Source organism: Vibrio sp. Vb2960 (assembly GCF_033337665.1).
GTDB classification, from domain to species: Bacteria; Pseudomonadota; Gammaproteobacteria; order Enterobacterales; family Vibrionaceae; genus Vibrio; species Vibrio alginolyticus.
The window spans coordinates 56,825-145,646 of record NZ_JAWORD010000015.1; the positions used below are offsets into that span (position 1 = coordinate 56,825).

General features: G+C 44.9%; 80 protein-coding genes and 1 pseudogene (1 of these 81 only partly in view). 39 read left to right on the forward strand and 42 right to left on the reverse strand.

What is annotated here, in order from left to right:
* Positions 1-135, forward strand: partial view of a GGDEF domain-containing protein gene (locus tag R7O03_RS14340; protein WP_025768745.1) — the final stretch only. The gene continues 1,014 nt to the left of window position 1, outside the view; the window shows 135 of its 1,149 coding nt (coding positions 1,015-1,149); its start codon lies beyond the left edge, outside the window; the stop codon is at positions 133-135.
* Between the two features lie 3 nt (positions 136-138).
* On the opposite strand, the gene R7O03_RS14345 is transcribed toward R7O03_RS14340, so the two are convergent.
* Both R7O03_RS14345 and R7O03_RS14350 read right to left on the reverse strand, forming a co-directional pair.
* Positions 139-420, reverse strand: coding sequence for a hypothetical protein (locus tag R7O03_RS14345; protein ID WP_005374405.1), 282 nt, complete (start codon positions 418-420; stop codon positions 139-141).
* A gap of 132 nt (positions 421-552) precedes the next feature.
* Positions 553-837 (reverse strand): pyrimidine/purine nucleoside phosphorylase, encoded by a 285-nt coding sequence (locus tag R7O03_RS14350; protein ID WP_132936197.1) that lies wholly within the window; start codon positions 835-837, stop codon positions 553-555.
* Between the two features lie 328 nt (positions 838-1,165).
* Between R7O03_RS14350 and R7O03_RS14355 the strand changes: the two genes are divergently transcribed.
* Complete coding sequence (locus R7O03_RS14355; RefSeq protein ID WP_213901564.1) at positions 1,166-1,669, forward strand: DUF2850 domain-containing protein; 504 nt, start codon at positions 1,166-1,168, stop codon at positions 1,667-1,669.
* Positions 1,670-2,038: 369 nt separating this feature from the next.
* On the forward strand, positions 2,039-4,585 hold the full coding sequence (locus R7O03_RS14360) for a glycosyl hydrolase family 18 protein (protein ID WP_213901563.1): 2,547 nt from the start codon (positions 2,039-2,041) through the stop codon (positions 4,583-4,585).
* 168 nt (positions 4,586-4,753) lie between these two features.
* Here the strand turns inward: R7O03_RS14360 and R7O03_RS14365 are convergent, their stop codons facing one another.
* Positions 4,754-5,611, reverse strand: coding sequence for an alpha/beta hydrolase (locus R7O03_RS14365; RefSeq protein ID WP_047102493.1), 858 nt, complete (start codon positions 5,609-5,611; stop codon positions 4,754-4,756).
* Between the two features lie 128 nt (positions 5,612-5,739).
* The gene (locus R7O03_RS14370; RefSeq protein WP_005374416.1) at positions 5,740-6,330 is read right to left on the reverse strand and encodes a TetR/AcrR family transcriptional regulator; all 591 of its coding nucleotides are present in this window, start codon (positions 6,328-6,330) and stop codon (positions 5,740-5,742) included.
* Between the two features lie 298 nt (positions 6,331-6,628).
* Here R7O03_RS14370 and R7O03_RS14375 point away from each other — a divergent pair, with 298 nt between their 5' ends.
* Together R7O03_RS14375 and nhaD are read left to right on the forward strand one after the other, a co-directional pair.
* A complete protein-coding gene (locus tag R7O03_RS14375; RefSeq protein ID WP_213905602.1) occupies positions 6,629-7,654 on the forward strand; it encodes an acyltransferase in 1,026 nt (341 codons plus the stop codon).
* A gap of 420 nt (positions 7,655-8,074) precedes the next feature.
* Positions 8,075-9,505, forward strand: a complete 1,431-nt coding sequence (gene nhaD, locus R7O03_RS14380; protein WP_262645757.1) for a sodium:proton antiporter NhaD — start codon at positions 8,075-8,077, stop codon at positions 9,503-9,505.
* A gap of 37 nt (positions 9,506-9,542) precedes the next feature.
* On the opposite strand, the gene R7O03_RS14385 is transcribed toward nhaD, so the two are convergent.
* Positions 9,543-9,938: a GFA family protein gene (locus tag R7O03_RS14385; RefSeq protein WP_053308033.1), complete on the reverse strand. Its 396-nt coding sequence runs from the start codon at positions 9,936-9,938 to the stop codon at positions 9,543-9,545.
* A gap of 201 nt (positions 9,939-10,139) precedes the next feature.
* Here R7O03_RS14385 and R7O03_RS14390 point away from each other — a divergent pair, with 201 nt between their 5' ends.
* Entirely contained in the window at positions 10,140-10,748 is a 609-nt protein-coding gene (locus tag R7O03_RS14390; RefSeq protein WP_225473566.1) for a YitT family protein, read from the forward strand.
* A gap of 71 nt (positions 10,749-10,819) precedes the next feature.
* Here R7O03_RS14390 and R7O03_RS14395 read toward each other — a convergent pair whose 3' ends face one another.
* The 3 genes from R7O03_RS14395 to R7O03_RS14405 all read right to left on the reverse strand — a co-directional run bounded on the left by R7O03_RS14395 (position 10,820) and on the right by R7O03_RS14405 (position 13,585).
* The gene (locus R7O03_RS14395; protein ID WP_225473568.1) at positions 10,820-11,638 is read right to left on the reverse strand and encodes a hypothetical protein; all 819 of its coding nucleotides are present in this window, start codon (positions 11,636-11,638) and stop codon (positions 10,820-10,822) included.
* A 100-nt stretch (positions 11,639-11,738) separates the two neighbouring features.
* Positions 11,739-12,221: a methylated-DNA--[protein]-cysteine S-methyltransferase gene (locus R7O03_RS14400; protein WP_005374431.1), complete on the reverse strand. Its 483-nt coding sequence runs from the start codon at positions 12,219-12,221 to the stop codon at positions 11,739-11,741.
* Positions 12,218-13,585 carry an AlkA N-terminal domain-containing protein gene (locus R7O03_RS14405; RefSeq protein WP_031780807.1) on the reverse strand — a complete coding sequence of 456 codons (1,368 nt, stop codon included), beginning with the start codon at positions 13,583-13,585 and terminating at the stop codon, positions 12,218-12,220. The genes R7O03_RS14400 and R7O03_RS14405 overlap by 4 nt, the downstream gene beginning before the upstream one ends.
* Before the next feature lie 194 nt (positions 13,586-13,779).
* On the opposite strand from R7O03_RS14405, the gene R7O03_RS14410 reads away from it, so the two are divergent.
* The 3 genes from R7O03_RS14410 to R7O03_RS14420 all read left to right on the forward strand — a co-directional run bounded on the left by R7O03_RS14410 (position 13,780) and on the right by R7O03_RS14420 (position 15,458).
* On the forward strand, positions 13,780-13,983 hold the full coding sequence (locus tag R7O03_RS14410; protein ID WP_017633816.1) for a hypothetical protein: 204 nt from the start codon (positions 13,780-13,782) through the stop codon (positions 13,981-13,983).
* 326 nt (positions 13,984-14,309) lie between these two features.
* Positions 14,310-14,753, forward strand: a complete 444-nt coding sequence (locus tag R7O03_RS14415; protein ID WP_005374434.1) for a DoxX family protein — start codon at positions 14,310-14,312, stop codon at positions 14,751-14,753.
* A gap of 9 nt (positions 14,754-14,762) precedes the next feature.
* The gene (locus R7O03_RS14420; protein ID WP_318131795.1) at positions 14,763-15,458 is read left to right on the forward strand and encodes a pirin family protein; all 696 of its coding nucleotides are present in this window, start codon (positions 14,763-14,765) and stop codon (positions 15,456-15,458) included.
* Between the two features lie 81 nt (positions 15,459-15,539).
* Here R7O03_RS14420 and R7O03_RS14425 read toward each other — a convergent pair whose 3' ends face one another.
* Positions 15,540-16,433 (reverse strand): LysR family transcriptional regulator, encoded by an 894-nt coding sequence (locus R7O03_RS14425; RefSeq protein ID WP_005374436.1) that lies wholly within the window; start codon positions 16,431-16,433, stop codon positions 15,540-15,542.
* A gap of 149 nt (positions 16,434-16,582) precedes the next feature.
* Here R7O03_RS14425 and R7O03_RS14430 point away from each other — a divergent pair, with 149 nt between their 5' ends.
* Complete coding sequence (locus R7O03_RS14430; protein WP_005374439.1) at positions 16,583-16,936, forward strand: DUF413 domain-containing protein; 354 nt, start codon at positions 16,583-16,585, stop codon at positions 16,934-16,936.
* 147 nt (positions 16,937-17,083) lie between these two features.
* On the opposite strand, the gene R7O03_RS14435 is transcribed toward R7O03_RS14430, so the two are convergent.
* Positions 17,084-17,335, reverse strand: a complete 252-nt coding sequence (locus R7O03_RS14435; RefSeq protein ID WP_005374440.1) for a DUF3081 domain-containing protein — start codon at positions 17,333-17,335, stop codon at positions 17,084-17,086.
* A 374-nt stretch (positions 17,336-17,709) separates the two neighbouring features.
* Here R7O03_RS14435 and nagB point away from each other — a divergent pair, with 374 nt between their 5' ends.
* Positions 17,710-18,510, forward strand: a complete 801-nt coding sequence (gene nagB / locus R7O03_RS14440; RefSeq protein WP_005374441.1) for a glucosamine-6-phosphate deaminase — start codon at positions 17,710-17,712, stop codon at positions 18,508-18,510.
* A 90-nt stretch (positions 18,511-18,600) separates the two neighbouring features.
* Here nagB and R7O03_RS14445 read toward each other — a convergent pair whose 3' ends face one another.
* A complete protein-coding gene (locus tag R7O03_RS14445) occupies positions 18,601-19,467 on the reverse strand; it encodes a glycerol kinase (protein ID WP_213912022.1) in 867 nt (288 codons plus the stop codon).
* 154 nt (positions 19,468-19,621) lie between these two features.
* On the reverse strand, positions 19,622-20,848 hold the full coding sequence (gene gltS, locus R7O03_RS14450; RefSeq protein ID WP_017821044.1) for a sodium/glutamate symporter: 1,227 nt from the start codon (positions 20,846-20,848) through the stop codon (positions 19,622-19,624).
* A gap of 413 nt (positions 20,849-21,261) precedes the next feature.
* Between gltS (R7O03_RS14450) and R7O03_RS14455 the strand changes: the two genes are divergently transcribed.
* The 3 genes from R7O03_RS14455 to R7O03_RS14465 are packed head-to-tail and all read left to right on the forward strand — an operon-like array spanning position 21,262 to position 23,317.
* Positions 21,262-21,633 (forward strand): GntR family transcriptional regulator, encoded by a 372-nt coding sequence (locus tag R7O03_RS14455; protein WP_005374444.1) that lies wholly within the window; start codon positions 21,262-21,264, stop codon positions 21,631-21,633.
* Positions 21,630-22,487 (forward strand): ABC transporter ATP-binding protein, encoded by an 858-nt coding sequence (locus R7O03_RS14460; RefSeq protein WP_005383221.1) that lies wholly within the window; start codon positions 21,630-21,632, stop codon positions 22,485-22,487. The genes R7O03_RS14455 and R7O03_RS14460 overlap by 4 nt, the downstream gene beginning before the upstream one ends.
* Positions 22,487-23,317 (forward strand): hypothetical protein, encoded by an 831-nt coding sequence (locus R7O03_RS14465; RefSeq protein WP_318131796.1) that lies wholly within the window; start codon positions 22,487-22,489, stop codon positions 23,315-23,317. Before R7O03_RS14460 ends, R7O03_RS14465 begins: the two co-directional genes overlap by 1 nt.
* Positions 23,318-23,417: 100 nt before the next feature.
* Here R7O03_RS14465 and gltS (R7O03_RS14470) read toward each other — a convergent pair whose 3' ends face one another.
* Positions 23,418-24,653 carry a sodium/glutamate symporter gene (gene gltS / locus R7O03_RS14470; RefSeq protein WP_005392050.1) on the reverse strand — a complete coding sequence of 412 codons (1,236 nt, stop codon included), beginning with the start codon at positions 24,651-24,653 and terminating at the stop codon, positions 23,418-23,420.
* Positions 24,654-25,515: 862 nt separating this feature from the next.
* Here gltS (R7O03_RS14470) and R7O03_RS14475 point away from each other — a divergent pair.
* The 4 genes from R7O03_RS14475 (at position 25,516) to R7O03_RS14490 (ending at position 29,174) form a co-directional block, all read left to right on the forward strand.
* Positions 25,516-26,310 (forward strand): DUF4344 domain-containing metallopeptidase, encoded by a 795-nt coding sequence (locus R7O03_RS14475; protein WP_065275575.1) that lies wholly within the window; start codon positions 25,516-25,518, stop codon positions 26,308-26,310.
* A 24-nt stretch (positions 26,311-26,334) separates the two neighbouring features.
* The gene (locus R7O03_RS14480) at positions 26,335-26,721 is read left to right on the forward strand and encodes a DUF393 domain-containing protein (protein WP_318131797.1); all 387 of its coding nucleotides are present in this window, start codon (positions 26,335-26,337) and stop codon (positions 26,719-26,721) included.
* A gap of 175 nt (positions 26,722-26,896) precedes the next feature.
* Positions 26,897-28,558, forward strand: a complete 1,662-nt coding sequence (locus tag R7O03_RS14485; RefSeq protein WP_021707578.1) for a methyl-accepting chemotaxis protein — start codon at positions 26,897-26,899, stop codon at positions 28,556-28,558.
* 121 nt (positions 28,559-28,679) lie between these two features.
* Complete coding sequence (locus tag R7O03_RS14490; protein WP_005374458.1) at positions 28,680-29,174, forward strand: peptidylprolyl isomerase; 495 nt, start codon at positions 28,680-28,682, stop codon at positions 29,172-29,174.
* Positions 29,175-29,308: 134 nt separating this feature from the next.
* Here the strand turns inward: R7O03_RS14490 and R7O03_RS14495 are convergent, their stop codons facing one another.
* The 7 genes from R7O03_RS14495 to R7O03_RS14525 are packed head-to-tail and all read right to left on the reverse strand — an operon-like array spanning position 29,309 to position 35,941.
* Positions 29,309-30,100, reverse strand: a complete 792-nt coding sequence (locus tag R7O03_RS14495; protein WP_213966443.1) for a LytR/AlgR family response regulator transcription factor — start codon at positions 30,098-30,100, stop codon at positions 29,309-29,311.
* A gap of 15 nt (positions 30,101-30,115) precedes the next feature.
* Positions 30,116-31,138, reverse strand: coding sequence for a sensor histidine kinase (locus R7O03_RS14500; RefSeq protein ID WP_318131798.1), 1,023 nt, complete (start codon positions 31,136-31,138; stop codon positions 30,116-30,118).
* Positions 31,139-32,485 carry a hypothetical protein gene (locus R7O03_RS14505; protein WP_213966441.1) on the reverse strand — a complete coding sequence of 449 codons (1,347 nt, stop codon included), beginning with the start codon at positions 32,483-32,485 and terminating at the stop codon, positions 31,139-31,141.
* 45 nt (positions 32,486-32,530) lie between these two features.
* A complete protein-coding gene (locus R7O03_RS14510; RefSeq protein WP_318131799.1) occupies positions 32,531-33,316 on the reverse strand; it encodes an outer membrane lipoprotein-sorting protein in 786 nt (261 codons plus the stop codon).
* Positions 33,309-34,577 (reverse strand): ABC transporter permease, encoded by a 1,269-nt coding sequence (locus R7O03_RS14515; protein ID WP_050932314.1) that lies wholly within the window; start codon positions 34,575-34,577, stop codon positions 33,309-33,311. Before R7O03_RS14515 ends, R7O03_RS14510 begins: the two co-directional genes overlap by 8 nt.
* Positions 34,565-35,263 (reverse strand): ABC transporter ATP-binding protein, encoded by a 699-nt coding sequence (locus R7O03_RS14520; RefSeq protein ID WP_213966439.1) that lies wholly within the window; start codon positions 35,261-35,263, stop codon positions 34,565-34,567. The genes R7O03_RS14515 and R7O03_RS14520 overlap by 13 nt, the downstream gene beginning before the upstream one ends.
* Positions 35,264-35,272: 9 nt before the next feature.
* Complete coding sequence (locus tag R7O03_RS14525) at positions 35,273-35,941, reverse strand: hypothetical protein (protein ID WP_038898418.1); 669 nt, start codon at positions 35,939-35,941, stop codon at positions 35,273-35,275.
* Between the two features lie 392 nt (positions 35,942-36,333).
* Here R7O03_RS14525 and rodA point away from each other — a divergent pair, with 392 nt between their 5' ends.
* A complete protein-coding gene (gene rodA / locus R7O03_RS14530; RefSeq protein ID WP_054576515.1) occupies positions 36,334-37,416 on the forward strand; it encodes a rod shape-determining protein RodA in 1,083 nt (360 codons plus the stop codon).
* Between the two features lie 73 nt (positions 37,417-37,489).
* Here rodA and R7O03_RS14535 read toward each other — a convergent pair whose 3' ends face one another.
* The 3 genes from R7O03_RS14535 to R7O03_RS14545 form a co-directional block, all read right to left on the reverse strand.
* Positions 37,490-38,206, reverse strand: a complete 717-nt coding sequence (locus R7O03_RS14535; RefSeq protein ID WP_005374482.1) for a YebC/PmpR family DNA-binding transcriptional regulator — start codon at positions 38,204-38,206, stop codon at positions 37,490-37,492.
* 135 nt (positions 38,207-38,341) lie between these two features.
* Complete coding sequence (locus R7O03_RS14540) at positions 38,342-38,551, reverse strand: DUF3283 family protein (RefSeq protein WP_005374484.1); 210 nt, start codon at positions 38,549-38,551, stop codon at positions 38,342-38,344.
* A gap of 100 nt (positions 38,552-38,651) precedes the next feature.
* Entirely contained in the window at positions 38,652-40,550 is a 1,899-nt protein-coding gene (locus tag R7O03_RS14545) for an ATP-binding protein (RefSeq protein ID WP_042522309.1), read from the reverse strand.
* Positions 40,551-40,618: 68 nt separating this feature from the next.
* Here R7O03_RS14545 and R7O03_RS14550 point away from each other — a divergent pair, with 68 nt between their 5' ends.
* A complete protein-coding gene (locus tag R7O03_RS14550; RefSeq protein ID WP_005383196.1) occupies positions 40,619-41,374 on the forward strand; it encodes a substrate-binding periplasmic protein in 756 nt (251 codons plus the stop codon).
* Between the two features lie 68 nt (positions 41,375-41,442).
* On the opposite strand, the gene ribA is transcribed toward R7O03_RS14550, so the two are convergent.
* Both ribA and R7O03_RS14560 read right to left on the reverse strand, forming a co-directional pair.
* Complete coding sequence (gene ribA, locus R7O03_RS14555) at positions 41,443-42,504, reverse strand: GTP cyclohydrolase II (RefSeq protein WP_017635221.1); 1,062 nt, start codon at positions 42,502-42,504, stop codon at positions 41,443-41,445.
* A gap of 238 nt (positions 42,505-42,742) precedes the next feature.
* Positions 42,743-42,940: a PA3496 family putative envelope integrity protein gene (locus R7O03_RS14560; RefSeq protein WP_005374493.1), complete on the reverse strand. Its 198-nt coding sequence runs from the start codon at positions 42,938-42,940 to the stop codon at positions 42,743-42,745.
* A gap of 361 nt (positions 42,941-43,301) precedes the next feature.
* Between R7O03_RS14560 and R7O03_RS14565 the strand changes: the two genes are divergently transcribed.
* The 3 genes from R7O03_RS14565 to R7O03_RS14575 are packed head-to-tail and all read left to right on the forward strand — an operon-like array spanning position 43,302 to position 45,552.
* Entirely contained in the window at positions 43,302-44,150 is an 849-nt protein-coding gene (locus R7O03_RS14565) for an ABC transporter ATP-binding protein (protein ID WP_005374497.1), read from the forward strand.
* A 2-nt stretch (positions 44,151-44,152) separates the two neighbouring features.
* On the forward strand, positions 44,153-45,085 hold the full coding sequence (locus R7O03_RS14570; RefSeq protein ID WP_213966438.1) for an ATP-binding cassette domain-containing protein: 933 nt from the start codon (positions 44,153-44,155) through the stop codon (positions 45,083-45,085).
* Complete coding sequence (locus R7O03_RS14575; protein WP_005374501.1) at positions 45,085-45,552, forward strand: hypothetical protein; 468 nt, start codon at positions 45,085-45,087, stop codon at positions 45,550-45,552. Before R7O03_RS14570 ends, R7O03_RS14575 begins: the two co-directional genes overlap by 1 nt.
* A gap of 289 nt (positions 45,553-45,841) precedes the next feature.
* On the opposite strand, the gene R7O03_RS14580 is transcribed toward R7O03_RS14575, so the two are convergent.
* Complete coding sequence (locus R7O03_RS14580) at positions 45,842-47,812, reverse strand: replication initiator protein RctB domain-containing protein (protein WP_017635223.1); 1,971 nt, start codon at positions 47,810-47,812, stop codon at positions 45,842-45,844.
* Between the two features lie 1,238 nt (positions 47,813-49,050).
* Between R7O03_RS14580 and R7O03_RS14585 the strand changes: the two genes are divergently transcribed.
* The 4 genes from R7O03_RS14585 (at position 49,051) to R7O03_RS14600 (ending at position 55,314) form a co-directional block, all read left to right on the forward strand.
* On the forward strand, positions 49,051-50,268 hold the full coding sequence (locus R7O03_RS14585) for an AAA family ATPase (RefSeq protein WP_005374503.1): 1,218 nt from the start codon (positions 49,051-49,053) through the stop codon (positions 50,266-50,268).
* Positions 50,269-50,275: 7 nt separating this feature from the next.
* Positions 50,276-51,250, forward strand: a complete 975-nt coding sequence (locus R7O03_RS14590) for a ParB/RepB/Spo0J family partition protein (protein ID WP_318131800.1) — start codon at positions 50,276-50,278, stop codon at positions 51,248-51,250.
* 105 nt (positions 51,251-51,355) lie between these two features.
* Entirely contained in the window at positions 51,356-53,383 is a 2,028-nt protein-coding gene (locus tag R7O03_RS14595) for a tRNA(Met) cytidine acetyltransferase TmcA (RefSeq protein ID WP_213885267.1), read from the forward strand.
* 251 nt (positions 53,384-53,634) lie between these two features.
* The gene (locus tag R7O03_RS14600) at positions 53,635-55,314 is read left to right on the forward strand and encodes a DUF342 domain-containing protein (protein ID WP_167415796.1); all 1,680 of its coding nucleotides are present in this window, start codon (positions 53,635-53,637) and stop codon (positions 55,312-55,314) included.
* 54 nt (positions 55,315-55,368) lie between these two features.
* Here the strand turns inward: R7O03_RS14600 and catC are convergent, their stop codons facing one another.
* Complete coding sequence (catC, locus tag R7O03_RS14605) at positions 55,369-56,028, reverse strand: type C chloramphenicol O-acetyltransferase (protein WP_318131801.1); 660 nt, start codon at positions 56,026-56,028, stop codon at positions 55,369-55,371.
* 88 nt (positions 56,029-56,116) lie between these two features.
* Between catC and R7O03_RS14610 the strand changes: the two genes are divergently transcribed.
* Positions 56,117-57,028: a LysR family transcriptional regulator gene (locus R7O03_RS14610; protein ID WP_017635661.1), complete on the forward strand. Its 912-nt coding sequence runs from the start codon at positions 56,117-56,119 to the stop codon at positions 57,026-57,028.
* A 37-nt stretch (positions 57,029-57,065) separates the two neighbouring features.
* Complete coding sequence (locus R7O03_RS14615; protein ID WP_054575283.1) at positions 57,066-57,731, forward strand: peptidase E; 666 nt, start codon at positions 57,066-57,068, stop codon at positions 57,729-57,731.
* Between the two features lie 89 nt (positions 57,732-57,820).
* Here R7O03_RS14615 and R7O03_RS14620 read toward each other — a convergent pair whose 3' ends face one another.
* From R7O03_RS14620 to murQ, 3 genes are all read right to left on the reverse strand, one after another.
* Positions 57,821-58,876, reverse strand: coding sequence for a porin (locus R7O03_RS14620; protein ID WP_318131802.1), 1,056 nt, complete (start codon positions 58,874-58,876; stop codon positions 57,821-57,823).
* Between the two features lie 148 nt (positions 58,877-59,024).
* Complete coding sequence (murP, locus tag R7O03_RS14625; RefSeq protein WP_318131803.1) at positions 59,025-60,479, reverse strand: PTS N-acetylmuramic acid transporter subunit IIBC; 1,455 nt, start codon at positions 60,477-60,479, stop codon at positions 59,025-59,027.
* A gap of 28 nt (positions 60,480-60,507) precedes the next feature.
* On the reverse strand, positions 60,508-61,410 hold the full coding sequence (gene murQ / locus R7O03_RS14630; RefSeq protein WP_318131804.1) for an N-acetylmuramic acid 6-phosphate etherase: 903 nt from the start codon (positions 61,408-61,410) through the stop codon (positions 60,508-60,510).
* Positions 61,411-61,652: 242 nt separating this feature from the next.
* Here murQ and R7O03_RS14635 point away from each other — a divergent pair, with 242 nt between their 5' ends.
* Entirely contained in the window at positions 61,653-62,504 is an 852-nt protein-coding gene (locus R7O03_RS14635; protein ID WP_005383578.1) for an SIS domain-containing protein, read from the forward strand.
* A 19-nt stretch (positions 62,505-62,523) separates the two neighbouring features.
* Here the strand turns inward: R7O03_RS14635 and mpaA are convergent, their stop codons facing one another.
* A complete protein-coding gene (gene mpaA, locus R7O03_RS14640) occupies positions 62,524-63,234 on the reverse strand; it encodes a murein tripeptide amidase MpaA (RefSeq protein ID WP_005383577.1) in 711 nt (236 codons plus the stop codon).
* A gap of 141 nt (positions 63,235-63,375) precedes the next feature.
* Between mpaA and R7O03_RS14645 the strand changes: the two genes are divergently transcribed.
* A complete protein-coding gene (locus tag R7O03_RS14645) occupies positions 63,376-65,001 on the forward strand; it encodes an ABC transporter substrate-binding protein (RefSeq protein WP_005383575.1) in 1,626 nt (541 codons plus the stop codon).
* A 63-nt stretch (positions 65,002-65,064) separates the two neighbouring features.
* On the opposite strand, the gene R7O03_RS14650 is transcribed toward R7O03_RS14645, so the two are convergent.
* Complete coding sequence (locus R7O03_RS14650; protein ID WP_054575572.1) at positions 65,065-65,649, reverse strand: flavodoxin family protein; 585 nt, start codon at positions 65,647-65,649, stop codon at positions 65,065-65,067.
* Between the two features lie 231 nt (positions 65,650-65,880).
* Here R7O03_RS14650 and R7O03_RS14655 point away from each other — a divergent pair, with 231 nt between their 5' ends.
* Positions 65,881-66,219: a hypothetical protein gene (locus tag R7O03_RS14655; protein ID WP_033907254.1), complete on the forward strand. Its 339-nt coding sequence runs from the start codon at positions 65,881-65,883 to the stop codon at positions 66,217-66,219.
* Positions 66,220-66,520: 301 nt separating this feature from the next.
* On the opposite strand, the pseudogene R7O03_RS14660 reads toward R7O03_RS14655, so the two are convergent.
* Positions 66,521-66,634, reverse strand: a pseudogene (locus R7O03_RS14660) (mechanosensitive ion channel family protein); the annotation flags it as partial.
* 58 nt (positions 66,635-66,692) lie between these two features.
* Here R7O03_RS14660 and R7O03_RS14665 point away from each other — a divergent pair.
* Entirely contained in the window at positions 66,693-67,121 is a 429-nt protein-coding gene (locus R7O03_RS14665; protein WP_025521462.1) for a hypothetical protein, read from the forward strand.
* Between the two features lie 777 nt (positions 67,122-67,898).
* On the opposite strand, the gene R7O03_RS14670 is transcribed toward R7O03_RS14665, so the two are convergent.
* The 7 genes from R7O03_RS14670 to R7O03_RS14700 form a co-directional block, all read right to left on the reverse strand.
* Positions 67,899-68,492 carry a mechanosensitive ion channel family protein gene (locus tag R7O03_RS14670; RefSeq protein WP_017820061.1) on the reverse strand — a complete coding sequence of 198 codons (594 nt, stop codon included), beginning with the start codon at positions 68,490-68,492 and terminating at the stop codon, positions 67,899-67,901.
* 493 nt (positions 68,493-68,985) lie between these two features.
* Positions 68,986-71,100, reverse strand: coding sequence for a type I secretion system permease/ATPase (locus R7O03_RS14675; RefSeq protein ID WP_005374556.1), 2,115 nt, complete (start codon positions 71,098-71,100; stop codon positions 68,986-68,988).
* A 15-nt stretch (positions 71,101-71,115) separates the two neighbouring features.
* A complete protein-coding gene (locus R7O03_RS14680) occupies positions 71,116-73,029 on the reverse strand; it encodes an EAL domain-containing protein (RefSeq protein WP_005383568.1) in 1,914 nt (637 codons plus the stop codon).
* A gap of 5 nt (positions 73,030-73,034) precedes the next feature.
* Positions 73,035-73,718 (reverse strand): transglutaminase-like cysteine peptidase, encoded by a 684-nt coding sequence (locus R7O03_RS14685; RefSeq protein WP_005374561.1) that lies wholly within the window; start codon positions 73,716-73,718, stop codon positions 73,035-73,037.
* A gap of 114 nt (positions 73,719-73,832) precedes the next feature.
* Positions 73,833-75,224 carry an HlyD family type I secretion periplasmic adaptor subunit gene (locus R7O03_RS14690; RefSeq protein ID WP_005374562.1) on the reverse strand — a complete coding sequence of 464 codons (1,392 nt, stop codon included), beginning with the start codon at positions 75,222-75,224 and terminating at the stop codon, positions 73,833-73,835.
* A 173-nt stretch (positions 75,225-75,397) separates the two neighbouring features.
* Positions 75,398-76,621 (reverse strand): sigma-54-dependent transcriptional regulator, encoded by a 1,224-nt coding sequence (locus tag R7O03_RS14695; RefSeq protein ID WP_318131805.1) that lies wholly within the window; start codon positions 76,619-76,621, stop codon positions 75,398-75,400.
* Positions 76,614-78,488 (reverse strand): sensor histidine kinase, encoded by a 1,875-nt coding sequence (locus R7O03_RS14700; protein WP_054578584.1) that lies wholly within the window; start codon positions 78,486-78,488, stop codon positions 76,614-76,616. The genes R7O03_RS14695 and R7O03_RS14700 overlap by 8 nt, the downstream gene beginning before the upstream one ends.
* Positions 78,489-78,603: 115 nt before the next feature.
* Between R7O03_RS14700 and pdxH the strand changes: the two genes are divergently transcribed.
* Positions 78,604-79,239, forward strand: coding sequence for a pyridoxamine 5'-phosphate oxidase (gene pdxH, locus R7O03_RS14705; RefSeq protein ID WP_005374570.1), 636 nt, complete (start codon positions 78,604-78,606; stop codon positions 79,237-79,239).
* Positions 79,240-79,312: 73 nt separating this feature from the next.
* Here pdxH and R7O03_RS14710 read toward each other — a convergent pair whose 3' ends face one another.
* Positions 79,313-80,032 carry a helix-turn-helix transcriptional regulator gene (locus R7O03_RS14710; protein ID WP_318131806.1) on the reverse strand — a complete coding sequence of 240 codons (720 nt, stop codon included), beginning with the start codon at positions 80,030-80,032 and terminating at the stop codon, positions 79,313-79,315.
* Positions 80,033-81,003: 971 nt separating this feature from the next.
* Here R7O03_RS14710 and R7O03_RS14715 point away from each other — a divergent pair.
* The 4 genes from R7O03_RS14715 to putP all read left to right on the forward strand — a co-directional run bounded on the left by R7O03_RS14715 (position 81,004) and on the right by putP (position 87,701).
* On the forward strand, positions 81,004-81,816 hold the full coding sequence (locus tag R7O03_RS14715; RefSeq protein ID WP_213906627.1) for an AraC family transcriptional regulator: 813 nt from the start codon (positions 81,004-81,006) through the stop codon (positions 81,814-81,816).
* Between the two features lie 404 nt (positions 81,817-82,220).
* Entirely contained in the window at positions 82,221-85,352 is a 3,132-nt protein-coding gene (gene putA, locus R7O03_RS14720; RefSeq protein WP_318131807.1) for a bifunctional proline dehydrogenase/L-glutamate gamma-semialdehyde dehydrogenase PutA, read from the forward strand.
* A gap of 11 nt (positions 85,353-85,363) precedes the next feature.
* On the forward strand, positions 85,364-86,071 hold the full coding sequence (locus R7O03_RS14725; protein WP_005383557.1) for a 1-pyrroline-5-carboxylate dehydrogenase: 708 nt from the start codon (positions 85,364-85,366) through the stop codon (positions 86,069-86,071).
* Positions 86,072-86,207: 136 nt separating this feature from the next.
* Entirely contained in the window at positions 86,208-87,701 is a 1,494-nt protein-coding gene (putP, locus tag R7O03_RS14730; RefSeq protein WP_005374582.1) for a sodium/proline symporter PutP, read from the forward strand.
* Positions 87,702-87,825: 124 nt separating this feature from the next.
* Here the strand turns inward: putP and R7O03_RS14735 are convergent, their stop codons facing one another.
* Entirely contained in the window at positions 87,826-88,359 is a 534-nt protein-coding gene (locus R7O03_RS14735; RefSeq protein WP_053350135.1) for a GNAT family N-acetyltransferase, read from the reverse strand.
* A 148-nt stretch (positions 88,360-88,507) separates the two neighbouring features.
* On the opposite strand from R7O03_RS14735, the gene R7O03_RS14740 reads away from it, so the two are divergent.
* Positions 88,508-88,759, forward strand: coding sequence for an RNA-binding protein (locus R7O03_RS14740; RefSeq protein WP_318131808.1), 252 nt, complete (start codon positions 88,508-88,510; stop codon positions 88,757-88,759).
* Positions 88,760-88,822 lie beyond the last annotated feature (63 nt).

The following is an 88,822-nucleotide window of genomic DNA, read 5'->3' on the forward strand; positions in this document are numbered from 1 at the left end:
GAATTGACTCGATGTGCAGATAAAGCAATGTACGCAGCTAAACATACTGGTAAAAACCAGTACGCCTTTTATGAGCACTGCAATACTGAAGAACAGTCAACATCTGATGCACCAGCGGTACCAGAAGCTTGCTAATGACTAAGCGAACACATGCATCACCCAAAGCCCCACAACGAGGAATACGATTAACCACACTACTTGCAACGTTCTGTTCGGCTTGTCTTGCTGACGAGTGGGGTGATCTTTAAACGCACGGCCCTTCATTTTGCCCATTAAGCTCTTCCCTAGAGCACGTCGATAAAATTCACGTCTCTTATGAGCGGCGTTGGCAACTTCGGTAAAGCGCTGTCTTTGCTCATTGGTGAGATCTTTATCCTCGTAACGAGGAGGGAGATCAGAATGCTTGCGTTGTACTGCCATCACTTCCTCCCTGGTCGATGGGTACATTTTTATTAAGTATATACCCAAATAACCAAAAAGATGCGTTATAAGTGAAGCACATAGACGAAAAAACCACCCGAAGGTGGTTTTATGACGAGCAACAAATGAACGCTAGAAGTACTCACATAAATACGCAGTCGCTTCTTTCACTTGAAGCTCAAATGAAGAACTACCTTCCACTTCAAAAAACTCACCACTTTGATAAGTCGTCCAATCGCTCTCGCCAACACGCTTGACCACAAGCGCACCTTTTACAACCGTCATACGCTCTGGTGCTTGAGTACCAAAAGTGTACTCACCAGGAAGCATCACACCAACGCTAACATCCTGATCTTTCTGGTTAAAGCCTAGTGATTTTACACTACCAGCAAAATAGCTATTTTCCTTAATATTCATTATTGGTTTCCTTATCAAAAGTCCGCTCTTTTTTACCTTGTTTCTTTCCGTTACTCAAGCTTTGAAAGCCATTAAACTCAACGTAATAACGCACATCCTTTGCTACTGAGCGAGAACCTCTTTTCGCGAGGATTAATCAGGCGACCTAAACCGAGCAAGAAAACCTGCGAAGTAATGAATGTGAGCAAACAACAAAATCATCAATAAGATGTGTATCTGAATGTAAAAGTGGACATTAGATCATAGTTTCGTCGTCTCAATGGCGGGATTGTTTGTTTTTAAAAAGGAAGGTTTCCACCATGTTAAAAAAGTGGAGAAAATTAGATCTATGACGGACTCGACTCGCCGAAGGCGAAAAGCACGACAAGAACCAAAACTTTCATTTTTGGCTCGCCACCAATCCAAAATCCTCAAGAGTACATTTGTCTGCTTCGGGATGGGTCTGTTGACGTTTTTTGGCTATCAAATCCACCTCTCCTATCAAGACCACATTGATCCGGAAAAGGTGTACGGCGAATGGATTGAGATTGGCGCGCCACCCTACCAAACAGAACGTCTCGTTTTCACTGAAGATGGGGTATACCGAAACCATCGACTTATTACGACGGAATTTGAATTCGATGGCAACGTCATCACGTTGAATACCGGATTAGGAAAGACCGCGTATCAGATCTCGGGCTCTCATCTTTCACCTCAAATACGCCGTATTGAGCCTCTTATTCCAGATCAGCGATTCATTCGTAAAGGATTTGAGCATACCGTTCAGGGCTCAGAAACCGGCGCAGCCTCTAAACGTCGCGCGGCGTTGAGTGAACACTTCAGCCGTGACTAATACGTCTTCACGGCTATTTTTCCTTTCAATTCTCTTTCTATATCAATGAAACAAAACCTTAATAAACAACAAAATAAGGCCTTCATCGCATTTAACCAACTCGTTACTGAGTAAACAATAATTTTAGTTTCTGCTGAGATTTTATAAATTATTGACTCAGTCTGACACTTTCTGTGTAACAGAGTGCGAGTTTTAGTTAAGTTCTCTCAAGTGCCTCGAAAACCGTCTTAATTTTTTTTGACGAAAAAAAACTCTCTGAAATGCTGAGTGTGATGCTTTTGCACGTGGAGTAAATCCAATCATCTTATCTGGTGCAAGAGCAGCCTATGTTCTAGGTAGAACATGAATCCAAGGATTGAGAGAGAAGTTATGATTCGATTTAACCTATGTGCAGCTGGAGTTGCTTTAGCGCTATCAGGTGCTGCAGTTGCGGCTCCAACCGCACCAAGTATCGATATGTACGGTTCCAACAACCTTCAGTTTTCTAAAATTGAGCTCGCGATGGAAACCACGTCAGGCTACTACGACATGGTGAAATACCATGAGCAAGCGAAGATCACTGTTAAATTTAACCAGTGGAGTGGCACACCTGGTGACACTTACAACGTCTATTTTGATGGTGTAAAAGTAGCAAGCGGCCCTATCACTGGTAGCCAAACGACAGCTTCGTTTGAATACGGCCAAGGTGGCTTATACCAAATGGAAATCGAAGCATGTGATGCGACAGGTTGTGCGAAAAGCGCACCAGCTGAAATCACGATTGCAGATACCGATGGTTCTCACCTGAAGCCACTAACGATGAATGTTGATCCAAACAACAAAACCTACAATACCGATCCAAGCGTCGTGATGGGTACGTATTTTGTTGAATGGGGCATCTATGGCCGTGACTACACCGTCGATAATATGCCGGTCGACAACTTGACTCACATCCTTTACGGTTTTATCCCAATTTGTGGCCCAAATGAGTCTGTGAAGTCTGTTGGCGGCAACAGTTTCAACGCGCTACAAACTGCTTGTACAGGTGTGCCTGATTATGAAGTCGTTATCCATGACCCTTGGGCTGCTTATCAGAAGAGCTTCCCACAAGCTGGTCATGAATACAGCACGCCTATCAAGGGTAACTACGCAATGCTAATGGCATTGAAACAACGTAACCCTGATCTAAAAATCATCCCATCGATCGGTGGTTGGACACTGTCTGACCCATTCTTCGATTTCGTGGACAAGAAAAACCGAGACACATTCGTCGCATCAGTTAAGAAGTTCCTGAAAACTTGGAAATTCTACGACGGTGTTGATATCGACTGGGAATTCCCTGGCGGCGGCGGTGCAGCAGCCGATAAGGGCGACCCTGTAAACGATGGCCCAGCATACATCGCACTGATGCGTGAACTGCGCGTAATGCTTGATGAATTAGAAGCTGAGACAGGCCGTACTTACGAGCTAACGTCCGCTATCGGTGTCGGTTACGACAAGATTGAAGACGTAGACTACGCAGATGCGGTGCAGTACATGGATTACATCTTCGCAATGACTTACGACTTCTACGGCGGTTGGAACAACGTTCCTGGTCACCAGACTGCGCTTTACTGTGGTTCATTCATGCGTCCTGGTCAGTGTGACGGTAGTGGCGTTGATGAGAACGGCGAACCGTACAAAGGTCCTGCTTACACAGCAGATAACGGCATCCAACTTCTTCTTGCTCAAGGCGTTCCTGCAAACAAGCTAGTACTTGGTACAGCAATGTACGGTCGTGGCTGGGAAGGCGTAACTCCAGATACACTCACAGATCCAAACGACCCAATGACAGGTACTGCTACAGGTAAACTGAAGGGCAGCACAGCGCAAGGTGTTTGGGAAGATGGCGTAATTGACTACAAAGGCATTAAGTCATTCATGTTAGGTGCAAACAACACTGGCATTAACGGCTTCGAGTACGGCTACGATGCACAAGCAGAAGCACCATGGGTATGGAACCGTACAACGGGTGAGTTGATCACATTTGATGACCACCGTTCAGTGCTAGCAAAAGGTAGCTACGCGAAGTCTCTTGGTCTTGCTGGTCTATTCTCTTGGGAAATTGACGCGGATAACGGTGACATTCTCAACGCGATGCACGAAGGTATGGCTGGTGGTGTGGTTCCTCAACCAAACCGTAAGCCAACCGCAGCCGCTGGCGCAGATCAATCGGTAACAGGTCCTGCAAATGTGGTTCTAGATGGCAGCCTGTCAAAAGACTCTGACGGCACCATCGTAAGCTACGCTTGGGAACAAGTATCTGGCACAGCAGTGGCACTAACAGGTGCAAACTCAGCGAAAGCAAGCTTTGATGCAGCAGAAGTTACTGTTGAAGAGCAATTAACTTTCAAGCTGACGGTGTCTGATAACGAAGGTGCAACGGCATCTGACCTCGTTGTAATAACAGTGAAACCAGCAGGTGTTGTTGATCCAGTGAACAGCGCACCAGTAGCGCAAGTTGTTGCTCCAGCAACAGCAAACGCTGGTGACGTTGTGGTTGTAGATGCATCTGCGTCTAGCGATGCAGACAACGATACCCTGACATTCAACTGGACTCTACCTCAAGGTCTGAATGCAACGGTTGAAGGCTCTAAAGTCACGTTCACTGCTGCGGAATACCCGCAAGACACAAGCTTAAGCTTCACTGTAAGTGTGAGCGACGGTAAAGCGTCTTCATCGGCAAGCGCGACAGTGGTTGTTGCACAGCACACAACCGATCCGAACCCTGGTACTTGTGACAACGCATGGGATGCGAGCGCAGTGTACACAGGTGGTAACCAGGTGACTCACGCAGGTAAAACGTGGGAAGCGAAATGGTGGACTCAGGGTGACGATCCTAGCCAATCTGGCGAATGGGGCGTTTGGAAAGAAGTTGGCGTAGCTAACTGTAACTAATTTCAGCCTTGCAGACGTTCTGCTAAATAAACAAAGGACAGCTTCGGCTGTCCTTTTTGGATTTAACCTCTTAACGAGAAGAGCAACACCAGAGACGAAAAAATCTGAGGTGTTACTTTCAAATCGAATTAGCGCAAAACGAAGCGAGTCAATCAGTAAAAGTAAGGGTTACCAAGCACTATCGAGCAAACGGTCAAAACTACTGAAGACTTGCTCACACTTCATCACTCGACCATGCCCCTGACCTTGTGTTGTCACTAACTCAACGTTTTTAATCTCTTCAGCCGCTTTTGCCGAGACACTGTATTTGGTGAACTTGTCTTGCTCATCATGAATAATAATGGTGTGAGACGGACGCTCAGACAAACGCTTCATCGGATCAATGGACTGTAACGGATAACCAAATTGGTCTTCAACTTCTGAAACCACAGCATTAAAAAGCTTCATCGAGTAACCGGAACGTGCAATGCTACCGAATAAGTTCTCTACGTAATTTAATACCGGAGCAATAAGCAGCAAAGGCTTGTTTTCTAATTTGCTGTGCCTACACTCAAGAGCAGAAGCGGTGCCCATGCTGTGCCCAACTAGGCCAACAATATCCTCGACCGTATCCAACACATCTTCTAATCCTCTGACAAACCCCGGAATGTGCCCATACTTCCCCTCACTCTCACCATGTGCCGGATGATCGTACGCCAAAGCAGTAAACCCTTTCGACGCAATATGTTCCATCAGTGGATAAAACTGACTTGCCGTGCCAGACCAACCATGAGTTAGCACCCAAATAGGTCCAGAGCCCAAAGTATAGGTTTTGATGATGCCTGCATGCCCTTTAATTTCACCTTTGATAAGCCCTTGAGGTTCAATATTTTTAGGTTGCGTACGAGCAGGTGTCAGAAGAAGCTTGCGCGCGGTCTTCTTTGCATGTGACGGGGCCAGTGTATGGTGTAACCGAGTACTCATGTTCACCAAACTGCGCTTAATACTGAAACGTTGCGATGTATTAAAGTAAATTTTTTCACTCATAATCATGTCCTTAACTATCAGCTTTGCACAAAATAGAACGGTCGTGCTTTTTACGCTGATAAGAAAGAGCGAACTCAGCCGCTCTTTGTGATTTTATGTCTACGAATCTGGGAAGCGAATAACCGATATTAGCCTTTCCAGCGAGAAAATAAGTTGTCGATCCCTTGCCAAAACAGACGCAAGCTTTCTTGCTCACCTTTAATTGAGTAAAAAACATGCGCACTCAAATAGAGACCGTACAAATCAAACGTTGCTTGGCGTGTATCTAAGTCTGCTGCAAATTCTTGCTTCTCTTTGCCTTTCGCTATTTGGATCTCCAAATAACTCAGCCAAGTGTCTATGGATTTACGCAGTCCGGCCTGAAGCGGGCAATCTTTATCTGCCGTATCATTCCAAGCGTCAAGAAACATACAACTTCCTTGGAATGCGTGATTCCAAGTCATCCAAGAGTCGAGCAACCCTCGAATTTTACGCTCGATATTGCCATCCCCGAGTTCTCGAGCAGGCTCAATAACCCGATCAGCGAACACTTTATTGGCGTGATCAAGCACCGATAGCTGTAAATTCAACTTCGAATTAAAGTGGGCAAACAGACCACTTTTCGACATACCGCATTGCTTGGCTAACTCTCCAATCGTAAGACTTTCTAATCCGTCTTCGCTGGCGATCTCAAAAGCCCGCTGCAGAATAAACTCTTTTGTCACTTTTCCTTTTTGCATAGTCTTATTTTTAGCACGATCGTTCTTTTTTGCAATCTCGAGTTAACTGGTCTAACCATTATTCAGTGCTATTTTCGACTCACGAATCAGGTATTGATTGGGTTAATAGGTTAATAGGTTAATAGGTTAATAGGTTAATAGGTTAATAGGTTAATAGGTTAATAATTAAGAAGTTTGAAGTAAGTCTTAATTTTCAAAACAGCTTCAATGTAAGCGCAAGTCTGTTGACTTTTTCACGTATTACTTCAGTAACAACCTGCTATTTTCACCTAAGTTTTTTATTTAGGTAAACAATGTAATGGCAAAGAAACAAAAAATAGCCAGCTTAGAGTTTGCACGTATCATTGCGATGCTTGCGATTGTGGGTTTGCATTGCCAGATGGCACTGACGTACTGGCAGTGGAATGGGATACCATGGGTTGGCTATATGCTCAACCAACTGGCTCGTTTTGCTGTTCCGCTGTTCTTTCTCATCTCGGGTTATCTAATCCAGCCGAAGTTGAGTCATTCACCTATCGATACTCTTAAGAACTACGCCAAACCGTTAATGAAGGTTTGGCTCATTTGGAGCATGATCAGTTTACTGATGCCATTCCAATGGCAGACGGTCGCTGAGGCTGGGTATCTCGCCGAAAGGCAAGGTTATTGGGGGTACTTAATGTCAACCCCGATCAATTCACTCATCGAAGGCGGACTCGTTCATCTGTGGTTTATTCCGGCTCTGGTCATTGCCGTAGCGTTAATTGCCTTTCTCGTGCATATCAATATGGCGCAACTGATACTGCCAACCGCAGTATTGCTATACATATACGGGGCCTTTGCTGGCAGTTACGCGACCATTACCGACCTGCCAGCGCCTTTCTTTACTCGTAACGGGCCTTTTTTCAGCACGTTGCTAGTTGCTCTAGGTTATTTCGCACGAGAAGCGCAGTGGCGGTGGTCGAGAAACAATACGATTCGATGCATTATTCTTGGCATGGCACTGCATTTTGGTGAAGCTTACTGGCTGATGCAACATGACATCGCTTTCAACTCGCACGACTTCCTATTCGGTACCGTTATCTGGGCTGTAGGTGTCTTTATGTGGCTTTTGGCTCACCCTCATTTTGGCGACATGCCTTGGGTCTTCAAACTATCTCCTAGCGTGTTAGGAATATATGTTAGCCATCTGCTTATCATAATTGTCATGATGAATGTCGCTGGATTTATCGGGCTGCAACACCTCGCGAAAGATGTGTTTATTTATCCTGCAACGATTGTTGCAACCATACTGCTTGTGAAAGCAATTGACACTTCACCGTTGAAAAAATGGCTCCTACGCTAAATGCATTCAGCTCTAGATATAGCTAGCTTTAACTCAAAAGGGTTAGAGCTAGCCAGTTAAAAATGAGATTTCTCTCTCACTGACCAATTTTTGACTTTCTAATCCTTCAGAATTTGCTTTCACTCACAAAAAACATTGTTCATTTCCTTTAAATTGGCTCGACTATTACAACATTGCTCATTAAACGGAGGCTGTATGTGGGCAGGTCAAGGACTCGTTCCTTTTTTAGAGATTAGTCACTGGTTAACTTACGGTTTATATGCCGCTGCGGTTTTATTCGGCGCAGCAAGCATTGCGTCACTCAGAAAATAGTGGCGCACACTATCATTTCCTAACTCCTACTGTTAATTCGAGCTCTCTCACAACTAACTCATTCATTTGTGGCTAATATTTCTCCAACCAGACAAAGGAGAAATGTCTATGCCAATCTATCCAATTGTGGCTTTCTGCTGTTTGTTGTTCTCTAGCGCCACCTTTGCTGCATCAACCAATGAACTGAACCTCATTAATTCTGGTGTCGGTTACGCGGCTCTGATTATCTTTTCGATCGCTTACATACTGGTTATGTTGGAAGAGTATCTGAAAATGAGAAAATCCAAGCCAGTGCTGCTCGCTGCTGGGTTAATTTGGATTCTGATTGGCTACACCTTTGCTCAGCACAACCAGCCTGAAATCGCCAAATCCGCACTAGAACACAACTTGTTGGAATATGCCGAGTTGCTGCTGTTTTTGCTCGTGGCGATGACTTACATCAACGCAATGGAAGAACGCAAACTCTTCGATGCCTTACAGGCGTGGATGGTTGGTAAAGGTTTTGGATTCAAAAAGTTGTTCTGGCTGACGGGGTTTCTCGCTTTTGTCATTTCACCGATTGCCGATAACTTAACTACGGCCCTTTTGATGTGCGCTGTAGTGATGAAAGTCTCTGGTGATAATCCTAAGTTCGTCAATCTTGCTTGTATCAACATTGTTATCGCAGCCAACGCTGGCGGTGCATTCAGCCCATTTGGGGATATTACAACCCTGATGGTGTGGCAAGCTGGTCATGTCAGCTTTGCTGAGTTCATTCCGTTGTTTGTACCGTCATTGGTGAACTACTTGGTTCCCGCGTTTTTGATGTCACTGTTTGTTCCAAACACAAAACCGAATACGATTCACCAACACGTTGAGCTAAAACGCGGGGCAAGGCGTATTGTCGCATTATTCATTCTGACTATTGCCACTGCGGTCTCTTTCCACGCCTTGCTGCACTTCCCACCCGTTATGGGCATGATGATGGGCTTGGCGTACTTACAGTTTTTCGGATATTTTTTGCGTCAAACTCTTAAACACTCACTCGCAAAAAAAGCAGCTATGGCAATTGCCAATGGCGATGATCAGGCATTGAAGCGCTTAGGCTCAGTGGTTCCGTTTGATGTGTTTCATCGTGTGTCTCGAGCCGAATGGGACACCTTGTTGTTCTTCTACGGTGTTGTGATGTGTGTTGGCGGTTTAAGTTTACTTGGCTACCTCGAACTGGTTTCAAACGTCATGTACACGCAATGGAACCCAGTCTGGGCAAACGTGATGGTTGGTGTCCTATCTGCAATCGTTGATAACATTCCGGTTATGTTTGCTGTACTGACCATGGAACCAAGCATGTCGATGGGCAACTGGCTACTGGTCACATTAACCGCAGGTGTCGGGGGCAGTTTGCTTTCCATTGGCTCCGCGGCAGGCGTCGCTTTAATGGGAGCTGCGCGTGGACAATACACCTTCTTTGGCCACCTAAAGTGGGCTCCCGTCATCGCCTTGGGTTATGCCGCCAGTATTGCGGTACACTTGTGGATGAATAGCGGCTTATTTACTTAAAAGCACCGATAATCAGGCACTTAAATCGCAATATAACCTAGCGGTCAGATGGATGGTTAACGCCATCCATCACTTCAATCGCTCCCAACTCATATGGGTTGACGCCCTCTAAGCAGCCGACATTATAGCCATACTCACTCGGGTCAGAACGACGCTGATGGTGCGTATAAATACCGCACTCGCCACAGAAAAAGTGCTTCGCAGTGTGTGTATTAAATTGATACTGCTTCAAGACGTCTTCGCCTTGCATAATACGAATACCGTTCAAAGGTACAGATGCGACAATCGCGCCACGACGTCGACACATAGAACAGTCACACCGTCTCGGTTTCTCAATACCATTGGGTAACGCCAGTTCCAACTCAACTTTTCCACAGTGGCAACTCAGTCGATGTAATGTGTTGATTTGGGTGTTGCCAACTTTCTTAATCATAACTTTTCCTTGTTGTTTTTCTATCTGTGTACATTATGTTAAACAGGTTAATATCATCATAATCTCGTCCAAAAACTCGACATCCATCACTTTTCGCGACATTTTATTGGCCGATTTGTTAGTTGCTATTTTGGCGACTGTCTATCGCGTCCGTGAGACGTATTATCTCCGGCGCGGTTTTTAAACCAAGGAAATTAATTTATGGACAAAGATCATAGCCTAAGAGAGAACCTCTTGGCTCTGACGCTCGGCAGTGCGTTGGTGTCACTTGGGGTGATATTTTTTAGCAAAGTAGGATTGCTCACTGGCGGTACGGCTGGTTTGGCGATCTTCCTAACCAAAGTGAGTGACTTCAGTTTTGGTCAGATATTTTTCGCTCTTAACCTCCCTTTTTATATTTTATCTGTGATGCGCATGGGTTGGCGCTTCACTATCAATACCTTTATTGCGGTTTCGATTGTCTCTTTTGCGGTCGATCATCTGCATCATGTGATTGAGATTTCACGAATCGAACCTCTCTATGCGGCACTTTTGGGTGGTGGGCTGATTGGAATCGGTATGTTGGTAATTTTCCGTCACAAAATGAGTTTGGGTGGCTTTAACATTCTAGCGTTGTACCTTCAGGAACGTTTTGGAGTTCGAGCGGGTAAAGTTCAAATGGGGTTAGATTGTGCCATCGTGGTGATGTCACTGTTCATTGTAGATGTGCACCTTATCGCTCTATCTGTTCTAGGTGCCATCGCTACGAACTTGATTTTGGCGATGAACCATAAACCAGGACGATACCAAGCAAAAGCGCAAGCAGCATAATCATCGCTGCATAGTCAACAACCCTAAAGCCCCCAGCCAGTCGCTCGGGGCTTTTTCATTCAACGCTAAGATCACGTCAAAGAGCTCGTTTTGCAGTGCTGCTGCATCTCTTCATCCAATTTAGCTTTATATTTCTGGCTAAGATGGAAGTGTACTTGCATCAACAAGTCATGTGCGTGGAACAGCTCAAACGCGTCGCTACCATTTTGCTGACAAATAGCCTCACAGCGCTCAGCATGCACTTTGGCTTCTTGCGGTTTATCCGCTTTAAGCAAGCTCATCGCTAAGCGATACTCTGCGCGCTCTTCTTGCATCCAACCCCCTGCTACTTTCCAATAGTCTAGCGCGAGTGTCGCTGCTTCTAACATCTTCGATTTTTCCATGCACGTGCGCTCAGCCAGCGCTTCGTACTGACATGCTAAGTTGTTTGCAGTGATCGCGATAGCGCGCGCTAATGGCCCTTCTGCATCGTTCGGCGTCATTCCTAACGCTGCCTTCACCAACCATTGACTCGCCAGTTCAAGCTGAACAAGTGCAGAAAGTTCATTCGAAATCAAAGCGTAAACTCGGCGTTGTTCTTGCTCTTCCAATAATTCCATATTGTCAGTGCCATCTACGAAATAGCGCACAACGGCAATACTGCGTTGAAATGCCAAACTCTCGGCAACCTTGCGTTCATCAAAGTGCTCTAAACAAGTAAGAAACTGTTCTGGGCACTGGAGATGCCCAATAGCGGTATGCAGCATCAATGCGAATATTCGCTCGATTTGGGTAACGTCTTCCACCTCGCTCAGAGCCGTTTCTAGCTTAGCATAAACTTGTTCGGGATTTTCCTCGTGATGCTGCCAACACTCACTTATGAAGGCATCAAAATCCGTTTTGAAAGGCATGTCCTTATTGTCCTTCTTCTATTCGTATAACGATTATGAAACTCTACACTATCGTTACCCCTGTGTAGCACGCTTAATCCCAATATGAGAATCGCTTCACTTAAAGCGGTGTACCTTGCTCCAGCGCGAGCAAACGTTGCTTGCGCTCCACTCCACCTGCATATCCAGTCAGTTTTCCGCTTTTGCCAATAACGCGATGACAAGGTACCACGATAGAAATCGGATTCTTCCCATTTGCTAACCCAACAGCACGCACAGCTTTAGGGTTACCTATCGCATTCGCAAGATCTTGATAGCTCCACGTTTCCCCATATGGAATGGTCGTTAGTGCCTGCCAAACTTGATTTTGAAAATCAGTGCCTGTCGCTGCAAGGGGCAAGTCGAATTCGTTGCGCAGACCAGCAAAGTATTCATCCAGTTGGGTGACAGCTTGGCGCAAAACCGGATGCTGCTCGTCTCGCACTCCCAGCTCACTAGGCTTAGTGGTGCATGTTTCAAACCAAATGCCAAGCAAGCCCTCAGCGTTCGATTGGATAGTCACCGTTCCTAGTGGACTCGGCATTTCGGTATAAAATGTTTTCATGATTGATTCCATAAGTGAAACGTCGCGTAGCTTCCCCAAGGGGCCGCAGTGTGCGTATTCAGTGATGGGTAACGCTGCATCGCCTTTTTCACCACTAAGTCTTTATCTAGAAAGCAATCGGGTTGAGATTGCCCTCGCAGTTGAGCATAACTGACGGTCCAAGGTCCAATGCCTTTCAAAGCTAGCCACTGCTGGGGGTCAGCTTCTGAGTTGTCCTGCATAAACTGAGCGAAGCGCACTAGCGTCTCTTTACGACTTTGCGGCATGCGCAAAAAGCTCACGTCGGCGTTTGCAATATCACTGGGAGTCGGGAAAAAACGTTTTTCTGACTCACCACTAAGTGTGGCCACCAATAAGTTAAGTTGACCAATCGCAGCTTTAACCGACACTTGCTGGCCTAAAATCGCTCTAGCCCCTGCTTCCCATGCATTCCATACACCAGGAATACGAATACCTTTACTCGACACGAGCCCAGGCGCGACATACTCCAAATGCTGCTCAACAGTACAAATATCAGCGTCAAGATCGAACATACGACGAATGTCAGACACCAAGTTTTGCAGCTTCGTTACGTCTTCAATTTCAAACGCCAGTTCTAAGTATCCTTCACCTTTTGTCGCTTTAAACCAGGCTTTGCTGTCATCCAAAAAAACGTTGCGCTGATAACTCTCATCACTCACCAGCTCAACCCCCTCAACCGCTCGCAAACGATAGAAGTCCAACATGTGCGACCAATTCAACTCACCTCGATAAGGTAAGGCAATTCGATTGCAACCCGCACCATCAAACTCTTTACGGCGTACTTGAGAAGGCGTTAGTTTGAGAAACTTTTGAAAAGCATCGTTAAAGCGGCGCGTACTGTTAAAACCTGACGCAAACCCCACGTCGGTGACCGACATAGAGCTGGAGTGAAGCAACTGTTTGGCGAACATTAGTTGCTGATATTGCGCATACTGCTTGGGTGACATACCTAGATACTGCTCAAACAACATACGTAAGTAACGGTCAGAAATCCCAACACGCTCAGCCAACTCAGACACCGAATGGTGATGCAACTCCCCTCTATCAATTAACGAAATCGCTCGTTGAAAGGTCGTCTCGACACCTTTCCATGCCCAAGATCCAGGCGCGCTATCAGGTCGACAGCGTAAACACGGACGGTACCCTGCTTGAAGGGCTTGCGTCTTATCAGCGAAATACTCAACATTTTCTTCTTTAGGCAAATTTGCCGGGCAAATCGGACGACAAAAGATTCCCGTTGTTTTTACCGCCACATAAAATCGCCCATCAAAACGACTGTCTCGCGCGACTCGCGCCTTGTGACACTGCTCGAAGGTCAGTGAGGTATGGGGGTGAATAAACATAGTGCTTTCCTTGCTCATGCCTTTTGTCATTTATTGTTCATAGGCATCGTTCAATATAGTGTTATTGTAGCTTGCTTAAGCGCCCACAATTAGCCATTTTCGGAACTCAATATTGAGATTTATTGGCATTAGCGCTTTTGTACACTAAAGTTAGATCCAGAACATCACAACAACGTCGGCTAAAGGGAATTGGCATGGACTTACATACTTGCGTAATTGTATTAAGAAACCAAAAGGTTATTACCAGTAAATCCGTAGATCATTCTATTGGAATTATCGAACGAGACTCAGATAACGAGATCTCAGAAATTCAGATTAATGCGACGGATGGACGTAATATTCGAACTTATCACTACAACAATGTAGAGGAGTCATTAGAGAGCTTAATGAACCTCTGACGGTTTTCTTTAACACACCTTTCTCCCTTGTTAAAAGCGAAAGCAATAGAGCACAGTACATGTGCTCTTTTTTTTGTTTAACAGCAAAAATGTTTATCGAAAATAATGACAGACCTTGATTTAAAACAGAAAATAATCGGCAAATAAACACCCGAATATAAAAATCAAGACATTGATTTAAATAAATAAAAACCAATCATTCAATTTTTTAGAACGAGTTTATCAAAATCCTCCCGTTATTTTTATGTTCGCCTCTACCTAAACTGTTCTCAACAGCACGGGAGCACACGCTTCCCACTCATTGAAAAGAGTCAGAGGACAGAATCATGAAAGCACTATTACAGAAAATTACCACATCAAACGCAGGTTACAGCGCACTATCACTTCGCGTTCCAATCGGCATTATCTTTATGGCGCACGGCGCACAAAAACTATTTGGCTGGTTTGGTGGCTACGGCCTAGAAGGCACAGGTCAGTGGATGGCATCTATCGGTTTAGGTCCTGGCGTACTCATGGCGTTACTTGCGGGCAGCGCAGAGTTCTTTGGCGGCTTGTTCATTTTACTTGGTCTGCTAACTCGACCAGCAGCGGTTGCTTTGGCGTTCACGATGGTGGTAGCGATATTCTCTGTCCACTTTGAGAATGGCCTGTTCATGGCAAACAACGGTTACGAGTTTGGCTTAGCATTACTGGCAGCAAGCGTTTCTCTGGCGTTCTCTGGCGCAGGTAAAGCAGCGTTAGATAACTTTTTAAACAAAAAGCTCTCTTAAGGAGGCCTTATGATTACGGTAAGACATGCAGCAGACCGAGGTCGAGCAAACTCTGGCTGGCTTGATAGCAAACATACGTTTTCTTTTGGTAGCTACTACGATCCTCAACATATGGGCTTTTCTGAGCTGAGAGTCATTAATGACGATGTAGTCAAGCCTGGCGCGGGTTTTGATACACATGGCCACCGTGATATGGAGATCATCAGCTATGTGTTGGAAGGTGTTATCGCACACAAAGACAGTGAAGGCAACGTCAAAACACTACCTGCAGGTGAATTCCAACTCATGTCGGCAGGGAAAGGGATTTACCACAGTGAGTACAATGCATCGAACCAAGATACGCTGCGGTTTCTACAGATTTGGATTCAACCGAACACATTTGGAACCAAGCCAGGTTATCAGCAAAAAGATTTTGGTCGCAATCCTGGGTTAACGACTATCGCAACTCCAACTGGAGAAAACGTCACGCTACTTATTAAGCAAGATGCGACTTTGCATCAGTTAATTCTTGAGCCAAGTAGCGAACTAAACTTTGAGATTGAGTCGGGCCGAAATCTATTCATCCATCAAGTGACTGGGAGCCTTAGTGTCGACAATACCACTTTGACGGCTGGCGACGGCGCGAAGGTTGAACACCAGAGTAAGGTTGTTTTGCGCAATACATCAAACGAAAGCACAACAGCCCTGTTGTTTGACTTACCATAACTATCGATTCATCGAGATAAAAACAAAGCCGCCTTGATTTCTCAAGGCGGCTTTTTCGTTTTTCTGACTTTTCATTCAACGCTATTCGTCGGAAGTGCCAGAACCAATTTGCTGAAAACTGTAAGCGGTCAGTGGATCGATCTCTTTGACAATTTCTTCCACTTGCTTAATCGCGTCTACAGACGAGCTAGCTTTACGATAGCTCAAATAGATAGGGCGACACCAATCTTCTACTCCAGACACCTTGTGAAGCTGCCCATTAGCGATAAATGGCTCCACGAGAGAGATTGGTAAGTACGCGGCTCCACCCTTCTCTAAAATAAAGTCCAATGCGATACGCGCTGTTGAAGTGCGTAAATATGGAGCCGGAATCTTAGGGTGACGTTCAGAATGCTCTGAGGAGAAACGCGTCCCCCAGTCAACGTACACATATTTGTTTTCGAAAACGGTGTCTAAAGAATCTTTCTCAGTTGATACCAGAACGAGAACAACATCTGCCACTTTTTTACAGTTAAGCTCATCAGCTTTGATCTGATCGAACGCAAATGCCATATCTAACGTGCGCTCTAGCAAGCTACGACTGAGCATCTCACGTCCCATCACTTCTGCCATGAAGCCATAACCACCAAACGAATCTGTGACGACACTTAAACAATTCTGTAAATAAGCGTCCCAAATGTTTGGCGTGCCACCTAACGTTAGTTGCAGCGCTTTGCCATCTTCAAGCGATAATTCTAGCTTCGCTTGTTGCAATGTAGTGACCATTACCTCGGCATAGCTGATTAAGCGCTCACCTGCAGAGGTCAACTTTATGTTATTTCGATCACGAATAAACAATTGCGTATCGAAGTAACTTTCCAATTGTTTGATACGTGCGCTCACAGCGGCTTGGGTAATATAAAGGTTCTCAGCAGCACGTCCGAAGTGACGAACTCTTGCCAGCTCTAAAAATGTTCGAAAGACTTTTACATCCATAAACCATCTCCTGGTTAATATAAAACCAGATTAACAACTAATTAAAATCATGACGACAAAAAAGTTTTGTTTTTCTTTTGTTAGATTTAAGCCTAATTTTCGCCGTAAGTTCACTACATTCATCAATAACGGTTACAGAGGCTGTTGACATGTCTGACACTGAATTCCGTCATGGCAAAAAACGTTTTTACGATAACGTAAAATTCCCACGCGGCTTTGCAAAGTCTGGCGATTTTACTCTTTCAGAAGAGGAAATCCTAACAATTTATGGGGATACAATGCTTGGCTTAGAGTCAGGCGAATTAACACCTGAAAACAGCGAAGAGAAACACTTCATCAAGGTGTTAGAAAACCCGGGCAAAGCAAAAACAAAACTTGAGCGTACGTGGCTAAAGTACACCCAACTTGCTCGTGGTCGCAAGCGCTTCCATACGCTAAATGGTCGTAACAAGCCTGACGCCACAGAAGAATACATTGAAGAGAGTTTGGTTGAAGACGATTAATAACCAATAACCTAGTTCTCGCCTTTTTCTAGCAGTAGGCGAAAGCTCGTTTGACTTTACTGAGCGAGCAAGACAAGCTCATTTCTTCTCCTAAAGCCCAAGGGGGCATTCTCCCAAGGGCTTTTTTAATATTTGGGTGATGACCGTTTACTTGGCGAGCGTCGCAATCTTTTTCAGAAAGCTCTCTTTCAAATGCTCTTGGTCATATTCCAAGTGATAGGTGTTGTGGAAGCCAATTTTTAGCTCAACACCATTCCCTCTCAAGAAAACGTTGTACCCATCGTAGTCAGAAAACGCTTCTACACCTTCATACATTTTACCAAATTCGGTTGGCGTACCGTTGTTCATCACACATTCGTAAGCCTGTAGTACTTTGCTCGGATCTAACTCATTTTTCATACCGAATTCCTCACTGGTTTACACATTTCAATTATGGTTAAAGAATGAGCGCCATGCCATATCTAACCCATAATATTTGAAGTTCGTGTGCGATTTCGCACTCTGTAGGTTGTTAAAAAACAAGGTTAAGTGCGAAGGCAGAACTTAATTTAGATCATAAATTTTATCTATTGATTCGTCAGTTTCATAATGCAATTTCTTTGTAAAAAATCGTCTTATAAAAGCATTTAGATATAAAAATCGTCGACAAAACCAACATTGGTTAAAGAAAAAGCAAAATTTTGACCTAAAACAATAGCAGTTCGCTATTACTTATTTTATAATGCGAATTAATGTTTCAGTACATCGTTAATTCCAATAACTAGGGGCACAAAATGAGACTTATCCCGTTAACTCGAGCAGCACAAGTAGGTAAGTGGGCAGCTGCGCATATCGCTAAGCGTATCAACGACTTTAAACCTACTGCTGAGCGTCCATTCGTTCTGGGTCTACCAACTGGTGGCACTCCTCTAGCAACCTACAAAGCCCTAATCGAGCTTTACCAAGCCGGCGAAGTCAGCTTCAAAAACGTCGTGACTTTTAACATGGATGAGTACATTGGCATCCCTGCGGATCACCCAGAATCTTACCGCTCGTTCATGTACAACAACTTCTTTAATCACATTGATATTCAAGAAGAAAATATCAACCTACTGAACGGTAACACAGACGATCACGACGCAGAATGTAAGCGTTACGAAGACAAAATTAAGTCTTACGGCAAGATCAACCTGTTCATGGGCGGCGTGGGTAACGACGGTCACATCGCGTTCAACGAGCCAGCGTCATCTCTTTCTTCTCGTACTCGCATCAAGACCCTCACTGAAGACACTCGCATTGCGAACTCTCGCTTCTTTGACGGCGATATCAACCAAGTGCCTAAATACGCGCTGACTATCGGTGTTGGTACGCTTCTAGACTCAGAAGAAGTGATGATCTTGGTCACTGGTCATAACAAAGCTCAGGCACTTGAAGCAGCCGTGGAAGGTTGTGTAAACCACCTATGGACAGTTTCTGCTCTTCAACTTCACCCTAAAGCGGTGATCGTATGCGACGAACCAGCTCAACAAGAACTGAAAGTGAAGACAGTGAAGTACTTCTCTGAGCTAGAAGCAGAAAACATCAAAGGCTTTTAACCCATAGGATGGCAGCCTAGAAACACACTAAAAATACAAAACCCGTGTTGAACACGGGTTTTTTCTTATCTGAACAGCGGGCTTAAGTCGTCAATAAGCTTTAATACCAAACTGACGAAGACGCTTAGGAAGCACTTCATCCAACTTGTCTAGTTCACTCGGTTCGACTTCGATAAGATTGAAATGATGCTGCTCATAAACAGTACGAATGGTCTCACGGTCGGCCTGAGCCATCTCCCCATCGTCACTTCCCCAAAATTGCAAATAGACTTTGCCACCTGGCAAGTAAAAATCGCTAGTGACATCTTGGTCAATCGGCAACTGACGCTCATAAGCGTGCACAACACCAGCCAAGTACAGCCAGTTGTCGATGAGCAACTCCCCCTTAGAGCGCACGTAATGCCCATCTAATGTTCGGTGCTTGGCTTCAAATTTTTGGCGAAAGCTTGAGTACGATTTATCCGTAGAATGTGACTCCGCGTCTTGCCCTAAAAACTCAATGACAGACTGCTTAAGACGCTTGTTACGCATCACCACATCGTGCCATACGACAAAGGTATTTTGTGTTTCTTTATCGGTTCTTTGCTGCCCACCAGCGCGCACACCAGCTTCTGTGACACTCCATCCCTCTTCGGATTTGGTCAACCAACCCAGTTCACTCAAAAGCTGGTTCATGCGCTTCGCATTCAATTTCAGCTTTTCACCCAGTTGTGTCGCGCTCAATGTTTTCCCTGAGCTGGGAGTCAGCTCAATATGTAAGTTGGTCGGCCAAACGATGAACTGGCCAAATTTAGGGTGATCCACATACTCACCGCCAAACTTTGCCCCTTCTTCGGTCAAAATCCACTTTTCATCTTGGCGAACGATGTAGCCTGCACGTTTGAGATCGGCAAACAGCAGCTTAGCTTCTACCTTGCGCATTTTCGCTAATGCCGACGTCGATATTTTTTCAGACATGTGGGTACCTCATGCTGCTGCAAAATTGAACACTATGTCGTCATAGTAACGCATTGATTTCACGGCTTGAAGTCAGGCAAACAAGATTTCGTGTTACAAATAGCAAAGCCAGCGTATAGGTGCTGGCTTTGTTATTTCGGTAAAAAAGCGAATGTTATTTAATAAAAGCGATGCATCCTTGCAAAATCACTAAATTCACAATGTCGATGAAGAATGCACCGACAATTGGAACCACCATAAATGCTTGTGGTGATGGACCATATCGACTCACGATGGAGCCCATATTCATGACCGCAGTCGGTGTAGCACCTAACCCAAAACCGCAGTGTCCGCTAGCGATCACCGCCGCATCGTAGTTGCCTCCCATCATGCGGAATGTTACGTAGTAAGTGAACATCGCCAACACTGCCGACTGAATAGCAAGAATAATAAGGAATGGGATCGCAAGATCGAAAATATTCCACAATTTCAAACTCATCAAGGCCATGGCAAGAAATAGAGATAGTGCAACCGTGCCAAGAATATCAACGGTTTCTAAATCAGCCTTGCGCGCCTTCGTCACTTCCATGATGTTAGTGATAACAACACCAATAAACAGCGCATAAACAAAATCGGGAATCATTAACCACTTGATGTCAAAACTGCTTACCCAACTCTCGAGATACTTCGCGCCTGTCACGCAAAGTAGAATGATGGACAAGCTTTCAACGACTCTTTTCGCTGTGACACGATCTTCCTCATGTTCGTTGTACGTCACCAGTTCAGGGAAACTCTGATGACTTTGATTGGTGCGTCCGTATTCCGATTCCAAGTTGTGTTTGTTTAGTAGCTTTTGTGCAACAGGGCTGCCAATAATCCCGCCCATCACCAAGCCAAATGTAGCAGAAGCCATTGCCACCTCTAGAACATTATGCAAACCATACATTTCTTGAAAAGTTTGCGACCACGCAGCTCCAGTTCCATGTCCGCCAGAAAGCGTAATGGATCCGGCGATCAACCCCATGAGTGGATCTAACCCCAACGCTGTTGCTAAGGACACGCCGACCGCATTTTGGATAAGAATGTAGACCGATGCCACAACTAGGAAGATGAAAACCTTCGCACCGCCTTTAATCAGTTGGGTGTAATTTGCCGCTAAGCCAACGGTTGCAAAAAACATCAGCATAAAGACGTTTTGCAGTGGTAAATCAAAGGAGACATCCACACCATTTAAGTGCATCGTCGTGATGACGCAAGCGACCACTAGACCACCAACAATTGGCTCTGGAATATTAAATTTTTTTAAGGTTGGTAACTTGGTATTGATGAACTGCCCTAAAAACAACACGCAAATTGCGACGAGGAACGACTCCTGTGGGCCGATAGATATTACCTGATTCATGAGACCTCTTTACTCTACTCTTTCTCATTCATTGAGCACGCGCTCAACGTGAGATAGGTGCCTAAGCCAGTCAGATTGCCTCTCGAAACTTTTGTTTTCTAGGCCTCTTTGACCATCAATTCTCATCAAGTAAGAAATAGGCAGACCTAAAATTATGCTAATTATCATTCAGTGAGAATATTCATTTAGAACAGGTGATAAGTGTATTGATGGGAAGAGAAAAACAACACTTCTCAACTTATGAGAAGCAATTAATTTCCATATAAAACAAAACCTCAAAACAACGACCACATAGGTGGATATTTAGAGCGAATGAGACAGGCGGATACACTAGGTTTTAAATTATTACTTTCTCTCTAATACACTAGGTGTTATACATATATATAACACCATCTCAACCAAGAGATTCACTCATGACTAATTGGCATGATCGCCAACCGATATTTCGACAGTTGGCAGACCAGATCACGCAGCAAATACTGCAAGGTGTCTGGCAAGAAGGCGATGCTCTGCCCTCCGTCCGTAGCATCTCTGCAGATATGAAAATTAACCACCTCACCGTTATGAAAGGCTATCAATTGCTTGTTGATGACGGGCTAGTGGAGAAAAAACGCGGTCAAGGTATGTTTGTCGCTTCAGGAGCAAAGCTCAAATTACTCGCAGACGAGAAGGCACGTTTTCTTCAGCAACAAATTCCGCAGATAGCCGACACAATACAGCGTCTGGATATGTCACTCGACGAATTCATTCAACAACTAAAACCACACTTGAAAGGTGACCAATGAGCGCATTAGTCAGTGTAAACAACGTCTCCAAGCAATATCAGCAACAAGGAGAAGCACTGCATGAAGTGAGTTTCGACCTACATGCAGGACAAGTACTTGGCTTACTCGGCCATAATGGCGCAGGTAAATCAACGCTTATTAATGCCCTACTCGGTGCACATGAATATCAGGGCACTATTCGTATCAACGGATTTGAACCCATTATGCAACGCGACAAGATAATGCAGAGCTTATCCTACATCTCGGATGTCAACGTTCTGCCAGATTGGATGACCGTTGCTCAACTGCTTAACTATACCGAGGGCGTGCACCCAGGGTTCAATCGCGCCCAAGCAGATACGCTACTTCGTCAAACGGACATCAAACCTCGTGCGCGTATCAAATCTTTATCCAAAGGGATGAAGGTGCAATTACACCTCGCGATTGTGATCGCGACCAACACCCAAATCCTCATATTGGATGAACCGACACTCGGGTTAGATCTCGTGTATCGCGAGACGTTTTATCGTCACTTATTGGAATGGTTTCACGACGGCGAGCGCGTGTTGATCATCGCCAGTCATGAAGTATCAGAGATTGAGCACTTGCTGACAGATGTTCTGATTCTTAAGCATGGTCGCCCCGTTCTGCAAACCTCGATGGACAGTATCAGTGAAGACTATTTCATTCTTGAAGCCAACGACGAGCACCGCACACAAATTGAAGCGATGAACCCACTCTCGTCACAAAAAGGCCTCGGTTCAACGAAATGGTTACTCAAAGCCCAGTATGCCCAACAAGCAGAAACAATGGGCTCCATCCATGGGGTGAAGTTAGCGGATTTATTTTTAGCATTGCAGAAGGAGGCAGCGTAATGCGTTCAGTTGTCGCGATGTTGCAAAAAGAGTGGTTAGAAAACCCTCTTGTTTTACGTATTCCACTGTTTGTGTTGGCGTGTGGAGTTATTCTCTTTGTGAGTTTAATGAGTAACGACACTCTACAACACAATATGTTTTTCCAAATGAGCTTTGGTGGCGATGTCAGTGACATTCACAAAGAGCTTGGTGATGATGTCAATACGTTGATTACCGGAGGAGCAGGGCTGCTGTCTATCTTGTTAGCCGTTCAGTACTTCCCAAGAACGCTACGCAAAGAACGGGCGGAAGGCAGCATTATGTTTTGGCGCAGTATGCCTGTCAGTGACATAAAAACCCATTTAGTGAAGCTAGGATTTGGCTTATTGGTGATTCCGCTCGTCTGCTCGGTGCTCGTACTCGCTGCAAATTTAATGTTGTGGTTGCTGAACATCTCTACTGATCACCAACTGGCTTTATTGTACCGCCAAGCCTCGTTAGGTTACGTGCTGCTGCATTGGGGAGAGTTTTTAATCAGAATGTTTTTCGCCGGTATTCTGCTGTTACCGCTGGCATTAACTGCGATGGCTATTTCACAAAAAGTGAACTCACCACTGGTCATTTTGCTTATCGCCATTTATGCGCTGCGTTGGATGCCTATCGCACTTTTTGGTTTCTACGGGCTAGATCAGTTTTTCTCCGAAGTGCTTTACCTTCCGCTGCACGCCATTATTACACCAAACCCATTCAATGCCATTCCTCAAGCGGGTTGGTTAAACGTTGGCATTTACGCCTTCATTGGTATTCTTGGTTGGACAGCTAGCCTCAAGTTCAGCCGAACTATCCAATAATGCTTCGTTCAATAAACGACCAAACCAAGTCATAAAAAAACGGTCACAACCAGTGTTGTGACCGTTTTTACTTCGCCTCTAGGAGCTCATCCACTTAACTTTAACCAAGGAATGAAATGTAGCCTTGCAAGATAATTAAGTTGACGATGTCGATAAAGAAAGCGCCCACAATTGGCACCACCATAAATGCTTGTGGCGACGGGCCAAATCGGTTAACGATCGAACCCATGTTCATTACCGCTGTTGGGGTTGCACCCAAGCCAAAACCGCAGTGCCCCCCTGCAATAACCGCAGCGTCATAGTTGCTTCCCATCACTTTGAACGTAACGTAGTAAGTGAAGATAGCTAAGACCACAGACTGCACAGCTAAAATGACCAAGAATGGAATCGCTAAGTCAAAGATATTCCATAACTTCAAGCTCATTAATGCCATCGCCAAGAACAATGACAAAGAAACGGTACCGAGCATATCGACGGTTTCTGCATCTAACTTACGAAGCTTGGTCACCTCCAAGAAGTTCGTGATGATCACACCAATGAACAGCGCATATACAAAGTCTGGAATCATCAACCATGAGATTTCATACGTGCTAACCCATTGCTCAACATACTTCGCCCCAGTAACACAGATCAGTAGGAAGAAGAGTTTCTCCACCACTTTTTTCGCCGTTACTTTATCTTCTTCATATTCGTTGTAGGTCACCAACTCAGGGAATTTTTCGTGAGTTTTGGCATCTCGACCACCACGACCATACTCCGATTCAATGCTGTTTTTTTCTACGAGGCGCTGCGCTACAGGGCTACCAATGATACCGCCGATGATCAAACCAAAAGTCGCTGATGCCATTGCAATTTCTAAGACGTTATCCAATCCATACACGTCTTGAAAGGTTTGTGACCACGCAGCACCTGTACCATGACCACCTGACAGAGTAATCGAGCCAGCAATTAACCCCATCAAAGGATCTAAACCGAGCGCCGCCGCGAGTGAAACGCCAACGCCGTTTTGTATGATGATGTAAAACGATGCGACAGCTAAGAAGATAAAAACCTTCGCACCTCCTTTCATCAACTGAGTGTAATTTGCGGCCAAACCAACCGTCGCAAAAAACATTAACATAAACGTATTTTGTAATGGCAAGTCGAACTCTAAGTCGATGCCGTTGAAATGAAGAGCAGTAATCATGCAGGCCACAATAAGACCACCTACAATCGGCTCAGGTATGTTGAATTTCTTTAAAATCGGTAGCTTAGCATTAATAAAATGCCCCAGGAAAAGCACACTGATTGCGACCAAGAAGGACTCCAGTGCACCTACAGATATTAAATGATTCATATCGCCTCTTATTATTGTTCTCTTCATTCTCCGTAATGAATGAGTGTTAGTTTAACCTTCGTTCAATAGCAAATTTTCTCGCTTTATTGTTTCGAAAATACTCAAAAAGTTGGTGTAGATGCGCCTTAGGCTAGTTTAAGGGGCGCTCCTTAAGCGATGTGTCAGTTTTTACGCTGTTAGCAAGCCCTTAAATGTGAAAGGAGCTGATACAGCTCCTTCAAATGGCCCCTCGCAATACCTGTGCGTTATCGCTTGGGGTGTCGTGTTGTGAGTAAATTCTGGGTGACACTTTCTGAACCACTTCGGGCTCCCTTACTTAAACAGAATGTGTCAATTACTATCAAACAAAGTTCCTTCCCGTTGTAACCGCTAAACGCCGAGAGCGCGTTCAAAACAATTGGGTTTGCCTGTTCCTGTCGTAGCTTTTCAACTCTGGCTCATGGTGTATAAACGAGCCGAATCCAAGGAAACTCTCAGGCTGCAACAAACGTTTTCGTCACAACGGAGCAGGATTATAACATATCGCTGATAATTTTCTTCAATTCAGTGACATTCACCAACCCCATGGTTAAACCTTGCAATGATTAACTGCCTATTATCATTTTCACAGATAAAGATCGAAGCACAGTTACTCAGTAAGCTTCTTAGAATACGATGCATAGCTAATAACTTCACCGCCGTTCTTATCCAAGAGGTCTTGATAAACGCCCTAGAGAACCAAGCAGCCGAAATATGCGATGTTATCATGATTGCTTTTCGAGACCGACGTCCCGACTTTGGCTAATGAGTACAACCCCAACTATGCATCAGACAAAAACATGTATAATTTTTTATACAAGTTATTCAATAACAAGAGTCCCACATGAACATTCATTCGCTTTGCCCTGCGCTATTACTCAGCATAGCCTCATCAGCTACAGCAGCTGAAAACATTCGTATTCAATATTCTCCCGTAGAGACAACTCATGAAAAAATAGCCCAACAATCTATTCAAAGCAGCGATGTAAACACCATCTTTGCTGAGCTATCTCAGGCCTACTTTCCATTTGATAAAGCTCTCACGCTGGTTTACGGCGGAGAAGATGGTCCAATGTATGATCCTGATACACACACAATATACGTTCCTTACACTTTTTATTTGGAGTCGCTCAATTACTTCTCCAATAATCAGTATGAAGAACGCTTCGGAAAATCCCCAAAAACAGGGGCGCTAGATACGTTATTGCACACTTTACTTCATGAAGCTGGACATGCTTACATCGAAGATCAAAGCATCCCTGTTCTCGGAAAAGAAGAAGATGCGGTCGATAATTTTGCCACTATTTTAATGATTGACTTCCTAGAAGATGGCGCAGATATGGCCATTAGCGCCGCCGACATGTTCGCATTCGAATCCGACGACAGACCGGACTACTACGATTTTGGCGAGTACATTGACGAACACAGCTTTGATTTGCAGCGTTACTTTTCAACGTTATGTTTGGTGTACGGTAGTGATCCTGAGCAATACAAAGCCTTACTCGATGAAGTAGAAAAAGACTACCTGCGTGATCGCAAAGAGTTCTGCCAATTCAATTACGGCAACATTCGCGACAATTGGCTGCATTACTTGCAAAACAATGAACCAAAAGAAAATTCGCCACGTAAAAGCGATTAGAAAATCTCAAATAAGAAGACCGCAATGACAAAACTCACCATATTTTATGACGGAACCTGCCCGCTTTGTGCCAAAGAGATGAAGGCGCTAAAACAACGCAATTCCAAGCAGCACATCAAAACCGTCGATATCTATAGTGGTACATTCGCAGATTATCCGCAGATCGATCCTGAACAAGCCAACACCATTTTGCACGCCCTCAACGAAAAGGGGGAGCTTCTGCTTGGGTTGGACGTGACTCATCGTGCGTGGCAATTAGTTGGTCGCGGTTGGCTCTACGCTCCACTGCGTTGGCGCCTCGTTAAACCTGTTGCTGACTGGCTTTACCTCAAATTCGCAAAGAATAGGTATCGCGTCTCATATTGGTTAACAGGGACTTCTCGTTGCAATAGTGGGTCGTGTTCACGTTAATTGTGATCCCGCTTAAAAATGCTACGACCTTCGTCTAGATTTACAAATTTCCAGTACTTCTGATTGATTAACTCGGTTAATCTCTAAGCATTACAACAATAAGTATTAACACTTTTATCAGGCAAGCTTATTCAGCTTGTCACTTGTAACGCTGCGCCGAGAGAAGGACGTCTCTATGAATCTGACGATCAGAAAACGACTATATATCCTTTCAATAATTCCAATTCTAACTATGGCAATAGGCATGATGTGGTTCACCTACGTACAAACCACGGCCTACAACGAGCACGAGATTGAGCAAACTCGAAGTCGAATGATGGAGATGAAAAAAGCCGAACTCAAAAGTTACGTACAAATGGCGCGTTCCGCTGTCGAACCGCTACTCGCACAAAATGCCCCACTGGAAGAGGCTCTGCCTATCTTGAAACAACTAGAGTTTGGTCAATCCGGCTACATCTTTGGTTATGATTCAAAAGGCGTTCGCGTCGTGGTGGGTAAAAACACCAAAGGCATCGGGGAAAACTTCTATAACTTGCAGGACAAGAAAGGCAATTACCTGATTCAGGATTTGCTAAAAAATGCCAAAACTGGTGAGTTCACGACTTATTACTTCCCGAAACTCGGTCAGAGTGAAGCACTACCGAAACTCAGCTACTCAGTCTTTATTCCTGAATGGGACTTGATGTTAGGAACGGGTTTCTACACGGACGATATCGACGCCATTGTGGCAGACATGGAAAAAGCCGCACACGAAGATCTCAACACCACACTAACTGCGATAGCCCTGTTTTGTGCCTCGATTACAGCGATAGTTGCAGTCTTTGCCGTGTTTGTTAACCGCAGCATCATGAAGCCTATTGAGCAGTTTGATGCTTCAATTCACTCTTTCGCACAAGGCGATGCAGATTTAACCGCGCGCATGGAAGAATCGAGCGTGCCGGAGTTCACCCAACTTAGCCGTAACTTCAATATCTTCGTTGAAAGCCTACAAGGCATAATCAAGAGCGTTAGCCACGTAGGACAAGAAGTGGTTTCAGAGACCAACGAGATGTCACAGCGTGCATCGCAAGTGGATGAATTAGCTTCTGGTCAACGTGAAGAGACCGAACAAGTCGCAGCGGCAATGACCGAGATGACAGCAACGGCGCACGAGATTTCAAACAACGCTAACCAAGCAGCGCAATCAGCCAGAGACGCCGACGAAAATTCACAGCAAGCGAAACACATTGTTGATTCCGCAGCAAACTCTGTTGAAGCGCTCGCGCTAGAGGTGTCGGAAGCCAGCACGGTGATTTCTCGTTTAGAAAGCGATGTACAGAACATTTCTTCTTCGCTAGAAGTGATTCAAGACATCGCCGAACAAACCAACCTATTGGCACTGAACGCAGCCATTGAAGCAGCGCGTGCAGGCGAACAAGGTCGCGGCTTCGCAGTCGTTGCCGATGAGGTCCGTAAACTGGCGAGTCGCACTCAAGACAGCACAGGCGAAATTCACCAAATGATTGAGCAGTTGAAGTCTGGCTCGGATGCAGCAGTGAAAGCCATGGGTTCAAGCCAAGCGCGTGGTGAAGCAACGGTTGAAGAAGCACGAGCAGCCTCTGCCGCACTGCAAGAAATCCAAGCCGCAATTGCTAACATCATGGACATGAACACGCTGATCGCAACGGCAACCGAAGAGCAAAGCCAAGTTGGGCAAGAGATTTCACAACGTATTGAAGTGATCTCTCAACAAAGCAGCCAATCGGCACACCTTGCCAACCAAAACCGTGCAGGCAGTGGCAACCTTAACCACAAAGCTAACGAGCTGTACGACTTGGTCGGTCGCTTTACGGTTTAACGCTTTCCTCACCCATTCACTATGCAAACAGCGACGCCAAACGTCGCTGTTTTTATTTCTGCTATCCTCATACGACTTAGCTATAATGCCGCCAACTTAGCACCCACAAGGGCAAAACCAGATGATTATTATGACCACCAATTTCGGTGACATCGAGATTGAACTGAACCTAGAACGAGCGCCAGTTAGTTCAAAGAACTTCAAAAAATACTGTGAAGATGGCTTCTACGACGGCACCATTTTCCACCGCGTTATCGATGGTTTTATGATCCAAGGTGGCGGTCACACCGAAGACATGGCAGAAAAGCCAACGCGTGCACCGATTGCGAACGAAGCAAACCGTGGTCTAAAGAACCTTGTTGGCACTATCGCAATGGCGCGTACCGATGCACCGCACTCTGCAACGGCACAGTTCTTCATTAACTTGGAAGACAATGATTTCCTAGACCACACTGCAACCACCAACTTGGGCTGGGGCTACGCGGTGTTTGGTAAAGTGACCGCAGGTATGGATGTTGTAAATCGCATCGCCAAAGTAAAAACGACCTCTAAGCTTGGTCATGATGATGTGCCATGCGATCCAATCATTATTGAGAAAGTGACAATCAGCGAATAAGCACACTCACCTCTTCGGAGAGGTCATCACTATAAAACGAAAAAAGCGCCTAATGTCTTATGATCTAGGCGCTTTTTGTTGCTGAAACAAATGAGCAGCGAGTTTACAGTGTAAAGAGTGAGCAGTTCTAGCGATTACATCCCTTTGAACAAACTTTGAGATGCACGGCTCACAGCGAGTTTAGTTTCTCCAACGTGAACAAACATTCTGCCAGCAAAGTCTTTGTTTACTTTGCTAATTTTGCACACTTGCACCACGCTTGAACGGTGCACTTGCCAGAACTGTTCTGGGTTAAGCTGCCCTATCAACTCTTTCAACGATGTACGAATCAAATACTCCTGCACTTTGCCTTGTCCTTGTTGGGCATATACAGAAACGTATTTTTCTTCCGCTTTGAAATACAACACATCAGACGTAGCAATCAGATGAATATCTTCCCCTTGCGTCGCTTTGATCCACTGAAGATATTGCGGCGTTTGTGGCGCGGATAATTGCTGCAACTGTTCTAACAGACTGCTCATCTGCACATTACTGCTTTCTTGTTCTCGCTTAGCAAGGCGTGCTTTCACTCTTTCACACGTCGTCAGGAGGCGCTCATCCGAGATAGGCTTGAGCAAATAATCGGCGGCATTTTGTTCAAAGGCTTTGATGGCGTAATCATCGTACGCAGTGACAAACACAATCAAAGGTGGATTGGCGAGTTGATTGAGTTTTTGCGCTAGTGTCATGCCATCCAGAACTGGCATACGAATATCAAGAAACGCAATGTCAGGCTGGTTTTGCTCAATGACTTGCAACGCTTGTTCACCATCGGCAACTTTGGCTATTACCTCTAGCTCTGGCCACACTTCAGCTAGGCTTTTATCAAGATGACGCCTCAATAGCGGTTCATCATCAGCAATAATGGCAGTAAACCCTGTATTCATTCCTTTCTTCCTTGATTACGATTCCATTGGCCAGCTCAGGCGAACACATACGCCACCCTGAGCAGACTCACTGATAGAAACCTCTCCTTGCCCTGCGAACAAAGCTTCAACTCGCTGCTTGAGATTACTTAAACCGACGCCAGAGCCCATGTGCCCACTAACGTGATTCAAGCCAACACCCGTGTCTCTGATTTCAATCTTCAAGTTCTGTTGTTCGCGCTTGATCTGCAAACTCACTTCGCCACCTTCACGCTTTGGCTCAATACCATGGATGATGGCGTTTTCGATTAAAGGTTGGAGCATCATCGGCGGTAATTCGGTTCTGCCCAAACCCTCTTCCACCTCAATCTTGTAGCTGAGTCGGTCACCTAAACGGGTTTGTTGGATGCTTAAGTAAGCCTCAAGTAACGCCGTTTCATTGTCTATGGTGGTGTGTTCTTCGCGTGAGCTTTTTAGCGTTGCTCGCAGCAGCGCGGTCAACTGTTCTAGCATCAGCTTGGCTTTATCGACATCTTGCGACATGAGCGCGCTGATATTCGCCAAGGTATTGAATAGAAAATGCGGTTCAATCTGGCTTTGCATCTGCTTAAGCTGACTCAGCAAGAGCGCACGATCTTGCTCTGCTTTCTCGCGCTTGATGGCTTCCAACTCTCGTTGAGCAACCGCCTCTTTCTCACGCGAGTAAAAATAGAAATAACACATACCGCTAAACAGTAATCCCATTAAGCCAACAGGGATCATATCGGAGATACCAAAATACTCTCCGAGCCAAAATTGCGCATTAATCACCCCAAACAATAAACAGGCAACAAGCGAACACACCACTTCTATCATACGTGGGATGATTGGAAACAAACGGTCAATCAACCATGAGAAGAAGATAGCCGAATAGCCAAATCCAAAGCTAACCGCCACATGAATGTAAAATGGACCGCCCCAAACCGAGAGCGTCATTGCTGCGATAAAGAGACAAAATGCCGTGGTCACTAATAAGCTACGCGGCCATCCACTTTTCACCACTGATTTTGCTGAACACATTTAGAATTTCCCTTTGATGTTAAATACAATCATATGCTTATCATTGATTTGTGCGTAAGCAGATTGGTCGTCTCCGGTTAAAAAGCGTGCGGCAACTTCCACTTCTACACTTTGATCGCCGGTATCAATCCATTGGTAGTTAAGCCACTGCGTGACAATCACACCGCCATCTTGTGGCGACAACATCACATCCAACGTGGGGGTTACATCAATTAGCCAGCCCATATCTGCTTTGCCGTTCCATGCAGCCCACGCTTCCACATCCCAACTCCAGTGCAGCATTACGTTATGCTGAACGATATTGGCATGCTGAAACCCTTGGGCGTAGCTTGTCGCAAGTAGAGCGCTGCTAGCCAATAGAGAGTTGTTAGGATCAGGGATCTGAGAGAGTAATTCGCCGCGCTCTATTGCTTGTTGCCATTCGCTTTTCGACCATGCACGGCTGTCGTACCAATATTCGGCAATCACGTTGTGTCCAGCTTGGTTTGCCCAGTTCAATCCAATTAAGGCTTGGAATGCGCTGCCCTGCTCCTCAACCGAAACGGGTTGGTAAAGATCACCCTGCTGAAACTGATAGCCAACACTTTGCTTTTGCCACAGCATGGAACCGTGCATGGCGATGGATTCATCCCACACCGCAATGGCACTGGCGCCAAGTAAACCTCGGCGCACATCATCGTAATAACCAATAAGTTGATACTCGGTATCACCCACCAGCGCATAACGACGAATACCAACACCTTGCTGCTCTGCGGCTTGATCAAGTGCACTCTGGTCTTGTTGCCCCCAGCTTGAATCCGTTGCAATCACTGTCCACTCGCCTGCCATATTGTAGCGTGAGAGTGAAAACACACCCGCACCCTCTTCTGCGACTATGCCAACAGGATTTTGTCGATAAGGCTTAAACAGATCCAAAGGTCGGTAGCCATAACCTACGCCCCAATCCACGCGCAACTTACCCAAACTCACATCAAGAGTGGTATCACCGACTTGCCACTCCCCTAGCCAAGCCAGCTCTCGAATCAGCAATTGGTTATCAGCTTCACTCCACCAATCACTCTTTCCTTGTTGATTGAGGTACAAACCTTGGCTATACAGAGCAAACAAGCCATTGAAGTTGTGATAATTCACCTGTACATCCAAGAGTGCATTAAGTGAATCACGAGAACTGCCCTGCGCTTGCATAAATGCCCTATCACGCTGCTTGGCAGTTTCGTAGCTGACAGCCCAATCCCACTCAAAACTCAGCTCATCATTGGCAAAAGCAGGGGCTGACGCGCCCACACACAATGAGGCAGCAAGCAACAAACTGGTGCTTTTGTTAAGGTTAGGCTGGTGCGATTTCATGTAACTTCCTTGCTCGTTTTCATGGTTCTATTTACGGAGTTCAGGCTAAAGCTGAGTCGTATTGGCTTTAGGCAGATAGCTTGGGTTGTAGAACTTATTGTCCAGTTGCCAAGGCACGATTTCTTGATACTCGATAACGGTCTTTTTGCTCGGCTGAATGCTATCAAGCAAGGTCATCTCACTGACATAGTCTTCGCCATTGTCGGTTGCGCGTCCGTATTGCGCTTGCTTGGCGAGTTTGCCAGAGCGCAAGTAGAGATCGGCTTTAATTGGAAACGCATCTTGCTCAGACAACCACAAGTCGATCTTCTGATAGCTCGCCCCTTTGGTTTTCGCGGTTAAGGCAAGGTGATAAGCCGCGACACTCTCTCCGTTCACCGAAACAGTTTCTGTCGCTTTCCATTCACCTTGATAATCTTGGCTCCACGTCAGGGTTGAGATGTCGCCGATAGACGCTTCACCAAGCAGCTTCTGCATTGGCGTAATGCGAATCGGGCGGCGGCTCTTTGGCATTTGCAGCCAGTAGTTATCGCCCATCATCAGCATCTTTTGCCCAGCTTCGACTGCCGATTTGAACACCACCAACGATTCACGATTTGGACGCGTGTACACATGGTAAAGGCGGGTTTTATCTAACTCTTGGTCTTGATATAAGCGCACCAGTGACACCACTTTGGAGGAATCATCTTGCAAGCGGTAGCTGTCGGCTTTTTCAATCAATTGCGCGACTTGCAGTGCATCTAGCGCAGTTTCATTCGCACTGGCATTCATGCTTGCAACGCCAGTTACCGTCAGCAATGAAATTGGTAATAGTGATTTGAAATTAAACATAAATCAGTGCCTCCGTAATTGGCTTGTTCACCCCTTTGCGTGCCGAGAAAAACGCCGCAACCAAACAAATCATCAATACTGCAAATCCTGCTATAGCTACCAGCTCCCAAGAGAAGTAAATCGTTAATGGGTAACCTTCTGTGCGTCCTGGCGGTGGCGGCATTTGCACATCCACGACCATCAGTAAGACGGTGACTAGCGCCGTAAACAAAGCGCCGATTAAGCTACCAATCACCGCAAGTAACCCTGCTTCGCGCAAGAACCCAGCAATAATTTCGCGAGGGTAGCTACCAAGAGCCGATAAGGTGCCGATTTCACGGGTGCGCTCAGTCACCGACATAGTCATGGTGTTGAACAGCGCAACAAAGACCACCAGCGCCATTACTGCACCCATGATGCCGAAGATACGATCGTACAAATCTTTCACTTTGAGATAGAAGAACGCGCGCTCTTGCCAAGGCGTAATCTCAATATCTTGATCACCAAAGTTCTGTTTTTGCTTACTCAGAACCGAAGCCACTTGTTGCTCGACTTGGTTAGTTAAACTGGTGTCGAACAGGAAGACAGATAACGCACTGACTTTGTCTGAACCGAGCAGCGATTGCGCGCTGTTGATGTGCACGTACAACTGGCGTTTATCAAGCTCAGGCACGCCAGTTGAATAGATACCACGCACTTTGAAGTCATACGCGTTCAATGCGCCGTCGGTAGTGGTCGCCAGCAAGGTAATCCAATCGCCAACGTGCACACTTAGGTTGTTCGCCAAATCAACGCCAAGCATCACTTCTGGCTCTGCAGGGTCATAACGCGATGCATGAATGTTGGACAGCGTCTGCCCTTCACGCACGTCTAAAAACGGCCCTTTCATATCGAATTCGCGCTCGTTAACACCAATGCCGATAAAGATCGATGACTTGTTGCCGTTGGAAATTAAACCGCTGAATTCAACTCGCGGCTGCACGCCTCGCACTTCATTCAATCCAATCAATTGCTTGGTGATGTCGTCCGCATGAGTTAAACCGTTACTCAGCGGCATCTCTTCTTCTTTGGCAAAGTAACCCGGTGTGGTTAACGTCAGGTGCCCCGTGTCGCGCGCTGTCGACTCTTTCAAACTGTCATAGGTGTACAGACCAAAACCGCCCGCACTGGTTAACGCAAACACGGCAATGGCAATGATCAGCATCGACAATAAACTGCGACGGCGATTGCGTTGCAGATTCAACCAAGCAAGGCGAACCGAAACAGGAATTAGCTTGCCCATGAAACCTCCTCCACACTTGCGTACGTTTGGGTAATTTTGCCATCCACCAATTCAATGGTTCGATCGCAGCGGGATGCCATGCGAGGGTCGTGAGTGGCGACGATAAAAGTGGTGCCTAGCTCGTGTCCAAGCCCTTTCATAATGTCGATGACCTTGTTGGCAGTTTGGCTATCAAGACTTGCTGTTGGCTCATCAGCAATCACCAACGCTGGTTTGTGCACTAACGCACGAGCAATTGCCACGCGTTGCTGCTGACCGCCAGATAGGCTATCGGGCATGTGATGAATAAACTCACCCAAGCCAACGTGTTCTAGCATTTGTGTAGCGAGCTCGGTTTGTTCTGCTTTTGAAAAACCGTTGAGGTGTAACGGATACGCCACGTTCTCCAACGCCGTCATCACGGGGACAAGATTGAATTTTTGAAATACAAAACCAAGCTTTTCACGACGCATTTTCGCCGCCTGCATTTGTCCGGTTGGGTATGGGCTGCCTGCAAATGTAACCTGACCTTGGTATTGAGTATCCAGCATGCCAAGCACGTTAAGTAAGGTGCTTTTGCCTGAGCCAGACGGTCCGCACAATGCCACCATTTCGCCGGAAAACACTTCACCAGAAACGTCTCGTAATGCACGCACCGTTTGGCTGCCAAGGGCGTAATCGCGGCTAAGTTGATTAAAAACAATCATGACGCCTCCCTAATATTTCGCTAGCAGCGCTTTCGCGGTTTGCGTTTCTAGATTGCTGTCGCCCAATTGCTCCATTTGCGCTAACCATATTTTGGCTTGTTGAACATCTTCAGCGCGCAGTGCCGCTTCAATGGCATAACGGTAAATCCACGAAGTAGCCGCGAAAGGTTGTTGGCTAAAACTCGGTTCATCGAGCAGAGAAAGGTACAGCTCGTAGCCACGCTCAAAGTGATTGAACATGTCTGGCAGAGAGGTAAACGTAGTAGCTGCCATGGCGGTAGCTAGCTGGTATTCCGGCAAGCCTTGTAAGCGTTGTTGCTCTTGCAGTGGTAATGGCTGATTCGCCATTAAGTCCAAACCTTTTTGGATTGTGGCAAGACCGCGCTCGGTGAACTTCATCTTGTTCCAAGGCATAAACGCCTCACGACCTTGCAACGTCTCCGCACTGCCCAAGTAAACCAAGGTCACCGGCGTTGCGCCCTGCTCTTCAAGTTGTTTGGATAATTCGCCGTAAACGGTATCAACTAAACCAGAGTCACCCTGCGCCGCTTGGTTGAATTGACTGAGTGTGCGCTCGCTTGGATTAGCCAGAGCCAGATTGCTGCTAAGTGCAAATGCGGCGATAAACGTACTTGCCAGTTTAAGAGCTTTGATTGAGCGAGATTGAGAAACCATCATGTACTGTCCTTAGTTGAACGTGATTTGATGGTTTCAGATTAAGGGAGAAGGTCGCACGCTGCTTGTGCATGCGACCAATGGCAATTATGCGGAGTGAATGGTATTGAGAGAGGATGAATGACATTCACTTAAACAGAAAATACAATTCCGTTCATTCGTAACGCTACATTTTTACGGCAGTCACAATAAAAACACTGGCTTAAAATCTGAGGCTAGTGTATTTATCCATCCCACAACTACCCATAACAGACAGTGCGCACTCTCCTTTCTTACACACCTTTGCATGGTGTCTGTTGTTTCGAAATCGAGATTCTTAGCATCGGAATAGTTTGAACTCTTCGAGTTTTAGTTGTTTTCGCACTCAAAATAGGTGCGTTATTAGGTCGTTGAAAATGAATAAGCGTTATTTCCCAAGAGTTGATTTGCCACTACTCATGGCGATCATTCCGATCATGCTGTTAAGTTCGCTCACTCTCTGGAGTGCCAGTAGCTTTAATGAGGCGATGCTCTTCAAACATTTGGCGCGCTGCGGACTGACATTAGTTTGTATCTTGGTCATGTCCTCGATTCCAGCGTCCAGCTATCAGCGCTCAGCTCCATATCTCTACATTATTGCGGTTGCTCTGCTACTTGCTGTCGCTTTATTTGGTGATAGCACCAATGGCTCTCAACGTTGGCTCGATATCGGCTTCTTCCGCTTTCAACCGTCTGAGCTAATCAAACTTTCCATTCCAATCATGATCGCCTGGATGCTGCATATTGAAGGAGGTCGACCAGACAGTCGGAAAATTGCGTTTTGCTTACTTATTGCAATGATTCCTGCCGGGTTAATCGCGCTACAACCGGATTTAGACGGTGCAGTTTTTACCATCATTTATGCATTGTTCGTTTTGTTTTTGGCTGGCATGAGCTGGAAAATAATCTGCGGGTTTATTGCGAGCATTTTAACGTTAGCACCTATTTTATGGTTCTTCGTTATGGAAACCTATCAAAAGATCCGTGTAACACAGTTCTTGCACCCTGAGTCCGATCCACTGGGTTCGGGCTACCAAATCATCCAATCTTTGATTGCGATTGGCTCAGGCGGTATGAAAGGCAAAGGTTGGATGAATGCTACGCAAGGAACACTTGGCTTTATTCCAGAAAGTCATACGGACTTTATTTTTTCGACCTATGCGGAAGAATGGGGCTTTGTTGGCAGTTTAGTCTTACTCGCATTGTACTTGTTTATTACTGCACGCGTTATGTTGCTTGCATGTCAGTCTGACCACTTTTTTAGTCGGCTGGTAAGTGGCGCATTAGCGATGAGCTTTTTTCTGTATGCTTTTATCAATACGGGCATGGTGAGTGGCTTGTTGCCAGTAATGGGTAGCCCACTTCCCTTCTTTAGCTATGGCGGCACGGCGATGCTAACTCAAGGTATCTGTTTTGGTGTAATCATGTCGCTGTGTTATTCCAAATATCGTAACGCATAGCTCTGCTTGAGAAAAAGCGATCAAAAAAAGGCTTCCCTGAGGAAGCCTTTTTACAACGATATGAGCGAATTAATTACAGCTCTGCGTTATGGTAAACCTGCTGAACATCATCACAGTCATCTAGAAGATCTAGGAATTTCTGGAACTTCTCTGCATCTTCACCCGATACAGGCGTATGAGTTTGCGGAACGAATGTGATTTCTTCAACATCGATCGTTAGATCTGGGAATGCACCGTTAAGCGCAGTTTTTGTTTTGAAGAATTCTGTGTGAGGTGCGAATACAGTGATAACACCGTCTTCTAGCTCAACGTCAGTAACGTCTACGTCTTCCATCATTAGCGTTTCTAGAATAATTTCATCATCGTCGCCTTTGAACTGGAATACCGCTTGGTGATCGAACATGTGAGAAACCGAGCCCTCAACACCAATTTTCGCACCGACTTTCACAAAGCATTGGCGTACATCTTGGAAAGTACGGTTGCCGTTGTCTGTTAGACAGTCAACGATAACGCTAGTACCGCCAGGGCCGAAGCCTTCGTAACGTGCAGGAGTGTAGTCTTCACCACCGCCACCGTTCGCTTTGTCGATCGCTTTATCGATAACGTGCGCAGGAACTTGGTCTTTTTTCGCTTTTGCGATCAGGTGTTTCAAAGACAAGTTCATGTCTGGATCACCACCACCGTTTTTCGCGCACATGTAAATTTCTTTACCGTATTTGGAATAAACTTTAATTTTCGCGCCTGCAGTTTTCGCCATAGAGGCTTTGCGCACTTCAAAACTTCTTCCCATCGGGATGTCTCTCTAAATTCAAATTTAATGCGAAGGATTTTAGCAAAAAGCGAAACCTTTTCAATTTCGCTTAGCAAAGGAATAGGGAGGTTACCTCATTCGTCACATTGGATTGAACCATTGCCACGGTTCGCGTTAAGCGACACCCATTACTCGTTTGTACTTTTCGACCGATTGCTGGAAAAACGCCTTTTCATCAGCATCGTTAATCTTGGACAACTGTTCTTCTATTGCTTCAGGACCAGATTTGGCCTCTCTGAGCTTCCAAACCAAAAACGACGCCTGCTTATCCAGTTCGATTTTGTTTTTTTCGTCAGGCGGCAATAGGGATAGATTAAACGACATTCACAGCCTCAAGGTACTTTAAATACTAGCCGGGCACTATATCACACAGAGTTACAATTACAGAATAGAAACGCACTTAACTTGATCGATTTCAAGTTAACTATTTAGGCACAGCGCTGATTTTCAGTGCTTTTGGTAAATGCTGTTCGAATATTTGTTGTAATCGAGTCTTGGTAACGGGTTTAGCCACGAACTCGTTCATCCCAACATCGAAGCAATGTTGCTGATCCTCTTTAATGACATTGGCACTTAGCGCAATAATTGGAACGTGTTTCCCCCACTCTCCCATTTTTCGAATTCGCTCCGTAGCAATAAACCCATCCATCACAGGCATTTGGCAGTCCATAAAAATCAAATCGAAAGGCTGCTGATCACACAGCTGCAAAGCTTCTTCGCCATGGTTGGCGACACTCACTCGCACACCCAGTTTTTCTAACATGATGCGAACTACCTTCTGATTGACGATGGTATCTTCAACAACCAATACCCAAGGTTTATCATTATCTTGAGGGCTGATTTCGTTGTCTTCCGCTTTCCGGAAATCTAATACATTAAGTTGGTCGGTATAGGTCGATTGCGCATTTATTACAGCAACAGGAATCGAAAATTCAAAACAGCTTCCCAGCCCAAGCTCACTTGTTAGTTGTATTTCCCCTCCCATCAAGTTAACCAACTGTGCAGCTATCGCCAAACCAAGCCCTGTCCCACCATACTTTCTGGTGGTACTACCATCAGCTTGTTGGAAGCGTTCGAAGATTGCTTGTTGGTGCTCTTTCGCAATACCAATACCAGAATCCACAACTCGAAACCGGATATGAGCGGTCTCTCCATCAAGTCGAGATAACGCTACAAGAAGCTTCACATGGCCGCGCTCGGTAAATTTAATCGCGTTGCTCAACAAATTGTTCAGAACTTGTTTCAATCGTGTGGCATCACCTTGCACTTCCGTTGGCAAGTGAGGATCAATATCGCTGAGCAGCTGTAAGTTTTTCTGCTTGGCTTTGACACTATGTAAACTGATGACATCGTCAAGTAGCTCGCGAAGATCATAGCTCGTGTATTCTAGCTCTACTTTGCCAGCTTCAACTTTAGAGAAGTCCAAAATGTCGTCGATGATCGTCATTAGTGAGTGAGAAGAACTGTCAATGATCTCTACAAACTCTTTTTGCTGGGGATCGAGGTCGGTGTCATTGAGCAACGACGACACACCAATAATGCCATTCATCGGTGTGCGGATCTCATGACTCATAGTGGCAAGAAACTCACTTTTCTTACGATTAGCGACTTCTGCCCTATCGCGTTCAGCCTCTAACTCAGTCTGGTGCTCTTTCACTTTCTCAACACTTCGGTTGTATTTCTCTGCCAAAACACTCACTTCATCAAAGCACCATCGTTTAGGGAGAGTCACTTTACTCGGCACTGTACCGCCACGAAAATCGCTCACCGCACCAGACAGCAATTGTAACGGATTGACCAACAAGCGAAACGCCACCCAAAGAACACCAATGATGAGGACAAGAATTTTGATCGCTTCTGTCGTAAGTAGAAAAAAGAACTGCTGCCAAAGATCTTCATATATCGCGCTAAGATCCGATTGAACCGTTAATATCGCGAGATCATACGTTTTATCGCCGACCCGATACTGCATCGGCCAGCTTCTCTCGACAACATCCTCAGAAAGCGCCGAACCTAATTCAATGATAACTTCGTCTTCACTAGCAATACGTAAGTAGTCCACCGAGGGCATACGCATTGCACCTTGAGCTTGTGTCAGCAACAGCTCCCTATCCTCTACCCACAAACTCGCAGAAAAGCTCGATAAATAGCTAGACTCAACCTGCTTTAATTCAACATCTAAATGGGCTAAATCTTCGTGAAAAACTCGATATAAGCTCACTGTAGAAATGATGACCGTAAAGATTAAACTCAACGTTAATACCGCCAACATAAGTTGGTTGCCGATACTAAAACGACGTTGAGATCGCTCTTTTTCATCCATATGAAACCGCTCCGATAAACTTGCGCTACTCTAAATATAGCTACGCACAAATAATAATCGAGGATACGATGAAAAGACTTCTACTTAGATTGGCTTTTAGCTTAATTGTTGTAAGTTCTCATGTGACCGCAAATCAAGTGAACTATTACGTCATTGCTGAACAAGCTCGACCATTTCAAATTGAACAACAGGGACAAATGCACTCCGGAATTGTGACCGATATCGTCAGCGCTATCTTCGCGGAGTCGGATTACCAAGTGAATTATCATACTTATCCATTTAAACGTATGATTTCCATATTGGAAGAAGGCGCTGAGCCAAACTGGTTAACTTATGGCAGCCCGAACTGGGGCAAGGTGCAATCGGAAAATTTATCTGAGGAGCCCATTTACACTGTAAAACATGTACTGGTGTCGAGTAGCGAGAAGCCTTTAGAATTCAAAAATATGGATACGATGCATGGTCGTTCTATTGTATTACTGCTGGGGTTTGATTATCCAAATTTAACACCGTTCTTTGAAAATGGCAGTGTCAATGAAATGCGTGTGAAAGACTACAACGCCGCATACCGAGTGATAAGCCGAACCCCTGGAGATACAGCTTTTGTCGAGATGGAATCCCGAGTCCTTTACAACTTAAAGCGACTCAATTTGCCGTTAGAGAATTTTCAGATACAGCCTTTCAGCTCGGTTATTCCTGACTACTCAATCTACCTGGCTTTTTCACCTCAAATGCAACCAGAAACTCAAAATTACATCAATACACGACTCGTTGAATTAAAAACCTCAGGGGAAATTGATGAAATCATTCAAAAGTATCAATGAATCAACTCATTAACAAAAACGCCAACGATGATACGTTGGCGTTTTTGTTTCTGGGAAATCTGTAGCACTTACTTAGTGTGGTTAACAAACTTAGGATCAAACATGTGCCCCAATTTACTCGCCTTGGTTTGCAGGTAATGTTGATTACTTGGGTTATTCCCTTCTTGTAATGGCACTCGTTCAATGACGTTAATATCAACCGCTTTTAAGGCGGCGAGCTTGCGTGGGTTATTCGTCATTAGACGCACAGCGTCAATCCCCAAATGCTCTAGCATTCCTTTACAGAATGCGTAATCACGCATATCAGCGGCAAAACCTAAACGCTCATTTGCTTCCACGGTATCTGCGCCATCATCTTGTAAGTGATAGGCACGAATTTTATTAATCAAGCCGATTCCACGCCCTTCTTGACGTAAATAAAGCAGCACGCCACATCCCTCTTTGACGATGTTTTGTAGCGCTCTATTAAGCTGAAAACCACAGTCACAACGCGTGCTAAATAGAGCATCTCCGGTAAGACACTCCGAATGCAACCGAATAAGTGGAGCTGCACTTTTTGTTGGCTCACCATAGACCAGAGCAAGATGCTCTTTATTTGTCGCGGCTTCAATAAAGCCGTACATCATAAATGTGCCCCACTGGGTGGGCAATTTGGCTTTATCGATAAACTTCACGAGATTGTAAGGCTCAACATGTCTCAGCTCTGCCCGCACATTCATCAGAATCTCTCCTAGATGATTTTCTCCTTTACCATCTCCCCCGTCTCCCCAAAAGGCATCTTTATGAGAATGCTCTGTTAGGCAAGCGTTACCCGTTCTCATTAATTGCTGCGCTAATGGTGGATTTTGTAGAAACTTTTCCCTAACGATGAAAGCCATAACAGCCAACTTTATATCGTCCCAATCGCTTCTGACAAAGTGTTCGTATTTGCGGCTTAAAGCAAACGCTTCGTCAGGGGTGCTTGCGTGCTGAATTTTACTTTGCAACTGAGCATCGAGAAACTTTTGGGCTTGGTAATAATGTTCGCTGGTGGGCCAAGTTTGGGAGGAGATATTGACTGGGGCATGGCAAAAATTTGAGAGAAAACCGTGGGGCTCATCGGGCTCATAAAAAAGGATTTGATCAACCATACTTGCGCTCCTTGCTTTGTGGTTGCGATAATCAACAAAAAGCATATCGCTACTGATATATCTAGTAACACAAGGTCAGATTGTCAAACTTCTTCGGGACGTGAAGTGAGTGTGAAACTCGTGCTTTTGAGGCGCAAGACAGATAAATGGAGGTTTTGAATAAGAGAGTAATAGAGTGAAAAAATAAAAAGGGCAGTCCGTCGACTACCCTATGGGTTGCTAAACCAACCTGAGGCGATCAGTGTATCAAGCCAAGCTCCCTTGCTTCTTCAATGGTCAACCCACTTTCACGGATCTCACGTAACGCTTCAATGCGTCTTCTGGCTTCTGCTGATTTCACTGTTTTCTCTGGCTTCACAACGGTTTCCTCATCAGGTAATTCCCATTTGTGAGCGATGTTGGTCATCTCGTCATGGTCGATAGAATTAATGGACATATTTCCTCCGAACACACCATGTTTTCGATGCGTAATCTATAGCAAAACCGGAACAAGGTGGTAAGAAAAACTGTAGGGAAATGTGACCCCTCCCGCCCTTTCGTTAACTCCTTAATAGATTCATCATTTAAGTTTTGCCAAGGGACAAATTTACGATTAAATTTGAGTAATTCCCCCTACGAAAAGTGTGCTGATCTAGCTCTCAATTCTGCTCTTCTTTAGTTTTATCAACGACGCATTACACCACTTCCTGTTTCACCTAACTTTCGAGTCACTTCACTGATTCATAGTTTGATACTTTCTAAAAACCGCCACACCTGATAATGATAATAATTATCTTTTAGATTGGTAAGGTGTTTATATGGATGGTATTAACTTAAGTCATGCATACCACAATGACCCGGTCATCCAGATCCGAGATTTGTGCGTCGATTACATCACTGATAATGGTGATTTTAATGCGGTAAAGTCCGTCAGCTTTGATATCGGAAAAGGCGAAGTATTTGGTCTCGCCGGTGAATCTGGATGTGGTAAAAGCACAATCGCATTCTCAATAAATCGTCTTCATAAGCCGCCAGCGTTCATTTCTGGCGGTAAAATATGGTTTGATGGCAAAGATATCCTTAGTATCTCAGACTCTGAACTGACCGCTCTAAGGTGGAGTGAAATCGCCATGGTGTTCCAGAGCGCGATGAACTCACTCAACCCTGTCTTAACGATACAAGAGCAATTTGCAGATGTGTTACGACACCATCAAGGCCTCACTAACGCTCAAGCAAAAGATAGAGCAGAAAAGTTGTTGGACTTGGTCAATATTCCTCGAGAACGCTTAGCAGAATATCCTCATCAATTTTCAGGAGGAATGCGTCAGCGGTTGGTGATAGCCATTGCTTTGTCTCTAAATCCAAAACTGATCATTATGGATGAACCCACAACAGCATTAGATGTAGTGGTACAGAGAGAAATTTTACAGCAAATTTATCAGCTTAGAGATGAGTTCGGTTTTTCAGTCCTCTTTATCACTCATGACCTGGCACTCATGAGCCAGCTATGTGATCGAATTGCAATCATGCGTCACGGAGAAATCGTCGAAGTCAATCGAGCATACGATATACGCAATCATCCTCAACACCCCTACACGCAAAAGCTATGGGCTTCTTTCCCAAACATCCATGACGTCCACAAACAACCAGAGTTACAAGGAGCGTAACCATGAGCCAGCCTATCATCCAAATGAAAAATGTGATTAAAGAATTCAAAGTGGGCGGTGGTTTAGCGAAAGAGGAAACCTTTCGTGCGCTTCAAGGAGTGACTTTTGATCTGTACGCAGGAAAAACCTTGGCTTTGGTTGGAGAGTCAGGCTGCGGTAAGAGTACTTGCGCTCGCTTAATAACCAAAGTCTATCCTGCAACGGAAGGCGAGATCCTTTTCAATGGCACTGACATAAATGAGATCACGTCACGATCGGCTCTACAAGAATATCGCAGTAAAGTACAAATGGTGTTTCAAGATCCGTTTGGCTCTCTCAATCCAACTCATACCATTCGCCATCACCTAACACGTCCTTTAAAAATTCATAAACAAGTCAAAAACGAGCGCGACATCCCAGCCCGCTTGGAAGAGCTCCTAAAGCTGGTGGAACTACCTGAAGAGACATTGAATAAGTTCCCTCACGAACTCAGTGGTGGGCAACGTCAGCGAGTAAACTTAGCAAGGGCTTTAGCGGTAGGTTCGCAAATCATTCTTGCGGATGAGCCTACGTCTATGCTGGATGTTTCTATTCGCTTGGGAGTGTTGAATTTAATGCAACGAATGAAGGAAGAACTGGGAATTGGTTTTTTATACATCACTCATGATCTGGCGACTGCGCACTACATCGCGGAAGAAACCGCAGTAATGTACAAAGGGCAAATCGTTGAATGGGGCGACACTCATTCAATACTTAAGAATCCGCAGCATCCTTATACTAAGCTGTTGATTTCTGCCGTTCCTGATCCTGACTTACCTTTTGGTAACTTAGTGAAAAATGAGCCAAACTATTCGATAGATGCCGATGAAATTCGTCAACGTAGCAGCATAATTGTCGACGAATTTGATCAAATAGGGCCAAATCACTATGTAAAACAATGGACTGAGGCAGCGTAATGGATTTGAGTACTTGGCAAGATCAAATCGCCATGTGGTACGAACAGCGGAAACATGATCAAGTAGAAAAATTGGAAACGATCTTATATCAGGTGCCTGATGACGTGTTTGGACCCGAATTGAGTGATCTTCAAAGTAAAGCGATTGCTTGCTGGTTGGATGGATGTTTACGCGTGTTTCAACATGCAAGGTACCAAGACCCTCAGAAAGCATATCAAACCTTGCTTTATACGAGTGCAAAGCTTGAACAAGCAGCATGCCAAGTCTCGACTGATATTCTGATCAAAGATTGGTGTTTGAGACGACTTCAGCATCTCACCGTTGTGGCGTTAGAGTTTTGTAATCAGCAGTGTGATCAAAACAAGTGGCAGGAACAAGCCCATAGCTTAATCGAATCACATGTTGCGTTGATGCGTTCATTACATTGGAATGAACCCAAGAAGCATGATCAAGGTTTACCTCATTAGTCCGGAAAAATGATCAAGGCTTAATTAGCGGAATTTTAGGCAAAAAAAAGCGAGTTTCCTGAGGAGAAACTCGCGAAGTCTATTCAGAATGAATGTAACAATATGAGCCAATCTATTAATCATCAGAAAGGACAAAAGGTTGTCTATTCGGGATAAATAGTAGTATTAGGCTTGGCTTCTAATGTCAGTGGTTTGTAAGAGTTAAGTCTGTTTTTTATCATCGAAAGACATTGTTACATTTCAAACCGATACATCACACCTATAGCTTGATACACATCAAGCAACACTTTTAAATCGCCATTTCATCCAAGGCACGAAATACCATTTCATCCATGTGACCATCGAAGATTTGACGACAAACTTTCCGACGCACCGCTAACCCCGCAATCAAGCGCTCGATGGTAAGATGCTTAACATCGTTCTGGGTGTTAAACAGCTCGACGGTTTTACTTAATGTCTCATAAGGAATCGGCTCATCCCCTACCCTTAGCCAATCGAGCTTCTCTATGTAATCTGAGCACTCTTCTTTGATTGAGGCATACGAGTGCCCTGTCATCGCAGACAAAGCCGTTATACTGCGTTCTAGAGCCTCTGGTGAGGTATATTTAGATAGAGTAATGGTGATCTCATCAGCATTGATCTCTACCAAATGCTTTCTTTGCTTCACGCGTCGCCCTAAATTTCCTCTTGGAGACGGTGCTTTGCGTTGAATAGGCTCAAATTCGCCGTCTATGATGCCTGAGAGCTCCTCAAGCTGTTGTCGGGTTACCATCTCATTACGAAGTGGATTTGGCAGCGTAGGCGCCATGTTACGCTTTCCTGCGTTGGTCGTTCGCGCTCGCGAGTAACGTAAGACCTCTTCGACATCACATTTGATGTCGATCTGGTAGTCCATCACTTTGTCATTTTCGATCATGGTTTCGATCGTCAGGTGATAACCCCACAAATTAACGACGAATAGATCATCATTCCCTTTTCCATCAGACAAACGCTTTAGTTCTCGGATCAGATCCATGGAGAAACGTCGCCATTCAATGTTACGTGCAAGCTTCTGATTTAACTCACTCAGTAGCATGCAATCCGTGTGACGACGAACCATGCGACTACGGAAGAAAGAGTACAGTTGAAACACCAACGTATGTTGTTTCAAGATCTCTGGCGGAAACAAGAAGAAATAATCGCGTGTTAACAGCTCTTCATAAAACGAAGGTTCCCAAACTAAAATATATAAGTTTGGCTTGATACGAATTTCACCATCGCTTCCCTCCACAGGTGCCTCTTCAGAGGCTGTGATGGTTCGTGCAAGAAAACGAAAACGATCACTTTTGAAGCCCTCTGGCATGTTTTCACTTAGCCAACGTCCAGTAAGTTCATGGAGCTGAAAATCAGTGAATTCAATGCGATCAATGCTATCGCGAATGGAATCACGAGCTGGGCCACTGTCTTTTTTGCCTCTGAGCGACAAAATATCAGTGATGTATAGCGGCGTTTTGTTTGGTACGTGAGCAGCATCAAGCTGATACTGATCTTTGTGATGATCATGATACTGAACCGTTAACGTGAAGAGAGCGAACAGGGTCATGAGATCATCCACAGTCATGATATTTTTGGATGATCGCGTCTCAATAACGGCTTTTGTGCCAGAGATCGACACCATGGATTTCTGATAACTTTTTCGAGTTCTTGGTGGCGCAAGTGCTTGGTCAATTATCCCAGCCCAATTTGTTGGAGATACAACAAATTGATCGGCTTCATCTTTCATCGTGGGAGGTGTGTTTAACCCGTGCTCATTCAACAAACGTTTGTTTACTTGAGTCTGAGCCAATGCTTTCGAACGTTTTTGTTTCTCGTTCTGGCGAACTTTGTCGGTAACAAGACTTGTTGCTCCCAACACAGATATAAGCTGATTGGGATTCACAAATTTATGTAGCATCGTTTTACCAGCAAGTCCCTCTTCAAAACGCACTGGAGTTTGAGTAAATAAACCAATATTTACTGCCGCGCGCAAACGTTGTTGCAGAGCTGCACGTGTGAGTTGCCCATCTGTTGCTTCCACAATCTCTGTGGTTGAAACCAAACCATCCTTGCTGCTGAAGCCTCGTAATGAGATCAGATTAAGCAACTCTAAGATGCTTTTGGTCACCCCTTTGAAATGTTGGTACTGCTCTACCCAATCCGCAGAGGATTCATGTACCTCAAAAAGATGGCCATCTTTGTGGCTTCTCGGTGCTTTAATCAGAATTTTTTCATCAGCCGTCATTTTAGATCCAGATCACACTAGCCGTAGTTGTGCTATGGTTCCGAAGAATAAAGAAAAACAGATCATAAATAAAGAAAAAAGATTGTTTTTTAAATAACTGATCTTTTTGATTAATCTGATCTTAATTGATTATATGATCTAATGATCTGGCTTGAAATTTCTCGCTAAGCTTTTGTTCTATAAGACTATTATTTTCATGTGTTTCGGAACTATGATCATAAGAAGTCTGAAAGTATGATCAACAATAACCTGAAAGCATGATCATATTTATTCGTAAGCATGATCATTAAGGTTATGAAAAGATGATCAAAAGAGTCTTGAAACGATGATCATGATGTTTTTACAGGTTATCCACAGATGCAGTATTTAATAATGATCTTCACGATGATTATATTGTGCATTGGTGATGTTATTTATACTCGGATCGATGATCAAGAGCCAATATATCTATCGTTCTGGCGCCCATATTGATGAGATATCACTCATATGATTAAAATACATTCAAGTCGCTCATATTTAGAAGTAAATCCTAGTCTCTGCTTATTTACAGGAAGCATGATCATGAGAGCGTGATTTATCATAGCAACTTGAGCAATTTCATTGTTCCGGCTTCTATAACGTCAATTTCTGCTCAATCCCCCATTCTGTCTGCACTCAACCGTAAATCAGAGAAGAAAACTCATGCTTCCGAGAGATTCTAAGGCTTGATCATATTTCCGATTAATGGATCTTATTTTATTTGCGTGTTTACACCGTACTCTGCTCTATTTTTCCATGATCATGCTTTCGGATTTGCTTATTAACACGGAAGCATGATCATAAGCATACCTTGATCATACTTCCATAGATGTTTCGCTGGAACTGCCCTATTTTGCTCGGAGACATGATCAAGGTGTTCAGGTCTTTATTGTTCCGATATTACTTACTATTTATCGTTTAAATTAGGTTGGTCTAACATAACCCGTAATTTAGCTTAAGATTATAATCGTTCCGGTAGAAAATTGATTTACATTGTAAATGAGTGACGCTGTAACACTTTTTATTTTTAAGTTTAGGTGTCCACTTATGAGAAGATTATTTGATTAAAAATAGTTATCTTTTTGACCATAAATCATAAAAGCGTCGATTTGGGTGTTTTTTTATGTGATGGTAATTCAAAATGTTCGTGCACCTTTTTGTTGTTTTTGGTCTTTACTGCTGTACAATTGCAATTATAAATCCTTCCAACGGAATTTGGCATGAAAAGAGAAAAAACGATTGAAAACCTTCTTGAGTTAGCGGAGCTGACTCAGCAGGTTCAAGCTGACCGTATTGAAATTGTTTTAGAAGAGCGAAGCGATAACTACTTCCCACCAATGTCGAAAGCGATGATGGAAACCCGTTCTGGTCTAACTCGCCGTAAGCTCGACGACGCGATTGGTAAAATGGAAGCCGCTGGGCATCAATTTACTAAAAACAACGCGAATCATTATTCAATTACGTTAGAAGAAGCACACATGCTCATGGATGCGGCTGAAGTGCCTAAATTTCATGAGCGTAAAAAGAATTCAGGTAACAAACCTTGGATTATTAATGTGCAGAACCAAAAGGGCGGTACAGGTAAATCAATGACCGCGGTTCATTTAGCGGCATGTTTAGCGCTAAATTTGGATAAACGATACCGTATTTGTTTAATCGACTTAGACCCACAAGGCTCGCTACGTTTATTCCTCAACCCGCAAATCAGCATGGCAGAGCATGATAATATCTATTCTGCGGTAGACATTATGTTGGGTAACGTGCCTGATGGTGTGGAAATTGACAGTGAATTTTTACGTAAAAACGTATTGCTGCCAACGCAATATCCGAACTTAAAGTCGATTTCAGCGTTTCCAGAAGACGCGATGTTTAATGCGGAAGCATGGCAAACGCTATCTGAAGACCCATCACTCGATATCGTCCGTCTGCTGAAAGAGCAACTGATTGATAAAATTGCTGATGACTTCGATATCATTATGATTGATACCGGTCCACACGTTGACCCATTAGTATGGAATGCAATGTATGCATCAAATGCCTTGCTAATTCCTTGTGCGGCTAAGCGTCTGGACTGGGCTTCAACAGTAAACTTCTTCCAGCATTTGCCTACGGTATATGAAATGTTCCCGGAGGACTGGAATGGTCTTGAGTTTGTTCGCTTGATGCCAACCATGTTTGAGGACGACAATAAGAAGCAAGTTTCTGTTTTAACTGAAATGAACTATCTTCTAGGTGACCAAGTTATGATGGCTACTATTCCTCGTAGCCGTGCGTTTGAAACCTGTGCCGATACCTACAGCACAGTATTTGATCTGACAGTAAGCGATTTTGAAGGCGGTAAGAAGACACTAGCTACCGCGCAAGACGCTGTTCATAAAAGCGCACTGGAATTAGAGCGTGTGCTGCACTCTAATTGGCCGTCATTGAATCAGGGGTAATAAGTAAATGGCTTTGAAAACGTCTGAATTAAACGCGAAATTATTTGGCAAAACGAATAAGCGTCGTGTTGTGACTCCGCAAGAGGCGCAAACTGCGGCAAAAGAGAAAGCTCAAACGATTGAACTAGCAGTTGCAGGTGAAAATATTGTTCAGTTTGAACTTGTGCGTATTCCTGCAAATAAAGTTGCGACAGAAACAACAGTATTTGTTGATAACGCTCGTGAGCAATCGTTCTTAAACGAACATGCTTTATCTGATGTTTTAGTCACACTCAAAGAGCGTGGCCAACAATATCCAGCTGTGGGTCGTAGAACTGAAGATGGCAAGATCGAAGTTTTAGATGGTAGCCGTCGTCGCATGTCTTGTATCCTCGCTGAACAAGATTTTTTGGTTTATATTGCTGACAACATCAATACTGACCATGCTAAGTTTTTGTCTGATGTGGCAAATGCTCACAAACCGCTCTCTTTATACGAAAAAGGTAAAGAGATGCAGGCTAAGCTTGATAGTGGTGAAGCTGAGGATCAGAAAGCATTGGCAAAAATGTTCCAGTGCAGTGAAGCGTTGGTAAGTGGCGCTTTAAAAGCCGCAGCATTACCGTTAGAACTGCTTCAAGCGTATCCGAATGTTGGCGATCTCGGTCGCCCAACAATCGTGAAACTGCACAAACAGTTTTCAACGCTAACGCCAGAGCAGCAGCAAGAGCTGTTAGATAAATGTCGCTCTAGCGAAGGATTTTTATGGCAGCGAAGCACAGCTCAAGGCGTTGCTCGTCTGACAAAAGAAGTCACGGAAAGCATCGAAAATTGGATTACTGAACTTGCACCAGCAAAACCTGGTAAGAAGACGGAAAAAGTCGACTTAGTTAAAGGTCGAGCAAGCTATAGCCGAAAAGGTAGCAGCCTGGCGTTGAACTTGAAGAAAGTTGACGACAGCTTAATGGAAGAGATTCTTGCGTTTGTACAAACCAAACTGCAATAACAAATGATGATTGAATCAACCGCCTCCGGGCGGTTTTTTTATATCTGAGAAGCGTCAAATTAAAGATGTGATACCATTGCGTCAGTTCAACGTTGGATAGACAAAATGCAGACACAATCTGATTTCCTTTCATCACTTCAACATCAAGCTCACCAATCTTTCCAAAGGATTGGTGTTGTCATTCAAGGCGAGGCTTCTTGGCAAAATGCGTTGATGTCAGAGTTCCATAAAACGCAGCGCCATCAACGTTGGTTTTCTGTTGGTGATTTTGGTTTGAAAAACGTATCCAGTGTTTCGTCTAAACAAGGGCACATGTTGCTAGGCAGAGAGTGTGACGTTCTATTGTTTGATGCTCGAAATGGCTTTGACGCCAATAGTTTTACCGCCGCGCTTGGCTCATTGGCTGGCGGCGGTTTTCTTATTGTCATTACTGAGCTGCGACAAAATGCGAATTTTGCTCAGCAATGGATGCACAAACAATGGGAGAAGCTCGTTGTTATTGAGCAAGACAAACCATTGCCAACGGCTCCAGACATCAAGCAAGCAGAAAAAGAAAGCCACTACACGGAACAAGAACATGCCATTTCTCTAATTGAAAAGGTGGTGACAGGACATCGAAAGCGACCATTAATTTTGACCGCTGATCGTGGACGTGGAAAAACAAGTGCCCTCGGCATTGCGTGTGCGAGCTTATTACAGCAGAAGCCACTTAGAATCTTAATTACGGCACCATCTATAAAAGCCGTTGAGCCTGTTTACCAACATGCTTTGCGGCTACTTCCTAATGCGCAGCGTATTAGGAAGGACAGATTAGAATCAGGGCAGGGAGCCATTCAATTCATTGCTCCTGACGAACTTCTATCGAGCAGACCTGAATGTGATTTGTTACTTGTCGATGAAGCGGCTGCAATTCCAGTTCCTATGCTCAAAAGCATTACCGAACATTATCATCGACTCGTTTTTTCTACGACTGTTCATGGTTATGAAGGTTGTGGCCGGGGCTTTACGATTAAATTTGTTGATTGGCTTCAGAAACAGCGTTCGGGAATGAAAACATGGCACATGACACAGCCCATCCGCTGGAGCATGAATGATGCGCTCGAATCATGGCTCTATGACGCGTTTTTGTTGGATGCGGAGTTAACGCACCATCAACTTAAACAGGTCGACTCAATTTCCCTTTCTAAAGCCGATAAGAACAATTTGATATCGCAGCCTAGTTTGCTGCGTGAGTGCTTCGCTCTTTTGGTGAATGCTCATTATCAGACCTCTCCGAATGATTTGATTCACCTTTTGCAAGACGACAACAGTCAGCTCTATTTTGCTAAGCAAGATAATGCGGTTGTGGGGGTGATATTAGCGGTCGAAGAGGGGGGCCTTGACGATGAATTGGTTGAAGAAATCCAGCTTGGTAAGCGTCGTCCTAAAGGACACTTAGCCCCAATTACGATTGCAAACCACCTAGGATTCCCGAATGTCGCGAATCTATCGACGCTGCGAGTCATGAGAATTGCGGTTCATCCAGCATTGCAAGGAAAAGGCATTGGTCAAAAAATTCTGCAGCAACTTGAGCAAATGGATGCTAAACACATTGCCTACTTATCCACGAGTTTTGGTGCGACGGAAGAGTTGCTCTATTTCTGGCGACAATCGAACTTCCGTACAATTCGCTTAGGGTCAATGCGCGATGCTGCTAGCGGTTGTTATTCAGTCTTGATGGTCAAACCTTGTGATTCCCAACAGACTGCTTGGGTCGACCAATCTCAGGCGCTGTTTGAAGAAATGTTGTCTAACAATGTGGCTGACCTCTATCCAAAATTAGAAGCCCCTATTTTTCGAGCTCTATTACCGCAACCTTTGGGAATGAGTCCACTTCATCCCGCTAAATTATTACTAATTGAATGTTATGCTGATGGTGGTAACAGTTATGAGTCTGTGTCTGTGTGGCTTCAGCAGTGGTTACTTAACTTAGGTTTGAACTCCGCTTCCGACTTGATGATCAGTAAGCTTTTTCTTAACCGTAGTTGGACTGAATGTGCTCAGCAATTTGGTTTACCTGGAAGAAGGCAAGTTGAGCAGCAGTTAAGGGACGAAGTAAGACACATTTGGAGCGATTTACACTGTAAACAATAAAGGGAAATTTACACTGTAAATGAAATTATTGGGAGCTGATTTTACACTGTAAATCCAGCTCCTTTTTGTTTCAGCGTGTATTTTGATTGAGCTTTAGGTTAAATCGAGTTTTCTCTTAATATGCTGTTTAACCGTTATTGATGGATTACTTTCTTTAGTGACGTGAGCCCTATAATAAGAAATGCGAGGTTTGTTCAGAAAACGGATTTGGTTAGACTGAAAGTGTTGATGGGAAGCAAAGTGGTAAGGGTATGTGGAAGCTGTGTCTTGAGTTATCTGAAGATAAGACCAAGGTGATAGCCCGTCTTCCGGGAGAAGTGGACCTCGGTGGTGAGCTAAATCAAAATGAATTAAACGAGCAGCTCGTCGCAATGAACGCTGAAAAGATGTTTGTTGTTGAGGGGGAAGTCGTGAGATTCATTAACTGCGCCAAAGAACGTAAAGCCGAGGCCTACGAAGGCATCGTCATTGCGGAAAAACGCAACGCGCAAGTTGAGGTTGAATTATCGAATAATGACATGCTCGCCAGTATGAACGTTGTCGGCGCGTACGGAGGCCGAGGTTTACGTGGCCCCGAGATTGTTCAAGCCCTTGCTCAAGCGCGAGTTTCGAAAGGCATCAACAAACTGGCTTTGAAGAAAGTGTTGGTTGTCAGCACTCAGCTCAAACCCGGCGAAACTTTTTCTCAACCTGTAGCGGTTGGTAAGCAACCTATCAAAGGCAAAGACGCTCTTTTTACTCCTCTTGTTAAAGACATCACCAAACGCATCCTCAAACCCAAAGACGGCCAATCTGCTAGCGACAAAATTGATTTACGTAACCTCGGTGAAACTATCGCGGTTGACGTAGGCGATGAGGTGATGCGCCGCACGCCTGCGACCAAAGGTACGCCTGGTTTTACTGTTCAAGGGCGAGTGATTCCTCCACAAGCCGGAAAAGACAGCCCAATGAAGCCAGGCAAGGGCACCGAGATAAGCAAGCAAGACCCAAACCTATTGATTGCATCGGTATCCGGTACGCCTCTGATTAAAGACAAAACCATCGAAGTTGATAACGCACTCTGCCTCAATAGCGTTGGCGTGAATACAGGCCACGTGAAATTCAAAGGGAATGTGATTATCGGTGGCAACATTGAATCTGGCATGATTGTTAAAGCGACGGGTTCTATTACTGTAGGCGGCTTCATTGAATCGGCTGACGTACAAGCGCAAGACGACATCCAAGTTGGTAAAGGGATCATTGGCCACACCGTGAGTGATGGCCAGCCAAAGAGTTGTCACGTCAAAGCCAAAGGTTCGATTCGTGCCAGCTACGCCCAATATTGTGATTTGCAAGCCGGCGAAGATATTGAGTTGGCGGTGCACAGCATGAATAACGATATTGTTTGTGGGCGCAATCTGACGGTGCTAGACGCGAACGGTAGGAACGGCACGCTCAGCGGCGGAGATGCAAAAGTCGGTGGCAAAGTGGTGTGCTTACAATTGGGCGTAGAAGGCGACACCGCCACTAAGGTAGAAGCGTTCGCACGCTATTCTGCATTTAAGGAGCGATTAGCTGAGCTTAAAGAACAATACAAACGCGCTCAAGAAGGCACGATGGATGTGATTCGTAAAGAGCTCGAATTTAAGAAACGTCCTAAAGCCGAACGTACCGACGAAGAACAAGCTCAGATTGACGTGATGAAAACACAAAACAACGAGCAGCTTGAAGCGATAAAGCAAAAGCTAGAACAAACGGAACATGACTTTGAAGTCGCGTTAGAAGAAAATATTGTCGAAGCCAAAGAGCGTGTCTTCACTCGCGTGACGGTGCAGTTTGGCGACGAACAAGTAACGACAAAGCGCACTCATGGCGGTTGTTCGTTCCGTTTCAATCAATACGAAATTAAAGTCTCGGCGAACTTGGAAGAAGAGGACGTCGCTGCGGTTTAAGCTTTCTTACTCACTGAGCCCACACGTCGCAACAAGATGTGTGGGCTTTTTTATCTACAAATCGACAATGTGCTCTTGATAGTAGTCCGCAAGCGCACCCACTTGGCTGCTACACATTACTTTCATTGCTTGTTTAATGTGTTCTATTGGCCAGTTCCACCATTGGATATTGAGTAGAGTTTCAATCTCTTTATCGCTGAATCGTTGACGTACGACTTGGTTGTTTCCAACCACCACAGAATAAGGTTGCACGTCTTTCGTCACTACGGCGCGTGCTCCGACGACGGCTCCATCGCCGATGTTTACTCCGGGCATGATCATCGCCTCACTGCCAATCCAAACATCATTTCCCACCACTGTGTTTCCGGCACGCTCGAAACCGTCTTGTACGCCTTCTCCAAATTCTTCAGGAGAGAAGGGGAAGGTCGAAATCCAGTCAATGCGATGACCTTGGTTTCCTGCCATCATGAAGGTGGCTCCAGAAGCGATGGAACAAAACTTGCCAATGATTAATTTGTCGATGCTATCGGGTTCTCTACTTTGCCATTCTTGAAGTGTGACGGGGTCACCCAACAAGTAGCGTACCGCTTGCTCTTCGAAGCTTTTTTGATGATAGAAGCCCGAGTAATAGCTGTAATCGCCAACGATGATATTGGTATTAGTGATGTGATCTTTAATGACTTGACCTTTTAACCACGTGTTGAAAACACTCATAACTCATCCTTTCAAATTTAGGTTGTACAGAGTTTAGAGGCTTTCTATTATTTCCAGTAGTTTGATTTTAGAGATTCAGAATTACTGTATGGAAATAAAATGGCTCAGCTACGTACCACTTTACGTCGCTTTGTGCGAGGAGCGAAGTATTGCTGGCGCAGCAAAGCGACTGAATTGTTCGAATGCGCATGTAAGTCGGCAACTTAAACAGCTTGAAGACATATTGTCGGTGCAGCTTATTCAGCGAACTACGCGCCAGTTTAATTTGACCTACGATGGTTTGCGGTTTTATCAGCAGGTAAAGCAACTGCTCGAAGGCGCTGAGCAGATCAATGAGCAAGTCATGGCAAACGAGATCGTATCGGGAAAATTGAGAATAGCGGCGTCTGCTTCTTTCGGAGCCGCGTTACTTAGCCAAACATTGATCGAGTTTCGATTGCAACATCCACAAGTGAGCGTCGAAGTGATCTTCACAGAGACACCTCTCGACTTGATTGAGGCTGGGTTTGATATCGCATTCTACTTTACCGATACTCCTCCAGAGGGATACGTCGGCCATCAGCTACGCACTTTACACTGTAAACCGATCGCTCATCGCTCGTATTTAGCTGATAAACCAAATGTAAGTACGCCAGAGGAGCTTGGTGACTTAGAGCACATCCTTTATAAAAGTCGCGACTTGGTGTTAGATAAGTGGACGTTTACGCATAAGCAAACTCAACAGCAGTGCAGCATTGAGTTAGAAAGTACGCTGAGTTTTAATCTTGTCCAGTCCATGTTGGATGCTACTTTGGCTGGCTGTGGTGTAGCCATGTTAGATGAATTTGCACTGGCTAAACTCGACCCTGCACAAAAAGAAAAACTCGTGAGTTTGCTGCCAGAATGGCAAACGGATGCGATTTTGCCGCTTTATCTGCTTTACCCAAAACGTGAGCACTTACCAAGAAGAACGCGAGCGTTCATTGATCACTTTAGGAACATATATTCTGTCGGCGAATAGCGACAACAAACTTAGCAACAATTGAGGAAGCAAAGGAATGCGAAAACACTGTATTGCGATTGGCGGTGGGGGCTGGATGATGGGAGAGAATCCGAGCCCGCTCGATCAATACATTTTGTCTTTGTCTGGTAAGGAGAATCCAAACATTTGTTTTCTACCGACAGCCACGGGAGACGCCGATGAAGTGATTGAACGTTTTTACGATGCGAAGCTTAGTGAAAACGTGACCCATTTTCCGCTGTTTAAGTTTGAAGCTGGTTGGAAAGAAACGCTATTTGAACAAGACATCATTTACGTCGGTGGCGGTAATACGCGTTCGATGTTGGCCATTTGGCGCGAATGGGGTATCGATAGAATACTCAAGCAGTGTTATGAACAAGGCATCATCATTTGTGGCATGAGCGCAGGTGCAATTTGTTGGTTTGAGTTTGCGGTGACAGACAGTGATCCCGAAGCATACCAAGTTATGCGTTGTCTTGGATTTATTGACGGTTTGGCTGCGGCGCATTTTTCTCATGTAGGTGAGAAGTTCGAGGTTTTCCAAGCCTTTGCTCGTTCTCAACCGAGCATCACTTGTTATGGCATTCACGATTATGCGGCATTGCACTTTGTCGATGGAAAATTGTTAGCTACTGTCACCAGCTTTCCTGATGCCGGTGTGTTGGTTAAAACAGGTAACGAAGAAAACATATTGCGAGGGTGAGCTTCTTCAAATCAGCATTAAAGGCAATAACTACTGACCGGACATAGAAGAAGCTCATGGATTCAGCTAACTTACATTAAGTATCGTGCTTACAGCTCGTAACGCAGACCTAAGTGGTAGTAGCTTTCGTCTGCGTGTGCACCGCCAAACGAGACTTCTTGTCCATTGCTGTAGCCACGCGAGCCGTTACGATCAACGTAGTTTGTGTAGATAGAAGAACGAGGCGTCAGTTTGTATTGCACTTCTAGCGTTGTATCTTTCAGCTCTAGCTCGTCACCATCACTGTTTTCTAAAGAACGATAACCAGCACGCAGTACCCATTTGTCATTTACACTGTAAACCGCCGTTAGTTCCATCACTTTGTCGGTACTGGTTTGTGAGTAATAGCCCTCTAGTTCATCTTCCGAGTACAACGCACCCAACATCAAATCACCTAGGTAGTAACGCGTACCTGCGCCCCAGAATGTGTAATCGGTGTCGTTGCTTTCACGTGCATCACCTTTATTCTTCTGCATCGCTATCACTGGTGCCAAGGTACCCAAATTCCCCATGTCTAGCGTATAACGCAGTGCAGCGTTGTAACCGTAGTCGAGCTCAGAAGTGTTGTTTCCTAAAATGTACGCGACAGAAAAATCGACATTACCTAGGCTGTTTTGGTATTGCAGCGTGCCATCTTGACGGAAAACTTGCGTTGCGGTTTTGTCGACTTTATTCGCTTGGCGCGCCATAGAAACATCGGAAGAGGCGAACACATCACCAATGTCGGTAAACATAATCAATCCAGATGCCACGCGACCACCAGTAATGCGACCATAATCTTTCGCATCAATACCCGCCCATACATAACGTGCGGTCAGAGACGGTTTGTCGTTTACTTGGTTTGCGTATTCAGCGGCACCCACTTGGTATTGCGCTTGGCCGATGATCGACGCGTACTCGTTGATGGTTTGTGAACCGTTTAAACCAATACGGCCATCAAACTCGCCATTTGCATCGCCGTGCTCGTCATTTTTACTGGTGACATTGAAACCAAGACGAGAGTAAATATTTAAAACTGACCCATCTTCCGCTTGATACAGCTGCGCTGCCATTGCGTTTGATGCCATCAACATAGGGAGAAGTAGAGTCAAAATGTGCTTTTTCATGATTAACGACCTTTCATTTCTATTGTTTTAGGTACGACAAAGCCCCTTCCGAGTAACGGAATAAGAAAAATTGTCGTGAAGTAGAGAGAGGGTGCGCCCTTGTTTGCCAAGGGCGCGAGCTAGTCCATTCCTATAGGGGAAGAATGATTTAGCTTAAATCGACGTCTTTGCAGCCAAAGAAGTAAGTCGCGAGGAAGCCAACGATATAAGAGATAAGCAGGCCAGCAACAAACACTATCATGCTCGGGAAGATGCCATTTTCAGATGTCATGAGAGGAATCGCCACGATACCGGACGGGCCAAACACCGTATTAAGACCAACTGGTAAGCCAAGGTAAGAAACTAAACCGATAAAGAAGCCGCCCGCAGCACCACCAATACAAGCGGTAACGAATGGTTTTACACGTGGTAATGTCACGCCGTAAATCAATGGTTCGCCAATGCCTAGAAGACCCGGAATAATAGCGCCTTTAACTTGAGTGCGCAGTAGAGCGTCTTTTTTGGCTTTGAAATACAGCGCCATTGACGCGCCAACCTGACCGCCACCTGCCATCGCCAGGATAGGGAATAGTGAGTTAAAGCCCTGTGCTTCCATCAATGCGAAGTACACTGGAACAAAACCCTGGTGGATGCCAAATACCACAGAAATTAAGAACAAACCTGCCAAGATTGCAGCGCCTAATGGGTTATCGTTCAAGTTGAGGAATAACCAAGACATCCCTTTAAACAGCTCGCCGCCGATTGGCATGATGATCAAGAAGGTTACCGCACCCATGATCAACAGAGTGATAACGGACGTTAAGATCATGTCCAGATCATCTGGCATGTATTGACGAACCTTACGCTCGACTTGTGCACCGATGATCGCTGCTAAAAGTACGCCGATAATGTTGCCGCGCGGATCAATCGCAAAGCCGAAAAACTCGTTCATGCCAGAGTAAATGCCGGATGTCGCCTCTGGGTTGTAACCCAGCACAAACAAAGAGGCGAGAATGGCACCATTAACACCAGAGCCGCCAAATGCTTGCTGCGCGTTGTAACCAATCAGAATACTTAGGAACGCAAACAGACCCTTACCAAAGACTTTCATGTAGGCGATCAAATCCAACATAAACTGGCTTGGTGTCTGGTCGAGAACAAACATTTGTTCCAATAACGTCGCAAAACCTAGCAACAAACCAGCGGCAATAAAACCAGGGATCAACGGCGTAAAGATAGTGGCAAACTTGCTTAAAAAACGCTGAACCGCACTGGTTTGTTTGCTCTTCATCTGCTTTTTCTGCTCGGCTGCGACGGCAGAAAGATCTTGTTGCGGCATATCTGCTTCTTCACTGTCACCAGAGGTTAAGCTGTCGATCAATTGATTCATCATCTCAGCCGCTTGTTGAGCTTTTCCGGGACCGAGAATGATCTGAAACTGCTCATCGCTTTCCACCACACCCATTACGCCGGGAATTTGCTTGATAACTGATTGATCAGCCAAGCCATTGTTGGCGAGCGATAAACGCAAACGCGTCATACAGTTACCACATTTGCTTACGTTGCTACTGCCACCCACTGCGGACAGCAACTGCGATACTGTGTTTGAAGTTATTTTTGCCATAGGGTCTATCCTTCAGAACTCGGATTATTTAGTTATTATTTAGTGCTGCGCGAATAAAGCCGTTGTGCGCGGCGAGGCGTGATTTGGCTTGTTCGGCATCCAAATCGGCCAAAATCATTAAGATGGCGGTTTTGCAGTGGCGACCGCAGGCATTTAATGCTCGCTCTGCTTCTTCTTTTGATGCGTCGGTTGCTTCCACAACAATGTTGGTTTGGCGTTGGATGAGCTTGGCGTTAGTGGCTTCTACATCCACCATTAAGTTGCCAAATACCTTACCGCTACGAATCATTGCGCCTGTCGTGAGCATGTTTAGCACCAGTTTTTGTGCGGTGCCGGCTTTCATGCGAGAAGATCCAGTGACAACCTCTGCGCCAACTATCGGCAGAATCGCGATGTCGGCCGCTTCTGCCATGGCACATTCTGGATTACAGGCGATAGATGCGGTCGTGGCTCCGATGGATTTAGCGTAGTCCAAACCACCTAGTACATAAGGTGTACGGCCACTTGCAGCGATGCCTACAACCACATCATTCTTGGTGAGGTGAAGTGCTTTTAAGTCGTCTTGACCCATTTTCGCGTTGTCTTCTGCGTTTTCTACCGCTTTTAAAATCGCTTGATGCCCACCAGCAATTAAGCCAATCACCATATCTGGATGCGTGCCGTAGGTAGGAGGACACTCGCTTGCATCAAGAATGCCTAAGCGACCTGACGTACCAGCTCCCATGTAAATTAAACGGCCACCATTTGCAAAAGCTTGGGTAATTGCGTCAACTGTCTCTGCAATTTGTGGTAGCACCGCTTTTACCGCGAGCGGGACTTTTTGATCCTCTTCATTAATGACTTGCAGCATCTCGATTGTCGAAAGCGTATCGATCTCGGCACTGGCTGGGTTACGGCTTTCTGTCACCAATCTGCTTAAATCAATTTTCATGTTTTGCACTCTTTGTAATGTTCAATCTGAGGGCGATTTTATGGAATAAAATATTCAGGTTTGGTGACAAAAATCACACTTGAGGTTATTCTTTATGCAGGAGAAATTTGGAATAATGAGAGAAAATATACGTCTATTACATCCGGGATTAACTGTCTTGGTTAGAATAATCAGTGGGTTAAATCAAACGCCTATTATTTCTGTTTTGGAATAATTTATTTAATATTTTTGAGGTTTTTGTTGTGTCAGTTATCAATAGGATAGTCGCGAGGCGTACTCAGCTTTCGCAAAGCGGTCGTTTGGTTGGCGATTGGATTGTTGAAAACGCAGAAAAGGCGGCGCTGCTCACCAGCCAAGAACTTGCGGCGCAAGTAAAAGTGAGTCAATCGAGCATTGTGAAATTTACTCAGCGTATCGGCTTTAAAGGTTACAGCGAGTTTAAGTTAGCTCTGAATGAAGAGATTGGCCGTAAGCATGCGATGCAGTCGACACCGCTGCACAGTGATATTTTGGCTGACGACCCCATTGCGGTTATTTCACAGAAACTGGTGAAAGCGAAAACCGACGCTATGTTTCAAACTACCAATACGCTGTCTTACGAAGCGTGTCACCAAGCGGTGAAATGGTTGAGTGAAGCGCGTCGAGTGCAAGTGGTCGGGATTGGGGGCTCTGCACTGACCGCGAAGGATTTAAGCTTTAAACTGCTTAAACTTGGTATTACGGCGCTTTCTGAACAAGACAGCCACGTGCAGATTGCTGTTGCCCGCACGCTCTCTCCAGAAGATGTTCAGATCGCAATCTCGTTTTCGGGTGAGCGCAAAGAAATTCTCGTCGCGGCAGAAGCGGCAAAAGAGCAGGGCGCGAAGGTGATTGCGTTATCTGCGCCTGGAAGAAGTCGCTTGCGCGGTATTGCCGATATTACGTTTGATACGATTGCCAATGAAACGGAACATCGCAGCTCATCCATTGCTTCGCGTACCGCGCAAAACGTGATCACCGATTTGCTGTTTATCATCTTGGTTCAACAAAGAGACGACAGTGCCCGTCAGTTGATCAGCGATATCAGTACCGACATCAAACAGATCCTCACATGATCGCTTGTTCAACAGTGGACTAAAGATCCGGATCGTGCCTCAGTAAAGCAATAAAAGCGGATAGATGCTTTTCAATGGTGAGATCGGCAGAAATTGCCGGTAACTCCAACGTGATGCAAGGTAAATCACGTTCACTACACCAAGTGCCGAATGAGCCGGGTGTTTCGTAGTCGACATCGTCCACGATTGGCAGCTGAAACTGCTCGCCGAGCCATTTGGCAAGGTCGGAATGTTTGGGATCATCCACAAACGCAAGCGGTTCATGAAACGACACCACAAACTTTGGCTTGCGCAGTTCAATCAAGTTAATTAATGCGCTAACTTCAGGCTCTAGTTGGTTTTTAGTGCCAGTTTTTACCTGTACGTCTCGAACGGGTGTGTGAGAGCTCCATCGATACACTGTGCCATGCTCAGTCCAATTTTGGGTTGGAAACGCGCGATTGAGATCCACTTGGTTTGCATTTGCGCGTGTGCCTAGTTGGTTGCCGTCAGGATTCATTGACAGAATCACATCATGTCGTAAGTTTTCAGCAGGCAAGCTTCTTAGCGCGCAGGACAAACCTGCAATCGAGGCCGTCTCGTCCCCGTGAGTGCCTGCCAAAATCAAACCTCGCGAAGCACTTTCGACTTGAGCCGGAAAATACAGTAATGGCGCACCAAGCACGGATTGACCGTATGATGTTGGCCGAATTAAAAATGCCGCTCTTTCCGTTCTTGGAATTAGACTCACCGTAATCTCCTGATTGATGAAGTAGTATCAATATCTAAGCTAATTACACCTAGCTAAACTGAACCGTTTAAACTCGTCAACGGTTGAAATGTTAATTGTGGCACTTGCTTCACAAGACGCGTTAGGAGAACGAAAAACGATATGGATTTTAAAAAACATTCAACGGCGTTGCTGATTTCCTCTTTATTCACCCCTTTTCTTGCTACATCAGTTGCTGCGGAGACCTTACCTAAAGACATTCAACTTGCCGCAGAACAGCATTTAGTACGTGCGAATGACGCAGAGGCGGCGACGCTTGACCCAGCGAAAGCCGAAGGTCTGCCAGAAATGCATGTGATTCGTGACTTATTTGAAGGGCTTGTGATTCAAGATCGTGACGGAAACATTATTCCCGGTGTGGCAGAATCATGGGAAACCAACGACAACCAAACCTTTACTTTTCACTTGCGCAAAGACGCGAAATGGTCGAATGGCGAGCCTGTGACAGCGGATGATTTTGTCTATTCACTGCGCCGAGCGGTGGACCCGAAGACCGCTTCTCCAAATGTTTGGTATCTCAAACTCACCAAGATCAAAAACATCGCCGATGTAGCAGAGGGCAAAAAGCCTTTGGACGATCTCGGTATCAAGGCAGTGGATAAATACACCCTACGTTTTGAGTTGGACAGTCAAGTGCCGTACTTTGTTGCTATGACTGGGCACACGTCCATGATGCCAGTGCATCAAGCGACAGTGGAAAACCGCGACAAGCCGTGGAGCGATCCAGACCAATTTGTTAGCAACGGTGCATTCACATTGGATAAGTGGGTCGTGAATGAGCGCATTGAACTGGTTAAGAGTCCAAGTTACTGGGACAGCGCAGATACGCATCTAAACAGAGTGACTTACATTCCGTTTGAAAACCAAAACGCGTCGATCAATCGTTATGCGGCAGGAGAGTTGGATATCACGTCCGATGTGCCGACTCATATGGCGCAGAAGCTTAAACAAGATTACAAGCAGGCTTACACGGTGGTGCCATTACTGTGCACGTATTACTACGCGTTCAATACCACTCGTCCGCCATTTGATGATGCGCGAGTGCGTCAAGCGGTGTCGTACTCCATCATGCGTGATGTGATTACGAATGGTGTCACGCAAGTGGGCAACCTTCCTGCGTATACCTTTGCGCATCAGTACACTGCCGGTTTTGATGCGACGCCCCCTGAGTATAGTAAGTGGAGTCAGCAACAACGTGACGAGAAAGCGCGTCAGTTGTTAAAAGAAGCGGGTTACAGCAAAGACAAGCCGCTCGATTTTAAATTGCTGTACAACACCAGTGAGGCAAACAAATCGATCGCGGTTGCGATAGCGTCGATGCTACAAAAAAATCTCGGTGCAAACGTGGAGTTAGAAAACCAAGAGTGGAAGTCGTACTTAGTGGCGCGTAAACAAGGCAATTTCGATGTGATGCGTGCTTCCTGGTGCGGTGATTACAATGAAGCGTCTACTTTCCTGAGCTTACTTCGCTCAGGTTCTTCGGGTAACTTTGCACGTTACAGCAATGCAGCGTACGACAACGCGATGAACAGTGCATTGGCTGCAACCGATGAGAAAGCGCGCCAAGGATTTTACGACCAAGCTGAACGGTTGCTGGCGGCAGATATGCCCATTGCGCCAATCTATTATTACATGCAAGCGCGTTTGGTTCGTCCAACCGTGGGTGGCTTTGCAAAAAACAACGTAGAAGGGCGCATTTACTCGAAAGATCTCTACATCAAGAAGTAGCGCTCAAAACAAGCGATAAATACGAAGCCCCGAAGATGTGTCTTACGGGGCTTCTTTTTATTGTTAGCGAGCGGAGAGCTTGTCCACTAGCATTGCGATTCGTTTGCCAAGATACTCCGCCGTTGCAACATCAGAGGCATGCAACTGACCACCTTCACCACCTTGTGCAACAATACCACCTTGTACACCATAACGATTCAGGTTTTGCTCCCCAGAATTGCTGATCTTATCCAACCCGATCCACATCATGCCGTGTTGGTTAGCGAGCGTTTGTAGATATTGTAATGTGCAAGATTGGTCGCCATTCATTGCTCCACCACTGGTAAAGCCAGCCGCGATTTTGCCCGCCCATTTTTGGTAATACCAAGATTCACTGCTTGCATCGGCAAATGCTTTAAACTGCGCTGCTACACCGCCCATATAGGTCGGTGAGCCAAAGATAATCGCATCACACTCAGCAAGTTCATCCATTAGTTTAGGGTTCACAAAACGTCCCTCAATAATCTCACTGCCTTCAATTCGGTGAGAGAGGATTTCACATTCATCTTGCTGCTTAATGCCTTGTTGTTCAACGCCTGCGGCAATCGCGCGAGCAAGCTGACCAGTAACGTCGGTTTTAGAGAAATAAATAATCGCAATTTTGGACACAATGGTTCCTTTTTTCATTGTTGATTTTTAATCGTGCGACTAAGGCTAAAACCTCAAGCTAAGTTGAGGTCAAGAAGAGATTTGAGATAGATAAAGTACGAATTGGTATCTAAAGAGCTTTCTTATAGGGTAAGTCGACGGCATAACTACAGTGAATGCAATGACGATGAATGTCGTTTATAAAAGCGTTAAAGGAAGATCTTAAAGATGTAGAAAACTCTCTTGGAAACAATGATAAAGGTACTGATGCTAGTGATGATTAATAGGCGGAAAAATAGATTAAAATATGTAAACTCAGACCTGATCCAAGGCGGGAAAAGTACATTTCATCGTTTCTTAAGGCGAGGGATTATTATCATTATGGTAGGAGGCCTTTCTACAGCCTCTTCCACGGTATTTGCACACTTTATAGCGGGGGTGTTTGATGTGGATATGAATGTTCATCCAGAGAGCTTAGAAGAAAAAGTGCATGCACTACTTTTTGTTTCGTTCAGTCTTGTTTTTTACCTCTTTTATGCCCTTATCTCGCTAAATATTAGTGGGTGGCTCATAATGAAGCTAAAAATATAAGCCTAACTAAAACCATGTCCTTGTATTTTAAGGAAGATGGAACTAGTGACGATTTTTTCTTTGCTTGCACCATCTCTATTTTTTGTATTTATTTAAGGTTCGTAAAGAAGAAGCTTACTTTGGTTAAAGTGGCGCTTTTGGTTTCGGCGGTGTGTCATGTGTTTATCATGAAAGAATACAGCGGTGACCTTTCAGTTTATACGTTTTGTCTCTTCACTGTTGTTCTCCATTAACTTTGGGTTATTTGTGACTACCAAGTGATATTAAAAAGCCGATGTAGATACATCGGCTTTTTAGTGGGTTATTTCTTTCTGCGAGTATAAATCCGAGATTTTGCTTTACTTGGCTCTGGCTTGTTTTTTGCCAGCTTTAGCACTGCTTTTTGCAAAATCTGGTTGTTTGGGTAAGTGATCAGCATTCAATCTCTAATTTGACTGATGGCGTTGGTACAATAAAAACAATAGGAGAATATAATGAATAGAATAGTAAGACTTTTGAAAATAGGTAGTCTCTTTACGTTTTTCTCCCTATTTTTAGTTTGGCTATTTTGTACAACACCTGATACTAGTACATTTAAGACTGTAAACTTGAGCTTGGATGAGGTGCTTTGTGCTGATTCTAGGGGATGGGGAAATGGGACAAAAGTTGCGATAATTAAAGATAAAAAAAGCAATCTACAATATTATGCAGATAGCCTGTCACCGCAGATGTGCAGATGGTTACAAACACAACTTTTAAGTACAACAACACTAACTGCTTCCGGTGCCTATGATGCTAGTTATGATCAAGGAAAAAATATTGAGTTACAACAGATATATTTAGGAAAAGAAATGATCTATCAAGATCAGTATATAACCGAAGCAGGATTTTGTAAGTATATCCCTCTATTAACATGTATATAAATGAACGTATTACAGAAGTATTGGTGCTAGCTCTCGTAGCATAAAGGATAGAGTTCAACGATGTAGCGCTGGCGTGTCGAGTATTAAAGCGTTAAAGGAATATCTTAAAAAGGATGAGTAGATGATCGTTTTATCGAGGGGCGTATCACTGTTTCTACTATTGATGTTGGTAGTTATGCTGCACACCGAGCTTTCAATTAGCGACGGTAATACCAATCTTTATGCTTTCATTCCTTTTGCACTAGTTTACTTATTACCTTTGTTCCCTAATTCGATTTTGGTCAAAATTAAAGTAATAATCATAATGGCTTTCGTGGTCTCTGTGGTGCTGTGTTTCGGTGTTTGGTTAACGTTCCCTGCAGCGAGGGGAGCTGTCGTCGGTTACTTTTTCGTAATTAACATACCAATATTTTTGACCCTTTATCAGAGGGTGAAAGCGGAATAAAAATAGCTGATGTATACCCGTGATTATGAAGGAGTCTTAGATTCGACATCACTTATCGCTAAAGGATAAATAACTTATGACGATTTTTTTCTTTGCTTGCGCCATCTCTATTTTCTGCATGTATTTAAGGTTTGTAAAGAAGACGTTTCCTTTGGTTAAAGTAGCGCTTTTGGTTTCGGCGATGTGTCATGTTTTTATCATGAAAGAATACAGTGATGACCTTCAGTTTATACGTTTTGTCTCTTCACTGTTTTTCGCTATTAACTTTGGGCTATTTGTGACCACCAAGTGATAACAAAAAGCCGGTGTAGATACATCGGCTTTTTAGTGGGTTATTTCTTTCTGCGAGTATAAATTCGAGATTTGGCTTTACTTGGCTCTGGCTTGTTTTTCGCCAGCTTTAGTACCGCTTTTTGCAAAATCTGGTTGTTTGGGTAAGTGATCAAGTTTCCGTTGTCGTGCTTAATTAACACGTGAAACATGCTGATTTCTTGAATCTCACCGCAGATGTCTTCATCTTTGTCTACGACTTTAATTCGGTCACCCACTCGGTACGGGAAGACAAAAAAGATCAAAAAGCTGGCAGTGATGTTGCTCAGAATTGACCACTGCGCAATAAACGCCACACCTAATACGGCAAAAATGGACGATAGGAACAAAGACACATCGCCATAGCCAATACCTGTGATAATGGCAAAAATAGAGGCGGTCAAAAATAGCAGCGCGACATTGAAACAGCGCTGAATAAAACTCAAACGAGCCTTTTTTACACCTTTCGTTGTTGCCAAATTTAGGATGGCTCTATTTACAATCCTCTTCAGGATGCGATACGCGATCAGGACAAAAATGCCCATCAATAGTTTGTAACCGAGGGAGCCCGTAGTGAAATACTGGCTCACTTGCTCTAATTGGATCCAATCATTCATTTCTTCATCTCGACGATATCTAGAAAGCGGCTTTTATAGCTGATTTTTTGCTGTAAGTAATCACAATTTTTCTTTACACCATTTGTCTCTGTGTTGAGGTTCCACAGAGTGCTATATAAGTTAATCAAAGACTTAGTGAGTATTACAAACTCTTTGGCTTTATTACTTATATTCAACCAAAGCTGACGTGATTTTGAAAAGAGCAATCTTTGAGCTGTATCCCATATCCGACATTCTATGACGCTAGTTCCTTATAAACGAGCTGAATATGACTTTTGTCCTGATAACCTAAGGTGTATTAATTGAAATAGCTTTTAGGGCGTTGAAAAATGGAAGAAGATGAAAAGGCGATTATGATTTTATTAGTGATTGTTGGCCTTGTACTCGTTTGGGTCGCGCTTGAAGAACTTAATTATCTCGGGCTCCCAATAAAATAAGCCCCGTTAAACACAAGTTAAACGGGGCCCTTGTTTTTTATCAATGTGAATTCAGGCTAGCTAACCGCACGCACTTTGCCTTGTTTCAAATCGTTCAGCACTTGCGCTTTAGGGCCATCTGCGATGATGCTGCCTTTCTCCATCACAATTACGCGATCAACGATGTCGAGCATAGACGTTTTATGCGTAATCAGAATCAGCGTTTCACTAGGTTTCAACTGTGCTAATTGATGTTTAATGTGCATCTCTGAGCGATTATCCATCGCACTGGTTGGTTCATCCATGAGTAGAACAGGAGGACGACCCAAAAATGCACGAGCGATCGTGACTGCTTGACGTTGACCACCCGAAAGCATTGCACCGCCTTCACCAACTTGGCGTTCTAAGCCCGCTGGGTCAGATTGCGTAAACGCAGTAACACCGGCACGATTCGCTGCGTCTAGTACGTCACGGTCATCGGTTAATGGGCGACCTAGCGTAATGTTGTCGCGGATAGAACCAAAGAACAGATTCGAATCTTGCGGCACACAACCAATATTACGGCGAATGTCGACATGATGCAGCTGTGCGATGTCGGTATCATCAATGCGAACATGACCTTCCGTCGGCTGATACAAGCCCATGATGAGACGTTCTAACGTGGTTTTACCCGAACCGATACGGCCTATGATCGCTACTTTTTCGCCTGGGTTAATGGTCAAGCTCAAATCTCGAATCGACGCCACCGGTGAATCTGGGTAGTGGAAGGTCACGCGTTCAAGTTCAATTTTGCCTTGTACTATTGGGCGGTGAATGTAACGTTTACCTTCTTCTTGTTCATCCGGCATTTCCATGACTTGATTGATAATTGTCATAGAAGACTTCGCTTGGTTGTAGCGCGTAGAGAGTAAGGATAACTGAACCAAAGGACCAATCGCGCGGCCGCTAAGCATGGTTGCGGCAATCAAACCGCCCATGGTTAAGTCGCCTTCTGCAATTAAGTAAACGCCTAGGATGATCATCCCTACGTTACTACTTTGCTGCACAAAACCCGCCGCGTTTTGAATGCTATCCGTAATTCGTCGGCTTTTTATATTCCAGTTCGCCATGTGCGCAACTGCCTCTTCCCAGCGGTATTGGAATTGGCTTTGCGCACTGAGCATTTTTACGGTTTCTAACCCAGCCAAGCTCTCTATCAAATTGGCATATTTTTGCGATGCTAGGCGTGAACCCTCCTCAATGGAGCGGCGCAGCGGCCCTTGTATCAGTAGCGAGTGAATAATCAAAATGACCACGCCCACCATCGGTACATACACAAGATCGCCAGCCATTAGCCATATAATCACTAAGAATAAAATGGCAAAAGGCAAATCAATGAGAGCACTGACGGTCGCTGAAGTAAAAAACTCTCGAATAGATTCGAATTCTTGTAAATGGCGAGCGAAGGCACCGACCGAAGGCGGCTTCGATTCCATTCTAATCCCCATCACTTTGCTGAACAGTTTGGATGAAATCAGAATGTCAGACTTCTTGCCCGCCACATCAATGAAGTAATTTCTCAGCGACTTGAGAATGAAGTCGAACAGGAACACGACAAAGATGCCGCTTGCTAGTACCCATAGGGTTTCAAACGCAAGATTCGGAACCACTTTGTCGTACACCAAGCGAGTGAATAGCGGAGCGGCAACCGCAAAGAGGTTGATGAGAAGTGATGCGATTAAAACATCACGGTAGATGCGTTTTGACTGCCACAAGGTGGACCAGAACCAGTGGCCTTCGTTGGTTTTGAGCACTTCGGGAGAGCGCTCATCGAAACGGAATTGCTTTTTAACTAAAAAGTACCGACCAGTGTATTGCTCAAGTAGGTCTTCTAATGGAATAGAGATCGGCACCATTCCACTTTCTAGGGTGGTGACTTCGGCCTCGCGTTTCTCCATATTGATGCTGTTGAGAACGCAAGAGTCACCGCCTTTAAGAACTAAGATTGCCGGCAGAATTAGGCTGGAGATGCTCTCCAGCTCTGCGCGGTTTTCCTTGGCAACCAATCCGGCCCTTTCCGCTGCTCTTGGTAGCAAAAATGGGGTCAGTTTACCGTCAGATAGCGGTAGTCCGTTGACTAACGCTTCTGGCGAGTTAGCTAACCCATAGTAACGGCTAACGTAGATGAGCGAATTCAGTAAAGGGTCTTTCATCGTTGATAAACCTTTTTATTCTTTGTCGACGATGAATCCTTGGAATACCTCAACAAAATGTTCAGTGAGGAAATCCAACTGGATTTGAGTTTCGATACGCGATGCGATAGTCGTAATACCAAGGTTGTGGGCAGTACGAGAGATCGACGTTAGCGTGAATTTCTGTTTTTCGTCGTGCAAGTTGTGTGTGAATAGGTAATCGAGCTTCACATAGTTCGGGCGGAACTCTTGGATGTATTCCAAAGATTGGAAGTTACGTCCGTAGTTATCTACGCCGAACTCAGCACCTGATTGGCGAATGGCATTACATAACAGTGCTGTGTGGTGAGGCTGATCGATAAAGCATTCCTCTGGAATTTCAAAATGTAGCTTAGAGGCCACTTTGGCGTGTTTCTCTAGCATGCTAGTTGTCCAGCGAATAAACGATGGTTGAGACAAGCTGCTTTGCGCGATGTTAATCGCGACTGGGTCATTAAGTTCACCACTTTCTAGCATCTTAATCATTGATTCAATGACATACTGGTCAAAGATGTTGGTGGCGTCTAACTGTTCTAGTGCGAATAGGTATTGATTCGCACGATACGTTTCACCATCTTTTTCGATGCTTGAAAATACTTCGTTGTGGAATACTTTACCCCATGTGTTTTTCGCAGCTTGGAAACGGAATTTAACCCAATCACTATGAATGGCCTCTTCAACCAACGCTTTCCATTGCTGTTTACCCATCAAACTAGAAGGTGTATCACTGCCAATGAAGCCGTATGGCTTGTCTGGTTGCGCTTTGGCTTTCGATAGTGCGTTGTCTACCATCGAGAGGATTTCAGAGCGCGTTTTCTGATCTTTGCTGTGTGCAACCCCTAGTGACGCTTTAGGTTTTGCTAAGCCTGTTGGGTCAGTATTTAGGCCGTTCACACAATTGACGATGCTGTCCGATAAAATGCGTAACTCGCTCTCATCCATATGAGGGAAAAGCAAGCCGAACTCATCACTAGACAAGCGAGCAATAGTGGCACCCGGTACATCAATGGTGTTTTTCAAACGTTGAGACAGTTCTTTAACGTGGGCATCTGCGCGTTGGTAATCTTTGGTCTCGTAAATGTCCCCAATGTATTCAGCATGGAGTAGCGCGATACCCCCTTGCGTTTGCTCTGCAAGCCATTGGTCGATTTGGTTGATGTAGAATGAGCGGTTACCCAATTTAGATATAGGATCGAGGTAAGCCTGAGCACGCAGACGTTGCGCCTCTTTGGCTTGCTCTTTGAATGATAGCTCGATTTGAGCAGACATCATGTTAATGCCATCTACCACCGCGATAAGATCTTTGGTTCTTGGACGAGCAAGCGGTTCACCAAATTGGTTATTCGCGATTTCATGCATTTTATTTACGATGGCCGTTAATGGTTTTAGCGAGCGACGTAGGATGTATGAAATTGCCACTAAACCAGCTAGAAAAATGACACTGAATACAGACAGCAAGCCAATAAAACCTTGCCAGAGCTGCTCGTAAGCTGCGCCTGGGTGGCTAATGATTTCTACTTCGGCGAGCTGCATCCAACCACTGGTCACAACACGCTTATCGTGAATCGCTTTAAATAGATTCATGTCGATAAACCATTGTGGCACCGTACTTGGTTTAACTGGGTAAGTACGCACGATCTGGTAGTCAGAATCTAATGCTGTAAGACGAACAACGGAGTAGGTGCTGCCGTCAAATAGAGCATTAATCACGGACTCAACCGCGACTTTATCTTTGTCCTTTAGGTAAGGAGCCAATGCCAAACCTACGGTGTTAATAGTGTTGTTGACCTCTGAACGTTGCTGTTGCTCCAAGCTGTCTCGAGTCGTGTTGAATTGGATTACGAATACTGATGCCAACAAGAGTATAAAGACCGTAACCATCCCCACCACAAGCTTCTTATATAGGGTCATGTTTCTCACTCGTCATAGTTAATTTTAGGTTTATTTAACTGCAACTTACGTTCGCGCGAGCGTAAGTCATTCCAAAGGCTCAACCGTGATGCTTTCCCTGCCAGCTCTCCAGTGCTAGCAGATGACTTCATCAACCACAGGTTTGTACCATTAAAACTGTATATCGGTAGCAAGTCGCTACGCTTAGAGGCTCGGACAATGTCAGGATTGATATTATCGAGAATGAGCGGCTCAGAACTTGGGGTAGGGTAGTAAGCTAATACCATGTGAAACTGATTCAGTTCGATGGCTTTTACGTATATTAACCGCATCTTTGAATCTGGTATTCCTAGCTCGAGTAAAGAGAAGTACTTAGCAATAGTGAAATCTTCACAGTCTCCTGCGTTACTCCCTAAAAATTCGAGTGGCGTAGCCCAATAATCTGTCTTTCCCCACAGTTTTATGTCGTCAACGAAATACAGCTGATTAAAAAAGTCGTTAACGCCAGCGAGCTGTTCATGAGTCTCTAATTGTTTAAATAAGTCGAGGTTCTTTCGCCATGTATTTACGCGCAATCCCGCACGTTCGCCGTACACCGCTGTGACCGTATTGACCCATCGTTGTTCTTTGCTGTTCAGCGCACCAAGTTGGAACGACAAACAACTTAAGCTGATTAATAATGTAACTTTACGCTGCAAATTGGATCGCATATTCGACTCGTATCACAAGTATACTCTTCTAGAGAGTTCGTCAGTGAGAAATAAGTGCTTTTTATTTAATCACTTATCGCTCAATACTCCCTATCGCGAGTATCTTAATGTGGTTTACTCCTTCAAGGCGTTAGTTTTGGCACTTAAGATAGGCTTAAGTAGATACTCCAAAACAGTTCGCTTCCCTGTGATGATATCGACCGATGCTGTCATTCCTGGAATGATTGGTAAATCTGCATCTTGACCAAAGTTTGTTTTTTCGGTGCGTACACGAACAATGTAGAAGCTGTTGCCTTCTTCATCTTGAGTGGTATCCGCGCTGATATGTTCCAACTCACCCTCTAAACCGCCGTACTTTGTGAAGTCGTAAGCTGTAAATTTCACGATAGCATGAAGATCTGGGCGTAAAAATGCGATGTCTTTTGGCGCAATTTTCGCTTCTACCAATAGTGTGTCTTCTGTTGGTACGATCTCGACGATATCCATACCAGGTTGGATAACACCACCGACAGTATTGATGTTCAGTGTTTTGATTTTGCCTGTTACTGGCGAATTCACAACCGTTCGGTTTACTCTATCTTCCAAGCCCACCGCTGATTCAACCAAGGCAGATAACTGGTCTTGGGCGCTGTTGAGTTTCTCTTGCTGTTCAGAGCGGAATTTGAGTGCAACATCAATACGGTTGAGCATGGATTCTCGAATCGCTGATTGCAATACGGGAATCTTGAGCTCACTGGACGTCATTTCACGACGGGTATCGTTGACTTGGCGCTGTAATTTGAGCAGTTCAATACGAGGAACAACGCCCTCGTCTGCCAAAGGTTTGGTGATATCGAGTTCTTTTTTCGCGTATTGGTAGCTTTGACGCAAGTTCCTTACTCGTGCTTGGATCTCTACCAAGTCCTGCTGCTTTTGCTGCACTTGTTGGTCAATAACAGAAAGTTGGTTGCGTAAATTATCTAGATCTTCGCGATATTCTGCTTTTTGACGCTGTGTGAGTTGAGGTCGAGTCTCTTCCAAGGTTGGTGGGAAGGTCAGTTTACCGTAATCAAGTAGTACACTTTGACGCCAGTTTTCCGTTTCAAAATCACGATTAACGGCAACACTGTTAATAGAAGCGGATAGTTGCAGCACAGATGCGGTAAGGTTGGCAACTTGTTGCTCACGTTCACGAAAATCTGAGCGAAAGCGGGTGTCGTCGATAAGCAGTAACTGTTGGCCTTTTTCAACCAACTGACCTTCTTTGACCAAGATTTCTTTGACTAAGCCACCTTCTAAGTTTTGGACTACTTGTATCTGTGAGGAGGGAATCACTTTGCCTTGACCAACCGTGACTTTGTCGATTTCAGCCCAAGATGCCCAACCTATTGCTGCAATGAAAAATAGCACCATAACCCAAAGCATAAAACGCGCGCTGTTGGGGGTATTGAGGAGCAATGCTGCAGTTTTGTCATCAACAAAATCCAACTCTTCATCGTTGAGTTTGTTGTAGTTATCTCGGCTCATCACAGTCCCTGCTTATATAATTACGGATTATCTTTTTGATCTTATTATTATTAACCGATCGTGTCAGCATGCTCGGCTAATAAAATATGAGAAGAGGGTTATTCTCTCTTCAAATGAGCTTTCTTACACTTTCTAAATCAAACAAAAGCATAATTAGCGCCGGAGTATAGCTATTACGCCTTGAACTTGGCTTTATCCAACTGATGTTTTTTTAGTTTGTCGTACAAGGTTTTGCGTGATACCTGTAATTCTAGTTGAACCTCTTTGAGTCTGCCGCGATGTCTTTGCAATGCATCGAATAACAAGCAATATTCAAAGTATTCTGTGCGCTGAGTCATACTCTGAATTTCAAGACTTTTCTCACTGTTCCAATCTTCCATTCTAAAAGTATCTGGCTTGAGGGCACGAAGTTCAGCAAATTGGCGTAGCTGCTTAACGTTTTCTGGCCATTCGAGACTGGTGAGGTGTTTGACCTCTTCTAGGCTGATATGTGGCGGCTGTAACTGATATCGGCTCGCGGTGTGGCGCACAAAGTGCTTGTATAAAGGCCCTATATCTTCCTTTCTCTCATCGAGCGTCGGTAAGTGAATTAGAGTCGCCAGGGATTTTAGAGGCGGCTCGGCTTGGGTGGTCGCGCCAAAAACACGCTCAAGTTTTGGGTGCTTGAATAAGTATTCCCATTGCTCAAATGATACAGGCTCTGCGCTATGTAAGTACAAACTGCAGTGGCGTGTTCCTTCACTTAAGCGGTGTATGGCTTTGTCGAGCGCTTCTAATGAAAGCTCATAAAGGTCTTCACCAGAAGCGGCGATTAGCTCACTATCCGGTGTTGCATGTATGTCGTGGGCAAATTGTGCAGCGAGTCGCCGACCCGTACCATCTTGACCTACAAAAATGAGCGGCTGGCTTGTGGGCGCACTGATCAAGGCGCGACGAATGCTCACCATGGCCTTACTGTGACCAATCATTTTCGGACCAACATGAGTTTGCATGTCGAGCTCTTTCTTAAGCCAGATGTTTTCTTGCAACAAGTTCAGTTTATCGCTGGCATTGTTGAGCGATTTCATGAGCTGTTCCGTTGAAAACGGTTTTTCTAGAAAGTCGTACGCGCCGCTTTTCATCGCATCTACCGCGGTTTTCACATCTCCATGTCCAGTAAGTACGATGAATTGAAAGTGATCGTTTTTGCTTCGCAAAGTTCGCATAAACTCCAAGCCATCCATCACGGGCATATGGATATCGGTGATGATAATCGCAGGTGTATTTGAGTCGATTACGCGTAAGGCTTCTACTGCGTTTGGTAAGCAGGTGACGTCTATCCCTTCAATCAGCAGGGCTTGAGACACGGCATCACGAATGTGTGGTTCGTCATCAACAAAGAAAACTGGGTTATTCATGGTCGTTTTCCACTTCTGGGGTACGTTTATTCTGATTGACTATTGGTAGCGTCACGATAAAGGTCATCCCTCCTGCTTGTTGTTCTGTGTTCTGATGTTTATAGGCACAGAGGGAGCCGTGATAGCTCTCTATAATCCGCTTGGAGATTGTTAAACCTAATCCAAGACCCTCCGGCTTAGTCGTAAAAAATGGGTCGAACACTTTTGCTAGGGCTTCGTCTGACATCCCTGGTCCGTTATCGGAAACAAGAATGTCGCAACTGTCATCATGACACTGAACAGCAATGGATATTTGCGGATCGATACAGTGGTTTTCCATCGCTTGTGCGGCGTTGTGGAAGAGGTTTATCAGCACTTGTTCTAATTCAACGCTGTGAATGGCCAGCTTCACATCATAGTCGATGGCCGGAACTTTTAGTGTTACTCCTTGCTTAATAAGCTTGTTGCTCAAAATGCTGGTGGCAGTATGTACCGCGTCGTGCAGTACTGAGATTTCATTGTGTGAATCGTGCGTGGCTTTCCGAGTAAAGACTTTTAAGCGGGCAATGACTTCCGAAATGGTGTCATTGAGTGTCAGCATTTTGCCCAAATTGTCAGCGACCATTGGGTATTTTTCCATTGCCAACAAACGCTGCGAGTTTTCGGTATAGGTTCTTAGTGCGGAAAGTGGCTGATTTATCTCATGATTAATACTGGCTGATAGCTCGCCCAACAGTGCCAATTTCGCGGCTTGCGTCAGTTCTTGTTGTGTTTGTTTAAGCTCTTGTTGGCTTTGCTCATATTGGCGGATGGTCTGTTGTAGTTTTTGGTTGGCTTCACTCAGAACTAGTGTCCGTTGCACTACTTTTTCTTCTAGGCTCACATTGAGATGGGCAAGGCGTGCTTTGTTAACTAGGGTTTGGAACCACGCTAACGCAATTAGAGCAATGAGCGCATATAAGATCAGGAAGACGATATCGGCCTGTAAAACGGCGGCAAGAACGCTGTTGTGGTTAATTAAGGCAACGACGCGAAACCCTTTATCCAATAAGTGTGTTGCGTATGCGAGGTAATTCGGTGATAGAAGCAATTGATTGTCATCAAACTCCGTGACACCACTGTGCGCCGTCAACTCACCAAAATATTCGGGCAAGGTATCGCCATATTGACGCGTTTCGGTAAGTTCAATTATTGCACTCGATGACAGTGGGAAAAGTGCACGATAGCGCCAGTCTGGTAAATTGCTCATAAACACGACATTGTGTTTATCTGTAATGAGTACGTCAGTCGTGGTTTGCGAAAGGCGCTGTTCTAATTGCTCCAAATTCACTTTTACTGTTATCACGCCAACGACTTCCTCATTTACCCACAGCGGAGATGAGAAGAAGTACCCACGTTTATTCGAGCGCACGCCTAATCCAACATATTGAGCGGGCTCACCGCGTCGCGCATTTTTAAAATAGGGGCGATAGCTAAAGCTAGAGCCAACAAACGTATCTTCTTGCTGAAAGTTACTTGAGGCTATGACTAACCCGGTGCGGTCATGAACGTAAATCGTATCGGCCAAACTTTGCTTCAACCAATCTGATAACAGTAGGTTGAGCTCTTGAGAGGGCGTTCCGCGCTCTACTGCTTTGAGTAGTCTTGGGTCGTGACTTAATAGGTTTGGTATCTGTTCAAACTTTGCCAGTTCGTAGTCCACTTCTTGTGACACTTGCGCGGCTTGTCTCTCTAGCTTTTGTTGCCATTGATCATGTTGGTATTGAGTTGCGTAATGATGAGTAAGCGCAAGCCCTGAAATGCCGACGGCACACAGTAGCAGTAAAAAATGACGTAGGGCTTTGGGGTTGAGTAAGTTCACGATCGGCTCACTGGTTTTTTGTGTCATGGTATCAAATGACGCACTGTGATGCTGTGAGCGGCAACGATAACAAGCACAATGATGTCCTTGTATTTCCTCAGTATCGGGAGCACAATCGACAAAAACGAGTGAAGGAGTAAAGATGGAACTTGCTGATATTCGTCGTGAGTACACCAAAGGTGGGCTGCGTCGTAAAGATTTGAAAGCTGATCCTATTGATCAATTTAATCTGTGGCTAGAGCAAGCAGTTGAAGCGGGTTTAACGGACCCGACTGCGATGACAGTTGCAACGGTTGATGAAAATGGCATGCCGTTTCAACGCATTGTTCTATTGAAAAACGTCGACAAAGATGGTTTTGTGTTTTACACCAACCTAGGCAGTCGCAAGGCCCAGCAGCTAGAGCATAACAGCAATATTAGTTTGCACTTCCCTTGGCATCCGTTAGAGCGCCAAGTTCATATTACTGGTGTGGCTGAAAAGCTTACCGCCGTAGAGAATATGAAATACTTTACTTCTCGTCCTAAAGAGAGCCAGTTGGCCGCAATCGCGAGCAAACAAAGTAGCCGTATTTCTGCCAGAGGTGTGTTGGAAGGTAAGTTTTTAGAGCTAAAACAGAAGTTTGCTAAGGGTGAAATACCAGTACCAACCTTTTGGGGTGGCTTTCGCGTAAAACCAAAGAGCATCGAATTTTGGCAAGGTGGCGAACATCGCCTTCACGATCGTTTTCTTTTCTCCCAGCATGATGGAAGTTGGGACATTGATCGTTTAGCGCCATAGGCTTATGGTCCCTCATGAATAAACAAACACCGCCGAATTGGGGCGGTGTTTTTGTAGGTAGAAGCGATGCGAATTATCGCTCTCCATTCAACACAACCGATAATTGTTGCTTAAGCAGCGTTTTGGGTACAACAGAGCCGTAGCCTGCTTCCATTGCTTTATCTATTAGCTCGTTCTTGCTGTTCGCTGCAAACTTATTACGTAAGCGTGCGACGTGACCTTCAACGGTTTTTGTTGATATGCCCATGACCTGAGAGATAAATTGAGGCTTTTTGCCATAGAGCAAGAGGAAAAGCGTTTCTTGCTCGCGGCATGTGAGCTTCTCTGGTTTTGGTTGTAAGTCAGAAAAACGAAAGATGGATTGTTGATTTGGGTTGGTACTGATTGCACGACAAACCCAATACCCGACTTCAATCACGGCGGTGTCGGTGAGTTCCCTTCCGTAGAAAATGGTGCCTACGATGTCGCCTTTGTCATCTCGCCACGGTGTTTTAGTAAATATATGTGCTCGCCAGCGGCCATCTGGATAAGGGTGGATATCCAGAATTTTTAGTGACTCGCCAGTTTCGAGAACGTGTTTATCTTGGCGTTGAAATTCTTGCGCGCATTCAGTGGTTGGGCTGGCCATATCAAAATCAGTTTTACCCAAGCACTCCTCGGGCGACGTGTGCCCTAACAGTTCTGCGTATTCCTGGTTTACGTATAGGAATACCGAATCTTTATCTTTGCATCCCCAACAACCTGGTAGCTGTTTAAGGAGGGATTGTTCTATGGTATCGACTGAAATATTCACAAAAGGACTCACTACATACTGCTTTTACCAATACAGAGACGTCCGTGTTACATGGCTCGTATTGATGTTGCCAAGTAGGCACTTACGTTGCTAGAACACGTTCGTTGATTGGCGCTCAATCCAATTAAATTCATGGTGTTCGATGTTTTCGTCAGGTAGTCATAGACAACGACGAAATGGAACGAAGAGTTTAATTGGGAAAATGGTCTGTTTCATTACAGATATGTGCGCTCACGGATGTCCGCCAATGTTCGGCTTACAACTCGTATCGTCCTTGATCATGCTTCCTACAACTCAGTTGTAATGTGGTTGACGTTCATATCACTTGTGAGCGAAAGAGCAGCACCTAAGCATATGAGAGGGACAGTGAGACAAACGCTATGATATCAGCTTATGCCATTGTTTTCATTGTTGAGAAGCGAAAAAAAAGCCAGCCTGAAGACGGGCTGGCAACACAAGATATAATCTTGTCGACGTGTAGAAGAGGTTCTAAATTACCTAGCGAGGGTCTGCTAAGTAAGTTAGAGGTATCAATGAGATACCGAGAGCTTTAGATCGTATGCATCTTAAAGCTCGATAACTAATGTATTGAATCAGAAGCATATTAGTAAGGGGGGAAATCCCTCTATGTTGAGTTTAAGAGTGGGTTTCGATCCGTTTCAGGGACGAGTTATCTAATATGGAGCACGGTGTTTTACAAAATAACAGATTGTTCGGTAATAAGGATCTTTACATTGATTGATTATGTATACGTAAGGTGTTGCCTATCTATCCGTTTTTGTTAATAAAATTGGTTGCTCACTGACCGTAAATTAACCTAGCATGATCATCGTTCCGGAACTATGATCATGTAAATGAACTTGATCATGCTGATTTGATCTTGTCGATTGAGTTGGGTAAAAGTTGCAACCCAACAAAGAAGGTATATGATGCGAAGACGTAAGCTGACCGTGTAAAGACGACTGTTTAAAATGAGTGACTCAGATAAACAAAAAATCCTTTCATATCAAGAGATTATGCTGCCAAAGCCGGCGGAGCTGATCACACTTCCGTCTTATATGGATTGCCACGATCATTCTTATACGCAGATCGTGATTGGTTTAAAAGGGCAAGCCGAATTTGAAGTGCGCGGGCGAGGTAATCTTGTCGGCCCTGGTCAAGGTTGTGTGGTTACCGCATGCTCTGATCATGCTTTCGGTGGCGTCATCAATCAATCGGATATTTTGGTGCTGAATATGCCCAAACCGACAAATGATGATCCTGAAATGCTTCAAAAAATCAATAACCTGGAGAGAGACCATGTCTACTTCCAGTTAGATAGTCAAATTCAGAAGCTGATACAGATGTTGGTTCAGGAAATGCGCAACCATCCGGATGACCTGCTGTTAAGTCGTGCGTGTAACGACACTGTGATTGCGTTAATGCAGCGCCATATCTCGGCATTTGAGACCAGTCGAAAAGAGTCGCGCTTTGATTTGGAGGCGATTGATCGTTACATTGAGCAGCACCTGAGTCATAAGATTAGTGTGGCTCAATTGGCCGGGCGAGTGTTTCTTGGGGAAAGTCAGTTCCATTGCTTGTTTAAAGAGCAGATGGGGATTACACCTCATCAATATGTTCTCGGAAAGCGAATCGACATGGCTCGTGAATTAATCGAGCAAGGGCACCTTTCTTTAGGGCAAATTGCCGAGTTTACTGGCTTCTCAAGCCAGAGTACTTTTACTCATACTTTTACTCGCTTACAGGGAATATCACCTTCCCGTTATAAAAAACAAGTTGGATAACAACGCGTTTTTAGGTCAAATAATCATCAATTAGAATAAAGCCATGCACTATGCATGGTTTTTTTATGTTTTATTCACGTGACCTATCTCTCGTTTTTTTAAATTCTCTGTTCTTTGCAGTGGCTGATATGCCACTTGATCCTACATTTTCTCTTAGAACGAGCTCTTCACAAAAATCTTATTGATATTCTTGATATTTTGTTGTGAATGCAATGAAAAAATTAAAATTTACAACACAAAATATTACCTATTTGAATGTGACTATGTGGATGTTTTGTTATAAAAGCGAGTTTTTGGCAAAAATGTCGTAGTTTTTGACAAGTATTCTTATCGGCCTCAAAATACACTGCCAGCCATTGATAATCCTCGAAGCGGTTTTCGAGGAGTGAGATTGAGGAACACACATGTTTACAGCTACGAACGTGTTGACACCGGAATTTATCGGGCAGCCGCTTGATAAGTTGTGGTCACTGATCTCGCCATTATATATGGTGGACGAGTCTCAATGGCTAGAGCAACTATTGCCACTAGCGACGCCGACAGAGGATGAAAAATCGGCGATCACTACCCAAACGACCCACCTTATCGAAGCCATTCGTGCCGATAAGAAGTCAATCCAGATGATTGATGCTTTATTGCTGGAATACAGCTTAGATACTCAAGAAGGTATCTTGCTGATGTGTCTTGCAGAAGCATTAATGCGCATCCCAGATGCCGCGACAGCAGATTCTTTGATTAAAGATAAGTTGAGTGTCGCAGACTGGAAATCTCACCTGAAGAACTCTGACTCTGTGTTTGTTAACGCATCAACATGGGGCCTCATGCTAACAGGTAAAGTGGTTGGTCTTGGTGAGCAAGGCACCCAGAGCCCAGGTCAGGCTGTAAACCGTCTGGTAAATAAATTCTCTGAGCCCGTGATTCGTAAAGCCATGTATCAGGCAATGAAGATCATGGGTCACCAGTTTGTTCGTGGTCGTACGATTGAAGAAGCGCAAAAGAACGGTCGTCCGATGCGCGACAAAGGTTTCACCTACTCATTTGATATGTTAGGTGAGGCGGCGTTAACTACAGCGGACGCGAACAAGTACTTCAAAGATTACCTAATGGCGATCGAAGCGGTAGGTCGAGAAACTTACGGCAATGACACCAGTCCAGCGCCTTCGATTTCCATCAAGCTTTCTGCATTACACCCGCGCTACGAAGTCGCAAATGAAGAACGTGTAATGACAGAGTTGTATGACTCACTAATGCAACTACTAAAACGTGCTATTGAAGTCGACGTTGCAATCACAATCGATGCAGAAGAGGCGGATCGCCTTGAGCTTTCTCTGAAGCTATTTGAGAAAGTGTACCGTAGCGATCTTGTGAAAGGTTGGGGCAAGTTTGGTTTAGTTATTCAAGCCTACTCAAAACGTGCGCTACCAGTCTTGGTGTGGCTAAATGCACTCGCAAAAGAGCAAGGTGACGTTATTCCTCTGCGTTTGGTTAAAGGCGCGTACTGGGACAGCGAAATCAAGTGGTCTCAACAAGCGGGTTATGCAAATTACCCAGTATACACTCGCAAAGAAGCGACGGACGTTGCATACCTAGCTTGTGCTCGTTTCCTACTTAGCGAAGGTGTTCGCGGTAATATCTACCCACAATTTGCAAGCCACAATGCTCACACAGTTACGGCAATTGCTGTCATGGCGGAGCACAAAGAATACGAGTTCCAGCGCCTACATGGTATGGGTGATTCACTGTATAACCATGTTATGAAAATGTACGGTCAGCCAGTACGTATTTATGCTCCTGTCGGTAGCCATGCTGATCTTCTTCCGTACTTGGTTCGTCGTCTGCTTGAAAATGGTGCGAACAGCTCGTTTGTACACCGTCTAGTTGATGCGCGTTGTCCGATTTATGAGTTGACCCACCACCCTGTGGATGTGTTGACGGGTTTTGACACGCTACACAACGACAAAATTCCATTGCCTGCCGATATTTTCCCTGAGCGTAAGAACTCATATGGCGTCAACATTGACATCGACAGTGAAGCGAAGCCATTTGAAGCTCAGGTCGAAAGCTTCATGGACAACCAGTGGGTTGCAGGCCCGATGATCAATGGTGAACGCTTTGCCGAAAGCATGATCAAGGAAAATGCGGCTGAGATCATCACCGCACCATACGATCGCCGAATTGAAGTCGGCAAAGTGGCATTTGCAACACTTGATCATGTTTCCGCTGCAATTGATGCGGCGCAAACTGCTTTCTCTGATTGGAAAGGTGTTCCTGTTGAGCAAAAAGCGGCTTGTTTGGAAAAGCTTGCTGACTTAATGGAAGAAAATCTGGCTGAGCTGGTGGCGATTTGTCACAAAGAAGCGGGCAAGACGATTCACGATAGTATTGATGAAGTTCGTGAAGCAGTGGATTTCTGTCGTTATTACGCGAAACAAGCGCAAAACCTACAGCCATTTGAGCTAGAAGGTTTTGACGGTGTGAAACGCATTTCTAGCCTTGAAGGTCTTGGTGTGTTTGTGTGTATCAGCCCTTGGAACTTCCCGTTGGCTATCTTCCTTGGTCAGGTAACGGCAGCACTGATTGCAGGTAACACTGTGGTTGCAAAACCTGCTGAGCAAACAAGCTTAATTGCCGCTCGCGCTATTGAACTAATGCTTGATGCTGGCTTCCCTGCAGGTGTGATTCAGTTACTTACTGGTCGCGGCGCTGAGATCGGTCATGCACTGACTTCTCATGATGCTATTGCTGGTGTGGCATTCACTGGCTCAACGGCAACGGCGCAACGCATTAACGTCACGCTCGCGGAGCGCAGCGCGAAACCGGTTCCGTTTATTGCGGAAACAGGTGGTCAAAACGCAATGATTGTGGACAGTACTGCATTGCCAGAGCAGGTGGTGCGTGATGTGATTCGTTCGGCGTTTGCATCTGCTGGTCAGCGTTGTTCTGCCCTTCGTGTTCTATTTGTACAAGAAGATGTAGCAGACCGTATGATCAACCTGATTCAGGGTGCGATGAATGAACTGCATGTTGGTTTACCTTACCTACACAAAACAGATGTTGGTCCGGTTATCGACAGCAATGCTAAACAAAAACTCCTCGCTCACCTTGAGCAAATGAGCAAAACACAGACTAAAGTCGCTCAGCTACAGCTGGATGAATCGTGCCAGCATGGTGACTTTGTCTCACCAAGTGCGTTTGAAATCTCGGGCATCGATGTGCTGAAAGAAGAACAATTTGGTCCAATCTTACACATTGTTCGCTTTAAAGCGTCTGAATTACCGAACGTGGTTGCGCAGATCAACAAAACGGGTTTTGGCTTGACGATGGGCATCCATAGCCGTAACGAAACCACGTACCGTTGGATTGAGAAACATGCTCGAGTAGGTAACTGCTACATCAACCGAGACCAAGTTGGCGCTGTGGTTGGTGTACAGCCGTTTGGTGGTCAAGGCTTGTCGGGTACTGGCCCGAAAGCTGGTGGTCCACACTACCTATTCCGCTTTACTCAACATCTTCTTGCTCAAGCAGAAAACGCATAAGGAGTCGCATTATGGTTCATCAGATCACCTATTTTAAAGATGCATTCTCTGCGTGGGAGCAGTGGAATCTGACTGATTTTGATTACAAATGCGAGCATGTTCTGGCATTTAAATCTGCACTAGAAGGGCAGCAGTCTACCGTTGCCAAAGTGGTTTCTTACCACTTGCAACAAGCATCAGCTCTTCTTGCAGAAACTCACCAGTTAGTTGGCCCTACAGGGGAAACTAACGAACTGTATGCCGCAGGACGCGGTGTGGCTTTGGTGATTTGTGAAAACAACATCGAGCCTGCTGATAATGCGTTATACAGTGCTTTTGCGATGATCACCTGTGCCTTAATTGCGGGCAACAGTGTGGTCGTTTGCAGTGACAATGCAGAGCTAAACCAATTGGTTAAGCAAGCTGTAGCGTTGGCAAACTTCCCATCTAACTTAGTCCAGGTTGTTGCGTACGATGCGTCTGCCCCGTTGCTTGAGAGCGATGTACGTAGTGTGGGTTATGTTGGGCGTTCACAGGTTGAGCATGCGCTCAATCTTCAACTAGCTAAGCGTGACGGTGCAATCGTCGGCTTAGTTTCTGAAACGGATTTAGAGTCACCGAAATTGGCTCATGATCCTCATCTCTCGTTGCGCTTCATTACTGAGCGCACTCGAACGATAAATATTACCGCGGTGGGTGGTAACGCAACTCTACTCGAGTTGGGGAACGAAACTCACTAACCTGACTTGTAATGCCAATCTGGAGTAACTGGACTGAGAGCCGGTCCAGATTGGTTTTTTATACTCTGATGTATTGCTGAGACGGTAAAATATCAGGGCAGGCAAGGAAGGAAATAATTATAACGAGGACTATCTAATGATAGAAAATAGCTTTGCTATCACGTCCACTTTTGTGGCGTATTTACTGATTATGGTTGCTATTGGCGTTTACGCGTATAAGAGGACTTCCAATTCATCTGACTACTTCCTAGGTGGCCGTAGCCTAGGTCCGTGGCCTGCTGCATTATCTGCAGGTGCTTCAGACATGAGTGGTTGGTTGCTGCTAGGCTTGCCTGGCTATGCGTACGCTGCGGGTATCGAGGCCTTCTGGTTAGCCGGCGGTCTACTTCTTGGTACATGGGCAAACTGGCTCATCAGTGCAAAACGCCTCCGTACCTACAGTATCCAAACTGACGCGCTAACGTTGCCAGAGTTCCTGTCACGTCGCTTCAACGATAAGTCGAAACTGATTCAGACAATCTCTGCGTTTTTCATTCTTCTATTTTTCCTTTTCTACACCAGCTCAGGTTTGGTCGCAGGGGGCAAACTGTTTGAGACGGTATTCGGTCTAGATTACACCTACGCTGTTATCATCGGTACGGTGTGTGTCGTTTCTTACACACTATTCGGTGGTTTCCTAGCGGTATCTTGGACTGACTTAGTGCAAGGTCTGCTAATGGCGGCTGCGCTAATGATTGTTCCTATAGCGGTAATGGACGGTGGTTTAGGTCAGCTAAGTTCTGATCTACATGACATCAACCCTGAACTTGCAACGCTATGGAATGACGCGAAAGGCGAACCATTGTCTGCGATTGCCATTATCTCTCTAGCGGCGTGGGGCCTTGGTTACTTTGGTCAGCCACACATCCTAGCGCGTTTTAAAGCGTCTCGTTCAAACAAAGATCTAACGACTGCACGTCGTATCGCAGTGATTTGGACGGCACTATCTATGGTTGGTGCAATGCTTGTTGGTCTTGTTGGTCTGGTTTGGGTTACGGGTCATCCGGGTACTCAACTAGAAGACGGCGAGAAGATCTTCATGCTATTGGTTAACGCAGTATTCCATCCTGTCGTTGCGGGTATGTTGTTAGCAGCAATCCTAGCGGCGGTAATGAGTACCGCTGACTCACAGCTCCTTGTTTCATCTTCAGCGCTTGCAGAAGACTTCTACAAGCAAGTATTCAAGCCAGAAGCGTCTTCTGAAGAAATCGTAATGATTGGTCGTATCGGTGTTATCGTTATTTCGCTTGTTGCGCTATTCCTAGCGATGACGCCTGATAGCTCAGTACTTGGCCTTGTATCTTACGCTTGGGCTGGTTTTGGTGCGGCATTTGGTCCTGCGGTTGTACTTAGCCTTTACTGGAGCGGTATGAACCGTAACGGCGCGTTAGCAGGTATTCTTGTTGGTGGTATCACTATCGTGGTTTGGAAGCAGCTAACTGGCGGTTGGTTTGATGTGTACGAAATCGTACCGGGCATCATCTTCTCTACGCTTGCTATCATTGTGGTAAGTAAAGCAACGGGCGGTGCTGCGCAAGACGTGTTAGACCAACACCAGTCGTTCGAGAAAAAACTGGTTGAACTAGACTAGTAACTTCCCGTATATGAACACAAAGCCCGCTATTTTAGCGGGCTTTGTTTTATCTGAAACTTAATTAACGTTAATGGTGGTAGCTTGAGATCAAAGCTTAGCATTGCTCGGTTAGATTGGAGTGTTAGTCGCGACGAATTTTGGCGTAAATAACGGTGTTACTCAACTCTCCCGATGTAGTCAGACGTTCGTTTCTGAGCTCTCCTTCGAACTCATAACCACAGCGCTCGGCTACAGCCCGGCTCTTTTGGTTGGTGCTATCAGCATGAATTGCGATTCTCTTGGCGCCCAAGTCATCAAACGCATAGCGCTCAACTTCGAGCACAGCCTCGGCAACATAACCATTGCCAACGGCAGCATCATCTAACCAATAACCTATCTCAAAGGATGGTACGTCGGGATCTCGAATCATCAAGCCGACCGCACCCAGTAAGCGATCGCTTTCCTTTTCAATGATGTAGTAACGCAGCTCTTCTTCGAAGTTTTCAAAGTTTGCGATGGCTTTCTCTGTCCCTTCTATCATCGCTTCTAATGTCAGCACATGAGGCACCCACGGCAGATAGACTTCGAGAGTCTTTTGGCTGCGAACGACAGCTTGATGCGCCTCTTCGGCTCGTTCTAAACAAGCAGGGATGAGTTTGAGACGTTTCGTTTCCATGCCGACTCTCCTATGGGTGAAAAATGAACGGAAAATCATTTAAACAGATGTACTTAGAATGATCTAGTCAACGCCGTCATATTATTCACTTGGTTTGCCAGAGAGAAACTGAGAGAATCGAACCGTTATCAAACCAACTAGGTTCATTATGAAACTTTTAGTAAGAAACTTGGCTCGTCACATGACCGAGCAAGATATCCGCAAATTATTCTCAGCGTACGGCAAAGTAGAACTGTGTTCGCTAGTGCTTGATCAAGACACGGGTTTGTCGAAAGGCTTCGGTTTTGTCATCATGCCGGACGAAGCAGAAGCCATTTCTGCTCTTGAAGCACTGAACTTGACGAACGTAGAAAAAAGCAAAATTCGCGTGAAAGTCGCACAAGACTATGACCCGTCCTGATATGGGTTGACACTTTTTAACTAAAACGCTCGATGTACTTCATCGGGCGTTTTGTATTTTAAA

What these genes read in the sequence shown, in the direction of transcription:
- R7O03_RS14345 (WP_005374405.1), bottom strand. Translation starts at nt 420, where the DNA reads ATGGCAGTACAACGCAAGCATTCTGATCTCCCTCCTCGTTACGAGGAT.
- R7O03_RS14350 (WP_132936197.1), bottom strand. Translation starts at nt 837, where the DNA reads ATGAATATTAAGGAAAATAGCTATTTTGCTGGTAGTGTAAAATCACTA.
- R7O03_RS14355 (WP_213901564.1), top strand. Translation starts at nt 1,166, where the DNA reads ATGACGGACTCGACTCGCCGAAGGCGAAAAGCACGACAAGAACCAAAA.
- R7O03_RS14360 (WP_213901563.1), top strand. Translation starts at nt 2,039, where the DNA reads ATGATTCGATTTAACCTATGTGCAGCTGGAGTTGCTTTAGCGCTATCA.
- R7O03_RS14365 (WP_047102493.1), bottom strand. Translation starts at nt 5,611, where the DNA reads ATGAGTGAAAAAATTTACTTTAATACATCGCAACGTTTCAGTATTAAG.
- R7O03_RS14370 (WP_005374416.1), bottom strand. Translation starts at nt 6,330, where the DNA reads ATGCAAAAAGGAAAAGTGACAAAAGAGTTTATTCTGCAGCGGGCTTTT.
- R7O03_RS14375 (WP_213905602.1), top strand. Translation starts at nt 6,629, where the DNA reads ATGGCAAAGAAACAAAAAATAGCCAGCTTAGAGTTTGCACGTATCATT.
- nhaD (WP_262645757.1), top strand. Translation starts at nt 8,075, where the DNA reads ATGCCAATCTATCCAATTGTGGCTTTCTGCTGTTTGTTGTTCTCTAGC.
- R7O03_RS14385 (WP_053308033.1), bottom strand. Translation starts at nt 9,938, where the DNA reads ATGATTAAGAAAGTTGGCAACACCCAAATCAACACATTACATCGACTG.
- R7O03_RS14390 (WP_225473566.1), top strand. Translation starts at nt 10,140, where the DNA reads ATGGACAAAGATCATAGCCTAAGAGAGAACCTCTTGGCTCTGACGCTC.
- R7O03_RS14395 (WP_225473568.1), bottom strand. Translation starts at nt 11,638, where the DNA reads ATGCCTTTCAAAACGGATTTTGATGCCTTCATAAGTGAGTGTTGGCAG.
- R7O03_RS14400 (WP_005374431.1), bottom strand. Translation starts at nt 12,221, where the DNA reads ATGAAAACATTTTATACCGAAATGCCGAGTCCACTAGGAACGGTGACT.
- R7O03_RS14405 (WP_031780807.1), bottom strand. Translation starts at nt 13,585, where the DNA reads ATGTTTATTCACCCCCATACCTCACTGACCTTCGAGCAGTGTCACAAG.
- R7O03_RS14410 (WP_017633816.1), top strand. Translation starts at nt 13,780, where the DNA reads ATGGACTTACATACTTGCGTAATTGTATTAAGAAACCAAAAGGTTATT.
- R7O03_RS14415 (WP_005374434.1), top strand. Translation starts at nt 14,310, where the DNA reads ATGAAAGCACTATTACAGAAAATTACCACATCAAACGCAGGTTACAGC.
- R7O03_RS14420 (WP_318131795.1), top strand. Translation starts at nt 14,763, where the DNA reads ATGATTACGGTAAGACATGCAGCAGACCGAGGTCGAGCAAACTCTGGC.
- R7O03_RS14425 (WP_005374436.1), bottom strand. Translation starts at nt 16,433, where the DNA reads ATGGATGTAAAAGTCTTTCGAACATTTTTAGAGCTGGCAAGAGTTCGT.
- R7O03_RS14430 (WP_005374439.1), top strand. Translation starts at nt 16,583, where the DNA reads ATGTCTGACACTGAATTCCGTCATGGCAAAAAACGTTTTTACGATAAC.
- R7O03_RS14435 (WP_005374440.1), bottom strand. Translation starts at nt 17,335, where the DNA reads ATGAAAAATGAGTTAGATCCGAGCAAAGTACTACAGGCTTACGAATGT.
- nagB (WP_005374441.1), top strand. Translation starts at nt 17,710, where the DNA reads ATGAGACTTATCCCGTTAACTCGAGCAGCACAAGTAGGTAAGTGGGCA.
- R7O03_RS14445 (WP_213912022.1), bottom strand. Translation starts at nt 19,467, where the DNA reads ATGTCTGAAAAAATATCGACGTCGGCATTAGCGAAAATGCGCAAGGTA.
- gltS (WP_017821044.1), bottom strand. Translation starts at nt 20,848, where the DNA reads ATGAATCAGGTAATATCTATCGGCCCACAGGAGTCGTTCCTCGTCGCA.
- R7O03_RS14455 (WP_005374444.1), top strand. Translation starts at nt 21,262, where the DNA reads ATGACTAATTGGCATGATCGCCAACCGATATTTCGACAGTTGGCAGAC.
- R7O03_RS14460 (WP_005383221.1), top strand. Translation starts at nt 21,630, where the DNA reads ATGAGCGCATTAGTCAGTGTAAACAACGTCTCCAAGCAATATCAGCAA.
- R7O03_RS14465 (WP_318131796.1), top strand. Translation starts at nt 22,487, where the DNA reads ATGCGTTCAGTTGTCGCGATGTTGCAAAAAGAGTGGTTAGAAAACCCT.
- gltS (WP_005392050.1), bottom strand. Translation starts at nt 24,653, where the DNA reads ATGAATCATTTAATATCTGTAGGTGCACTGGAGTCCTTCTTGGTCGCA.
- R7O03_RS14475 (WP_065275575.1), top strand. Translation starts at nt 25,516, where the DNA reads ATGAACATTCATTCGCTTTGCCCTGCGCTATTACTCAGCATAGCCTCA.
- R7O03_RS14480 (WP_318131797.1), top strand. Translation starts at nt 26,335, where the DNA reads ATGACAAAACTCACCATATTTTATGACGGAACCTGCCCGCTTTGTGCC.
- R7O03_RS14485 (WP_021707578.1), top strand. Translation starts at nt 26,897, where the DNA reads ATGAATCTGACGATCAGAAAACGACTATATATCCTTTCAATAATTCCA.
- R7O03_RS14490 (WP_005374458.1), top strand. Translation starts at nt 28,680, where the DNA reads ATGATTATTATGACCACCAATTTCGGTGACATCGAGATTGAACTGAAC.
- R7O03_RS14495 (WP_213966443.1), bottom strand. Translation starts at nt 30,100, where the DNA reads ATGAATACAGGGTTTACTGCCATTATTGCTGATGATGAACCGCTATTG.
- R7O03_RS14500 (WP_318131798.1), bottom strand. Translation starts at nt 31,138, where the DNA reads ATGTGTTCAGCAAAATCAGTGGTGAAAAGTGGATGGCCGCGTAGCTTA.
- R7O03_RS14505 (WP_213966441.1), bottom strand. Translation starts at nt 32,485, where the DNA reads ATGAAATCGCACCAGCCTAACCTTAACAAAAGCACCAGTTTGTTGCTT.
- R7O03_RS14510 (WP_318131799.1), bottom strand. Translation starts at nt 33,316, where the DNA reads ATGTTTAATTTCAAATCACTATTACCAATTTCATTGCTGACGGTAACT.
- R7O03_RS14515 (WP_050932314.1), bottom strand. Translation starts at nt 34,577, where the DNA reads ATGGGCAAGCTAATTCCTGTTTCGGTTCGCCTTGCTTGGTTGAATCTG.
- R7O03_RS14520 (WP_213966439.1), bottom strand. Translation starts at nt 35,263, where the DNA reads ATGATTGTTTTTAATCAACTTAGCCGCGATTACGCCCTTGGCAGCCAA.
- R7O03_RS14525 (WP_038898418.1), bottom strand. Translation starts at nt 35,941, where the DNA reads ATGATGGTTTCTCAATCTCGCTCAATCAAAGCTCTTAAACTGGCAAGT.
- rodA (WP_054576515.1), top strand. Translation starts at nt 36,334, where the DNA reads ATGAATAAGCGTTATTTCCCAAGAGTTGATTTGCCACTACTCATGGCG.
- R7O03_RS14535 (WP_005374482.1), bottom strand. Translation starts at nt 38,206, where the DNA reads ATGGGAAGAAGTTTTGAAGTGCGCAAAGCCTCTATGGCGAAAACTGCA.
- R7O03_RS14540 (WP_005374484.1), bottom strand. Translation starts at nt 38,551, where the DNA reads ATGTCGTTTAATCTATCCCTATTGCCGCCTGACGAAAAAAACAAAATC.
- R7O03_RS14545 (WP_042522309.1), bottom strand. Translation starts at nt 40,550, where the DNA reads ATGGATGAAAAAGAGCGATCTCAACGTCGTTTTAGTATCGGCAACCAA.
- R7O03_RS14550 (WP_005383196.1), top strand. Translation starts at nt 40,619, where the DNA reads ATGAAAAGACTTCTACTTAGATTGGCTTTTAGCTTAATTGTTGTAAGT.
- ribA (WP_017635221.1), bottom strand. Translation starts at nt 42,504, where the DNA reads ATGGTTGATCAAATCCTTTTTTATGAGCCCGATGAGCCCCACGGTTTT.
- R7O03_RS14560 (WP_005374493.1), bottom strand. Translation starts at nt 42,940, where the DNA reads ATGTCCATTAATTCTATCGACCATGACGAGATGACCAACATCGCTCAC.
- R7O03_RS14565 (WP_005374497.1), top strand. Translation starts at nt 43,302, where the DNA reads ATGGATGGTATTAACTTAAGTCATGCATACCACAATGACCCGGTCATC.
- R7O03_RS14570 (WP_213966438.1), top strand. Translation starts at nt 44,153, where the DNA reads ATGAGCCAGCCTATCATCCAAATGAAAAATGTGATTAAAGAATTCAAA.
- R7O03_RS14575 (WP_005374501.1), top strand. Translation starts at nt 45,085, where the DNA reads ATGGATTTGAGTACTTGGCAAGATCAAATCGCCATGTGGTACGAACAG.
- R7O03_RS14580 (WP_017635223.1), bottom strand. Translation starts at nt 47,812, where the DNA reads ATGACGGCTGATGAAAAAATTCTGATTAAAGCACCGAGAAGCCACAAA.
- R7O03_RS14585 (WP_005374503.1), top strand. Translation starts at nt 49,051, where the DNA reads ATGAAAAGAGAAAAAACGATTGAAAACCTTCTTGAGTTAGCGGAGCTG.
- R7O03_RS14590 (WP_318131800.1), top strand. Translation starts at nt 50,276, where the DNA reads ATGGCTTTGAAAACGTCTGAATTAAACGCGAAATTATTTGGCAAAACG.
- R7O03_RS14595 (WP_213885267.1), top strand. Translation starts at nt 51,356, where the DNA reads ATGCAGACACAATCTGATTTCCTTTCATCACTTCAACATCAAGCTCAC.
- R7O03_RS14600 (WP_167415796.1), top strand. Translation starts at nt 53,635, where the DNA reads ATGTGGAAGCTGTGTCTTGAGTTATCTGAAGATAAGACCAAGGTGATA.
- catC (WP_318131801.1), bottom strand. Translation starts at nt 56,028, where the DNA reads ATGAGTGTTTTCAACACGTGGTTAAAAGGTCAAGTCATTAAAGATCAC.
- R7O03_RS14610 (WP_017635661.1), top strand. Translation starts at nt 56,117, where the DNA reads ATGGAAATAAAATGGCTCAGCTACGTACCACTTTACGTCGCTTTGTGC.
- R7O03_RS14615 (WP_054575283.1), top strand. Translation starts at nt 57,066, where the DNA reads ATGCGAAAACACTGTATTGCGATTGGCGGTGGGGGCTGGATGATGGGA.
- R7O03_RS14620 (WP_318131802.1), bottom strand. Translation starts at nt 58,876, where the DNA reads ATGAAAAAGCACATTTTGACTCTACTTCTCCCTATGTTGATGGCATCA.
- murP (WP_318131803.1), bottom strand. Translation starts at nt 60,479, where the DNA reads ATGGCAAAAATAACTTCAAACACAGTATCGCAGTTGCTGTCCGCAGTG.
- murQ (WP_318131804.1), bottom strand. Translation starts at nt 61,410, where the DNA reads ATGAAAATTGATTTAAGCAGATTGGTGACAGAAAGCCGTAACCCAGCC.
- R7O03_RS14645 (WP_005383575.1), top strand. Translation starts at nt 63,376, where the DNA reads ATGGATTTTAAAAAACATTCAACGGCGTTGCTGATTTCCTCTTTATTC.
- R7O03_RS14655 (WP_033907254.1), top strand. Translation starts at nt 65,881, where the DNA reads ATGATAAAGGTACTGATGCTAGTGATGATTAATAGGCGGAAAAATAGA.
- R7O03_RS14665 (WP_025521462.1), top strand. Translation starts at nt 66,693, where the DNA reads ATGAATAGAATAGTAAGACTTTTGAAAATAGGTAGTCTCTTTACGTTT.
- R7O03_RS14670 (WP_017820061.1), bottom strand. Translation starts at nt 68,492, where the DNA reads ATGAATGATTGGATCCAATTAGAGCAAGTGAGCCAGTATTTCACTACG.
- R7O03_RS14675 (WP_005374556.1), bottom strand. Translation starts at nt 71,100, where the DNA reads ATGAAAGACCCTTTACTGAATTCGCTCATCTACGTTAGCCGTTACTAT.
- R7O03_RS14680 (WP_005383568.1), bottom strand. Translation starts at nt 73,029, where the DNA reads ATGACCCTATATAAGAAGCTTGTGGTGGGGATGGTTACGGTCTTTATA.
- R7O03_RS14685 (WP_005374561.1), bottom strand. Translation starts at nt 73,718, where the DNA reads ATGCGATCCAATTTGCAGCGTAAAGTTACATTATTAATCAGCTTAAGT.
- R7O03_RS14690 (WP_005374562.1), bottom strand. Translation starts at nt 75,224, where the DNA reads ATGAGCCGAGATAACTACAACAAACTCAACGATGAAGAGTTGGATTTT.
- R7O03_RS14695 (WP_318131805.1), bottom strand. Translation starts at nt 76,621, where the DNA reads ATGAATAACCCAGTTTTCTTTGTTGATGACGAACCACACATTCGTGAT.
- R7O03_RS14700 (WP_054578584.1), bottom strand. Translation starts at nt 78,488, where the DNA reads ATGACACAAAAAACCAGTGAGCCGATCGTGAACTTACTCAACCCCAAA.
- pdxH (WP_005374570.1), top strand. Translation starts at nt 78,604, where the DNA reads ATGGAACTTGCTGATATTCGTCGTGAGTACACCAAAGGTGGGCTGCGT.
- R7O03_RS14715 (WP_213906627.1), top strand. Translation starts at nt 81,004, where the DNA reads ATGAGTGACTCAGATAAACAAAAAATCCTTTCATATCAAGAGATTATG.
- putA (WP_318131807.1), top strand. Translation starts at nt 82,221, where the DNA reads ATGTTTACAGCTACGAACGTGTTGACACCGGAATTTATCGGGCAGCCG.
- R7O03_RS14725 (WP_005383557.1), top strand. Translation starts at nt 85,364, where the DNA reads ATGGTTCATCAGATCACCTATTTTAAAGATGCATTCTCTGCGTGGGAG.
- putP (WP_005374582.1), top strand. Translation starts at nt 86,208, where the DNA reads ATGATAGAAAATAGCTTTGCTATCACGTCCACTTTTGTGGCGTATTTA.
- R7O03_RS14735 (WP_053350135.1), bottom strand. Translation starts at nt 88,359, where the DNA reads ATGGAAACGAAACGTCTCAAACTCATCCCTGCTTGTTTAGAACGAGCC.
- R7O03_RS14740 (WP_318131808.1), top strand. Translation starts at nt 88,508, where the DNA reads ATGAAACTTTTAGTAAGAAACTTGGCTCGTCACATGACCGAGCAAGAT.